Source organism: Rhizobium sp. P38BS-XIX (genome assembly GCF_012641435.1).
Taxonomy (GTDB): Bacteria; Pseudomonadota; Alphaproteobacteria; order Rhizobiales; family Rhizobiaceae; genus Rhizobium.
This window is the reverse complement of the sequence record NZ_JABAIJ010000002.1, coordinates 230,687-344,422: the sequence shown is the minus strand read 5'-3', so window position 1 is coordinate 344,422 and position 113,736 is coordinate 230,687. Positions and strand designations below refer to the sequence as shown.

Annotated in this window: 107 protein-coding genes and 7 pseudogenes (1 of these 114 running past the window's edge); 67 read left to right on the top strand and 47 right to left on the bottom strand. The window is 58.3% G+C overall.

Annotated features, from left to right (window positions below; translation table 11 throughout):
* The first annotated feature begins 306 nt into the window (after positions 1-306).
* Positions 307-522, top strand: coding sequence for a hypothetical protein (locus HGP17_RS10720; protein ID WP_168808682.1), 216 nt, complete (start codon positions 307-309; stop codon positions 520-522).
* A gap of 3 nt (positions 523-525) precedes the next feature.
* On the opposite strand, the pseudogene HGP17_RS10715 reads toward HGP17_RS10720, so the two are convergent.
* Positions 526-738, bottom strand: a pseudogene (locus HGP17_RS10715) (zincin-like metallopeptidase domain-containing protein); the annotation flags it as partial.
* A gap of 132 nt (positions 739-870) precedes the next feature.
* Between HGP17_RS10715 and HGP17_RS10710 the strand changes: the two are divergent.
* From HGP17_RS10710 to HGP17_RS10695, 4 genes are all read left to right on the top strand, one after another.
* Complete coding sequence (locus tag HGP17_RS10710; RefSeq protein ID WP_168808680.1) at positions 871-1,254, top strand: hypothetical protein; 384 nt, start codon at positions 871-873, stop codon at positions 1,252-1,254.
* 115 nt (positions 1,255-1,369) lie between these two features.
* The gene (locus HGP17_RS10705; protein WP_205925919.1) at positions 1,370-1,789 is read left to right on the top strand and encodes a FixH family protein; all 420 of its coding nucleotides are present in this window, start codon (positions 1,370-1,372) and stop codon (positions 1,787-1,789) included.
* Positions 1,786-3,216 carry an efflux RND transporter periplasmic adaptor subunit gene (locus tag HGP17_RS10700; RefSeq protein WP_205925918.1) on the top strand — a complete coding sequence of 477 codons (1,431 nt, stop codon included), beginning with the start codon at positions 1,786-1,788 and terminating at the stop codon, positions 3,214-3,216. The genes HGP17_RS10705 and HGP17_RS10700 overlap by 4 nt, the downstream gene beginning before the upstream one ends.
* Positions 3,213-6,371: a CusA/CzcA family heavy metal efflux RND transporter gene (locus tag HGP17_RS10695; RefSeq protein WP_168808678.1), complete on the top strand. Its 3,159-nt coding sequence runs from the start codon at positions 3,213-3,215 to the stop codon at positions 6,369-6,371. Before HGP17_RS10700 ends, HGP17_RS10695 begins: the two co-directional genes overlap by 4 nt.
* Before the next feature lie 102 nt (positions 6,372-6,473).
* Here HGP17_RS10695 and HGP17_RS10690 read toward each other — a convergent pair whose 3' ends face one another.
* Positions 6,474-6,977 (bottom strand): DUF6428 family protein, encoded by a 504-nt coding sequence (locus HGP17_RS10690; protein WP_168808676.1) that lies wholly within the window; start codon positions 6,975-6,977, stop codon positions 6,474-6,476.
* 42 nt (positions 6,978-7,019) lie between these two features.
* Between HGP17_RS10690 and HGP17_RS10685 the strand changes: the two genes are divergently transcribed.
* The 6 genes and pseudogenes from HGP17_RS10685 to HGP17_RS10660 form a co-directional block, all read left to right on the top strand.
* Positions 7,020-7,364, top strand: coding sequence for a metalloregulator ArsR/SmtB family transcription factor (locus tag HGP17_RS10685; RefSeq protein ID WP_168808674.1), 345 nt, complete (start codon positions 7,020-7,022; stop codon positions 7,362-7,364).
* Positions 7,365-7,372: 8 nt separating this feature from the next.
* Complete coding sequence (locus HGP17_RS10680) at positions 7,373-7,903, top strand: arsenate reductase ArsC (RefSeq protein ID WP_168808672.1); 531 nt, start codon at positions 7,373-7,375, stop codon at positions 7,901-7,903.
* Positions 7,900-8,595 (top strand): MIP/aquaporin family protein, encoded by a 696-nt coding sequence (locus HGP17_RS10675; RefSeq protein ID WP_168809118.1) that lies wholly within the window; start codon positions 7,900-7,902, stop codon positions 8,593-8,595. Before HGP17_RS10680 ends, HGP17_RS10675 begins: the two co-directional genes overlap by 4 nt.
* Complete coding sequence (gene arsC / locus HGP17_RS10670) at positions 8,592-9,014, top strand: arsenate reductase (glutaredoxin) (protein ID WP_168808670.1); 423 nt, start codon at positions 8,592-8,594, stop codon at positions 9,012-9,014. Before HGP17_RS10675 ends, arsC begins: the two co-directional genes overlap by 4 nt.
* Positions 8,989-9,714: an arsenical resistance protein ArsH gene (gene arsH, locus HGP17_RS10665; RefSeq protein ID WP_168808667.1), complete on the top strand. Its 726-nt coding sequence runs from the start codon at positions 8,989-8,991 to the stop codon at positions 9,712-9,714. The genes arsC and arsH overlap by 26 nt, the downstream gene beginning before the upstream one ends.
* A pseudogene (locus HGP17_RS10660) lies at positions 9,711-10,136 on the top strand (MFS transporter); the annotation flags it as partial. The gene arsH and the pseudogene HGP17_RS10660, both read left to right, overlap by 4 nt.
* Here HGP17_RS10660 and HGP17_RS10655 read toward each other — a convergent pair.
* The 7 genes and pseudogenes from HGP17_RS10655 to HGP17_RS10630 form a co-directional block, all read right to left on the bottom strand.
* Entirely contained in the window at positions 10,125-10,712 is a 588-nt protein-coding gene (locus HGP17_RS10655) for a hypothetical protein (RefSeq protein ID WP_205925917.1), read from the bottom strand. The pseudogene HGP17_RS10660 and the gene HGP17_RS10655 sit on opposite strands and share 12 nt — an antisense overlap.
* Positions 10,713-10,820: 108 nt before the next feature.
* The gene (locus tag HGP17_RS10650) at positions 10,821-11,750 is read right to left on the bottom strand and encodes a zincin-like metallopeptidase domain-containing protein (protein WP_246704016.1); all 930 of its coding nucleotides are present in this window, start codon (positions 11,748-11,750) and stop codon (positions 10,821-10,823) included.
* Positions 11,751-12,288: 538 nt separating this feature from the next.
* A pseudogene (locus HGP17_RS33585) lies at positions 12,289-12,450 on the bottom strand (antirestriction protein ArdC); the annotation flags it as partial.
* A 278-nt stretch (positions 12,451-12,728) separates the two neighbouring features.
* Positions 12,729-13,316: a hypothetical protein gene (locus HGP17_RS10645; protein WP_168808663.1), complete on the bottom strand. Its 588-nt coding sequence runs from the start codon at positions 13,314-13,316 to the stop codon at positions 12,729-12,731.
* Between the two features lie 822 nt (positions 13,317-14,138).
* Positions 14,139-15,893 carry a ParB/RepB/Spo0J family partition protein gene (locus tag HGP17_RS10640; RefSeq protein WP_168808661.1) on the bottom strand — a complete coding sequence of 585 codons (1,755 nt, stop codon included), beginning with the start codon at positions 15,891-15,893 and terminating at the stop codon, positions 14,139-14,141.
* Between the two features lie 402 nt (positions 15,894-16,295).
* Positions 16,296-16,535: a hypothetical protein gene (locus tag HGP17_RS10635; RefSeq protein ID WP_168808659.1), complete on the bottom strand. Its 240-nt coding sequence runs from the start codon at positions 16,533-16,535 to the stop codon at positions 16,296-16,298.
* A 292-nt stretch (positions 16,536-16,827) separates the two neighbouring features.
* Complete coding sequence (locus HGP17_RS10630; RefSeq protein WP_168808657.1) at positions 16,828-17,652, bottom strand: helix-turn-helix transcriptional regulator; 825 nt, start codon at positions 17,650-17,652, stop codon at positions 16,828-16,830.
* Positions 17,653-17,725: 73 nt separating this feature from the next.
* On the opposite strand from HGP17_RS10630, the gene HGP17_RS10625 reads away from it, so the two are divergent.
* Complete coding sequence (locus HGP17_RS10625) at positions 17,726-18,661, top strand: NmrA family NAD(P)-binding protein (RefSeq protein WP_168808655.1); 936 nt, start codon at positions 17,726-17,728, stop codon at positions 18,659-18,661.
* Between the two features lie 237 nt (positions 18,662-18,898).
* Here HGP17_RS10625 and HGP17_RS10620 read toward each other — a convergent pair whose 3' ends face one another.
* The 4 genes and pseudogenes from HGP17_RS10620 to HGP17_RS10605 all read right to left on the bottom strand — a co-directional run bounded on the left by HGP17_RS10620 (position 18,899) and on the right by HGP17_RS10605 (position 26,239).
* Positions 18,899-24,007, bottom strand: coding sequence for a helicase-related protein (locus HGP17_RS10620; protein WP_168808653.1), 5,109 nt, complete (start codon positions 24,005-24,007; stop codon positions 18,899-18,901).
* A gap of 100 nt (positions 24,008-24,107) precedes the next feature.
* A pseudogene (locus HGP17_RS10615) lies at positions 24,108-24,508 on the bottom strand (DUF3085 domain-containing protein).
* A gap of 13 nt (positions 24,509-24,521) precedes the next feature.
* Positions 24,522-25,130 carry a DUF1419 domain-containing protein gene (locus tag HGP17_RS10610; protein ID WP_168808651.1) on the bottom strand — a complete coding sequence of 203 codons (609 nt, stop codon included), beginning with the start codon at positions 25,128-25,130 and terminating at the stop codon, positions 24,522-24,524.
* A gap of 143 nt (positions 25,131-25,273) precedes the next feature.
* The gene (locus tag HGP17_RS10605; RefSeq protein WP_168809116.1) at positions 25,274-26,239 is read right to left on the bottom strand and encodes a DUF3991 and toprim domain-containing protein; all 966 of its coding nucleotides are present in this window, start codon (positions 26,237-26,239) and stop codon (positions 25,274-25,276) included.
* Between the two features lie 238 nt (positions 26,240-26,477).
* On the opposite strand from HGP17_RS10605, the gene HGP17_RS10600 reads away from it, so the two are divergent.
* Entirely contained in the window at positions 26,478-26,738 is a 261-nt protein-coding gene (locus HGP17_RS10600) for a hypothetical protein (RefSeq protein WP_168808649.1), read from the top strand.
* 541 nt (positions 26,739-27,279) lie between these two features.
* Entirely contained in the window at positions 27,280-27,507 is a 228-nt protein-coding gene (locus HGP17_RS10595) for a hypothetical protein (protein ID WP_168808647.1), read from the top strand.
* A 629-nt stretch (positions 27,508-28,136) separates the two neighbouring features.
* Here HGP17_RS10595 and HGP17_RS10590 read toward each other — a convergent pair.
* Positions 28,137-28,361 (bottom strand): DUF2934 domain-containing protein, encoded by a 225-nt coding sequence (locus HGP17_RS10590; protein ID WP_168808645.1) that lies wholly within the window; start codon positions 28,359-28,361, stop codon positions 28,137-28,139.
* A 704-nt stretch (positions 28,362-29,065) separates the two neighbouring features.
* On the opposite strand from HGP17_RS10590, the gene HGP17_RS10585 reads away from it, so the two are divergent.
* Complete coding sequence (locus HGP17_RS10585) at positions 29,066-29,323, top strand: type II toxin-antitoxin system prevent-host-death family antitoxin (RefSeq protein WP_168808643.1); 258 nt, start codon at positions 29,066-29,068, stop codon at positions 29,321-29,323.
* Entirely contained in the window at positions 29,320-29,703 is a 384-nt protein-coding gene (locus tag HGP17_RS10580) for a type II toxin-antitoxin system VapC family toxin (protein WP_168808641.1), read from the top strand. Before HGP17_RS10585 ends, HGP17_RS10580 begins: the two co-directional genes overlap by 4 nt.
* A 116-nt stretch (positions 29,704-29,819) precedes the next feature.
* Here the strand turns inward: HGP17_RS10580 and ligD are convergent, their stop codons facing one another.
* Positions 29,820-30,863: a non-homologous end-joining DNA ligase gene (gene ligD, locus HGP17_RS10575; RefSeq protein WP_168808640.1), complete on the bottom strand. Its 1,044-nt coding sequence runs from the start codon at positions 30,861-30,863 to the stop codon at positions 29,820-29,822.
* A 327-nt stretch (positions 30,864-31,190) separates the two neighbouring features.
* A complete protein-coding gene (locus HGP17_RS10570) occupies positions 31,191-31,931 on the bottom strand; it encodes a Crp/Fnr family transcriptional regulator (protein ID WP_168808638.1) in 741 nt (246 codons plus the stop codon).
* Positions 31,932-32,864: 933 nt separating this feature from the next.
* Between HGP17_RS10570 and HGP17_RS10565 the strand changes: the two genes are divergently transcribed.
* The 5 genes from HGP17_RS10565 (at position 32,865) to HGP17_RS10545 (ending at position 37,872) form a co-directional block, all read left to right on the top strand.
* On the top strand, positions 32,865-33,128 hold the full coding sequence (locus HGP17_RS10565; protein WP_168808636.1) for a hypothetical protein: 264 nt from the start codon (positions 32,865-32,867) through the stop codon (positions 33,126-33,128).
* 1,494 nt (positions 33,129-34,622) lie between these two features.
* Positions 34,623-35,579 (top strand): SDR family oxidoreductase, encoded by a 957-nt coding sequence (locus tag HGP17_RS10560; RefSeq protein ID WP_168809114.1) that lies wholly within the window; start codon positions 34,623-34,625, stop codon positions 35,577-35,579.
* Positions 35,580-35,590: 11 nt separating this feature from the next.
* The gene (locus HGP17_RS10555) at positions 35,591-35,965 is read left to right on the top strand and encodes a GFA family protein (RefSeq protein WP_168808634.1); all 375 of its coding nucleotides are present in this window, start codon (positions 35,591-35,593) and stop codon (positions 35,963-35,965) included.
* Positions 35,966-37,071: 1,106 nt separating this feature from the next.
* Positions 37,072-37,368, top strand: coding sequence for a hypothetical protein (locus tag HGP17_RS10550; RefSeq protein ID WP_168808632.1), 297 nt, complete (start codon positions 37,072-37,074; stop codon positions 37,366-37,368).
* A 318-nt stretch (positions 37,369-37,686) separates the two neighbouring features.
* Complete coding sequence (locus HGP17_RS10545) at positions 37,687-37,872, top strand: hypothetical protein (protein WP_168808630.1); 186 nt, start codon at positions 37,687-37,689, stop codon at positions 37,870-37,872.
* Between the two features lie 102 nt (positions 37,873-37,974).
* Here HGP17_RS10545 and HGP17_RS10540 read toward each other — a convergent pair whose 3' ends face one another.
* Positions 37,975-39,045 carry a DNA topoisomerase IB gene (locus HGP17_RS10540; protein ID WP_168808628.1) on the bottom strand — a complete coding sequence of 357 codons (1,071 nt, stop codon included), beginning with the start codon at positions 39,043-39,045 and terminating at the stop codon, positions 37,975-37,977.
* Between the two features lie 474 nt (positions 39,046-39,519).
* Here HGP17_RS10540 and HGP17_RS10535 point away from each other — a divergent pair, with 474 nt between their 5' ends.
* The 15 genes from HGP17_RS10535 (at position 39,520) to HGP17_RS10465 (ending at position 53,298) form a co-directional block, all read left to right on the top strand.
* Positions 39,520-40,188, top strand: coding sequence for a cytochrome c3 family protein (locus HGP17_RS10535; protein WP_168808626.1), 669 nt, complete (start codon positions 39,520-39,522; stop codon positions 40,186-40,188).
* Between the two features lie 5 nt (positions 40,189-40,193).
* Positions 40,194-43,154, top strand: coding sequence for a TAT-variant-translocated molybdopterin oxidoreductase (locus tag HGP17_RS10530; RefSeq protein ID WP_168808624.1), 2,961 nt, complete (start codon positions 40,194-40,196; stop codon positions 43,152-43,154).
* Positions 43,147-44,484, top strand: a complete 1,338-nt coding sequence (gene nrfD / locus HGP17_RS10525; protein WP_168808622.1) for an NrfD/PsrC family molybdoenzyme membrane anchor subunit — start codon at positions 43,147-43,149, stop codon at positions 44,482-44,484. Before HGP17_RS10530 ends, nrfD begins: the two co-directional genes overlap by 8 nt.
* Positions 44,477-45,037, top strand: a complete 561-nt coding sequence (locus HGP17_RS10520) for a DUF3341 domain-containing protein (protein WP_205925916.1) — start codon at positions 44,477-44,479, stop codon at positions 45,035-45,037. Before nrfD ends, HGP17_RS10520 begins: the two co-directional genes overlap by 8 nt.
* Complete coding sequence (locus HGP17_RS10515) at positions 45,034-45,567, top strand: cytochrome c (protein ID WP_168808620.1); 534 nt, start codon at positions 45,034-45,036, stop codon at positions 45,565-45,567. The genes HGP17_RS10520 and HGP17_RS10515 overlap by 4 nt, the downstream gene beginning before the upstream one ends.
* Positions 45,564-46,622, top strand: a complete 1,059-nt coding sequence (locus HGP17_RS10510) for a hypothetical protein (RefSeq protein ID WP_168808618.1) — start codon at positions 45,564-45,566, stop codon at positions 46,620-46,622. Before HGP17_RS10515 ends, HGP17_RS10510 begins: the two co-directional genes overlap by 4 nt.
* Positions 46,619-47,014: a hypothetical protein gene (locus HGP17_RS10505; protein WP_168808616.1), complete on the top strand. Its 396-nt coding sequence runs from the start codon at positions 46,619-46,621 to the stop codon at positions 47,012-47,014. The genes HGP17_RS10510 and HGP17_RS10505 overlap by 4 nt, the downstream gene beginning before the upstream one ends.
* Entirely contained in the window at positions 47,011-47,826 is an 816-nt protein-coding gene (locus HGP17_RS10500) for an SCO family protein (protein ID WP_168808614.1), read from the top strand. The genes HGP17_RS10505 and HGP17_RS10500 overlap by 4 nt, the downstream gene beginning before the upstream one ends.
* Complete coding sequence (coxB, locus tag HGP17_RS10495; protein ID WP_168808612.1) at positions 47,823-48,764, top strand: cytochrome c oxidase subunit II; 942 nt, start codon at positions 47,823-47,825, stop codon at positions 48,762-48,764. Before HGP17_RS10500 ends, coxB begins: the two co-directional genes overlap by 4 nt.
* A complete protein-coding gene (locus tag HGP17_RS10490; RefSeq protein ID WP_168808610.1) occupies positions 48,761-50,431 on the top strand; it encodes a cbb3-type cytochrome c oxidase subunit I in 1,671 nt (556 codons plus the stop codon). Before coxB ends, HGP17_RS10490 begins: the two co-directional genes overlap by 4 nt.
* Positions 50,424-51,059, top strand: a complete 636-nt coding sequence (locus HGP17_RS10485; protein ID WP_168808608.1) for a cytochrome c oxidase subunit 3 — start codon at positions 50,424-50,426, stop codon at positions 51,057-51,059. The genes HGP17_RS10490 and HGP17_RS10485 overlap by 8 nt, the downstream gene beginning before the upstream one ends.
* A 2-nt stretch (positions 51,060-51,061) precedes the next feature.
* On the top strand, positions 51,062-51,334 hold the full coding sequence (locus HGP17_RS10480) for a cytochrome C oxidase subunit IV family protein (protein WP_168808606.1): 273 nt from the start codon (positions 51,062-51,064) through the stop codon (positions 51,332-51,334).
* A gap of 298 nt (positions 51,335-51,632) precedes the next feature.
* On the top strand, positions 51,633-52,085 hold the full coding sequence (locus HGP17_RS10475) for a VOC family protein (protein WP_168808604.1): 453 nt from the start codon (positions 51,633-51,635) through the stop codon (positions 52,083-52,085).
* Positions 52,085-52,420, top strand: coding sequence for a transcription initiation protein (locus tag HGP17_RS10470; protein WP_168808602.1), 336 nt, complete (start codon positions 52,085-52,087; stop codon positions 52,418-52,420). Before HGP17_RS10475 ends, HGP17_RS10470 begins: the two co-directional genes overlap by 1 nt.
* A complete protein-coding gene (locus HGP17_RS10465; protein WP_168808600.1) occupies positions 52,417-53,298 on the top strand; it encodes an NmrA family NAD(P)-binding protein in 882 nt (293 codons plus the stop codon). Before HGP17_RS10470 ends, HGP17_RS10465 begins: the two co-directional genes overlap by 4 nt.
* A 22-nt stretch (positions 53,299-53,320) precedes the next feature.
* On the opposite strand, the pseudogene HGP17_RS10460 reads toward HGP17_RS10465, so the two are convergent.
* Positions 53,321-53,781: pseudogene (locus tag HGP17_RS10460) on the bottom strand (VOC family protein).
* A gap of 1,686 nt (positions 53,782-55,467) precedes the next feature.
* Between HGP17_RS10460 and HGP17_RS10455 the strand changes: the two are divergent.
* The 3 genes from HGP17_RS10455 (at position 55,468) to HGP17_RS10445 (ending at position 58,200) form a co-directional block, all read left to right on the top strand.
* Positions 55,468-56,556 carry a LysR family transcriptional regulator gene (locus HGP17_RS10455; protein ID WP_348648911.1) on the top strand — a complete coding sequence of 363 codons (1,089 nt, stop codon included), beginning with the start codon at positions 55,468-55,470 and terminating at the stop codon, positions 56,554-56,556.
* A gap of 179 nt (positions 56,557-56,735) precedes the next feature.
* Positions 56,736-57,476: an SDR family oxidoreductase gene (locus tag HGP17_RS10450; RefSeq protein WP_168808598.1), complete on the top strand. Its 741-nt coding sequence runs from the start codon at positions 56,736-56,738 to the stop codon at positions 57,474-57,476.
* Between the two features lie 337 nt (positions 57,477-57,813).
* Positions 57,814-58,200 (top strand): hypothetical protein, encoded by a 387-nt coding sequence (locus HGP17_RS10445; protein ID WP_348648910.1) that lies wholly within the window; start codon positions 57,814-57,816, stop codon positions 58,198-58,200.
* Between the two features lie 170 nt (positions 58,201-58,370).
* Here the strand turns inward: HGP17_RS10445 and HGP17_RS10440 are convergent, their stop codons facing one another.
* From HGP17_RS10440 to HGP17_RS10430, 4 genes and pseudogenes are all read right to left on the bottom strand, one after another.
* Positions 58,371-59,912 carry a PQQ-binding-like beta-propeller repeat protein gene (locus HGP17_RS10440; protein ID WP_348648909.1) on the bottom strand — a complete coding sequence of 514 codons (1,542 nt, stop codon included), beginning with the start codon at positions 59,910-59,912 and terminating at the stop codon, positions 58,371-58,373.
* Between the two features lie 141 nt (positions 59,913-60,053).
* Positions 60,054-60,214, bottom strand: a pseudogene (locus HGP17_RS34000) (hypothetical protein); the annotation flags it as partial.
* Positions 60,215-60,673: 459 nt separating this feature from the next.
* Positions 60,674-61,054 (bottom strand): tautomerase family protein, encoded by a 381-nt coding sequence (locus HGP17_RS10435; protein ID WP_168808596.1) that lies wholly within the window; start codon positions 61,052-61,054, stop codon positions 60,674-60,676.
* 865 nt (positions 61,055-61,919) lie between these two features.
* Positions 61,920-62,612 (bottom strand): DUF72 domain-containing protein, encoded by a 693-nt coding sequence (locus tag HGP17_RS10430; RefSeq protein WP_168808594.1) that lies wholly within the window; start codon positions 62,610-62,612, stop codon positions 61,920-61,922.
* A gap of 857 nt (positions 62,613-63,469) precedes the next feature.
* Here HGP17_RS10430 and HGP17_RS10425 point away from each other — a divergent pair.
* Together HGP17_RS10425 and HGP17_RS10420 are read left to right on the top strand one after the other, a co-directional pair.
* Positions 63,470-63,658, top strand: a complete 189-nt coding sequence (locus HGP17_RS10425) for a hypothetical protein (RefSeq protein ID WP_168808592.1) — start codon at positions 63,470-63,472, stop codon at positions 63,656-63,658.
* Between the two features lie 119 nt (positions 63,659-63,777).
* Positions 63,778-64,071 carry a DUF982 domain-containing protein gene (locus tag HGP17_RS10420; protein ID WP_168808590.1) on the top strand — a complete coding sequence of 98 codons (294 nt, stop codon included), beginning with the start codon at positions 63,778-63,780 and terminating at the stop codon, positions 64,069-64,071.
* A gap of 548 nt (positions 64,072-64,619) precedes the next feature.
* On the opposite strand, the gene HGP17_RS10415 is transcribed toward HGP17_RS10420, so the two are convergent.
* On the bottom strand, positions 64,620-64,982 hold the full coding sequence (locus HGP17_RS10415) for a PAS domain-containing protein (protein WP_168808588.1): 363 nt from the start codon (positions 64,980-64,982) through the stop codon (positions 64,620-64,622).
* Positions 64,983-65,214: 232 nt separating this feature from the next.
* A complete protein-coding gene (locus HGP17_RS10410) occupies positions 65,215-65,838 on the bottom strand; it encodes a GntR family transcriptional regulator (RefSeq protein WP_168808586.1) in 624 nt (207 codons plus the stop codon).
* 410 nt (positions 65,839-66,248) lie between these two features.
* Between HGP17_RS10410 and HGP17_RS10405 the strand changes: the two genes are divergently transcribed.
* From HGP17_RS10405 to istB, 3 genes are all read left to right on the top strand, one after another.
* Positions 66,249-66,482 carry a hypothetical protein gene (locus tag HGP17_RS10405; protein WP_168808584.1) on the top strand — a complete coding sequence of 78 codons (234 nt, stop codon included), beginning with the start codon at positions 66,249-66,251 and terminating at the stop codon, positions 66,480-66,482.
* 209 nt (positions 66,483-66,691) lie between these two features.
* Entirely contained in the window at positions 66,692-68,209 is a 1,518-nt protein-coding gene (istA, locus tag HGP17_RS10400; RefSeq protein WP_168808582.1) for an IS21 family transposase, read from the top strand.
* Complete coding sequence (gene istB / locus HGP17_RS10395) at positions 68,199-68,993, top strand: IS21-like element helper ATPase IstB (protein ID WP_168808580.1); 795 nt, start codon at positions 68,199-68,201, stop codon at positions 68,991-68,993. Before istA ends, istB begins: the two co-directional genes overlap by 11 nt.
* On the opposite strand, the gene HGP17_RS10390 is transcribed toward istB, so the two are convergent.
* Positions 68,994-69,359, bottom strand: coding sequence for a hypothetical protein (locus tag HGP17_RS10390; RefSeq protein WP_168808578.1), 366 nt, complete (start codon positions 69,357-69,359; stop codon positions 68,994-68,996).
* A gap of 15 nt (positions 69,360-69,374) precedes the next feature.
* The gene (locus tag HGP17_RS10385; RefSeq protein WP_168808576.1) at positions 69,375-69,755 is read right to left on the bottom strand and encodes a PAS domain-containing protein; all 381 of its coding nucleotides are present in this window, start codon (positions 69,753-69,755) and stop codon (positions 69,375-69,377) included.
* 211 nt (positions 69,756-69,966) lie between these two features.
* On the opposite strand from HGP17_RS10385, the gene HGP17_RS10380 reads away from it, so the two are divergent.
* From HGP17_RS10380 to HGP17_RS10370, 4 genes are all read left to right on the top strand, one after another.
* Positions 69,967-70,164 carry a hypothetical protein gene (locus HGP17_RS10380; protein WP_168808574.1) on the top strand — a complete coding sequence of 66 codons (198 nt, stop codon included), beginning with the start codon at positions 69,967-69,969 and terminating at the stop codon, positions 70,162-70,164.
* A gap of 1,353 nt (positions 70,165-71,517) precedes the next feature.
* Entirely contained in the window at positions 71,518-71,892 is a 375-nt protein-coding gene (locus tag HGP17_RS33580; protein WP_246704015.1) for a CYTH domain-containing protein, read from the top strand.
* Complete coding sequence (locus HGP17_RS10375) at positions 71,843-72,808, top strand: CHAD domain-containing protein (RefSeq protein ID WP_246704014.1); 966 nt, start codon at positions 71,843-71,845, stop codon at positions 72,806-72,808. The genes HGP17_RS33580 and HGP17_RS10375 overlap by 50 nt, the downstream gene beginning before the upstream one ends.
* Positions 72,809-72,913: 105 nt before the next feature.
* Entirely contained in the window at positions 72,914-73,144 is a 231-nt protein-coding gene (locus HGP17_RS10370) for a hypothetical protein (RefSeq protein WP_168808573.1), read from the top strand.
* Positions 73,145-73,588: 444 nt separating this feature from the next.
* Here the strand turns inward: HGP17_RS10370 and HGP17_RS10365 are convergent, their stop codons facing one another.
* Positions 73,589-73,816: a hypothetical protein gene (locus HGP17_RS10365; protein ID WP_168808571.1), complete on the bottom strand. Its 228-nt coding sequence runs from the start codon at positions 73,814-73,816 to the stop codon at positions 73,589-73,591.
* Positions 73,817-74,026: 210 nt separating this feature from the next.
* On the opposite strand from HGP17_RS10365, the gene HGP17_RS10360 reads away from it, so the two are divergent.
* From HGP17_RS10360 to cyoD, 4 genes and pseudogenes are all read left to right on the top strand, one after another.
* A complete protein-coding gene (locus HGP17_RS10360) occupies positions 74,027-74,524 on the top strand; it encodes a DUF4142 domain-containing protein (RefSeq protein ID WP_168808569.1) in 498 nt (165 codons plus the stop codon).
* Between the two features lie 504 nt (positions 74,525-75,028).
* The gene (locus tag HGP17_RS10355) at positions 75,029-75,778 is read left to right on the top strand and encodes a cytochrome ubiquinol oxidase subunit II (protein ID WP_168808567.1); all 750 of its coding nucleotides are present in this window, start codon (positions 75,029-75,031) and stop codon (positions 75,776-75,778) included.
* A complete protein-coding gene (locus tag HGP17_RS10350; protein WP_168808565.1) occupies positions 75,660-76,205 on the top strand; it encodes a cytochrome c oxidase subunit 3 in 546 nt (181 codons plus the stop codon). The genes HGP17_RS10355 and HGP17_RS10350 overlap by 119 nt, the downstream gene beginning before the upstream one ends.
* Before the next feature lie 83 nt (positions 76,206-76,288).
* Positions 76,289-76,578, top strand: a pseudogene (cyoD, locus tag HGP17_RS10345) (cytochrome o ubiquinol oxidase subunit IV); the annotation flags it as partial.
* 440 nt (positions 76,579-77,018) lie between these two features.
* Here the strand turns inward: cyoD and HGP17_RS10340 are convergent.
* Positions 77,019-77,915: an alpha/beta fold hydrolase gene (locus tag HGP17_RS10340; protein ID WP_168808564.1), complete on the bottom strand. Its 897-nt coding sequence runs from the start codon at positions 77,913-77,915 to the stop codon at positions 77,019-77,021.
* A 705-nt stretch (positions 77,916-78,620) separates the two neighbouring features.
* On the opposite strand from HGP17_RS10340, the gene HGP17_RS10335 reads away from it, so the two are divergent.
* On the top strand, positions 78,621-79,226 hold the full coding sequence (locus tag HGP17_RS10335) for a hypothetical protein (RefSeq protein WP_348648908.1): 606 nt from the start codon (positions 78,621-78,623) through the stop codon (positions 79,224-79,226).
* On the opposite strand, the gene HGP17_RS10330 is transcribed toward HGP17_RS10335, so the two are convergent.
* Together HGP17_RS10330 and HGP17_RS10325 are read right to left on the bottom strand one after the other, a co-directional pair.
* A complete protein-coding gene (locus tag HGP17_RS10330) occupies positions 79,166-81,013 on the bottom strand; it encodes an ABC transporter ATP-binding protein/permease (RefSeq protein ID WP_246704050.1) in 1,848 nt (615 codons plus the stop codon). The genes HGP17_RS10335 and HGP17_RS10330 overlap by 61 nt on opposite strands.
* A 576-nt stretch (positions 81,014-81,589) precedes the next feature.
* Entirely contained in the window at positions 81,590-81,781 is a 192-nt protein-coding gene (locus HGP17_RS10325; RefSeq protein ID WP_168808562.1) for a hypothetical protein, read from the bottom strand.
* A gap of 647 nt (positions 81,782-82,428) precedes the next feature.
* Here HGP17_RS10325 and HGP17_RS10320 point away from each other — a divergent pair.
* Positions 82,429-82,617, top strand: a complete 189-nt coding sequence (locus HGP17_RS10320; RefSeq protein WP_168808561.1) for a hypothetical protein — start codon at positions 82,429-82,431, stop codon at positions 82,615-82,617.
* 925 nt (positions 82,618-83,542) lie between these two features.
* Here HGP17_RS10320 and HGP17_RS10315 read toward each other — a convergent pair.
* Positions 83,543-83,974 (bottom strand): response regulator, encoded by a 432-nt coding sequence (locus HGP17_RS10315; RefSeq protein ID WP_168808560.1) that lies wholly within the window; start codon positions 83,972-83,974, stop codon positions 83,543-83,545.
* Entirely contained in the window at positions 83,971-85,095 is a 1,125-nt protein-coding gene (locus HGP17_RS10310) for a PAS domain-containing protein (protein WP_168808559.1), read from the bottom strand. Before HGP17_RS10310 ends, HGP17_RS10315 begins: the two co-directional genes overlap by 4 nt.
* Positions 85,096-85,586: 491 nt before the next feature.
* On the opposite strand from HGP17_RS10310, the gene mscL reads away from it, so the two are divergent.
* Entirely contained in the window at positions 85,587-86,054 is a 468-nt protein-coding gene (mscL, locus tag HGP17_RS10305) for a large conductance mechanosensitive channel protein MscL (RefSeq protein WP_168808558.1), read from the top strand.
* 290 nt (positions 86,055-86,344) lie between these two features.
* Positions 86,345-86,545, top strand: coding sequence for a cold-shock protein (locus tag HGP17_RS33575; protein WP_168808556.1), 201 nt, complete (start codon positions 86,345-86,347; stop codon positions 86,543-86,545).
* A 669-nt stretch (positions 86,546-87,214) separates the two neighbouring features.
* Here HGP17_RS33575 and HGP17_RS10295 read toward each other — a convergent pair.
* Both HGP17_RS10295 and HGP17_RS10290 read right to left on the bottom strand, forming a co-directional pair.
* Entirely contained in the window at positions 87,215-87,481 is a 267-nt protein-coding gene (locus HGP17_RS10295; RefSeq protein WP_168808554.1) for a hypothetical protein, read from the bottom strand.
* A 78-nt stretch (positions 87,482-87,559) separates the two neighbouring features.
* The gene (locus tag HGP17_RS10290) at positions 87,560-88,168 is read right to left on the bottom strand and encodes a general stress protein (protein ID WP_168808552.1); all 609 of its coding nucleotides are present in this window, start codon (positions 88,166-88,168) and stop codon (positions 87,560-87,562) included.
* Positions 88,169-88,787: 619 nt separating this feature from the next.
* On the opposite strand from HGP17_RS10290, the gene HGP17_RS10285 reads away from it, so the two are divergent.
* Positions 88,788-89,414, top strand: a complete 627-nt coding sequence (locus tag HGP17_RS10285) for a hypothetical protein (protein WP_168808550.1) — start codon at positions 88,788-88,790, stop codon at positions 89,412-89,414.
* Between the two features lie 50 nt (positions 89,415-89,464).
* Here the strand turns inward: HGP17_RS10285 and HGP17_RS10280 are convergent, their stop codons facing one another.
* The gene (locus HGP17_RS10280) at positions 89,465-90,358 is read right to left on the bottom strand and encodes a LysR substrate-binding domain-containing protein (protein WP_168808548.1); all 894 of its coding nucleotides are present in this window, start codon (positions 90,356-90,358) and stop codon (positions 89,465-89,467) included.
* Between the two features lie 100 nt (positions 90,359-90,458).
* Between HGP17_RS10280 and HGP17_RS10275 the strand changes: the two genes are divergently transcribed.
* From HGP17_RS10275 to catE, 3 genes are all read left to right on the top strand, one after another.
* Positions 90,459-91,325 (top strand): NmrA family NAD(P)-binding protein, encoded by an 867-nt coding sequence (locus tag HGP17_RS10275; RefSeq protein ID WP_168808546.1) that lies wholly within the window; start codon positions 90,459-90,461, stop codon positions 91,323-91,325.
* 279 nt (positions 91,326-91,604) lie between these two features.
* A complete protein-coding gene (locus HGP17_RS10270; RefSeq protein WP_168808544.1) occupies positions 91,605-92,102 on the top strand; it encodes a ferritin-like domain-containing protein in 498 nt (165 codons plus the stop codon).
* Positions 92,103-92,176: 74 nt separating this feature from the next.
* Positions 92,177-94,333 carry a catalase C gene (gene catE / locus HGP17_RS10265; protein ID WP_168808542.1) on the top strand — a complete coding sequence of 719 codons (2,157 nt, stop codon included), beginning with the start codon at positions 92,177-92,179 and terminating at the stop codon, positions 94,331-94,333.
* Between the two features lie 66 nt (positions 94,334-94,399).
* On the opposite strand, the gene HGP17_RS10260 is transcribed toward catE, so the two are convergent.
* Positions 94,400-95,629, bottom strand: a complete 1,230-nt coding sequence (locus HGP17_RS10260; RefSeq protein ID WP_205925913.1) for an FAD-binding oxidoreductase — start codon at positions 95,627-95,629, stop codon at positions 94,400-94,402.
* A 283-nt stretch (positions 95,630-95,912) separates the two neighbouring features.
* On the opposite strand from HGP17_RS10260, the gene HGP17_RS10255 reads away from it, so the two are divergent.
* Complete coding sequence (locus tag HGP17_RS10255) at positions 95,913-96,260, top strand: DUF3140 domain-containing protein (RefSeq protein WP_168808540.1); 348 nt, start codon at positions 95,913-95,915, stop codon at positions 96,258-96,260.
* Between the two features lie 160 nt (positions 96,261-96,420).
* Here HGP17_RS10255 and HGP17_RS10250 read toward each other — a convergent pair whose 3' ends face one another.
* Positions 96,421-96,672: a hypothetical protein gene (locus tag HGP17_RS10250; protein ID WP_246704013.1), complete on the bottom strand. Its 252-nt coding sequence runs from the start codon at positions 96,670-96,672 to the stop codon at positions 96,421-96,423.
* Between the two features lie 176 nt (positions 96,673-96,848).
* Between HGP17_RS10250 and HGP17_RS10245 the strand changes: the two genes are divergently transcribed.
* Both HGP17_RS10245 and HGP17_RS10240 read left to right on the top strand, forming a co-directional pair.
* Complete coding sequence (locus tag HGP17_RS10245; RefSeq protein WP_168808538.1) at positions 96,849-97,973, top strand: helix-turn-helix domain-containing protein; 1,125 nt, start codon at positions 96,849-96,851, stop codon at positions 97,971-97,973.
* Positions 97,974-98,110: 137 nt separating this feature from the next.
* Entirely contained in the window at positions 98,111-98,374 is a 264-nt protein-coding gene (locus tag HGP17_RS10240) for a hypothetical protein (RefSeq protein ID WP_168808536.1), read from the top strand.
* Between the two features lie 377 nt (positions 98,375-98,751).
* Here the strand turns inward: HGP17_RS10240 and HGP17_RS10235 are convergent, their stop codons facing one another.
* The 5 genes from HGP17_RS10235 to HGP17_RS33560 form a co-directional block, all read right to left on the bottom strand.
* Entirely contained in the window at positions 98,752-100,095 is a 1,344-nt protein-coding gene (locus tag HGP17_RS10235) for a sorbosone dehydrogenase family protein (protein WP_168808534.1), read from the bottom strand.
* The gene (locus HGP17_RS10230) at positions 100,092-100,541 is read right to left on the bottom strand and encodes a DUF2231 domain-containing protein (protein ID WP_168808532.1); all 450 of its coding nucleotides are present in this window, start codon (positions 100,539-100,541) and stop codon (positions 100,092-100,094) included. The genes HGP17_RS10235 and HGP17_RS10230 overlap by 4 nt, the downstream gene beginning before the upstream one ends.
* 96 nt (positions 100,542-100,637) lie before the next feature.
* A complete protein-coding gene (locus tag HGP17_RS33570) occupies positions 100,638-100,838 on the bottom strand; it encodes a hypothetical protein (RefSeq protein ID WP_168808530.1) in 201 nt (66 codons plus the stop codon).
* Positions 100,839-100,848: 10 nt separating this feature from the next.
* Complete coding sequence (locus tag HGP17_RS33565) at positions 100,849-101,031, bottom strand: hypothetical protein (protein ID WP_168808528.1); 183 nt, start codon at positions 101,029-101,031, stop codon at positions 100,849-100,851.
* A 64-nt stretch (positions 101,032-101,095) separates the two neighbouring features.
* Positions 101,096-101,251: a hypothetical protein gene (locus HGP17_RS33560; protein WP_168808526.1), complete on the bottom strand. Its 156-nt coding sequence runs from the start codon at positions 101,249-101,251 to the stop codon at positions 101,096-101,098.
* A gap of 415 nt (positions 101,252-101,666) precedes the next feature.
* Here HGP17_RS33560 and HGP17_RS10210 point away from each other — a divergent pair, with 415 nt between their 5' ends.
* Entirely contained in the window at positions 101,667-102,104 is a 438-nt protein-coding gene (locus HGP17_RS10210; RefSeq protein WP_168808524.1) for a PPC domain-containing DNA-binding protein, read from the top strand.
* Between the two features lie 108 nt (positions 102,105-102,212).
* Here the strand turns inward: HGP17_RS10210 and HGP17_RS10205 are convergent, their stop codons facing one another.
* On the bottom strand, positions 102,213-104,000 hold the full coding sequence (locus tag HGP17_RS10205) for a thiamine pyrophosphate-requiring protein (RefSeq protein ID WP_168808522.1): 1,788 nt from the start codon (positions 103,998-104,000) through the stop codon (positions 102,213-102,215).
* A 419-nt stretch (positions 104,001-104,419) separates the two neighbouring features.
* On the opposite strand from HGP17_RS10205, the gene HGP17_RS10200 reads away from it, so the two are divergent.
* Positions 104,420-104,659, top strand: a complete 240-nt coding sequence (locus tag HGP17_RS10200) for a hypothetical protein (protein ID WP_168808520.1) — start codon at positions 104,420-104,422, stop codon at positions 104,657-104,659.
* A 137-nt stretch (positions 104,660-104,796) separates the two neighbouring features.
* On the opposite strand, the gene HGP17_RS10195 is transcribed toward HGP17_RS10200, so the two are convergent.
* Complete coding sequence (locus tag HGP17_RS10195) at positions 104,797-105,960, bottom strand: zinc-dependent alcohol dehydrogenase (RefSeq protein ID WP_168808518.1); 1,164 nt, start codon at positions 105,958-105,960, stop codon at positions 104,797-104,799.
* A 39-nt stretch (positions 105,961-105,999) separates the two neighbouring features.
* Entirely contained in the window at positions 106,000-106,878 is an 879-nt protein-coding gene (locus tag HGP17_RS10190; protein ID WP_168808517.1) for an SDR family oxidoreductase, read from the bottom strand.
* An 898-nt stretch (positions 106,879-107,776) separates the two neighbouring features.
* On the opposite strand from HGP17_RS10190, the gene HGP17_RS10185 reads away from it, so the two are divergent.
* Together HGP17_RS10185 and HGP17_RS10180 are read left to right on the top strand one after the other, a co-directional pair.
* Positions 107,777-108,859, top strand: coding sequence for a catalase family protein (locus HGP17_RS10185; RefSeq protein ID WP_168808516.1), 1,083 nt, complete (start codon positions 107,777-107,779; stop codon positions 108,857-108,859).
* 155 nt (positions 108,860-109,014) lie between these two features.
* On the top strand, positions 109,015-109,971 hold the full coding sequence (locus tag HGP17_RS10180) for a L,D-transpeptidase (RefSeq protein ID WP_246704012.1): 957 nt from the start codon (positions 109,015-109,017) through the stop codon (positions 109,969-109,971).
* Positions 109,972-110,108: 137 nt separating this feature from the next.
* On the opposite strand, the gene glgB is transcribed toward HGP17_RS10180, so the two are convergent.
* Positions 110,109-112,331, bottom strand: coding sequence for a 1,4-alpha-glucan branching protein GlgB (glgB, locus tag HGP17_RS10175; protein WP_168809105.1), 2,223 nt, complete (start codon positions 112,329-112,331; stop codon positions 110,109-110,111).
* On the bottom strand, positions 112,331-113,736 hold the final stretch of the coding sequence (gene treS, locus HGP17_RS10170; RefSeq protein ID WP_168809104.1) for a maltose alpha-D-glucosyltransferase. 1,873 nt of this gene lie beyond the right edge of the window; 1,406 of the gene's 3,279 nt are visible here — the last part of the coding sequence; the start codon falls outside the window, past its right edge — the gene reads right to left on this strand; its stop codon occupies positions 112,331-112,333. Before treS ends, glgB begins: the two co-directional genes overlap by 1 nt.

The following is a 113,736-nucleotide window of genomic DNA, read 5'->3' as shown; positions in this document are numbered from 1 at the left end:
GCGGCAGATTTCAGATTTGTTAGCGGGCGAGGAGGAGGGCGAAGCCTTCCGGGGTAAGAAATCTGAGGCTGTCGTTGCGGTAAGAGGATCGAGGCGCAGCCGGTCGCCGGTCAGACATGCCTCATCGAGCTCGCAGATGGGTTGCCTGAGACTTCGATGGGAAGGAATATGGCAATGGCGCTCCGCCGCATTCGCCCTGGCCACAAAGGGCACCCTACGCAACGCTCACGCGGACCGGGGTCGTTGCGCGCCGCAGCCGGCGACACGCGTTCCCGCCAATACTTGCCCGCTTGCCGATTGCGCCCGATGGGATATCGTCGCGCTGGCGAAGCGCTGCCTGGAGGAGCGGCGCGTCCGCAGACCAAGCCGTTCATCATCGAAGGCAAACCGTCCGGCGAACCCAAGCTCGACACTGCAAAGCCCTCGATCTGGGGAAGGTTTGATGATGACATCGCGCAAGCTATGGAGAACCAAAGGGACAAGGATCACGCGGCCGCCACTGGTGGTGACGACCACGCTTGAGCGTCAGGCCGCCGCTTTCACATCCGCTGCCGGCTGTTGGGAATGTAAGAAGCTCACGGCGCGTTGCGCATGGGCTGCCGTCTGAAAGATCGCCCGCTTGTCGTTGGCCAGCACCGAAAGCCACGACTGCAGATAAGATGCGTGATCCGGACGCGGCTCGGGCTCCGGTGCGATACCGAGATCGGCGCAGAGAATGCAACGTCCGAGTTCCGCGATATGTCTTGACAGTCTAGCCCTATCTTGAATTTCTCCTCGTGGGCAAGCCGACATGATCTGGTGGCATACGTCGGCCAACACGTTTGTGTGACCTACTTTCAAAACGATTGGCCTGAAGGTAAGTTCGCGAGCATGAAGTGCGCTCTCGCCATTCGTCGATTGTTTTTGCTTGTCGCCATGCTCGCGGTCGTCGTCGGCCCGATGAGCCTTGGGCTGGCGAGCAGCGCGATGGCGTTTTCGGGTGCGATGACGATGGAGGCGATGGCTAGCGCGATGCCGAGCATGCATTTGGCGGAAGAGATGCCATGCTGCCCGGAAAAGCATCCTGCCAAGATCGACTGTGGCAAGGGATGCCCGGTGGCCCTCGTCTGCACGACCTCGCTCCTGGCCCATGCACCTGACAGCCGCGACTGGTCGTTCGTCATTTCCTGGCAGACCCACCGCTATGATATCCTGCCGACATCGCAATTGATGTCCGCACTCGTCGACCCTCCGGCCCGACCTCCGAAAGCCTGATCTCCAACCATTTTTGAAACATGCCTGCGGATGATGCGGAACGCGAAGGGCGCGTCCACGCAGATCCAATGGCAATCAATTTTGACCCGAGGACGCGATCAAGACATCCGTCCCGATGAGATCGAACATCATGAACAAGACTTCTCTTTCCGCAGGAGCGATGCTCCTTTCCGGCTTACTGATCATCGGCTCCGCCACCGTGACCCTCGCCGCCTCGCAGGACTACGAATTCGAGCCCGTCTCGACCGACGTCAAACAAGGTCAGGGATCGCTGGTCTCGGTCCGCCTGATCGACAAACGAACGGGCAAGCCCGTCACTGATGCCGTCATCTTCACTACCCGCATGGACATGGCTCCCGAGGGCATGGAAATGATGACGACCCCGGTCGAGGCGGCGACCTCGACGGAGCCTGGTGTCTATGCCTTCAAGACCGACTTCACCATGGCGGGCGGCTGGCGCTTCAAGCTTGCCGCCAAGGTGCAGGGCGAACCCGACACCGTCCAGGGCGAACTCGTCGTGAAGGCAGCACCTTGAACACGCCATCACGTGTGGCAGCCACGCTCTCCCTCGCCGTATTGCTCGGCGGGGGAGGCTATTGGGCTGGCACGAACGATCTTGGCAGGTGGCTCGGTCTTCACGTCGTCGAACAGGCTCTCGCCACGCCTGCAACTTCCGTGATCGCCCCAACGGGCGCGATCATCTACTACCGCCATCCGGACGGACTTCCGAAGTTCTCCGCCACGCCGACGAATGCAGATGACGGGAGACCATACGTCGCCGTGCACGCAAGCGAGGAGGTGAACTTCGCCGATGCCGCGCCAAAGCCGTCCGAGACCATGGCTTCGAAGGAAACTACCTCCGACAAGGGCAAACTTCTCTACTACCGGAATCCGATGGGCCTTCCGGATACATCCAAGGTGCCGAAGAAGGACTCTATGGGCATGGATTACATCCCTGTCTACGAGGGTGAGCAGTCCGATGCCTCGACGGTAAAGGTCTCGCTCGGTAAGCTGCAACGAACGGGCGTGAAGACGGCCACGGCCGAGATGGCCAGCATCAGCCGCAAAATCCAGGTGCCGGGGACCGTCACCCTGGACGAGCGTCTCGTCAGCATCATCTCGATGCGCACGGATTCATTCGTCGACGACGTCGCCGGTGTCACCACAGGCGATCACATCCGCAGGGGCGAGAAGCTCTTCCGCTTCTATTCCAGGGAGATCGCGACCGCGGCGTCGGAATACGCTGCCGGCAGGAGCGATGCGCATGGCAATGGCGATAGCGGCTCAGCGCTGCGGCTGAGGAACCTCGGCGTGCCGCAGGAGATCATAGATGGGATCGGGAACACCCGTCAGGTGCCACCAAGCGTCACCTATGTCGCGCCGCGCGACGGCATTGTGCTCGAACGCATGGCGACAACAGGCATGATGGCCAAGCCCGGCGACGTGCTGTTCCGGATTGCCGATATCTCCAACGTCTGGGTGATGGCCGACGTGCCGGAATATGACCTGGCTTCGGTCAGAAACGGGGCCGAGGTCAACGTGACCGTCAGGAGCCTTCCCGGAAAGTCGTTCAAGGGCGTGGTCGACCTGATCTATCCCGAAGTCGACATGCAGACACGCACGACCAAGGTCCGCATCGAGCTCCCCAATCCTGATGGCGTGCTACTTTCCAACATGTATGCGGATGTCGAGATCGAGGCAGGCGCACCGAACCCGGTCGTCGCTGTCCCCAACAGCGCCATCGTCGACACGGGCGACCGCCAGGTCGTCTTCATCGACAAGGGCGACGGAAAGTTCGAGCCTAAGGATGTCAAGCTTGGCGTGCGTGGCGACGACAGCACGGAAATCCGACAGGGCGTTGCCGCTGGCGACGAAGTGGTCGTGTCGGCCAACTTCCTCCTCGACGCCGAGAGCAATCTGAACTCGGCGCTGAGCGCCATGACCGAGGAGGCCAAGCCATGATCTCGCGCCTCATCTCCTGGTCGGCTCACAATCTGGTGCTGATCTTCGTCGGTGCGGCGCTCGCGGTCGCCGGCGGCATCTACGCCCTGCGTTCCCTGCCGCTCGACGCCATTCCCGACCTGTCAGACGTACAGGTCATCGTCTACACCGAATATCCCGGCCAGGCCCCGCAGGTGGTCGAGGACCAGGTGACCTATCCGCTGACGACGTCGATGCTCACAGTGCCGAAGTCGAAGGTCGTGCGCGGCTTCTCGTTCTTTGGGGTTTCCTTCGTCTACGTGATCTTCGACGACGGCACCGATCCCTACTGGGCCCGAAGCCGTGTGCTCGAATATCTGAATGCTGCTCAGAGCCGTCTGCCGCAGGGTGTCACGCCGACGCTCGGGCCTGATGCCACAGGGGTCGGCTGGGTTTATGAATATGCAGTCGTTGCCAAGCAACTGTCGCTTGCCGAACTGCGCTCGCTGCAGGATTGGGTCGTCCGGTTTGCCGTCTCCAAGGCGGAAGGCGTGTCCGAGGTCGCCAGCGTCGGCGGCTTCGTCAAGCAGTATTCCATCGTCGTCGATCCGGCCCGGCTGAAGGCGCAGGGCGTGTCGCTCAATGATGTCGCCAATGCCGTCCGCGCCAGCAATACCGACGCTGGTGGCCGTACGGTCGAATTGTCGGAATTCGAGTTCATGGTCCGCGGCCGCGGTTATCTCGAGGGCATCCCGGATATAGAGAACATCGTCCTGAAGAGCCAGAACGGCGTGCCGCTGAAGCTCAGCGACGTCGCAAGGGTCGAGCTGGTTCCGGACGAACGACGTGGGATCACCGAGCTCAACGGCGAAGGCGAAGTCGCCAGCGGCATCGTGCTGCAGCGCTTCGGGGCCAACGCTCTTGATGTCATCGACAATGCCAAGAACAGCCTCGACTCCATCAAGAGCAGCCTTCCGGCAGGCACGGAAATCGTTCCGGTCTATGACCGCTCGACCCTGATCGAATCCGCCATCGAAACCCTAAAGGGCACATTGTTCGAGGAATCGATCGTCGTCGCTCTGGTGACGATTGCCTTCCTGCTGCATGTACGCAGCGCGCTGGTCGCCATCATCATGTTGCCGGTCGGCATCCTGATGGCTTTCATCGCCATGAAGCTGCTCGGCCTCGGGGCCAATATCATGAGCCTCGGCGGCATTGCCATCGCCATCGGCGCGATGATCGACGCGGCGATCGTCATGATCGAGAACGCCCACAAGCATCTGGAACGGGCGCCGCCCGACAAGCCGCGCGTGGAAATCCTGGTCGAGGCAGCCAGCGAAGTCGGTCCGACCCTGTTCTTCAGCCTGCTGATCATCACCGTGTCCTTCCTGCCGATCTTCACGCTGGAATCGCAGGAGGGGCGCCTGTTCGGGCCGCTCGCCTTCACCAAAACCTTCTCGATGGCGGCGGCGGCACTGCTGTCGGTGACGTTGGTGCCCGCCTTGATGGTCGTCTTCGTCCGGGGGCATATCGTGCCTGAACAGAAGAACCCGGTGAACCGTGTTCTGATCTGGCTCTATCGCCCAATCATCTCCGGCGTTCTCAGGGTCAAGTCGCTGACGATCCTGGCTGCTATCGCCATCCTGGCGGTGACGATCTGGCCCGCCCAGCACATCGGCAGCGAGTTCATGCCCAATCTCGATGAGGGCACGCTGATGTACATGCCGACCACCTTGCCCGGCATCTCCATCACCAAGGCGGCCGAGCTGATGCAGACGCAGGACCGGATCATCAAGTCCTTCCCCGAAGTCCAGAGCGTCTTCGGCAAGGCTGGACGCGCCCTGACCGCCACGGACCCGGCACCAACGGAGATGTTCGAGACGATCATCACCCTGAAACCGAAGTCGGCGTGGAGACCGGGCGTCACGATCGACAGCCTCAAGCAGGAGATGGATGCGGCACTGCAGTTTCCCGGCGTGTCCAACGCCTGGACCATGCCGATCCGCGGCCGCATCGACATGCTGTCGACCGGGATCAGGACACCGGTCGGGGTCAAGGTCTACGGCACCGATCTCGGCGAGATGGAGAAGATCGCCCGACAGATCGAGACCGTGTTGAAGACCATTGCCGGAACGTCCAGCGCCTACGCCGAGCGCGTGATCGGCGGCTACTACCTCGACATCGTTCCAGACCGCACGGCACTCGGCCGCTACGGGCTGACCATCAACGATGTTCAGGATGTCGTCGGGATGGCGCTCGGCTCCGAAGTCGTCACCCAGACGGTGGAAGGCCGAGAGCGGTACGGCGTGGCCATCCGATATCCCCGCGCATCCCGAAGCAATCCGCAATCCATCGCGAGGGATGTGCTGATATCGCTGCCAGGTGGCGGGACGGTGCCTCTCGGAGAAGTCGCCGATGTCAAGCTGACCCGCGGTGCAACGACCATTCGCACCGAGAATGGACAGCTGGCCGTTTATATCTACGTCGATATCGCCAATCGCGATCTCGGTGGCTATGTGGCCGAAGCCCAGCAGGCGGTCGCAAAGAGCGTGACGATGCCTCCCGGCTATTCCGTCGCCTGGAGCGGCCAGTTCGAATATCTCGAACGGGCCGAAGCACGGCTTTCCGTCGTCGTTCCCCTGACGCTGGCGCTGATCTTCCTGCTGCTCTACCTGAACTTCAAGGCGCTGACGGAGACCGTCATCGTCATGCTGTCGCTGCCCTTCGCGCTCGTCGGCGGCATCTGGCTGATGTGGTGGATGGGCTTCAACGCCTCGGTGGCGGTCGCAGTCGGCTTCATCGCACTTGCGGGCGTGGCGGCCGAGACCGGGGTGATCATGCTGATCTATCTCGACCACGCAATGAAGGAGCAGCGCGAAGCCTGCGACCGGGAGGGACGTGACTTCTCGAAACTGGATCTTAACCGGGCGATCATGGTCGGCGCCGTCGAGCGCGTGCGGCCGAAGATGATGACGGTCGTCGCCATCATGGCTGGCCTCGTTCCGATCCTGTGGCGAACAGGCACGGGATCGGAGATCATGCAGCGCATCGCCGTGCCGATGATTGGTGGAATGGTGTCTTCCACGTTGCTGACGCTGATCGTCATACCGGCGGTCTACGGGCTAGTGAAGGGGTGGCGGCTGCCAGCAGTATCGGTAGCCGAGGATGAAGAGCGCAGTCTGCAAGCTGCTGAGTGAGTGAGATTGCTGGCCGGAGTTGTCAGGTAGCTCCGGCCAGGCTTGTCAGGACCTGCTATTGCGACTTCCGTCGATGTGGCCTTAACCGCAGCAGGTGTCCTTTCAATCCGACGGGCCACAGCACGATTGACTCTGTGCCCGCTGCTCTGCGACCCACCGATCGTGCGGTTTGCAGCTTGCCAGTCGCGGTGAGAGCTCGACGTGCACGGCGGCACCACGCAGCGTTGGCATTGCCGCGCAATAGAGCTGCATCGGCTTGACGCCATCGCTGACTTCAAAGGTCAGCTTGGCAGAGTCATCGAGCTTCACGTGCTCGGTGACCTTGCGAATGATCGCGTAGAACTTGCCGGCGGGCATATGTGTGCGGTCATCTTCGTCGATGTCCCAGAGCTGGATGAACATCTCGGACCAGGCCTCGGAATTGGCGCCGCAGTCGAGCGCTGAAAACTGCCCCGCCTTCGCCTCGGTGCCGTGATACCCAGGCTTCACCGGCCGTCCGTCGTAGTTGAAAACCAACGGAGAATCTTTGGCGGCTGCGAGCACTTTCATGCGGTCTCCGAGGGTGATGTCGTCCTTCTGCATTTTGCTGTTGTCGATCGCGTTCATCTGCTGTAATCGTCGTTTCAATGCTTCAAGGAATATTGAAATATGGATGAACGTCAAGCCCTCATCGCATTTGGTGCGCTATCGCAGGAAACTCGCCTGCAGGTTATCCGAATGCTCGTAGTCGCTGGCCCCGATGGCATGGCCGCCGGCGTGATCGCGGAGAAGGCCGAGGTGTCGCCGTCGAACGTCTCCTTCCATCTGAAGGAACTCGAACGCTCCGGCCTGATCGCGCAACAGCGGGAATCGCGCTCGATCATTTACACGGCAAACTATGAGGCGCTCGGCGGCCTTGTCCGCTTCCTGATGGAGGACTGCTGCTCTGGACACCCGGAGATCTGCGCACCGGCCGATGAAGTTGCCGCGTGCTGCACCCCTAAAACGGAGTAGAAACTGCAATGACCACTGACCGCACCTACAATGTGCTCTTTCTCTGCACGGGCAATTCCGCCCGTTCGATTCTGGCGGAGTCCATCCTGAATGTGGAAGGCAAAGGCCGCTTCAAGGCTTATTCAGCCGGCAGCCACCCAAAGGGCGAGGTCAACCCGCATGCCCTGAAAGAGCTCGAATCCCTTGGGTACCCGTCGACGGGCTTTCGCTCGAAGAGCTGGGACGAGTTCGCCCGGCCGGGCGCACCGGAAATGGACTTTATCTTCACAGTTTGCGACAGCGCCGCTGGCGAGGCATGTCCGGTTTGGCCCGGCCATCCAATAACCGCGCACTGGGGTATCGAAGACCCCGCAATCGTCGAAGGCAGCGAGATGGACAAAAGCCGCGCCTTCGTGCAAGCGGCTCGATACCTCAAGAACCGGATCATATCGTTAATCAACCTGCCGATCGCTTCGATCAACAAGCTGACGCTGGAAGCGCAGCTGCGTCAGATCGGCTCGATGGAAGGCGCCAGCATCAAGCGGCCAAAGGCGAGCTGATGGGTCTCGATCTGCCGCGCCGGCTTGTCGCCGAAGGACTTGGTACCGCCATGCTGGTCGCGACCGTCGTTGGATCGGGGATCATGGCTACATCGCTGACCCAGGACGTCGGACTGGCGCTGCTCGGCAATACGCTCGCGACGGGCGCGATCATTGTGGTGTTGATCACCGTGCTCGGGCCGATCTCCGGTGCTCACTTCAATCCGGCCGTGTCGCTGATCTTCACGCTATCCCGATCCCTGCCGAAGCGCGACCTTGGCGGATATGTGATTGCGCAGATCATCGGTGGCGGTATCGGGACGATCGTTGCGCATCTGATGTTCGACCTGCCGGTGATCGAGCTTTCGAGCAAGGTTCGCAGCGGCGGCGCGCAATGGTTCTCCGAAGGCATCGCGACCTTCGGGTTGGTGGCTACGATCCTCGCTGGTATCCGCTTCGAGCAAAAGGCAGTTCCCTGGCTGGTCGGGCTCTACATCACTGCGGCCTACTGGTTCACGTCGTCGACCTCGTTCGCCAATCCAGCCGTGGCGCTTGCCCGGTCGCTGACCGACACCTTCTCCGGAATCCGCCCGATCGACCTTCCAGGTTTCTGGTTGGCGGAGATTGTCGGCGCGGTCGCGGCCCTCTTTCTCTTCAATTGGCTGCTCCGGCCCGGTTCCTCATCAACAGTCTCATCGGAAGCAAAGCTATGAACGTCACGATCTATCATAACCCGGACTGCGGCACGTCCCGTAACACGCTGGCGATGATCCAGAACGCCGGCATTAAGCCGGAAGTAATCGAATATCTGAAAACCCCGCCAAGCCGAGAGCAACTTGTCAAAATGATCGCCGACGCAGGGCTGACCGTGCGTCGGGCGATCCGCGAAAAGGGGACGCCCTATCCGGAGCTCGGCCTCGACAATCCTGATCTGACGGACGATCAACTGCTTGAGGCGATGCTGAAGGACCCGATCCTGATCAACCGGCCCTTCGTCGTCACACCGCTCGGCACCCGCCTGTCGCGGCCGTCGGAGGTGGTGCTGGACATCCTACCTAACACCCACGGGGGACCATTCACTAAGGAAGACGGCGAGAAAGTGCTCGATGTCGAGGGCAAGCGCATTGTCTGATCTGCCTGCAGTATCGCCGGAGCATCTGCGTCAACCGGATCTGGCGGCGCTTCGGCGGCCGTTCTCGACGCATAAGCCGCGTATCCTGATCCTCTACGGCTCGCTGCGCACCGTCTCCTATAGCCGCTTCCTCGCTCAAGAGGCCGGACGCCTGCTCGAACACTTCGGCTGCGAGGTGAAGATCTATAATCCGGCAGGTTTGCCGCTCCCTGACGACGCGCCGGTCTCCCATCCCAAGGTGCAGGAACTGCGCGACCTATCGGCGTGGTCGGAAGGCCAGCTCTGGGTGAGCCCCGAACGCCACGGCGCGATGACCGGCGTGATGAAGGCGCAGATCGACTGGATTCCGCTGTCCGTTGGAGCGGTACGACCGACACAGGGAAAGACGCTCGCCGTCATGCAGGTGTCTGGCGGTTCCCAGTCCTTCAATGCACTGGGTCAGATGCGTATCCTCGGCCGCTGGATGCGGATGATCACCATTCCGAACCAGTCGTCGGTGGCAAAGGCTTTCCAGGAATTCGATGCGGACGGCCGGATGAAGCCGTCTTCCTATTATGACCGTGTCGTCGATGTCTGCGAGGAATTGGCGAAGTTCACCTGGCTTACGCGCGACGCGTCCAGCTACCTCACCGACCGCTATAGCGAGCGGAAGGAACAAGCCGAAAAACTGGAACAGCGCGTGAGCCTCAAATCCATATGACGACGATCACCACCGACCGACCGCCTGTCGCTGCAATCCTCGCCCTCGGTCTCACAGAGATCATCGGTTGCGGATCGCTTTATTACAACTTCAGTATCCTCGCACCCAGCATGGCGCATGATCTGGATTGGTCGTAGGAATGGATTTTTGGTGCGTTTCCGGCCGCTCTCCTGATCGGTGGTCTTGCCGCACCGACGATGGGAAAATGGATCGACCGCTTTTGCGCCGGCCGCGTCATGACAGCCGGCTCTGCGATCGCCGCCGCGGCTCTCGTCGCCTGTGCGTTTGCGCCCGGAAAGGTTCCCTTTGTTGCGGCGCTGATCGCAATCGAGACGGCTTCCAATCTGGTGCAATATGGAGCGGCCTTCGCATTGCTCGTGCAGATCAACCCCAAGGTCGCTATTCGCCGGTTAGCGCACCTGCTTGACCGATCGCATGATAGCCTCGGCCAAGCTGAGACCTAAGCCCATATCCAGGCAAAGCTTGAAGAGCTCCTCCGGGGCTTCGGCAATGTCGAGACGATATCTGCGCGTCAGATCACGCGCCGCCTTGCCGATTGGAATGATCTCACTCGACAAGACCCATTCGGGGTTGCCGACCTTCTTCTCGAATTCCTTGACGACAGCGTCGGGGAGTTCTGCGCCGAACAGAAAATAGCGCAGATGCTCCAGAAAATGAGGATGCGTATAAATGTCAGGGCCAGTGCAGCCGTTCCGCTCAAACAGGCCTTTGCGGGAACCTTTGATGCTCCCGGACCGACGGTTTGCGTCGTTCCAGTAGCTGAGGCGAACGTCGGGAATAGCCCGTCGAGCGCTAAGCAATTTGAGAAGCGCGAGGATCGGCTCCTGATTGGCGAGACATGCTGCGCATCCTTCGTCGTGATTCTGATGACGGTAACGTAGGTCGACCTTCGAAAAAGCTAACTTTCTCCTCGGTAAGCTCGATGTGGTACTTCTCCATAGGCGCAACTTAGAGTTCTTGATTCTAGCCGTCAGCATCACCGGAGCCTGCAACTGACGATAGGCGCTCCTCGGAGATAAGTCGGATTTCCAAGAAGCGATTGCCAAAGGAGGGCAACGCTCTCCTTCCTGCTGTGCTCATGTCGATCAGGCAGCTATCGTATTGCTGTCAGGCTGCTGCGCATGCATCCAGTCGGCCGCCTGTTGGGCCTTGCTGGCTGCAGTAAAAATTGCCTTGGGGTCGTCCTTCAGCACCTCGAGCCAAGAGGCGACGTAGGCGGCGTGATCTGGACGCGGATGATGGGCAATACCAAGATCAGCCAGGACAAGCCCGCTCAGGATCTCCACGCAGCACTCTTCGGCGGCGTAGGCGGCCGATCCGAAGCGACCGGAGAGATCACGATCGAGTCGGGTCTTGGCGCCACTGGCGTGCCCGTTCTCGTGCAGCCAGACACCATAGAATGATGCAGGGTCTCTAAACGACGCGAAGGGTGGCATGAAAACGGTGTCTGCAGAGGGTTGATAATACGCCTCTGAACCACCGAACATCGTCTTGACGTGCAGATTGGCAATGAACGCCTCGGCATGTGCAAGACGTTCGCTCTCCGGCAATACCGGAACCGGCGACCGCTCGTAACCGTCGACCTGCGCGATGTTGAAGACCGAAAATGCGCGGGCCAACATGCGTCGATGCCCGTCCTCATCCGTGGCGTCAGCATCGGCCTGCCGAGAGGTCGCCATCTCTCTCCACAGAACGACTGTCGTGGAGCGTTCCCCCTCGCGTACCCGGGCCCCAGCCTCCTGCCATTGTTTATAGGTGCCCCAGAGACCGTCACTGTGCCCCGCAGCGAAGCCGGCAGCCCAAAGCGCCAGCGTGTTAATGCCACGATACCGCTTGCCAGAGGCGATGTTGGTTGGACGGGCGATACTTGCCCCGTCGTGGAACCACGGCGCCCGCCATTCGCCCGTACCCTGTTCGATCGCGACAATGATCTCGGCGGTGACGCGGGAATAGACATCTGCGCGGGCTAACGACGCGGAACTTTGCACAACGCGTGCTTTGTGAGGCCCTCCCATTCCCTCAATCGGACGCCGACGCCCAGCCTTCCCATTGTTCTTTCCTCTAGCTTCCCGGGAATTTTTTACTCTCTCTGGTCTCGTCATAATCGTTGCTCCTTCTACGCCGGGCCTGTCCCAGCGTCGGAGCAGCGTTTTGCAATGCCTCAGACGCGGCTGCGCACTCGCAGAGCCGAAGCGCAAGCGGAGGACGGCGATCAGCCGTTGCGCCGATGCGGCGGGCATTGCGCGCTCCGATCCCGCTGGACGGCTACCGGCGCACCGGAACCATATCCTCCGCTCGGCCACCCGATGCAATTCGCTTCTTGTCTATGCCGCTTAGGACCAGCGAAACTCGTTCGAGATGCTGCTGCAAGGCGCTCCGTTGGAGCGACGACAGCCGTTTCTCCTTCAAAAGATCCCTGTGGCTTCGTCCGAGGTTCGGGCCCAGCCGCTCGATGCCTGGCTGTGATGCTCGTGTTTGGGACAAAGAGTCAGCTGGCAAACGGCGTTCAAGGGACGTTTGGCGTCGCTCACCTGCTTCAGGCAGGCGGCCGCAGGGCAGACCGTTGTGACGCATCGGCCGTGAGATACGGCCATCGGTGTTGGCGGCGCCCCATAGCTTCATCCGTAGACGAACGCCACTCTCCAGATCCTCTACGATCCGATCGGTGATCCGCGTGTAAACGTGTGCCCGACCCGCATCTGATTTCTTTGTCATGACTCGTCTCTCCTTTTCTGAGGACCGCGCCGATCGCGGTCCGTCACGGGGGACGTTCAAAGCCTGGGGCCGCTGGTATGACCATCTACCGAAGGCCGCAACAGCGTGGAGGACGGCAAAGCCGTTGCATGGGCGCTCGGCTCCTGCAGGACTGCCAAGCGGGACGCGTCGCGATAGGCGCGTCTCCAGTTTCCTTTCCGGCATGAGAAAAGGCCGGCGCTGTAAGCACCGGCCTTGGACCGGGAAAAGAAGACGGGGACCGATCCCCGCCAAGTGCGTCACCCGAGTGCCGCCAACTGAGCCTCGGCAGCCTTGCGGTCGAGCGATGCGCCGGGGTTTTCGACCGGCCGGTCGAATGGCTTCCAGGCCTCGCCGACGACCTGCTCGTAGGCTGCCACCGCACCCTCGGCTGCCATGCGCAGCGCATGGGACTGGATACCCATGTCGGCCGCGAATTCCCGCTTGCGCTGGGCGGCGCTGTCATAACCGACCGGACCGTCTAGATCTTCATCGCGCGTGTCGTTCGGCACCTTGGCAGTTGCGTCGCGCGCTTCGGTCACGGCGCGGGAGTAGAACTGCCCGGCACCTTGCGCCGATCCGACGAAGGCCCCGACGATGCGCTGCAGGTGGATTTGCATGGCTCTTTCGCCCAAACCTTCGGAGAGGCTGTCGGCGGTCTCGACGATAAGTCGCTCATGCAGGCTGCGGATGCCCTCGCTGTCGACGACCGTGATGCCAAAGCTTTCGGCGATCTTAAGTGCCTGGGAGGCATCGGGGCATGAAAGGCGGACCATTTCGAGAGTTGCTCCTTTGCGGAGTTGGGAGACCCGTGCATTGGAGCGGTTATGAGTTGCGGGCTTGGCCATGTCTGTTCCTTCCTTGGCTGGCGAAGCGGTTCCGGCCCGTGCCGGTCTGCCCTTCGATGCGGACGACCAGAACCGGCAAAGGACGGGTGGCTTCACAGGTCCGATCCGGCTGAACCAGCAGGGCAGGCTTGCGGGCCAGCAGGTTTCGACCTGCTTAGGCCCGCGAGCTTGCCCTCGCGCAGGGAGGCGGGGTCGGCCGCCACGCGGCGCGACTGCGGCCTTGAAATGCCCGGCCGCCGGTTCAGACCGCAGCGAACAAGAAGGGCAGTCCGGCAGGGGCCGATCTCTGTGTCGCGCGGGAAGGAACAAAGATGGACGAGGCTGCCATACCGATGACGTCGAAGCACCGCAAGCGCACGGGCAGCACCCTGTTCAACGGTCTGCCTATGTCGCCTGATAATGTACAGGTCCATCGTCGAGGTGCCGTCGTTCACCGATGACCAACCCTTGCATGGCCTACCTGCAAGCGATCATGTCGAGTTCGACCCAACGCTCCAAGGCGAGCCGCTCAACGAGCTCCAGATCGCAAGCACAGGCTCTGATCGGCGACGCGCCCGACTGTGGCCTTGCACCGCCGTCGCCTGCCTTCCCGCGCGCCGTAATGTGCCGACGCTAACGTTCCTGATGCCGTGGGCCTCTCGTCGGATGCCGATTGCTTTCACCAGCGGTTCTGCAGCGCGGATGTCGATCATCGCCCATTCCCAAGCTTCGCCAGCCGAGGAAGGAGGACGGCCCGTTGACGGATAGGCCGTCCGCTCCGGCCGAACACTCCACCCCCAAAATTGGGGGTGGGTATTGCCATGTTCGACGGAGTGACGGCGGTCACGCTGCATCCCTCTGATCGATGCCGGCGGCGTCCTCTTCGTCGTCCGGAAGATCTGCATCCTGTAGATCGTCCTGACCCACTGCCCCGTCGAAGTGACGGTCCTGATCCTCTGCTGGGTCGTCAACATGATCGCTGGCGTCCCCTTGCGAGGTCGCGTCGACAATCTCCTTGACGGAACTCGCCCGGATCCAATCGAGAAACTCGTCGGCTGGCGGTGCGAAGCGCGCCGAAGCATGGACGAAATGCTCGTTCGCAAAGTGCTCGACGAGCGCCGCACGGGTTTCACGAACCTTGGGCCGCGGCTGCACAGATACCTCGGCACACGATGCTTCCAGCGCCTGGCGGGACAGGCACAAGAGGAACTCCTCCGAACCCATATTCGGCAGGTGTCGGTCGGCACCGATCGCCTCGCCGGCGATGCGCGACACCAGTCCACTGTTCGACATGCCGCGGCGGCACGACAGAACATCGATCAGCACCGAGCGAACGGCGACCCGCAGCGTGCCCTGGTCGAAGGCGAGCTTGCCATGCTCGTCGAACAGGGCCACCGCATGGCGCGAGAAGCGCTTGCCCCCATAGAACGCGCCATCTGCACCGGAATCAACGCGGACGTTCTGCCCGGCGAATGCCAGCACCAGCAGCGCCATTAGCATGTCATCCTCGATCGGGGCCCGACCGAGCGCATCATGCAGGGCATCCGTGCGGAAATCTCCGATCATGTCGTGGCCTTTCTGGGTCACGTCAGGGCGAACCTTCGGCAACGCAATCGCATCGCCATCGCTACCTGCGGAGAATCCGTCACCATCTGGGCCCTTCGGCCTGGACGCTTCGGGCATGCGATAATGCACGGTCTGCACCTTGCCGTCGCGATCGAGGTAGAGCGCCGTGTGATCGGACTTGGACGGCTTGCCATAGACTTGGGTCGCCTTCTTCGGCAGCTCGGGCTGGCCCCAGGTGTTAACCTCGACGATCGCCCCGCGCTTCGGCAGGTTCGACGTCATCCACTCGTGCTGTGCGCCGAGATAGCCTTCGACATTGGTGGTGTAGCGGCTGTCCTGATCGGCCGGCGCGAACAGATCCTCGACCCATTCGATACCGTAGGCCTCGCGCAGATCGTCGCCGAAACTGGCGTCCTTGGCATACATGCGCTTCTTGGTCAGGGCATTGGCCATCGACCACCAGGCGGCGGTGTCGCCCTTCTTCGGCTTATGCGCCTTCCAGACCTCCTTCTGCTCAACCTGACCGGCCGCGGCGATGATCCGCAAGTGCTGCTCTGACGGCATGTCGCCCAGCGCCATCTGCTCAAGCATCGCCGGCAGGACATTGGCAAGCAGACGCAGCTTGCGAATCTGACGAACGGGAAGCGCCAGCGCGACCGCAATCGCCTCCTCGGTCCAGCCGAGAGCAACAAGACGTTCGATGCCGCGCCACTGATCCACGGGATTGAGCGCCTCTCGAACCGAGTTCTCGACCATCGAGCGCAAGGCACCGTTGTCGTTGGCAGCATCTGCGACAAGGATTTCGATTTCTTCAAGGCCAGCCGCAATCGCCAGTCGCACGCGTCGATGCCCCGCGTTGATGACATAGCCGTTTCCACCGCCGGTGTCCGGCGCGACGACCGGTGGCTGGACAATGCCGACGGCCTTGATCGTCGCGAGCATCAGCGCATCGGCCTGCGGCGACGACTTCGTCTGACGCATCCGGTCGGGATTTTCCTTGAGCGCGCGTGGGTCAACCTTCATGAGCTGCATGATGTCTATCCTTTCGGGAGGTTCCGGACCGGCACCTTGCCGGCCTTCTTGTCTTCTTCTTTTCTCGAAGACACCTTCCGGACCGCCGAGCGGCCGGACTGCCGCAACTGCGGCCGAGCATCCCTGTCGGGATGTTCAAGCGGGGCTGCCAGCCCTGCGAAGGACAAGCGGCCGGGATGACGCAGGCGGCGATTGAGCGAGAGCGTCGGCAGGCGGACCGATCTGCGACGGGTTCATCCCTTCCCGCTCTTTTCAATCCTTACGTATCAATTCGTGTCGAATCTCGAGGACGAGAGATGCTGGCCGCGGCCATACCGGGAGGATGGGATCAGGCTCGACGTCCCAGAGGAGAACAGGCCATCGGCGAGCATGCGTCACGATCAGTTTCCGGCTCCGGTGCGACTAAGGCAGTTCGGAGGCAGTCACAGCAGCAGCTGATGGACTGACGCCTTCGGAAGGTGAGACCGGTAGCGGCTGTTCGACCACTGCGGCGACAACGACGTGCGTGACCGTCGTTTCATCCGATTTTACCGAAACAGCGACCTGTCCTCCAGAGCGGAGGCGGCCGACACCCATTTGAGCGGCCTCCCGCTCATCTTGAGCTTCGATCAGCGATGTCTGCGTCACCAGAAAAAATGCCATGCGTCCCTGCTATGTGATTTACTGCAGATCTCATCCACCAAGCGGTTGCGGTCAAGACGTAGCACCTCTTTCAGCGGACACTTCCGATAAGACAGCGTTCGACCCGTGAGGGGAGCGCCTACTTCTCTATCCCGGACAATATCAAACGCCGCGGCGATTATAACGAGCAGTACACCGTCTCCATCGGGAAGTAATGGTCAGATACTGTGGACGAATAGCAATTTGAAATCTTGATCTACGGTCAGAGCCGATCGATTGGGCCAGAGCCGCCGAGACTGCGGATGACAACGTCTCACACGTGCTCGGCGCTCAAAAGCCGACCGGCAAAGTAGCGCGATGGCGTGGTCCCGAGGGCCTTCTTGAACATGACGATGAAAGCGGTGGTGGACTCATACCCCAGGTCGCCCGCCACCTGTTGGACTGTCGCGCCGCCGGCAAGTTGCCGCAGGGAGATGACCAGATGGAGCTGACGCCGCCAACGGCCGAAGCTCAATCCTGTCTCCTGGACCATAAGCCTCTTTAATGTTCGCTCACTGACGGCGACATGCTCCGCCCATTGGCCAAGGGTACGGCGGTCGCTCGGGTCTGCTAAAAGCGCCGCAGCGATCGAGGCAATCTTTGGATGGCCGGATACTGGCAGCTCCAGCCTCTCACGCGGCATTACCGCGAGCTCATCAAGCATGACTCGCATCAGGCGATCGACATGAGCGTCGCGCCCACCCCGTTCTGGCAGGTCCGCCAACCGATGGATCATCTCGCGAAGCATCGGTGATATCGAAAGCGTGCAACATTCAGCTGGAAGCTCGGCTGCGCCAGGTTCGACGAACAGGTATGTCAGACGAGCATTGGACGTAACCTGATTGTTGTGCGGAACGCCGCCGGGCACCCAAAGTCCGCAGTCAGGCGGAACGATCCAAACCCCGCTTTCCGCCGTGCACGTCACCGCGCCATGGAGCGCCAGGATCAGTTGACCTTGCGGGTGCTGGTGCTGCACCCCCTCGGCTTCATAATCGGCGAAATCCACTCTAAACGCCATCGCCGGCCCATGCGACAGGCTCAGATCTATGGCGGTACTGCAGGTGGGCTTTATCAACGGTTGGCCTGATTTCGAGATCATATGGCATTATCTCCACTTTTGCCCACCAATCAATCCTTTAAGAATCGGCTCAGCAAACTGTAGGAGATGAGCCATGCGCATTGCTGTGGTTGGGGCGACCGGCAGGATCGGTGCCAGACTTACCGGGAACCTCTTGGCAAAGGGCCATTCAGTCAGAGCTCTTTCGAGAGGGGGCCCCGCCCTCGAAGCACTTGTCGCGAAAGGGGCAGAACGGTTCCTTGGCAGCTTCGACACGGGCGATGGTGAGCTTGGCAGGTTCTTCGAAGATGTCGACGCCGCATTCCTGATGGTCAAAACCCTATGGGCGGCGGAGGACTTCCATGGCCACTACCCTGCGGTCGCGCTACGGTTTTTCGACGCACTTCGAGATTCGCCGGTGAAATTTGCCGTGAGCCTGTCTGGAATGGGGTCCGAGCTCGACGGAAACACCGGCCATTTCCAGGGCTTCCATATCCTGGACCAGATCCTCAACCGACTGCGCGACATCAATCTGGTGCACCTGCAGGCTGGCTGGTTCATGGAGGATCTGTCCAGGTGGGCGGATGCGATCGCGCAGCACGACAGGATCGGTTTTACGCTTGCTCCCGAGGTCAAAGCCCCTTGGGTTTCCATTCATGACCTCGCGGATTTCGCGGCGAAGGCGTTCGACACGCCGACTGACGAGCACCGGTCAGTAAAGCAACTGGGTACCGATTACACGATGAGCGAGATCGCCACGATGATTGGCCGCGCGCTTGGCAGAGAGGTGGATTATCGTTTTGTCGACATGCGTAATCGCGAAGTCGAATCGGTATTTCGGGAGAGGTTTGGGACGCTCGATCGGTGGGTCTATGACAAGAACACCGCGGCGGCTCTTAACGATGGGCGGGTCAAATTCCACGATGATCGTCCGGTGCTGCCCACGACCATGGAAGGCTTTATCAAGGACAGCCTCGGACCGTTGATCGAGAAGGCGCGGACGGGCGGCGCCAAACCAGAGAGCTTTTTGACGTGGTGCTCTCGAGGATAATTGCTGAGTCAACTGGGCAATGCCGTCTCGGCATAGGTCGCTTGGATCGTGCGATAAACGCGGACTGACAATAAAAAATGGGCCTGCGGAAACCGCGGCCCATGAAGTGTGGAGATCTGAAACCTCCAGAGGGGAACAGCTGCTGCGACGGAACTGGGAGGTGACCGACATGTGCATCAGCTGCAGTCGATATGCCTGAATTTTGACCAACGGGAAAACATTTATTGTGCAACGCAGCTATGCAGCGGCCGCGACGGTGTCCTTGTCCAGATCTGCCGCGAGTTGAGCCTCGATTGCCCGCAGCAGCAGCCGTTTTTCCTTCAGGTCGTCCTCGAACGCGAAGGCGCCTCCGTCTCGGGAACGGTAGGAAACCAATCGCCGCTCGGCTTCTTCGAAACGCCGGCGATATTCGCGCTGTTCGTCGTCGAAGCCTTTGAGAGCGTGCTCCAGCCGTGAGATGGCGCTTAGCGGCGTGACCGTGATCGCCAGATCGATCTCGTAGTCGGCGCCCGTACGCTGGAGGAGAGTCTCATAACGATAACCTTCGCCCTTGCCGATGCGCTCACCCGCGTAGACGAGATCGAAGGCGCCAATCGTGGCCAGATGTACCTCACCCACCTGCTTAAGTTGCAGCAGCGTCAGGATCTCCTTCATTAACGCGCGGCCCGCTTCCTTGCGCTCGGTGTATTCCTGCCCAAGCACCGTCATCGTAAAGGCATCGCCGCCTGTCGGTCTAAGCCGCACCATGTCTTGGCCGACTTCGCCGATGCGCCGGGTCGAGACCTCGATGTCGCGCTCGGCGTCCCGCATCTGCCGGCGAACGGCATGTTGATCATCCGCATGGGCGGCCCGCAGCCGTTCAAGCCGGGCGATGTCTGTCTCGAGCCCCGCCTTCTGCATCAGTCGTTCATCCCCTGAGGCGATCGCCTTTGCCATGGCGAACTGGTTGGCGGCACCTTCGCCGACATCCTCCAGGCGGCGGATCGACGTGTCGCCCGAGAGAGCCGCGGCGATGAACCGTGCCTTGCGCTCGTTGTTCTGCCACATCGAGGCGTCGAGCGAGCCCTCGGTGGCATAGGCGAAGATGTCGACCTCGTCATGCTGATTGCCCTGGCGGACGATCCGGCCCTCGCGCTGCTCGATTTGCGAGGGCAGCCAAGGCACATCGAGATGATGGAGGGCTTTCAGCCGAAGCTGGGCGTTGACGCCGGTGCCCATCGTCTCGGAGGAGCCGATCAAGAAACGGACCTTGCCGGCGCGGACGTCGGCGAACAGCCGCTGCTTGGCCTCTGTCTTCTTGTAATCCTGCATGAAGGCGATTTCGGAACCCGGTACGCCGAGCCGGATCAGCTCGTCGCGTATGTAGCGATAGGCCGAGAAGCCGCGCGTTTTTTCAACGTTGATGGTGCCGAGATCGGAAAAGATCATCTGCGCCGCACCCGGCAGATCGAAGTCCTTGCCGTCGGGGCGACGATAAATCGCCTCACCGGTCTCCTGCCAGATCCGGTGTGCGTTGCGGACCAGGAGATTGAGCTTGTTGTCTCCCTCATTGCCGGCCGCCGGCATGACGAAGCGCAGGTCGATCGCAGCGTGGCGACCATCGGTGATGACGGAGAGCAGGATGTCATCACCGGGCTTGGCCGGTCCCTCGCGCTTTTCTATCGCCTTGATCCGGCCATCGAGTATCTTCTGATAGGTTTTGAACAGCGCCGTAGGCTTGGCGGTCAGGATCTGCCGGCGGCCGGTCGAAAGGTTGGGCACCCGCACGTACTGGCGGAGGTCGTCCGGCAAGACCACATCGGCAAACGAGCGGAACATGGAAATCAGTTCGGGCACGTTGACGAAGGACGCGAAGCGGCTGACCGGCTTGTATTTGCCGGATGGCTGGATTTCAAGTTCCGTGGTCGTGTCGCCGAAGCAGGAAGCCCAGGCATCGAATTCATGCAGCCCGCGCTCGGCAAGTGCCTCGTAGCCGAGCAGGCGCTGGATCGAGAACATCTCGCCGAGCGTGTTGGTGATCGGTGTGCCCGACGCCAGCACCAGCGCCCGGCCGGGGTTCTTGGTCTCGATATAGCGGGATTTGACGTAGAGATCCCAGGCCCGCTGCGAGCCATTGGGATCGATGCCCTTCAGCGTGGACATGTTGGTGGCGAAGGAGAGCTTGCGGAATTCCTGCGCCTCGTCGACGACGATCTGGTCGACGCCAATCTCCGAGATCGTCAGCAGATCGTCCTTGCGGGTGGCGAGCCCTTCAAGCCGTTCCTGCAGTCCTTCCTTCAACCGTTCGAGCCGCTTGCGCGAGACGCGGTCCTCGCTGTCTACCTTGGTGAGCAGGTCCTCGTAGAGCACTAGCTCGTCCTGGATCATCTGTTGCTCGAAGGCCGGGGGCACGGCGATGAAGCGGAAGGCCGAATGGGTGATGATGATCGCGTCCCAGATGGCGGTCGCCGCTCGCGACAAAAAGCGGGCCCGCTTGTCCCTGGTGAAGTTCGTCTCGTCGGCCACGAGGATGCGGGCGTTCGGATAGAGCGCCAGGAATTCGCGTGCGGCCTGGGCCAGGCAATGGCCGGGCACAACCAGCATCGCCTTGGCGATCAGGCCGAGCCGGCGCTGCTCCATGATCGCGGCCGCCATGGTCATCGTCTTGCCGGCGCCGACGGCATGGGCGAGATAGGTCGAACCATCGGCGATGATCCGCCAGATGCCGCGTTTCTGGTGCCCATAAAGAACAAAAGCGCCAGAGGCGCCGGGTAGTTTCAAGTGAGAGCCGTCGAATTTTCGCGGCGCGATGTTGTTGAATCGGTCATTGTAATCGCGGGCCAACCGGTCGGTGCGGTCCGGATCGTTCCAGACCCAATCCTGAAACGCCTGTTTGATCCGCTGCAGCTTGTCGCGCGCTGCCTCGGTGTCTACGACATTGAGCACGCGCCGCTCGCCGTCGATATCCCTGAACACGTCGAAGATCTGGGGAACGCGGCTGTTGAGTGCATCGGCAAGCAGTTCGCCGGCATGCCTGCGGCTGGTACCCCATTCCGATGTCCCCGCTGCGGAATAGCCGAGCTGCCGCGCTTCGACCGTCCAGGAGCCGAGTTCCGGCATGTGGTGGATGCGGATCTCGGCTTCCATTCTCTCCTTCACGAAAGCCACGACATCGGCGGCCGGGATCCAGGGCGCGCCGAGACGGGCGGTAATGTCTGATGGGCGAAGATCGGCCGGCTGGACGTCAGTTAGGGCGCGGACATTCCGCTCGTAGATCGGATCGAGCTCCGCCGCCGCCTGCGCGGCAACGAGCTTGGTGCGAACCGAACCGGAGAGATAGGCGTCCGAGGTCTGCCAGGTACCGCTGGCCGGATCCTGAAACACCGCGTCGCCGAGCGCATCGATGACCGCCGCCACGTCGATATGCAGCAGTTCGGCGATATGATCGAGATCGACATGGCCGCGCTCGTTTAGGACGACGGCCAGCGCGTCAGCCGAATTGGTGATGACCGGCGACATCGGCGGAGCGATCACACGAGTGCTGAATATCGGGCCCGGCTTCGCCGTGTCAGTCTCCAGATCATAATCCTCGATCGAGGCGACCAGCCAGCAATCTGGATCATCGCGAAAAGGCGTCAGGTTTGGTTGGCGATGCATCTCCTTCACCTCGCCGGTTTCCGGATCCTCCTGAATGGAAACGGTCGTGTGGTTGATCGGCCCGAAGTCGCGGACGAAGGCCGACCAGGCGATGCGGAGCCGCACCTGAAGATCGCGCCATGGGCGATCGGTTTCCTGCGCCTTCAGTACCTCGCGGACCGCGTCGCGGATCGGGATTAGCTTCGAGATGATCCGGATATGCTTTTCCGGGATGCCATCGCCGGAGCGGCCCTTTCGGACTGCGACAGGCGCAGCAGCTCCATCGAGCATCTGCATCAGGCCCTTCGACTGGTCTAAGAAGAAGCTGCCTTCGCGGACAACGCCGCCCCTCGGCTGCAGATCGATGATTTCTCCGAGCTCGTCCTCCAGATCGATATCGATTGGCGTTGGCTCGCCGTCATAGAGATCGGCCGGCAGCAGTTCGACGGCAGCAGTGAGGGTAGTTTCGAGATCCTGTCCAGCGCGCGGCAAGCAGGTATAGGTTTCGCCAAATGGTCCGGAGGTCAGCGCGTGAATGCCGAGAACGAAATCGGGATAGCGGCCAAACCACCTGTTGACGCGGATCGCGCCTTCGTCGTCGGTTGCCGGCCTGACCTCGTCAACATCCAGCCACATCTGATCACCTTCCGGCTCCCCGGCCTTGCGCTTGCGGAAAAACAGGATGTCGACGACAACATCGGTCCCGGCATCACGACGGAAGCTGCCTTCAGGCAAACGAATGGCCGCGATCAGATCGGCGGACTTGGCGATATGCTCCCGCGCCGTCGTATCGGCCTTGTCCATCGTGCCATGGGACGTGACGAACGCAGCAAGCGCCCCGGGCTTCAGCAGATCGATTGACCGGACGATGAAATAGTCATGCAGACGCAAGCACAATGAACGGTAGCCCCGGTCAGAGCGGACGGTGCGATCGGAGAAGGGTGGGTTGCCGATGGCGAGATCGTAGATCGGCGCCAGATCGGTGCGGGAAAAGTCGCCCTCGATGATCCGGGCCTTCGGCTGCAGCAGCTTGACGATCCGCGCGGTGACCGGATCGAGCTCGATCCCGGTGACATTGCTCTGATCGCGATACGCCTCCGGCATCAGCGCCGGAAACAGCCCCGTGCCGATGCCTGGCTCCAGCACCCGGCCGCCGCGCCAGCCAAGCCTCTCGATGCCCGCCCAGATCGCCCTGATGATAAACTCCGGTGTGAAGTGGGCGTACTGGGTGCAGCGGGCGAGCGACGCATAGTCCCCTTCGGACACGGCCGTTTCGAGCGAGGAGCCAAGATCGTCCCAGCCCTGCCGAAAATCTACCTCTCCTGGCCGGCGGAACATGCCGTTGGCCAGCTCGCTGGATCCAAACCCGGTAAAACGGATCAGTTGCGCCTGCTCCTTCGGCGTCGCCGGCCGGTCCTGCTCCCAGATGTTATTGGCAACGAGGATCGCCGCAACGTTGGCGCGGGCGCGATCCTTCCAGGATGAGGGTAAGCCGCGATTACCCTCGAGATTGAAGTTTGCCCGAAGCCTCGTGGATCGGGAGGGTACGGCTGCCCGCGGAGGCGCGGATGCCGGCGCTGGCGCCGGTGGCGTGGGATCTGGATCGTCGTCATTGGCAGCGTCGAGGCACGCCTCGGGCGCGAAGCTCCCAGAGGCCGTGACGCCGAGGCCAAGCCCAGACGACAGTGCGGTATTGCCGAACATGTCGAGCGTGAAGGGATCGTTGCTCATGATAAAAATCTCCTTTTGAAAGCGTGCGTCGTCGTTCCGCCAGGACGATTGGCGACGAAGGGACGCTGGTTGAGGTTGGGGCTCCGCTTCGGCGGGGACGCTACGACCACTCGATGATGAAGAGTTCCATCGAGTCTTCGTCACACGTGATACCGAGATGCCTGGCATTGGGGGCGGCGGCGATCATCGCCTCCAGTTGCACGGCATCGATGAATTCGACACCGTCATCTCCCCCGAACGTCCTGCGCTTGACCTCGGACCAGTCGTCGTTGGTGCGGGGGTCGCCTTCGAGCACATAAATAACGAGGGACCTCTCGCCGACGGCAGTCTGTCGTTTGAGCACAGGTAAACTCCGTGATCGCCGACCAGCGAGACGCCCGGCTGCTCGTCGCGACTGGGAGCAAGGCCATAGTGGGGACTGCGAAAGCCGCCGTTGGCTTCTGCATCGGTGCGACCGCGGGCGGTCACCGCCCGCACGGATTCAATCGGAAAGGACAGCATGGCACGCACCTCTTCACGCTGCGGCTGCCGCACGGGCAAGATGGCGCAGTTGGACGGGCAGTTTGCTGGCGATCTCGTCGTCGGTCAGGTCGTTGAGAAGCTTCAACCTGGCAGACCCTGTCGCTGTGTAGAGAGTGATGACGCGCTGACCTGGCAGGTGCTGCGGGGAAGTTTCCTCGGAGTAGCCGCGATAGGCGTCTGCTGTGGCACTCCAGATGTGCTCAAGACTTTCTTCTCTCGTCATCGCGCGCACAGGGCGCGTTTCGCGCTGGATGATCGCCAGCCGCATGTCTTCCACCGATCCACGGTCGGCGAGATCGCAATATCCATGGAAGTGACGGACGAGCCCATCGATCCGTAGCGCGAAGAACACCGATGTGACGGATCCCGTCAGGAATTCGCGCATTGCGAACATCGAGCCGCGGATCCACAGCGGCGGCAGGATGTCGAACATGTAATCGTGGTCACGCTCGGTGATTTCGAACCACTCGCCGGCATAGAGCGCGCTCGCGTCACCCTCGAAACGGTTTGGACGCTGCGCGTGCCGATCGAACAACCGGAACATATGATGGCGGTCGGCGGTGTCCTGGTAGACTTTACGGATTTGGGGAGAGGTGTTCATTGGCGGCTCCTTTGGCCCTGTCCGAACCGAAGCGCGGTGCTGCCCTGCCGGCTCGCCATCCTCTTCAGTCCTTCATGACCCCTCCCCTCACGCCGCCTCTCCGGCCGGACGGGTCAAGGGCCGCTCTCAAGCGGGCGAAAGCTTCACCCTTGACGCGGCCGGCGGGCATGCGGCAGGCCTCCTCTTCCGGCGCTCGATTTCCTTTCCTTCTTTTCTTCTTCAAGCGCCTTCAGCGCGTCATTCCAATCCTCGGCCGGCGGCTTCAGCCGCAACCAGTCGCAGCCCACCTCATCAGCAATGGCGCGAAGGCGGTCGGCAAAGGTCTCGCCCTGGCTATTGGCGTCGGTGGCCGCGACCAAAACCACACCGGGACGGCTGGCTAGCTTGCGGACCGCGGCGTCCGTCAACGGCGACCATCCTCCTGCGGTGCTGAGATAGAGGCTTCTCTCAGGCAGCCCCTCGAATGCCGCAAGGCTCATGGCGTCGATCGCTGCCTCCGTCACGCAAAGACGCATGGCGCCAGGAGAGCCAAGGCGGAACAGAATTTTAGAACCGCCCGTCGAAAAGCCGCGCCAATCGGGACCCCGCTCTTCCCAGCCGGTGACAGCACCCTGGTCATCGACGTGCGCTGCCCACATGCTGCCATAGGGGCCTTCCCGAAGAATATCCCTTTGAGTGGTCTCCCGGATAATCGTCGCCGGGAGGCAGCGCTCGGTGCGCAGATAGCGCCAGACCCTCGATCCCTGCCAAGGGCGACGTCGTTTTGCCCAGCGTTCAACGATGGACGTCTTGTGAGCCGGTTTCCCGGTCCAACGAGACCAGACAGGGTCCCTGGCGATAACGCCGATCAGGTCGGCCACCCGATCCAGTGCCTCGACGAAGGCGACGCCGTCCAGATGTTCGACAAGACCGAAGACATCGCCTTTCGCGTCGGACAGTGGATCGAACCATCCCCGCCCCTCATGGATGACGATGACGATTTCGGCGCCGCGCCGATACTTCACTGCTTTACGGGTACTTTCCTGGCCGTCGATGGCAAAGCCGGCCCGTTCCAGCACGGCTGCGCACGGGACACGGTCCCGAAGGTCTTCCAGTTTCTGCTTTTCCATTATTTTTTCGGCGCTCTCGCGTCCGTCCTTTCTCTCCAGTTGCATCTTCTGCAGTTTGGGCGACGGTTTCCCGCGGCTGCGAAGAGCGAAGGGGGCAAGGGCGCGGCTGGCAATCTGCAGATTTGCACCCCGCTCGAGATGCCGTGCCAGCGGCGGCGCAGCTTCCCTTGCCGCCTGCCACTCGCAAGCGGCACCCAGGAGGCAGAGGGTCTCAATGAGACCCACCCGGAACGTATTCATGCACGATCTCCAGATCGTCTTCCTCATCGAGTTCGTCGCTCGGCAGAACGCCGAACTCGTTGCCGGACCTGAACAGCGTGACTGGAACCATCAGGATGCGGGAAAGCTGGAAAGCGTGGTTCTGCGCAAGCGAAAGATCGGTGTTCATCTGAGGCTCCATCTTTGGAGCGGGCCATTCCCGCTCGATGGCTACCGTCAGTGTCTGGAACCGGTTGCGATCACCGCGGAGGCGAAGCCGAAGCGGCCGCAGCTCGCCTAGCGGACCCCGTTAGCGGGTTGATCGACGGAGATCCGGGGCTGGACCAGGAAGCCATCCATCAAGAGCGGGATTGGGACGCCCGTAGGACTGCCTTAGATTCACAATGATCGTGCTGGTCCGGATCTATCGCCTCCCGATCGATCACGTCGCTTGTGTTGTCGCTTCACAGCCGGGTCACCATTGATGGTCATAACGACGATATTCCGGCTCCTCGTTTCGAGGACGCGGCATCGTGTACAGGACCGTTCGAAGCAACGTGCGTCCACGTTCGCATGTCTTTCAAAGGGTGCTTTCTTCTCGAACATCGAAGCGACTCCGGAGACGAGCGACGGATACAGAAGATGGCTGTCACATCAGGCGCTGGGAGATAAGACGGCACCTGCTGCTGTTGTTTGGGTCGCAGCCAGCTCATTCTAAAAAGCCTTCCGCATCGGTATAACGGGCGCGATATATCGGCGGCTTTGCTCGATGCCCGGTCTACAATCATTTGGTGATCTTTTCAGCGCAGAATGTCTTTCATTGTCGATAGAGGACATGCCTGATGCCGAAGTACAAAAGGTTGTCCGATGACGATCTGTTGCTGACGATCGACCGAACGAGAATCGAGATCGACGGGCAAAATCAGGTGGTCGCCGGACTGGTGACCGCCGCTGTGGAGTTTCGCGACGAGACCAGCCGTCAGCGGCTCATCGACACCCATATCCTGATGCGCGCCATGCTCGAGGCGGACCTCACAAAGATGGAAGCCGAATGGCGGCGGCGCTTGTGAGCGAAAACGAATTGAGTTAGCGATGACGGATCTAACGGAATATCTGTTGATTTGCGCCGACAACCGACCCGGGATCTGAGTGAAGCCCTGGGGCTGGGCCATGCTTCAAACTAAGCCGCCCGCGAGCGGCGTTTTGGCCTCTGAGAATCCAGGGTATTGTTGCTGGGGCAAGTCTCGCTGATTGTCCGGGGAATTTTCGGCCACATACCAATCGCTACCGTTCGTAATGCGCAATTACGGCCGAGACGGATGTCGTGCGCGCACAGTCGACCGGTGAGGTCGCGGGTGCAGAGAGGGGGACCACTCGACTAAAGACGGCCATGCCGCCGATCACGCATGCCATCATCGCCTGAAGCGAGTGTTAGTACTACAACTCTAAAGGTGCTGCTATTGGCGCGGGAAGACGTCGGCCGCTCCACGAAGTGGTGATAACGCCGCGGATTGCGAGTTTTTACTTGGTCTGTCGATCGGCTGCGCGACCTCTCGACCAAATTCAAACCACCACCCGGTATTCATGGTTACGGCTACAATGATCTACACCTTATCAGGCGTGGCGAATCCACGTCCCGGGCAAGATCAGACGAATGCTGATGCAATCCGCTAATTGTTCTGCGACGAATTCCGCGTCCTCAGTCGGGTGGGATCACAGTCGGTATGACGCTTGGCGACCTCTGGTCGTCGGGTAGGCCGGCTTCTTCCCTCCAGTTCTCGTTGCTGTCTTCAGCGGGTACGTGTTCGCTTGCCGCAATTTCTTCTTCGGCCCGGCGCCAATGTTCCTCGTGGCTGCCTTCCGGGCGACCCTCTTCCTCCCAGATCTGGTTGGCGCGTTCGCGAATTTTCTGCTCTCTGTCCATCGTCGGATCCTCCTGCACTCCGCCTAAACGCTGCCGTTGGCAGCAGCGTTCCATGCCACGAAAGAATAACATCCATGTGACCGAAGCTCTTCCGGACGAAAGGCCTCATCGCCTTGTCCAGGGGTCTGCTGCAGCGCGCGGCGTCTCCGACAGGTACATCAGGCACCGAGAAACGCCAAATGTCGAAGGGCCAACCCTCGAGTTGAATAACTCTCTTACGCTCGGTTGCGCCGCGCTACGGATCGCGATTGCCAAGGAAAACCATTTCCGCGTGCGGGTGAGATGCTCGGCTACGACGATTTCGATCGCCGCGCCGAAGATGCTGTGCGATCTAAACAATTCTTCAACGGCTGACTCTGGAGAGAAAATCCCTCCGGCGTCTCACCGTCTCTTTGTGACGAATTCCGAGGGCGCAATTCAAGTGGAGATGTTGCCGGCTGGAAAACTGATTAGCCAGCAAGAGACATCTTTCGAGCAACAATCCGACCACACCGTCGTTTGCTCGGCAAAACCGCCAACCATCCCAGTGCCGTGTGCGCATCGCACAATTCGATCCTCCGGATGCATACAATGGACCTTGCCCAGTTCGGATCTTGAAACGCTTCCGAACTGTCCCCGCCAGAGATCCTACTACGCCTTGATTTGGACCAGTTAATGGACCATTTTTCGAGTGAAAGCATGGTAAGACGAAAGGAGTGTTTGTGATGCGCGTGTCCGTTAGCGAAGCCAAAGCGCAACTCACAGAGTTGGTCAAGCGAGCCGAAGCAGGGGATGAAGTCATCCTAACCCGACGCGGCCATGAAATTGTGCGCCTGGTGCCCGTCGTGGTCTCCCCTGGTCTGAAGGGGCGCCGCGCATTGATGGAGAAAGTCAGAGCGTCGGCCGCAGCCCAGGCGCATCAAGGTCCAGCAGCCGCGCGAAGCCAAGACTTTCTTTACGACGATGACGGGATGCCGACATGATGGCAGTTGATACATCGGCTCTTATGGCAATTGTGCTCGACGAGCCGCAGGGCGAATTTTGCATGGCGGCAATCGAAGAGGCGGAGCGGCTCTTGATTTCCGCCGGCACCGTTGCTGAGGCCCTCATCGTAGCCTCGCGGCGCAACGTCGGCGAAGAAGTCAACCTGCTCATTTCAGGCCTCGGCGTCGAGATCGTGTCAGGGACAGCTGCCGCCGCCCGTCGCGTGGCTCATGCCTACGCCCGATGGGGCAAGGGTGTTCATCCGGGTGGGCTGAACTATGGCGATTGCTTTTCGTACGAAGTCGCCAAAGAACACGATTGTCCTCTGCTTTATGTGGGCGAAGATTTCACGCAGACGGACGTTCGAAGGGCTTACTAGCGCCTCTCCTCGATCGATACGGACGACTGGCTAGCGGTTCAGTCTCGGAGAGACTACTCCAACCTATCTTCTTGGGGAGGTTCGCAGGTTCGGCGCGGGCTTCCAGGTTCAGCAGATCACTCTAAGCGATAGACCGCCGCGTTATCCTGTTGCTCACGAAGGCCTTTATAGGACGCATGTCTGAGATTACCGTCATGCGTCCAGGCTCTGTACTCGATCTCGACAATAAGCGTCGGCTGAACCCATGTGACGCCCAGATCCCTTGCTGCGATAGCTGGCTTTGTTGTTTTCAGTTTATTGAGATCACGCCGAAGGCGCGCCGCGTCCCGCTCGCTGAAACCGGTGCCGACGCTGCCTACATAGATCAGGTCATCGCCTTTATAGGCGGCCAGGAGCAGCCGGCCGATTCCGCCGCGCGCAGCTGACGACGGCTCGTAGCCGACGATCATGAAGCTGTCGCTCTTTATGCACTTGACCTTGACCCAATCACCGCTGCGCCCGGAATGATAGGCCGCATCCGCCTTCTTGGCGATGAGACCCTCGAGCCCGTGCTCGCGAGCCGCCTGAAATAGATCGTCACCATCGCCGTCGATGGTTTCAGACAAACGGATCGCGCCCTCACCCCGTGGTTCCACGATCGTTTCCAACAGCCGCCGGCGATCGACAAAGTCCATCTGCCGCAGGTCATGCCCATCGAAGTAAAGGAGATCAAAGGCAAAGAACATGGCCTCAGGAGCATCGCGCGTGTCGCCTCGGCCGCCAAGAGCCTGCTGCAGCGCGCCGAAGTCAGATCGGCCCTCCTCGTCGAGGACAACGGCCTCGCCATCGAGGATCATGGTGCCGCCGAGCGCCTTTGCGGCCTCCGCGATAGAAGGGAAACGATGCGTCCAATCATGGCCGCCGCGGGTGATCAAGCGCACACGGTGCGGCTCGATGTGGATCGCGAGCCGATATCCGTCCCACTTGATCTCGTATGTCCAGTTGTCGCCTTTGGGAACCTTGGGCGCCAACAGCGCAAGACAGGGTTCAATGCGCTCAGGCATGCGATCGAATGGCAATCGCGCCTGGTTTGGATCGCGCGCTTTTCTCGGCCGGCTGCGGAGCGGTGCGTCGGGATCAGCGAGCAGGGGCTTGGATGACTTACGCGGAACCTTTGTCATCGCCGCACTTCAACAGAGAAGTCTTAAAGAGTCGAGTCGATGAGGCGGCCACGGAACTTTAAATGATTGCGGCCGTTGAAGCGGTCGGGAGGCAACCCCTGACCTCCCGGCGGCACGGGCCAGTGGTTGTTGCGCGATCACTGGCCCTCTTTCGTACGACACCGTACGATCTTTGCGTCCACCATCAAAAAATGTCATGGCTTATCTCCCGGTGACGGGCACAGGTGCGACAGTTCCTACGCATTGCACTGTCGGGCGCGGCCATGGTGTCAACGGCCGCCGCGCAGCCGCTGGGGTCCCCAAACTTGCCAGCGGCCGCCTGTAGCGTCAATCCAAGGGCTTCGGAAAAAGTGCCACGTATTCCGCTTCAGGTGTGCCATATGTGCTGCTGGCAAAATTTTCTAAGCGTTCACGGTCAAGGATAACGATCTGGCCACGATCAGACTGAATGAAACGCTCGCCTTCCAGCAGATGCAATGTCGTCGTTATGGTGGGGCGGCGAATAGAGAGCGCTTGGCCAATCTCCTCGTGCGTGAGCGGTATTGCTTCACCTCGTAACCGATCATGGATCATCAGAAGCCATCTGGCAAAACGCGCCGGGATGTGATCGGCTGCTTTCGTCAGGATCGTGTAGGACATTTGCGTAGCGAGATTTTGAGAAAAGCGATGTAGCAGATCAACGAATACCGGGCATTCCGCCGCAACATCCTGAAGTCCCCTCACACTCAGACGCACACCGTGGCCAGCGATCAATATGATGGCGTCGTGAAAGCTTTCGGTAATGTGCAAGGCGGACGACAGGGGAACGACGCCATCGAACCCGACAAGTGCTACTCCTGTCCGTTCGCCTGAGGTCGACACGGACTGGATGGAGCAGATACCATCCTCCAAAAAATAGATGTATTCGATTGTTTCACCTTGTCGCGCCAGCGCATATCCCTTCGGCAAATCGATAGCGGAGAGACGCGGGAGGATGATCTCGGCCTCACTGCGAGGAAGCCGTCGAATGATCTCGTTTTCATTTGACGCTGGCACTATCGACACCTTTGGGTACCTGTCGTTGGTCAATAGGTTGTAACAGCAATTTTCGCGCACGATTATTTGGTCTGCCGGCGTACAGTTTCAAGAGTGCGTTTTTCAGCTTGCCATGGCGTATGTGCAATCCGCAGTCAATGACTGAGATCGACAAGCCCGCAAGGAGAGTATCGTCCGATTTATTCTTGAAAATAAACTTGGGCCGCTGAAGCCAATGCCAGTGGCGAGGTACTGCAGGTTTTCATTGGAACCGATGGGGAGATGGCGATCGGCCATATCCGAATTCAAAGTCACGTCGCAACGTCGAACTTGTGGCGATGGAGCGACTTGACGAGCTCACTAACGAAATGCCGGCTCCTACTTCATCAGGGCTCTCGCGATAGCCAGATCAATCTTGCTCCAGATAATGCGGAGTAGCTGGAGCGAGCTCGAAATACACGAGCTTTATCGGCTGATAGCTGCATCACCAAACAGCACCTCGCGACGATTGACTCAGCTCCTGAGCGTCATCGGGGGAGGAGAGGCTCTGGTCAAGGCCATGACATTGTGTGTTGATCGCAGTGTCGAAAACCAAAAGAGACGCCACGCGTGGCTCATATCAGCAAGCCCCGCTGGATTGCGGTCCAGAGGGGCTTGCACTGTGAACGAGTTGGCAACGATTTCGCTCACGGTTCAAGATTAGCATTCGATAATTTGAATGTGAAGGGATATAAAGACCTTGTCATTATCCGCGATGAATCTATGTATGCCTTGTCGCTATGCAGAGACGCGGCTGAGACCCGGCTGGCGGACGTCACGAGGCGTATAGCCGGGTCTCTGTACGCTCACGGACTGTGGACTCTCAATTTTTAGGGCGTATGGTGAGACATCGTCACCAACCGGGTTCGTAGGCGGTGGCAGCTCAATGTTAACGGATGCTCCCGCCTACTGAGACCGAGGAGCGTAACTATGCCCTTTCGAAAATTCGTGGCTGCGCCGCGTGATCCCGACTTTCGCGAGGCGTTGCTGCGCTGGGCCCGTAAATTTGTCGGATCTGATGTTGCGGCAATCCGTATTGTTGAGCGGACCATCAACGTTCTCTGTAACAATCCCGAGCTTCTGGATGTTTCCGACGTCAACGAAGCGGTGTTTGCATTGTTGCGACGTCACGCGTTTGACGAAATTGAACGCCTGCCAGGCGTTCCGCTGGGTTCCACGAGCACCGAGCGAGATGACGAACCCGCACTTTGATTGGCGCAGCCTGCCGGCGAGATGATCAAGGTCCACCCATCAGCGCTACCGAAATCATCCGTGTAGCTGAAATGGCCGCCACCACCGACGCTTTCTAGAAAGATGTCCACGATCTGATCTGACGGTCCGGCCCCAGGAAGCCATCGTTCGTCCGGCGCCCCGCAAGTGGCTTAATATGGCCGGATCCAGTTACCGGTTCTGTTGGTCCCGTACAGCGCTCGAAGTTCAGCGCGACTTGGTTCGTCGGTGTCCATCCGCTTCCATTTGTTCCAGAGGGCCCCTCGGACATCCTTGCAATCAAGGCATCGTATCATACGGTGATAACGGCTTCGACCATGCGCGAGGCCTTCCGGCCTGTCCCCTCACGGCAAGGCCGAAAACCTAGCTAAAAGGGCGGCGAGCCGAAATTCATTATCCGCTTCACATGAGCCGTTTTCGATAGTAAGCTTATTTTCGCGGATGGCCTAGTGCGAACCCATCTGTGTTATATGTAGCTCTCGATTGCGGCCCTGCCGGATTGATCCCGGCAGGGCTTTTTTATGCTCAGTTAACCCGTTTCGACTATTTAAAAGAGGCGCCGAGATACTCGACCCCCATAATCGGTATCTCCGCCGATAGCTCTGCCCATTTCTATGAGGCAGAGCTATCCCCTTCACCGAGATGGAACCGAAATTCGAGACCGAACGTTAGTCGAGTGATGTGACGCTCCACGTCGACAGATCCCACTAACTCGGCCGGTCGCAAGATACGGCCATTTTTTTGTCTTCAAAAAGTCCCGAAAATCGGTCAAAGCGCTTATGCCCAACCGGGTGCGAGTGCGGCAGTCACTGAGAAGATCTGTCGGGCGGATCAGGCGCTGCCTGGACCGCAGCCGGAGCGAGGGGCTTGCTCCGGCCACCGTTTCCAAAATGGTGACGAACCGGATCTTCGCACGCGCTGTCTATTGCTCGCGTAGCCTCGGTTCAATCTTGCGTGCAACTGACCCCACCAGCCCTGACACCGGTAGTTTCTTTCATTCTCAACTCATCAAAGTGCAGTAAAGACGCGGGGGTGCGAACGACACCAGCCCCCAATCGGATGTTCGCATCCCGTAGCTCTGCCTCATTCCCCCGAGGCGGGGCTACATTTGCAGGTAGGGCGGAACAATTCATCCGAGCGATAGTTACAAGCGCGGGAGCCATGTTCAAACCTTCCCCTCCTCGATGCTCCCACACTTTGGCCCGACGAAAAGATCGGGCCATTCTATTAAATAGAGACCGGCTTATCCGGAGGCCTGGGGGCCAAGAGTTCAATTGCACTGAATACGTGCAATCACAGTGAATTTCTCTCCAGCCACTGTTCAGAAAATCCTGAAGCTACTGCGTTCTATACGATTACGAAGCTGAGCTTCTACGCGGTGAAGAGCGGTCTCACTAAGGCAGATGTTGCTATGCCCACAGAGGAACTTGTTGGCGTCTGCGCGCTTATTGTCCTCAAATGGATGGAGACAGCATGATGACCGCAGCATTCACCGCAGCAAAGCAACGCGAAATCCAGGAACAGGTCGCCGAGGCGGATCAGCGGGAGGCCTCTCTCGTGGCGCGTGCCATGCAGGCTGGCGCCCGTCGATATCCCGAACCGCCATTTCCGGAACAGCATCAGGACAAGCCCGGTGACGAGGCGACGCTTGTTCCGGCGACCATGTATGACGCGCCTTACTACGTCGGTTCGGCCAAGCTGAAGGACAAGATAGCGCTCATCACCGGCGGCGACAGCGGTATTGGACGATCCGTGGCGGTTCTGTTTGCCCGGGAGGGCGCCGATATCGCGATCGTCCACCTTGACGAGGATGAAGATGCTGAGGAGACGGCTGCCGCCGTCCAGAAGGAAGGTCGCCGCTGCCTTGTGATCAAAGGCGATGTGAAAGAATCTGCTTTCTGCCGCGACGCCGTCGAACGAACTGTCTCCGAATTCGGCAAGCTCGACGTCCTTGTGAACAATTCGGCGTTCCAGGTCCACACATACGCCATCGCGGATTTGACCGAGGATCATTTCGACGAGACGTTGAAGACGAATCTTTACGGCTATTTTCATATGGCGCGCGCCGCCGTTCCGCACCTCAAGAACGGCGCTGCGATCGTCAATACCGGTTCTGTCACCGGCTTTGACGGCGAAAAGACACTGCTCGATTACTCCATGACCAAGGGCGGCATCCACGCCTTCACAAAATCACTCGCATCGCAGCTCATCCCCAAGGGCATCCGCGTGAATTGCATTGCTCCGGGGCCTGTCTGGTCACCGCTCAATCCGAGCGAAAAGGAGTCCGAAAAGGTTGCCGAGTTTGGCTCGGGCACGCCGATGAAACGTCCGGCTCAACCTGAGGAAATTGCGCCGGCCTACGTCTTCCTCGCGTCACCACAGTGCTCGAGCTACATTACTGGCGAGATCTTGCCGATCGTCGGAGGATATTGAAGATGCCGGTCATGAGCGAACGACAAGGTTCATGCCGATGCGGCCGGGTTTCCTTCGTCGTAAAAGGCAATCCCACACGGATTGGCATATGTCACTGTACGGATTGCCGGGTCGAGAGCGGATCGGCTTTCACCTATTTTGGTATCTGGCCCGCAGACCAGTTCACCACCGCGGGTGAGACGACGATGTTCGAAGGTCGAAGGTTCTGTCCTTCCTGTGGCTCGCGCCTGTTCGCTTATAGCGAGACAGAGGCCGAGATCAAGCTTGGGAGCCTGAGTGATGCTCCAACGGATCTGGTCCCGGTCTACGAGCTTTGGGTAAAGCGTCGCGAGCCATGGCTCGCGCCGATTGAGGGTGCGGAACAGTTCGACGAGGATCGGCCGTGATATCGGATCACGCGCCGACCTTGCGAGATCTCGAAAGCCGCCTGATGGCCGGCTTGAGTGGACGCTGGCCGTCGCAGTAGTCCTGCCATGCTGTGCTTTTTTTCAGGATGTCGGGGATTGTGCTCGCCGTAAAACGCTTGCGATCGTGTGCAGCAACATCAGGCAGACCAGTTTCAGGCAATGGCCCGTCGCTATCGCGGACGCCGAACGCGGGGACGCGCTTCATACGGACGCACCGTCTTCTGTGCTGATGCGATCGCTGAGTTCCTTGGCGCTGTCGACGCGCGACGCCGTATACGCATCTTGCTCTCGGCTCGCATTGAACTGGGACGTCATGTCCCATAGGATCAAAGGGCGTACCAGCTGCAGCGGGAACCGCACAAGCAGTTCGCCTCCCGTAAGACCGGTTTAACGGCGTTGCCGCAGGAGGTTTAGCATAGCGCTGGCATAAGCCAGAAACCGGGACCGACAGCGCCCGGCGAACGGGTCTGCACCGTTATCGGATCTGTGTGTGGCGCGCATATGCGACCGACTGTCTGGGCCATGGCCCATCCAGCCGGTTCCAGAAATTTTTCGAATGCCCTCTTAAACCTTGATTTTCTCGAACCCTGATCTTGCGTTGCAGTCTCCGATAGGGGCTGACGAGCGCGCGCGAGTTTCGGCGTCCCCATTACATCTCGCTCTACGGAGGATTTGGTCGTGAAAGCTGACCTTGATTTTGCAGCGTTCTATCTTTGCCGCGCCGGCATCGACCGCGTGGTATTGCGAAACGAGGCAAGAACGACATGAAGCTGATCAGGAGGTGGAACTGTCAACACGGTCATTATCGGGTCGTCCGTGCGGGCAAAGGGTTTTCGTCACGGAGAACGACGCTCGCCTCCCGATTACCTCCAGAAAGGCGATCTCGCTCTTCGCGCGATGCCAGCCGATTACGGCCTGCTTTAGTGCCGCGGCATCGGTTCTCGATCCGGAATTGAACAAGGTTGATGCACGCCTGACGTGCTTTTGGCCAAGGGAACGCATTTGCTGCGTCGCAACAAAAGATGAGGAACAAGTAATGCGCTCGTCGGTTCGTTCGAAACACGCTCAAGCGAAGGAGACGAAGTATGGCAGACACCCCCATTGGAACGCCGATCCCCGTGGGCATCATCGAGTCGGACGTCAACGACGGCTCGTCCGCGATTCCAGCGCCTGCGGACATAACGCCTGACCCTTCGGATCACAGAGATCCCCTTCAGGTCACAACGCGGGCAGTCGACGCCTTGATACTTGCTTCAGTAAAGCTCGGACTGGCGACGATCCTTGCGGGCTGGGCGTTCGCCGCCAACCCTTTCTTTGCGTTGTCCGACGACAAGCTCGCCACAAAGGAACGTCGCGCAGGCGACTGGTCTCCACCTGCCTGAAGTCACCGCAGCCGGCGAAGATTGAGGGTGCTCCACCTCGCCCATAGGAGCATTCCCAATAAAATCCGTTCTGGGTGTCGCTGAAGACCGAAGACTTCACTATCGAAGCCGCGCCCTCCGACATGGCGAGATAGAATTCAGTGAGCTCACCGCCGAGCGCGCCAGGGAGGCCGTAACAAAGATCTTCGCCCAGCAGGCGATAACCGCTCACGTCAGCACATGGGACGGCTAAGGGGCGTTGGTTCCGGCCGCCAGGAAGGCCGCGATGCCGACCGCGACAAGTTGCTCTTAGCGGAGAGTGCTAATGCCGATAAGAAGGTGAGCGCTGACGACCTGACCAAGCATTACCATTCCAAGCAGGGAGATACGCGCGAGGACGTCGTCGACTTGTTCAAACGCGATGGCGACGAAGGCGATAATGCCGATTTGACGACATGGGCCGCAAAAGACCGGACCGCGCTCGAGCACGATCTCATGACGTCCATGAACGTGGACAGGGAGTAGGCGGAAGGCACAGCGGATCTGCACCGCCCGGTCAGAGGTTTCGAAGGTTCCGCGCTCGAGAGCGACAAATATGGGGACCCCGGAAGCCTATGCCCCGGAAGCCTATGATTGTAACGACGCCCGCTTTTTGAGCCACTGGCGCACCCGGACTTCCTCGTCATCCATCCATTTTAGAAGCCGCTCACTTTTCGATTTCAGCTTGCTGACCTGCCGAAGCTTCCCAACTTCGAAATCCTCGAAGACTGCCGGATGTATATAGGAGGACCGGCAGACGGACCGGGTGTTTACCAGCCTCGCGGCAACGGAATCGATTGCCTCGTTAAGCTGTCTTGCCAACTCTCGTTTAGTCGCCGCGACGTCGAGCCCGGACAGCAGATCGACGGCCATACAGGTCGCGCCCCACGTGCGGAATTGCCTGGAGCTGAAGTCTTCACCGGTCACATCTCGGATGTAAGCGTTCACGTCGTGCGATGAAACCTGACGGCGTTCGCCATCGTCGCAGACATATTGGAAGAGGTGCTGGCCTGGCAGTTCCTGGAGCCTTCGCACGACGTTCGCGATGCGCCTGTCGCTATGGGCGAGATTCCATTCCTTGCCTGACTTACCCTTGAATCGAAACTTGATGTTCCCGCCTTCGACTTGGACATGGCGATTGCGAAGGGTTGTCAGACCGTAAGACTTGTTGCTTTCTGCATAGGCCGCATTCCCAATCCGGATATAGAGGTTGTCCAGCATCCAGACCACGGTTGCCAGCGCCTTGTCCATTTTGAGCCCACGGGAACGAAGGTCGATATCGACCTTCTCCCGGAGATCGGGCAGTCTGTCCGCGAATTCTACGAGCCGCTCAAACTTTGCTTTGCCCCGCTCGGCGTGCCAACCAGGATGATAGCGATACTGTCGGCGTCCGCGGGCATCTGTACCGATCGCCTGGAGATGAGAGAATGGGTTAGTCGATATGACGACATCGGTATAGGCCGGCGGAATGGCCAACGCATTGAGACGGGCGATCTCCGGCGCCTCCGTGATACGGCGTCCATCGGGTTGATAATATAAAAACCCGTTCTTGCCGATCCTTCGGGTAATACCGGTCTCAAGTCCGGAAACATAGACAAGGCCTGAGGAGAGCTTCGCCTCAGCGGCAAGCGTGTCGAGTTGGGTCACGATCTGGTTCATGGCGGGATAACGTCGATCGCAATCCCCGGTTCCTTTCGCGAGCGCACACGGATGGTGCGATGTCGCCAGCCACAAGCTGCGGCCGCTTACATGCGAGACGCCAATTATTCGCGATCGCCCCACGTACAGAACGCGTTTTTGATCAGGAGCAGTGTCCTGCCAAAGAAATCAGGAAAGCGTCGCAGAACAAGGCTGACACTAGTGGTGCGATGAACTTGGGAGCGGCCTATTCACAAAGTAGCGAAGGGCGCGTCCTGAATCCCTCACGCAGTCGACAGAACAAAGCAATAGGTGCAAGCGGAGCCCTCTCTAGGCTGCCATGTCGGGCGGCCATGCCGATGCACGACCCTTATATCAGTAACGCTATGCGCTCAGCCAATAAGCACGGCGTTATGATAATGAGCAATCCAGCACAGGAACATTTGCGACCCCCTCAGGTTAGACGTTGTTTGACGTAGCGATTAGAGGCATAAAGTGGCGCAGATATTCACGGCTTCCGCTGACACGCGACTTCGTGCTTCGCTGCTCGCTGCGTTCCTCTGCATTTTTCTCGTTGTCCTACTCGTCGGCGGCTACGCCGATTCCAGTTATGGCACTCTTGTCGGTTGGGTACGGGACCAACCCGTCCCCTTCAGCCACGAGCACCATGTAGCCGGCCTCGGTATAGACTGTCGCTACTGCCACACATCGACGGAAACCAGCGCGCATGCAGGTCTGCCCGCAACCCATATCTGCATGAGCTGTCATTCGCAGATCTGGACCGGTGCGACGATGTTGGCACCCATCCGGCACAGCCTTGCGGCCAACGTGCCCCTGCAATGGAACCGCGTATCACGCGTGCCCGACTACGTATACTTCAACCATTCAGTCCATGTGACCCGCGGCGTCCCCTGTGTGACATGCCACGGCCGCGTCGATCAGATGCCGCTGATGTCACGGGCAGCGCCCTTCCAGATGCAATGGTGCCTGGATTGCCACCGCAATCCCGCGCCGAACTTGCGTCCACCCGCTGAAGTCACACGCATGGATTGGTCCGACTGGGATGCCCATCCCGAACGTCACAAGGATTTCGGCGAGCTGGCGATGAAAACCTACGGTATCGAGCCCGCCAAGCTCACCCAATGCAACATATGTCACAGGTGACCCGAATGAACGAAGTCCGATCCAACAAGGCAGCGGATCAAATACGCAAAGCGCTGGCCGGCAATGCGGGGAAGTCGTTCTGGCGCGCTTTGGATGAATTGGCCGACACGGTTCTGTTCAATCGCTATCTCGATGAAGAATTTCCCGCCCTTTCCAGCCGTGTCCCCGCCCTCGACCGGCGATCCCTCCTAAAGATCATGGGTGCCTCCCTGGCTCTCGCGGGACTTTCGGCCTGCAAGGGCGAAGCGGACGAGACCGCCCTGCCCTACGTCGATGCGCCTGACAATGTCACCATCGGCATCGCGAAATGGTATGCCACCGCCGTCGCGCTTGCCGGCTATGCCCAACCGGTGCTCGGCAAGACCTTCACCGGTCGGCCCGTCAAACTGGAGGGCAATCCGGATCATCCGGCCTCCCTCGGCGCCACCGACGCCTTCACCCAGGCCGCGCTTCTGGGCCTCTATGATCCCGGCCGCTCGCAGGAGCCGCTCCACTACGGCAAGCCTGCCGACTGGAACGCCTTCGACAGCGAAATGGCAGCAAGAGCCGCAGCGCTGGACAAGGTGCAAGGCGACGGTTTTCGGCTGCTGACCGGGGCGGTGAGCTCTCCGACGCTCGTCCGGCAGATTGCGGGGATGATGCAGCGCTGGCCGAAAGCCCGCTGGCATGTCTGCCATCCGGTCTCGAACGACCTGCAGCTCGCTGCCTCCGCGCAGATCTTCGGCCGGCCTTTCCAGCCTCATCCCGCATTCGACAGGGCGGAAACCATCGTCAGCCTGGACGACGATTTTCTTGGCCACGGTCCGCGCCAGACCCTCAATGCCCGGCTGTTTGCGGATCGGCGCCGCCTGCGGCAAAGCCGGCAGGGCGAAAACCGCCTCTTCGTCGCCGAACCGACGCCGTCCACCACAGGCTCGATGGCGGACAGGCGGTTGGCGGCTTCGGTGAATGCGATGGACCGCCTTCTGCGCGGATTGGGCACCCGTCTCGGCATGGACATGCCGGCGGACGAGCCCCTCTCGGATAGCGAGCGGCAATGGTGCGACGCCGCGTCGGCCGCACTCAAGGCTGCCCGCGGCAAATCGCTGCTTTTGGTCGGTGCGCATCATCCGGTTCAGGCTCAGGCTCTTGGCGTGATGCTCAACGAAAGGATCGGCAATCTCGGCACCACCTTGCGCTTTTCCGATCCGGTCCTCGCGGTACCGCCGGACGGGGGGCGATCGTTGCCGGTGCTGGCGGCGGATATCAAAGCAGGACGGGTGTCGACGCTGGCTGTTCTCGGTACGGATCCCGCCTATATGGCCCCTGCCGATCTCGATTTTCAGGATCTGCTGCAGACGGTCGATTTCCGGATCCATGCGGGCCTGCATGTCGACGAAACCGCCGCGCTCTGTCACTGGCATGTGCCGCTGCAGCATGAACTTGAAAGCTGGAGCGACGCACGCGCCGTCGATGGCGCAGTCAGCCTCATCCAGCCGCTCGTCCGTCCCTTCTACGACGTGCGTTCGCTGCATGCGGTCATGGAAAATCTTATCGGCAGTGCCGCCGGAGACCGCGATCCGGTGCGCCAGACCTGGCAGGCGGAATGGGGAACGGATTTCGACCGCCGCTTTACCGAGAGCCTCAACCGCGGCTTCGTGGATGGCACCGCCCTGCCGCTGACGACACCATCCGTCGTCAATCGCGATATTCCCCCGCGCGCGCCCGATCAAGCCGGTGAGCTGACATTGGTCATCCGACCGGACGCCGGCGTCTGGGACGGAACGCTCTCGGAAAATGCCTGGGCGCAGGAGACGCCCCGGCCGCTGACGAAGATCACCTGGGGCAATATCATCCAAGTCAGCAACCAGCTCGCCGCACGATTGCGCCTGAAGAACGGCGACGAGGTGCGATTGACCGCAGGCGACGACTCGATTGCCGGCGCGATCTGGATCATGCCTGGCCAGCAAGCCGATACCATCGCGGTGACCCTCGGCTACGGCCGAAGGATGAAGGGCTCGCTCGCTGCGGGCCTCGGCTACGACGCCTACGCGCTGCGGCGTTCGGATGAACTTTGGCATCGATCGGGTATCACCCTGGAGGCAACCGGCGATAAGATCGCCGTGGCGACGACGCAGCTGCATCAGGCGATCGACGGCTTCGATTTCATCCATACGGCCGATGTCGCGGACCTAGATCCGAACTCAAAGCCTGCTGACAGGCTGGAACCCCCATCCCTCTATCCGGACCGGCCTAAATCCGATCCTTCCTGGGGCATGTCGATCGATCTCGATCTCTGTATCGGCTGCAATGCCTGCGTTACCGCCTGCCAGGCGGAAAACAACATCCCTGTGGTGGGCAAGGACCTGGTGGCGGAGGGCCGTCAGATGCACTGGCTGCGCATCGACCACTATTATGAAGGTCCGATCGAGGAACCCGAATCCTATTTCCAGCCGGTTCCCTGCATGCATTGCGAACAGGCGCCCTGCGAGATGGGCTGTCCGGTCAACGCCGCCGTCCATTCGATCGACGGGCTGAACCTGCAGATCTACAACCGCTGCATCGGCACGCGCACCTGCTCCTCCTATTGTCCCTACAAGGTGCGGCGGTTCAACTGGTTCGACTTCACGGGCAACGATCAGGAATCGATCAGGGCGATGCGCAATCCCGACGTGACGGTGAGAAGTCGCGGGGTCATGGAAAAATGCACCTACTGTGTCCAGCGAATAGCCGAGGCGCGCATCACGGCGGACAAGGAGGGACGACCGATCCGCGACGGCGAGATCGTCACGGCCTGCCAGCAGGCCTGTCCGACCCAGGCGATCGTCTTCGGCAATGTTGCTGATGAGCAATCCGCCGTCAGTCGCCGCAAGGCCGGATCACGCGATTACGCGCTCCTCGAAGACGCCAACACGCGGCCACGCACCACCTATCTTGCGCGCATCGAGGACAAGACGCTGACCGGAAAGGAGCCGCGTGATGACTGACACGACCGCCGGCCAGGACGCGGCAATCACCCGGGAAATCACGCGCATTCCGCTCCGCTATCCGGCGCCGAAGGCCTGGTGGATCTGCTTTTCGGTTTCGCTGCTGCTGCTTTCGAGTTTCATCGTTTCCGCAAGCGTGCTGCTCATCTACGGCGTCGGCGTTTGGGGCAACAACATTCCCGTCAACTGGGGCCTGGCGATCGCCAACTACATCTGGTTCCTTGGCATCGGCCATGCCGGCACGCTGATCTCCGCCCTGCTGCTGCTCCTCAATGCCCATTGGCGCAATTCGCTCAACCGGTTCGCCGAAGCCATGACGCTCTTTGCCGTCGTCTGCGCCGGGCTTTATCCGATCCTGCATCTCGGGCGGCCCTGGTTCTTCTATTGGATCGCCCCTTACCCGAACACGATGACCATCTCGCCGCAGTTCAAGAGCCCGCTCAGCTGGGATTTCTTCGCGGTGCTGACCTATCTCGCCGTGTCCGTGCTCTTCTGGTATATCGGCATCGTCCCCGATCTCGCCTCGGTGCGCGACCGGGCGCGAAAGCGCTGGCAGCAGGTGCTCTACGGCCTCGCGGCGTTGGGCTGGCGCGGGTCGGCCCGGCATTGGGCGCGCTGGAATCAGGCCTATCGACTGACGGCCGCCATCGCCGTTCCACTCGTCGTCTCGGTCCATTCGGAAATTTCGCTGCTCTTCGCCGCCGGCCCGATTCCCGGCTGGAACTCGACCGTGTTTCCACCTTACTTCGTACTCGGCGCGGCCTTCTCCGGATTTGCCGTCGTGGCGATGATCGCAGTTGCGCTGCGGCACGCGCTTGGGCTTAGCGATCTCGTCACCGAGCGCCATCTCGACCTGCTCGGCCGCTTCCTGCTCGCCACCGGCCTTATGACGGCCTACGGCTATTGGGCCGAGGTCTTCGACACGCTCTATGGCGGCGAGATGCAGGACGTCGGCACGTTGATGGATCGCCTGACGGGCCTCTATGCCTACAGTTACTGGGGCGCCGTCATCCTTAATTTCGTGCCGCTGCAGCTCCTGTGGTTCGGTTCCGTCCGCAAGCAGCCGGTTATCCTGCTCCTGATCGGCCTGTCGGTGACGGTCGGTATGTGGTTCGAGCGATACATGCTGTTGACCACGTCGCTCTATCGAGACTATCTCGTCTCCTCGTGGGGCGAATATCATCCGAGCATATGGGAATGGGCCCTATATGCCGGCATGCTCGGCGTCTTCTTCACGCCCTTTCTACTCTTCGTGCGCTTCCTGCCGGTGATCTCCGTCTTCGAAGTCAAGGAAGCCTTGCATGAGACGGGGGATCTAAGCCATGCGTGAGCCCCGTCCCGACAGCGAGATTTTCGGCCTCCTGGCCGAATTCGACAGTCCCGAACGCCTCGTCGAAAGTGCCCGGCGGACACGCCGGGCAGGATTCCGTGCCTTCGACGCCTATTCGCCTTTCCCGGTGGGAGATCTGACCGAAGCGATCGGTTTCGAGGAAAATGCCGTGCCCTGGCTGACATTGATCGGTGGTCTCCTGGGCGCCGCGAGCGGCTATGGGCTGCAGCTCTGGACCAATTACGCCTACCGGATCGAGATCGGCGGCCGGCCGGTCTATGCCTGGCAATCCTTCGTGCTGATCACCTTCGAGCTGACGGTGCTCTTTGCCGTGCTCTTTGCGATCGTCGGCATGTTGCTGCTCAACCGCCTGCCGCGCCTGCACCATCCGGTCTTCGACGTCGCGGAATTTCATCTGGCGAGCAGAGACAAGTTCTTTCTCGTGCTCTTCAGCAACGACGAGCAATTTCACCCGCAGCGCACGCGCCACTTCCTGGAAGGCCTCGATCCTGTCCGCATCGACGTCGTCGAGCATACGGAGCAGCCGGAATGAGATACGGCCCGCTCTTTCTCCTGTGCCTCATGCTGCTTGCCGCCTGCGACGACATGAACCATCAGCCACGCTATGATTCCTATGAAAAGAGCTCGCTGTTTGCCGATGGCAAGGCGCTGCAGGCACCGCCGCAGGGAACGGTGGCGCGGGACGATCCGGGGCAAGCCGCCGCCCTTGCCACCCGTCCCGCCATGACACTCGATCTCCTGAGGCGAGGACAGGAGCGCTTCGGCATCTATTGCACCCCATGCCACGACGCGGCAGGCTACGGCGACGGCACGGTGCCGGCCCGCGGTTTCCCGCATCCGCCGAGCTTCCATATCGACCGGCTGCGCAATGCGCCCTCGCGCTATTTCGTCGATGTGATGACCAATGGCCACGGGGTCATGTACCCGTATGCCGATCGGTTGTCGCCCTCTGACCGGTGGGCGATCGCCGCCTATATCCGCGCCCTGCAGTTCAGCCAGAACGCCGCAGCAAGCAGTTTGCCGCAGCAGGACCAGGACAAGGCACGGGAGGCAGGCTCATGAACCGCATCGAGACCTTGCCGACACGAATGCTTGCCGTTGCGGGTGTCGTTCTTTGCTGCGTGGCCGGGGCAACCGCTCTCCTTTCCCCCTCGGCTGCGCTGACCGGCTGGCTGGCCGGCTTTGCCTTTGCAAGTGCCCTGCCGCTCGGCGCACTCTGCCTCGCCATGATGATGAGGATCATTCCCGGAGCGTGGCACGACGAGCTTGGCTCCGTCACGAAAGCGTCGATACTGCTGCTGCCGCTCGTACTCGCGGCATCGCTGCCGGTGCTGATCGGCCAGAACTGGATCTACGAATGGGCGCGGCGCGGGTCGCTGGAAGGGGTCAAGGCCGTCTATCTCTCTCCTGCCTTCTTCGACCTGCGGACCGTGATCATCCTGGCTGGTGCATGCCTGCTCGGCTGGAGGATCATTCAGGCGGATCGTTCCATCCCGCCGGCGGCGGTCGGGCTTATCGTCTTCGTCGTCGCGCACGGATTGCTGGCGGTCGACTGGCTGATGTCACTCGATGCCCAATTCCATTCCTCCGGCTTCGGCCTTTACATTCTCTCGGGCCAGATGCTGGCGGCGCTCGCCATGCTGATCCTCCTGCGGCTTGCCTCAGGCGTCCCTGCCCGGACGGGGCTACTGGGCGCCCTGCTGATAACGGCAATCCTGCTCTGGGCCTATCTTGCCTTCATGCAATATTTCATCATCTGGTCCGGCAATCTCACTCAGGGCGTGGTGTGGTTCCAGGAACGCGGCACGGGGCCATGGGCGGTTATCGAAATGTTGATCGCCGGCTTCAACCTGCTGCCCCTCTTCCTGTTGTTCTTCCCGCCGATCCGCTGCAGCCGCACCTGGGTCCTGACGCTCTCCATTGTCATCCTCGCCGGAAGATCATTGGAATATGCCTGGCTGACCTTGCCGACCCTGAGCGGGAATATCGCGCTCGGCGTCGTCGCCTATCTGGTCTCGCTTCTCGGCCTGGCCTTTCTCAGCCTTGCCGTCCTTTGGCGGGCGCCGACGCTCCTGGCAAAGCTGCAATCGTGCCGGCCGATGGAGGCGAGGCAATGACACTCGCTCGAAAGGCCCGACGGCAGCCGGATGCTGCAGGATACGAAGCAAGTGACGTCTCTATACGCGTCATCCTCCTCGCCGGCGTCGGTCTATTTGCCGGCATTGGCCTGTCGATCCTCATCGCATTCGGCATCCTGAGCTTGGTCAAGCCGGTCCCGCAGCCGCCCTCGAGGCCCTTTCGCGCGCAGCCGCTAGGCGGCCCGCGCCTTGAGGTCTCGCCATTGGCCGATCGCGCGCGGCTGCAGGCGCAGGCCCAAGGCCGCCTGGAAGGTTACGGCTGGACCGACAAGGCCAACCAGATCGCCCATATCCCGATCGATCGAGCGATGGCAATTCTCGCCACGCGCGGCTGGCCGGATCAAGTCGACAGGCAAGGGGGCAATCCATGACGCGGCTTGCTCTGCTGCTCGTTCTCATCCTCTCAGGCCTCGTCGCTTCGCCTTCCGCCGCCGCGCCCTTTGATCCCTTTAAGGTGACCGGCATCGATCAGAAGCCGAACGTCCTTATCCCGCTCGACCGGCCCTTTGAGGACGAAGCCGGTCATCCGGTCACGCTGCGCGCGCTTGCCGGCGGCAAGCCAATGCTGCTGGTCCCGGTGCTGCACAATTGCCCGAATATCTGCGGCGTCACGCTTTCGGGGTTGATGGAAGCCGTCGAGGGCCAGCGCTTCCGGCCGCTCGGCGATTTCGCCATCGTCGCGTTCGGCATCGATCCCAAGGAAGGCCCGAAGGAGGCTGAGGAATCGCTTCACGACCTGCGGCTGCGTTTTCCTGATATTGCCGCGACGGGCATCCACGCGCTGACCGGCAAGGAGGCCGACATCCACGCCGTGACCGACGCGCTCGGCTACCGCTATGCCTGGGATCCCGACATCGGCCAATATGCGCATGACGCGGCCGTCGCGGTACTGACGGCGGATGGCCATCTCAGCCGATGGCTCTACGGGCTGGCGCCGGAGGCCAACGATCTCAAGCTGGCGCTGACGGAGGCCGGCCGCGGGCAGACCGGCGATTGGAGCGACCAGATCCTGTTGCTCTGCTATCATTACGATCCGGTGACTGGCCGCTATTCGTCGGTGATCGGACTGGCGCTCCGTATCGCCGGCGGTGCAACGATCGCGCTCGGGGGCGGCGGGGTCGCCCTGGCGCTGCTGCGGGAGCGGCGACGCACCGGGCTTACGACGGGGAGTAAGAGCCCGTGAGCTTCATCCCCCTCTGGCCCGCCAGCATTTCCAGCTACAGTCATCAGGTTGATCTGCTCGTGGTCTGCTTTACGGTTCTGATCGTCGCCTTGTCGGCCCCGGTCTTCATCCTGATCATCGTTTTCGCCGTCAAATACCGTCGTGGCAGGAGCGCAAACCGCAAACATCCGGTCAACAGGAATGTCGCGGTCGAGGTCTCGTGGTCGGTCATCCCGTTCCTGGCCCTGCTCGGCTTTTACGTCTGGTCGACCGAACTCTTCGCCGGGCTCCATCGCCCGCCAGTCGATGCGCTTGAGATCGACGTCGTCGCCAAGCAATGGATGTGGAAATTCCAGCATCCGGAGGGCCAGGCCGAGATCGACGAGCTGCATGTGCCGACGGGCCAGCCGGTTAAGCTGACCATGGCCTCGCAGGACGTCATTCACAGCCTGTTCATCCCGGCGCTGCGCATCAAGCAGGATGTCGTGCCGGGCCGCTACACGAGCGTCTGGTTCATCGCCGACATGCCCGGCACCTATCGCATCGCCTGCTCACAATATTGCGGCACCAACCATTCCGAGATGACCGGCAGCTTCGTCGCCATGAGCCCTTCCGATTATACCAAGTGGCTCGGCCAGTCCTCCAACGATCCGTCGCTTGTAGCCGAAGGAGCCGCCCTGTTTCGCGGTCGTGGCTGCAGCGGGTGCCATGGCCCAGCCTCCACCGTCCATGCGCCCTCCCTTGTCGGCCTTTATGGCAATCCGGTACCGTTGCAGTCCGGAGAGGTTGTGATCGCCGACGACGAATATTTGAGGGATAGCATCCTGCTACCGCAGTCGCAGATCGCCGCCGGATATCCTGCGATAATGCCGACCTTCAAAAACACGCTCAGCGAAGAGGATGTGCTCAAGATCGTCGCCTATCTCAAATCGCTGAAACCGGGCGAGGCCACGCAATGATTTTTACCACGGAGCAGCGGCCCGATCCCGAAAATCTCGACGACCGCGGCCTGTCGGAGACAGCGGCGGAACGGCTGAGCTATCTCCGCGCCGGCCACAGCCTGAGATCCTGGCTATTGACCACCGATCACAAACGCATCGGTATTCTTTATCTTTTCTCGATCACTTTTTTCTTCTTCGTCGGCGCCTGCGCCGCCGCCCTCATCCGCCTCGACCTGTTGACCCCTGCCGCGGATCTCTTGACCAATGACGGTTACAACCGGGCATTTACCATCCACGGCGTCGTCATGGTCTGGTTCTTCCTGATCCCCTCGATCCCCAATACCTTCGGCAATTTTCTGATCCCGCTGATGATCGGCGCCAGGGATCTCGCCTTTCCCAGGCTCAATCTCTTAAGCTGGTACATCTACATGATTGCCGGCCTGTTTACCGTCTTCGTTCTGATCGCGGGCGGCGTCGATACCGGCTGGACCTTCTATACGCCGCTCTCGACCATGTATGCCAACGGCAACGTCATCCTGGCAGCGGCGGCTGTCTTCGTGGTCGGCTTCTCCTCGATCCTGACCGGGCTGAACTTCATCGTGACGGTTCACAAGTTGCGCTGCCCGGGCATGGGCTGGGGCCGGCTGCCGCTCTTCGTCTGGTCGATCTATGCGACGTCGCTCATCCTCGTGCTGGCGACGCCGGTCCTTTCGATCACTCTGATGCTGATCTCGGCCGAGCGGCTGTTCGGCCTCGGCATTTTCAATCCGGCGCTCGGCGGCGATCCGCTGCTCTATCAGCACCTCTTCTGGTTCTACAGCCACCCGGCCGTCTACATCATGATACTTCCGGCGCTTGGAGTCGTTAGCGAGCTGGTCGCGGCCGGCGCCCGCAAGCCAATCTTCGGCTATCAGTTCGTCGCAGGATCGTCGATCGCCATCGCCGCCCTCGGCTTCTTCGTCTGGGGCCACCACATGTTCGTCTCGGGACAGTCGATCTACGCCAGTGCGGCCTTCTCCTTCCTCAGCATCGCCATCGCCGTGCCTTCGGGGATCAAGGTCTACAACTGGACCGCCACGCTGTTCAAAGGGCACATCTCGCTCGACCCGCCCTTCCTCTTCGCCATGGCCTTCATCGGCCTCTTCGTCTTCGGCGGACTGACCGGGCTGATGCTGGCCATGTTGGCGATCGACGTGCATGTCCACGACACCTACTTCGTCATCGCCCATTTCCACTATATTATGGTCGGCGGCACGGTTTCGGCCTTCTTCGGCGCCCTGCACTACTGGTGGCCGAAGATCGTCGGCCGGATGTATCCGCTGGTCTGGGGCCGGCTGGCGGCGATCTTCATCTTTCTAGGTTTCAACCTGACTTTTTTCCCGCAGTTCATCCTCGGCTATCTCGGCATGCCGCGCCGCTATCACATCTATCCGCCGGCATTTCAGGTCTGGCATGTTCTTTCGAGCGCCGGCGCGGGCCTCCTCGGCGTGGCCTATCTCATGCCGCTCGTCTACCTCGTCTATTCGATGCGCTACGGCGCGCCGGCCAGCGACAATCCCTGGGAGGCGACGGGGCTGGAATGGCAGACGGCCTCGCCGCCGCCGAAGCACAACTTCGAAGAGATTCCTGTCGTCGACAAGCCGCCCTACGACTACGAGATCGAGATGGAGGAGGAGGATGGCTGAGACGGATCCGGTGACCGAACCTTATCGAGACGGCCGCCAGCAGCATGACGCGGCAATGATGGGCATGTATGTCTTTCTCGGCAGCGAGATCATGCTTTTCGGCGGCATCGCCGCCGTTGCACTGAGCCTTCGGCTCCTTCACTCTGCAGAGATCGTCCAGGCCTCCCGCGCCCTGCATTTCGGCATCGGCGGCGCCAATACGGTCGTGCTTCTGACCTCCAGCCTTTGCGTGGCTCTCGCCGCCGAGGCTGCCAAGTGTGGCAAGGCAGGCGCTGCCGCCTCGCGCTTTGCTCTGGCGACCGCTCTAGGCCTCGTCTTTTTGACCGTCAAGGCCTATGAGTATCATGCGGAATTCGACGAAGGTCTGCTGCCTGTCCCTGGGGTCGCCACGCGCTACACCAGCAATGCCCAGCATCTGTTCATGGATCTCTATCTCGTCGCAACATCGCTGCACGCGCTGCACCTCGTTATCGGCATCACACTCCTCTGCGTCCTTGCCATCCGAGTGGCCAGCGGCGCCTATCCCCTGCCGCAGCGCGCGATCGTCGTCATCACCGCTGGGCTTTACTGGCACTTCGTCGATGTCGTCTGGATTTTCCTCTATCCGCTTTTCTATCTGGCGAGGTGACGATGCCTCGCGCCCTCAATTCTCTCGTGCTCATCTGGCTGCTCCTGATCCTTCTTCTTGCCGGAACCATCGCCGCCAGTTTCCTGTTCACCGGACTATCGGGATTGGCGATCAGCCTCGGCATCGCTGTCGCCAAATCCGGCCTTATCTACTGGCGATACATGCATCTGGACGAGGAGTCACCCCTTCTTCGCGTTGCGGCGCTTGCGGCGGCAGCCTGGCTGATGATCCTGCTCGTCTTTCTTTGCGTTGACCAGCTGACGCGAAATTTTTGACTACCCACTTGCTTTGGAATCTTTCAGCACCTCTGGCGCTGGCCGGTCAGCAACCTTGGCAGTAAGGCTCGCCATGACAGACGACAGGACGGTCGTGTCGAGGGCGAAACGATACGCGTCCCGAAGACGGCCAATCTCCAGATCGTCGTGGAAAGGCTCGGAGCGGGTCTCGATCGCTGGCAGAATGGCCTCGCGCGGACGAGACAGGATAGCCTGTTGCAGAAATGCCGCATTTCTTTTCGAACCCTGCCGGGTCCTACGGCGTTACACCAAGGTATCAAGAATACCGGAGACGCATATGACCAAACCGAAGCTCATCGGCGTAAATCATGTCGCGCTGGAGGTCGACGACGTCGGCGCAGCACTGGAATTTTATGGCAAGATCTTCGATTTCCAGCTCCGTGGGAGCTACCATGATGACGACGGCGTCCTGCAAATGGCTTTTATCGACATGGGGGACCAGTTCCTTGCGTTGTGCCGCGGCAGAACGCAAGAGAGCGACACCAATCGCCATTTCGGCCTCGTTGTCAATGACAGATCGATGGTCATGGCGCTCGCCACCGCGGCCGGCGCGACGATCTCCGAAGGGCGCCCCTTCAACTTTCTCGATCGCTGGGGAAACCATGTTGAAATCGTCGATTATCGCGATGCTCAGTTCACCAAATCCGACGCCGTGCTGAGAGCTTTGGGTATCGCCGCCGACAAGAACGAGACCGCGAAGGCAGAGATGCGGAAGAAAGGAATTTTGTAATGCAGAAATATCTCAGCGTTGGATTCGGCTTCCAGGCCGGAAGTGAGCGAAGCGCTCCGGCGATCCGCGATGCGACGCGCCTCCAACATGACGAACGGATGCAAGCACGCGGTACGATCATTGGCATCGCAGGTTTGCCCGCCCAGGTTCGAGACCACGGCAGGACCACCATGGAGATTTTTGAAGGTTTATTGCCGACAGCCGTATTACTGCTGGCCGGTTTCGCCCTGATCGAAGCGAAGAGCTTCAAAAGAGCTTTCGACATAGCATTAAAGACGCTACGCGAGGTCGCATACGGTCCCGTCCAAGCCCGGCCTGAGGAGCAGGTCAAATGAACAGCCGGAATGCTTTCGTTGTCCTCGGCGCAACTGGCCATATCGGCTCGGTCGTTGCCCGAACGCTTCTTCGAGATGGTCATCAGGTCATTGCGGTCGTGCACGACGAGGCCAAGGCCGGCGACCTCAAGTCCCAAGGAGCCGAGATCGATGTCGTCGATGTCGGCGACCCGAAAGCTTTGCGGGCCACGTTGCGTCGCGGTCGACGGGCGTTCTTGCTCAATCCTCCGGCTCCTGTCGACACCGACACGGACGCCGAGGAAAACCGGACGGCCACGAGCATTGCCGAGGCGGTTGGCGGCGCTGGCCTCGAAAAAGTCCTCGTGGCGTCCGCCTATGGGGCACAGTCAGGCGAGGCGATCGGCGATCTCTCGGTCCTGTGGAATTTCGAGATAGACGTCGGCTCGACCGCCATCCCAATGGCAGTCAACCGCGGCGCATATTACTTTACCAACCTCGACATGCTCGTCGACGAGGCTCGTCAGGGCTCGATTTCCACGATGTTTCCGGCTGGGCTGGACATTCCGATGGTGGCCCCGACCGACCTGGGTCTAGCTGCTGCAAGCCGGATCGCCGGGCCGCTCGATGACATCGGGGTCAAGTATGTCGAAGGCCCGGAGGCATATTCGTTTGACGACGTCGCGGCTGCTTTTTCCAAAACACTCGGTCATGCGGTCACCGTCCGAACAATCGGGCGGAGCCAATGGGAAGCAAGTTTCATGCAGGCAGGCTTTTCAGAACGCGCGGCCCGAGCCTATGCGCGGATGACGGAAGTGTCGCGAGCTGGCGTTGAAAGGCCCGATGACCCAATGCGTGGAACCACAACCTTGCTGAACCACATTTCACAACTTTTGAGTGCAAAGTCTTCGGCCAAATAGGCGAAGTCCAGCCTCGCGCCCGTCACCTGTTTTTGATAGCAGCTGTCCGTCGCGTCTGCCGGGCGATTTCGATTGCGGCAACATCGATCTTCATAGTCATCACCGCATCCAATCCGCGCTCGCCTCGCTGTCTCCGATCTGCCAGGAGATGCCCCACTTATCCTTACACTAGCCACAGTCGCTTTCCTGTCCATCGTTGCCGACGATGGCGTTCCAATACCGATTGGTCTCTTCCTGATTTTCAGTCGACATCTGGAAGGAGAACGATTCATGGTGCATGAACATCGGACCGCCGTTCGATCCGATGCACGAGACGCCCGCGACTGTGAATTCTACAACGAGGAAGTCTCCCTGCTTGCCGTCCGGATAGTCGCCGGAAGCGCGAATAACAGCTCCAACCGCGCTGTCGGGACAGGTCGTCGCATAGACGTGAGCAGTTTCTTCGAAGGTCAACAACCACGATCTACCGCTGTGCGCGAAAATAACAAACCCCCGGAAATGTTTTGAAGGAACATCTTCGGGGGCATGTTGTTCGGTAAGCTGGAAGACGCTCAACTTCCACCTCCGACCAAGGTCGGTAGCTGCCAGCAGCTACCGACTTTTGGTTGTGCTAACGTTTTTAACGTCTTTCGAGCGAGTTTGCCTCAGATCAAATAGCTGTAATCAACCTTTTCGATTTGGAGTCTGAGAAGGTCCCGACGATACCTTTGACCGCTTTTAAGACAGGGTGATGCGGCCTCTAAGCCGGTTGAGAACGTCGGCCATTTCCGAAAGTCAGCCGGGACCCGTTGCGCTCGATCATGCCTCGCCGCGCCAGCCACTCGCCGATCAAGAGCAGCGCCTGCAAATCGAGACCGTCGAGCGAGTTTTCCATCGCGGCCGCGGCTTCGGCGACCCTAAATAAAGCGGCGGGAACCCGCTCGAAGGCGATGATGCGCTGCTGAACCTGTTCTGAGTTCGGTGCTGTCCTGCCCGATATAAAGCATGTTTGATGGTTGGAGGTAAATCCAGGTATTCGTCACGCAGGATTGCAGCGCTAGCTTCATCCTCTTCTAACGAAGTTCGTCATGGATGATCGAACTCGCTGCTTCGATCATCCATGACGAATGCCCTTGAATCGCGGAGACAATTTCGTGACCGGTCATTATCGAGCGCGCTAACGCACATGATCATCAGCGTTCAACATACCCGCCGTGATGACGTCCGACAGATAGGAAGTGGGGTGATGCATCACTAGACGATACCTCGCGATACGGATGGGTACGAGGGAAAGAGCGCTCGACCCGCCGGGGGAGCGCCCTCTTCTTCTAACCCGGAAAGCCTCAAACACCGGCCAGCAAACACCGGGCACAGGGCCGAATGGGGGGAAGTGAGCCGCAAATGTACGCGCTTGCGGTATTTCGAGTGACGCCCGGGCCTGCGGCTTGCTAATCGGCAACGGCTAATAAATGTTTCGAGTCGGGAGAGTATCATGCAGTCACTACGGTCGATTGCGGAACGTGCAATTGCCCGCGCTCAGAAGCGCGGAACACCGATCGATCACGACGTCGAATATATGGCCCTCGTCAAGCAGTGGGTTGAGGGCGAGATTGACATCGAGACGATGCGTCAGCGCTACATGGATGTCCTTGCACGCCGATCCGCCGAACGAAGAGGACGACAACAACTTGCCGCTTCTACCGATCGTTCTCAACTTACTTCGGCGTCAACAACTTCGACGGATGCAAGCGCGGGCGCGGCATCAATGGTTGACGACAGGGCCACTGTTCTTTTGGGAAATGCTGCCGAATGTCCGCCTCCAGAAGAGGCGAGCTCGAAGGATTAGCGTCTGATAGCGGCTATATTGAATGTCAGCGCCTAGCGGCAGGTTTCTACGGCGCGCTCAAGGCGCTCGCGATCGTGGACCTGAACCTCGGCGGAGGCGGTCCGCGCTCCAAAATCGCCCATGCTCTGACGGTCCGGGCACCACGTTTACCTCCTGACTGGCTACGATTCCATGTGATCCTCTGCTCTCGAAACCCTAACACGCCCGCAAAGGACCGTGCCGTTACAGAGGATATCGTCGAAGGGGTGAGTTAGCTTTGATCCGATGCTTGCCTCGATTCCATTGCGGCTCTTGATTCGATATTATGCCGCACGCGCGCGACCAGACGTCCTGATGAAGCCAACGTGGTCGCGGCTGGAAACAGGGCCATCGCGTCCGGGGGCCTCCTCAGGCTCCTTCCGAAAAAAGTAGGCGAGTTCACCATCCGCTTTTTACCGGATCGACCGGCGGCCTTCTCCCTTAGCCGAGATTTGGGTATGGGTACCAAGAGCATACCGAATAATATTGTGAAAAGGGCGAAGATCGTGGATCGCTTTTCATCGCTGCGGCTCTTCGTTCGTGTGGTCGAGCGTGGCAGCTTTTCGCATGTCGGGCGGGAAATGGGCATAGGCCAGCCAGCGGTGAGCAAGCAAATCGCCGCACTTGAGGCCCGTCTCGGCGCGCCGCTTCTCAATCGGACGTCGCGCGGTCTAAGCCCGACGTCGGCGGGACAAGATCTCTACGAGTCCGCGCTTCGGATCCTCGACGACCTTGAGGAAACAGAGCTTCGGATCGGACAGAACCGGAGCAGCCCTGCGGGTCTGGTGCGGTTGGCTACGCCGCCAGCCCTTGGCCGTTTATACATTATTCCGCGGCTTGCCGAATTCATGCAGCGCTACCCAAACATCTGGATTGATCTTTCTCCGTCGGAGCGGCGGGTCGATCTTGTGGAAGAACGGATCGACATCGCGCTACGCGTCGGACCTTTGGCCAATTCTTCTCTCATTGCTCGCAAGATCGGTGATCTGCAAATGGCTGTCGTCGCAACACCTGCCTACCTCGAACGCTTTGGAGAGCCCACAAGTCCCGCCGATCTCCGTTCCCATAAACTGATCGCTGGCCAAAGCCAGGGCGCAACACAGGCTTGGAAATTCAAGCACGCGGACGGAGCCTTTCTCCTCGAACCGCAAGGCCACTTCCGATCCAATGACGCTGAGGATCAACGCGCGGCCGTGTTGGCGGGGCTTGGCATCGGCTATGGCGGTCGGGCCATCTTCGCCGCCGACATTGACGCTGGGGCGGTGGTCCCAATCCTCCAAAGCTACATCCCGGACCCCTCGCCGATCCACGTGATTTTCGCGGGCGGCAGACGAACGCCGGAACGGATTCGCATTGTCATCGACCTCTTGGCCCATATCTGCGCTGAGGAGCCGACGTTGCGTATCTCTTCCTGACCCATTCCCTGCAGGAATAGATCATAGTCTCAGGACCCGCCTACGGCGCCTCCGGTGGCGTGACTATTATCAGCTAACGCTGCCGCAACAAAGCGGACGTTGGCAGCGAAGTCGCGCGATCGCCCAAGAGGGGTTGCGGGGCTTTTGTCCGCGTTGATCATGACCTAAACGGAGTTAAAATGACTGATCTCACGGGGAAAAAGGCTCTAGTGACCGGCGGTTCTCGCGGTATCGGAGCGGCAATTGCCCAGATGCTGGCCAAGTATGGCGCCGATGTCGCTTTCACGTTCCAAAATTCGACTGATCGCGCGATGGCCGTCGGCGCCGCTATCGAGGCCCATGGCCGTGGCGGAATAGCGATAAGGGCCGACAGCGCTGATCCGATTGCGATCCGCCGGTCGGTGGATGATGCGGTAAAGTCGCTCGGGGGTCTCGATATCCTTGTGAATAATGCCGGTATCGCGCTCTACGGCGCAATTGCTGATATCAAGCTCGAGGATATCGATGCGCTTCTTGCGGTCAATGTCCGTGGACCGATCCTCGCAACACAAGCTGCTGTTGCCCACCTTGGCCCTGGTGGACGGATCATTACGATCGGTTCTGCTGGTGCCGATCGTATCGTCGGCTCGACGGGCACGATCTACTACATGACGAAGTCAGCATTGCAGTCATTTACCCGCGGCCTCGCCCAGGAGCTCGGACCGCGCGACATCACGGCCAACCTCGTCCAGCCGGGCTCGACGGACACGGATATGAATCCGGCGGACGGAGAGTACTCCGAATTCCAACGTAGCATTGTGCCGTTGGGCCGCTACAGCGCACCTGCCGACATCGCAGCCGCCGTCGCATTCCTGGCGAGCCCGGCGGCAAGGCAAATCACGGGTGCCATCCTCAATGTCGATGGTGGCTTGAACACCTGATCGCGAAGGCTGCGGCGGCCAGCCGGCCGCCGAACCGCCGTAGGCATCAATAGGCAGCCTGCCGGTATCCAGGAAACATCCAACAAAACGAAAAGAGCATGAACGTAATCACGACTCAAAAAACACGCAGCAGCCCTGTCAGACGGATCGTCTTATCGGCCAACGTTGGGCTTAGCTTATGCTTCCACAATCCGTCTCTGCGGAAACGAGAGACAAGGACGGCCCTGACCCTCCGAAGTAAGGCCGCCGGTTGGTCTTGAAACCGAAGGGAAACACCTTGAGATAGGAAAAATCGTTCTACATAAGCTTAGGGATAGATCGTTACCCGGAGGATAAGGTGAAGAACGCAGGATTGGTTTTATTGATGCTCGCCACGCCGGTCTCGGCACAAGCTACCGAAAACCCCAAGCCAGCCCAGATTGAAGACGCGTGCATGACGGTCGCGAAGAATTTTCTCCTGACGGATAACTTGAACACCGGAGTTGTCCAATCTTTCCCTGAGCTTAATCCACCGGGTGTTCGTATGAGCTACTCCACCCGCTCGAACACATCCAAAAGCGACATGTCAGACACATTCGAGTGCGAATTCGGTCAGAGCCAGCCGCCCTACAATCTCACACGATTTTGCGTCACCAGCACATGCTATGCTCCCGATGCCAAGGACGCAGAGAGTAAACGGCGGTTCGAAGAGATGCGGGATCTGCTAAATCGATCTCAGAAATAATCCGTATCGCAAAACATCTGTCGGATATCTGCGCTCGATCATGTCCCGATGGAACTGCGGTCTTATCGGGGGTCGCGCATCAGTCTCATGAACGTGTCTCCCCGACGGCCGCGCGCCGATGCGCCTTAAGGCACAACAAATAATAATCGGGATGTTTGGATGCGGGAGCGCTAATCCCGCGGCAGCGCAAATGCGACCACCTGATCGCCATTTCGGGACTGGACGCCGCCATGGCCGCCAGCGGCTATCACGACATACTGGCGACCATCCCTACCAAGGTAGGTGAGTGGCGTTGCATTGCCGCCGGCGTTGAGATGGTATTCCCACAAAGCGCTCCCTGTCCGACCGTCGAGAGCGCGGATGTATTGATCAGTGGTGGCGCCGATGAACACGACGCCGCTGCGGGTCGCAATGCTGCCACCCATGCTGAAGATCCCGGTCGGTAAACCGAACGGCATCCGAAGACCTGAGGGTCCCATATCTCGCGTTGTACCGATCGGTCGCTGCCAGACGACCTTCTTCGTCAACATGTCAATTGCCTGCATCTGCCCCCAAGGCGGGCGGACACACGGAAGCCCGAGCACATTAAGCCATGGTTTGACAACAATAGAAAATGGTGTTCCGTGCTCCGGATTGTTCTGGAACTCAGGCTGTGGATACGGCTCGGTCCATCCGCCCCATGGCTTGAACAGGCCGTTGTCCAAAGCTGCCTTGTAGGGCAGCATCTGCAACTGGAACGGCATGAACGTCGTGTTCAGATAAAGCAGCTTCCGCCCGGGATCGATTGTCGCCCCATACCAGTCCGAGGTTCCGTCGAAGGCAGGCCATCCGATCGTCGCCTTCTCGCCAGGTGGCGTGAAAAGACCATCGTCCCGCATCCGGTGAAACGCGATACGGCAGAGAAGCTGGTCGATTGGGGTTGCCCCCCACATGTCGGTCTCCTGCAGCTTTGGCGCGAGCATCTGAGGCATTCCGGTCGAAAACGGCTGCGTCGGCGAATAGTGTTCGCCGGGAATGTCACCCTTGGGGACACGCTTTTCCTCGACGTTTGCAATCGGATGCCCATCCCGGCGGTCAAGCACGAAGAGCTGTCCCTGCTTACTTGTCTGTACGAGCGCCGGTATGGTGCTGCCGTTGTCGCCGGGAAGGTCGACCAGAGAGGGTCCAGACGGCAGGTCGAAATCCCAAAGGTCATGATGGACGGTCTGAAAATGCCAGCGCTCCTGGCCGGTCGACAGATCGAGTGCGACGAGCGAACTGGAATACGCATCGTCGAATGGGCGCCGCTCGCCTCCAAAGTAATCCGGGGTCGCGTTGCCTAATGGCACGAAGACGAGGTTAAGCTTCGGATCTGCTGTGTAAACGCCCCAGCCATTCGGCGTGCCCCGTGTATAGATCTCGTCCGGATCAAGTTTCTTGTTGGCGGGCGTCTTGCCCATATCCCAGGACCACGCCAGGGCGCCCGTGTTGGCATCACAGGCACGGATGACACCCGAGGGCTCGCCGACAGACTGATTGTCGTAGACCCATCGGCCAAGAACGCTCTTGCCGTTCAAGACGAGCGGCGGCGACGAGATGAAATGGAAGCCTGGCGGAACCGGACCCATATGCTCGCGCAAATCGACCATTCCGTGATCGCCGAATCCTTCGCAGGGCCTGCCCGTCTCAGCGTCCAGCTCGAACAGCCTCGGCAGGTCGGACGCGGTGGACACGATCCGTGCCCAGCAGGTTTGGGAGGGCGCCGGCGCTCCCTCGGCCGAGGCGTCGTAGTAGGAGACCCCCGGCAAGCCTGGTAGACATTGTGCGACATGTCGCCCGCCGGGTCGTAGCGCCATTTAAGCTGGCCGCTGGTCGCGTCGAGTGCAACGACTTCGCGATGCGGCGTGCAGAAGTAGAGGTTGTCACCGACCTTGATCGGTGTCGCTTCGAAACTGAACTCATGACCTTTCGAATTCTCCCCGGGCCGCGGAAGATCGCCCGTCGAGAACGACCAGGCCTTCTTCAGGTTCTGCACGTTCTCAGTGGTGATCTTGTCCAACGGCGAGTAGCGGTCTCCTGACGGGTGCGGCCGTAGAATTGCCAGGAGTCAGAGGCGACGCCGTCCGTATCGGACTCTCTGGCATTCGTTATCACAGGTTCGAAGCATACTTCAGTCCATCGCGATCCACCGGGCAAGAAGCATCCGAATGATCTCGACCTCAACTACGACCCTGCGGATAGCGACGAGGGCAAATTGCAAATTGCGACCGATAGAGGTTCAGCCCGACGGAGCGATCGCATGCGGAGAGCGTTGCCGGACAGGACCGGGATCTCCGGTTTTTGAGAACAAGGTGTAGATGTCAGGTCTCCGAAACCCTGCTCAGTTCCTTAAGGGCTCTGCATGGAGCACTGCGTCGCTTTCCGGACCTTTCGGTGCGCATCTTGCTACTGTATCGTTGACACAACCGTCAGGCATCGGCTCCAGGCGCACGCATCAAGCATATTGCGCCAAGCCGTGACCGAGCGACCAATTCTCCCTCTCGACCTCAACGAGAGAAATGAAGACATCTTCCGGACGAAGGCCGGGGTCCTCGCTGAGCAGTTGCGCTATCCTTTGAAACAGGGCTTTCTTTTGCTCGACGTTTCGGGTGTTGTTTGCAGTGATCTGGATGAACACGAGGTCATCGCTGCGGGCGACGCCGAGATAGGTCGCGTCGTAGCGGAAGTTCGCCGCCTCGTGCTCCGTGATGATCAAGAAATCATTGTTTTCGGGGACGTTGAATGTTTCGCTCATCGCGCGGTGAACGCCGTCGCAGATCGACATGCGGTAGGATTCCGGCCTTCCGGAACGAAGAGCAATGTGAGTGAGCGGCATAGGCATCCTTCCTTTCGTTTGACGATACGCTGCAGACGAAGCTTTTTGGACTACCGGCGAGCCGATGAGATTGCCGGTATTGCTAGATCCCCTGCCGCATATCTATGATCTTGGCGCTCGCGACTGGTCGCCGGACTGGTGACGATACTTCCGAGGGGACCGGGACGGCCACGCGTTGCGCGCAAGGCGCGACATAAGTTCAGTGAACCGAGAAAGAGACATACCGGCAACCGTGATGAGGAATAATCGCGAGATCACCATAAAACGTGGCGCCGGCCCCGTATATTTACTGCACGGTATACAAATGGTCTCGAACGGCGTTTTACTCCGAGGCGGTATGAGCCGAGTGTCGGAGGCTCTCCCGGATTGCAGAGTAATGCTCATTGAATTCCTCGTGCAGCTCATAGTGAGCAGGCATCTGAACTTCTTTCGCGGCGGACATCCGGCTTGGGTCATCGATCGAATACGATGGGCACAGATCTGCGTCACCTCGGCGGCTCAGCGCATTCCGCGATCCGAAAAGCCCCATTTGCCGCCCGTATCCGCGATCAGGTCAGGCGTCGAATATCAACAACAACCGGACCGGTCGCGATACGATCAAGGGCCTGCAGCGATGGTCCGCATAGCTGACCGCACCCTACGAGCGGGGAGGCTACGGCATCCAGGACTTACCTGATCTGGTGCGGTAGTCTCATGGTCGCTTGATGCCGCTGGACAGCACATCACTCGTAGCGACGAATTTGACCAAGTTTGGGAAGCCGATTGATCGGAAAGAGCGGAGCGCTCCGATGCTCCGCCCACCTCGCCGATGAAACCGGATCGGATGCAGGTTCGACAGCAGCTGGCGGAGAACGAATTATAAGGTTCAATGCATTTCGAGCATAGTCAACGCGTTTTCGATCGCAATCCCTGAGGCGGTATTGTCGAACACGCACCAGCCGTCCGTTGCCAACATCTCAGAGAACCACCTGATCTCCTCATCACTGTAGCTTGAATAGTAGATCTTCGGCTTGCCGTGGAGACGAATGTATTTCGGCGCTGTGCAAAAATCCTCAGCTGGCCATACCAAGGCCGGATCGGCGAGAACCCCATCGATCTCGTATCTCTTCAGCAGATCCAGCGCGCCGGCTGATGCCCAGCTCTTATGCCGCACCTCTATGACAATCGGTCCCCCATCTGCCGTTCGCATGGTCTTGAAAGCACTGCCGCACTCGTCGGCATCAAACGTCAGCGACGGCGGCAACTGGCACAGTATAGGTCCGCGCTTTTTGCCAAGAGGAGCGATATCCTGGAGGAAAGTATCGAACGGCTTGGCGATATTTTTCATCGCGCGATCGTGTGTGATCTCTCGGGGAAGCTTTACCGAAAACAGGAATCCGTCGGGTACGGAATCAGCCCACCGCGCAAATGTCGATGGCTTGTGCCGACGATAGAATGTTGAATTTACCTCTACTCCACTGAAGATCGAAGCGTATCGGGTCAAGCTGCTTCCCTCCTGCGCGAACCGGTCAGCCGCCTTTCGCGGAATAGACCAGGCTGCGGTCGCAATGATGGGCATTGTTTTTTCTCCTAAATTTGCAAGCTACCGAGCCAAACAAATGGCTGGACAACGAGGTTCCGTATGTCGGTTATACAGCCGTCGGAACCGTTGACCATCCAGGAAGCTCGACGAACGAATTCAGGAAGTCGTTATCAGTGACGAGCCGATGAGACAGGGGCGCAAGGTCCCAACCCTAAGACCTAGAGGGAACAGGCCAACCTAAGCCCTATGCCGAGCGCCTCACGATGGCGGACGCTACAGCTCGGAAGGCTCCTACTGCTTTCGTCGCCAGATCTTCCGCAGCGCATACGACACGTGTGACATGCCCGATCATCCAGGCCTGAGACGTGCATGGCATCGGGAGAAAGACCATCACTGCTTAGCTTCCCCCTAGCAGCACAATCGGGGACGATAGCAATCAGCAACATCATCGGGAACAGCGAAAGGGCACTCAACAAATCCGAAGCTCTATGCCAGCTGTTCGGCCGCATACGTGAACCATCGATCCGCCAAATGTGACGTCAGGAGCCTCATGACAGCAAATGGACCGATTTGCACTGGGTTCTCTCTCTGATTACGGTCGCAGCTTGCACGAGACGCGAATAAGTAAATACATAAGATTTGCCAGGCGGTTGAATTGTGATCGAGCTCTCAAGCGCGGAGAACAGTGAGGCCACAATCAGCTTTTTGTATTCGGGAATTCGCACACCGGAACAGCGGCGCGGCAATTTGTGCTTGACAGCTTTTTGTCTTGGTATGCGACAACCCCCTGTGGAGACTAAGCCTCTGGTCACCAAAGTGCTCAGAAAGGCCTTACGAGGACGAGTGCGCGCGGCGTAGACCAGGAGCATCTTTCGTGATTCCGAGAGGAGGGCATGATGCTCAACACCGCCAAGCGCGTCGCTGAGGATGCGGCAATTACGGTACCTCAAATCGAGGCCGTCATCGCATCTCTAGATGAGTCGCTTTTAATCGCCGAGAAGGGTTGCAAGCCGGTTCCTCTTCTCACTTACCGCTCAAAGCGCATTTTTGAAATCGCACTCGCCCTTCGCGACGCCGCGTAGGATTGGCGCGAGTGTGTAGATCGCGGACGTGGATGCGCGGTGCGCTAGAGCATGTCTTGAATCCTCAATTTCAGCACCTACATCGTCGCCGTCAAAAGCGCATGAGAAAGGAGATTGCCATGGCGAGCACACTGTTTGACGCACCACTGTTCCTGAAGAAAAAGCACTACATTCAGGAACTCGCGTCTCTCGAAGACGTCTTCGATTTCCTTGACACTTGGCCACAGGCCGAGAGAGATACGACCCACGAGGTGCTCGTAAAGGCGTGCCATATGGCGGCACAAGGAATTTTTCCTTTGCCTGCGATCCGCGAAAATCTTCGCCGGTTCCTGCTGAAGCGAAATCTGCTAGCGAACATCGAAGAAGTGCCGCTTATGACTAAGGGCTTGACTGATCGCAACATAGGCTCGTGAGCGCGGCAGAGCATTCAATCTTCTTCGAGCTGTTCTGCTATGTTAAGGCGCCATACGTGACTGCTATTGGAGCAAAGCGTGCGACCTGTTCCAAATTATCGTTAGCCCTCAGGCTGATAGTTCTTAACAACAAGACCTCACTAAGGAATAGCGAGGAGTTTTTCGATATTCCGGTAAGAGCGCCGGAATATCAGGGGAACCGATACCAAGTCACTAGCTGATGTGGCTTGAAGCTAACGACTGCGCATGGCCGTTTGAGCCGAATTGAGATTGGGGTTAGGCGTGCCACTGAATTGAGAGGGTAAAGGCTGCAATCGACCGCCGATTTGCTAACCGCACGCACGCCTTCCCAAACTTGCACACTTTGATCGATATTCTGCAGAAGATACGTTTGTGAAACACTACGCCACCGGCGGTCGAAACCCGACGGAAGATGCATTGATGCATCGCAGTGACCGATCGAGCTTTGATCGGTAGAGCGGAAGACGATTCTTTGAGACGCAGAATGGCGATATGCGCCAAAAAAAATTATAGAGCATTCGTAAGCCTCAAACGAGCGATAACATGCTTATCGGATAAACAATACCGACAAAATGCGCTTGATGGTCGATTGCGTCGCCAAAACATCGTCCTGATGAAGCGACGCGCCTGTAAACACCCTGAGCATCTTTCACCCGGAACTCAACATGGAAAGAATTACGTGACCTTATAGCTAGAAACCACAAGCGCGCAACGACGTCGCGGTCGTTGGTATACACGCCTTTGAGATAGTGCCTTGCCGTCAACCCTTTGACGGTTCGAGTCGGATCCAATCCGAATAGATAGGCTACAGCGGTATCACCGTAGATCATATTGCCGGCCAAAGGCCACGTAAAGATTCCCGCTTCTTCCTGTAGATCATCGCTCACCATTTCCCCGCTCCGCTCTCATGCAAGAGTTCTACGCGACCGGTTGGCAGTTGGATGCCCTCCAATGCGAGCTGTCGCGGAAATAGTTTCGATTCTTTGCTAGGCTGGCGTTCGAAAACGGCCTCAATGAAATCGTTGGTGGCTGTTTTCAAGGCAGATGCAGAATTCACTTCAATCAGAAATGGACACGATCGTCATCGATTGCCTGCAAACTCGTGGCATAGCAAAAATATAGTCATGTAAAATGCCGACTAATTGCGTTCTCAACAATCTGTGTTGCAACATTCTGCCGGCGTTGATGATAGATGCGCAGTCCTTCCACCAAGCTGTCAAAATCGCCTCGGGCCCAGAAGCGAGTGAGCTTCTGGAGTTCGGTCACTCTATCTTGCAGGACCCAGTCCTTATGAACACGATAAGGCTGCAATCTGTCGCTTACGTTACCGCCATAAGCAATGTATGCCTCCTCGCCAGTCGCAAGGAAGATAGAGCGGAAGAATTTCCATGTCAGCGCAGCAGTGAGATCGAAACACTCACCCATTTCAACATCCGCCGTTCTGTGAAATCGTCGCGATCGAACGATGTTTACAGCGTCAACAAGAAGCACCTCGTGAACGTGGTAGAGTGCTCCCAGCTGCATGCCACTCAAACGCGGCACGGAAAATCCCTCACCATTCGAGCGCTCCAACAGATTTTGTGCTGCCAACCTATGAAGCGCCACGACAACGGGCGTGGAGCTTATATTGAGCATCCTGCCAATCTCGCGCGGGGTGATATGCTCCCCCGGCTTATAATTTCCGGCAAGAAGTTCTGAGGTAAGTCTTTCGTAGACGATCCGATCAAGGGCCAGCCTAGGTGTCATCAGCGTTCGATATGTCCTCACTCGTATTGAGCTGCTAGTCACTGCATGCGGCAACAGCGAAGTCAAGTTGCGTAAGGTATCGCTCATTAAATTTCTGATGGGGAGACGCTCAGTCCAACCGTGACATGAGTGTCTGCGATCCAAGCTGCCGGTAATGCGGATCGTGAAACAGTCATTCCCGAAACGACGCGAAGTGAATTGATTTCCGGCACAGTTTCAGTCCAAAATCGATGCGCGAGCCGAGCAGTGGACAACAAATATCCCAATTGGAACGTTCGCACGTCTTTTGAGGCGTTTCTTTCACTCACGATCATGCGATAGCGGAAACTACGCTCATCGTACCAAAGGGTAGGAGTCCTTTAATAGGCGAGCTGCCAAAATACGGGACGCAGCCTTGTTGGGAGAGCGCGATGCCTGAGAGGATCAGCGTTGATTTATTTGGTACATGGACATATGTCACGCAGATCGTGTACCAACGCCCGAAGGGTCAGTTCGTGCCTTTTCTGATCCGAAATCGGATTTCCACACACGAAATTTCTGACGCGAAGGCAACCATTGCCGTGGCGCCCATGATAAAAAGCGAGATGATCGCAACGGCCAGAAACAGTGGGATTGACCTGTTAGGCCACACGCGCCTTTTGTGAGATGCTGATGTCAAGTTTCGCGGATACAGCGACATTGGTCAGCCTCGCACGTCTGAAGAAGCGCGATGAGGCGACTTTTCTCCATTCGCTGTCAGCGTGTTGGTTTCCACGCAGAACTGAGCCGGTTAGGCGCATAATTTCCATTGAGAATTGAGCCATGTGAACCTTCCTCCAACGCGATGAGCGACGGGGGCAACGGAGTGATCCACATGGGACTTTTAAACATCATCCGTCGGATGGCATTGCGTGAGAAGCTGTCGGTGCGCGAGATCAGCCGACGAACCGGATTGTCGCGCAATACGATCGCGAAGTATCTGAGCGCTGGTACGATCGAGCCGAAGTTCACGGTACCGGAACGACCGAGCAAGCTTGATCCGTTCGCCGACAAACTCGCTGGCTGGCTGAAGACCGAGGCCGGGAGATCACGCAAGCAGCGCCGAACGCTGAAGCAACTTCATGCCGATCTGATGGCTCTGGGCTTCACCGGCTCCTACGGTCGGGTCGCCGCGTTCGCCCGTGAGTGGCGGGTTGAGCAGCAGACGACGGGCCGCGGCATATTCGTTCCGCTGTCTTTCCGCGCTGGCGAGGCATTCCAATTTGATTGGAGTGAGGACTATGCCGTGATCGGCGGCGAGCGCACGAAGCTTCAGGTCGCCCACATCAAGCTATCACACAGTCGAGCTTTCCTGGTCAGAGCCTACCTGCTGCAAACGCACGAGATGCTCTTCGACGCCCATTGGCACGGCTTCCGGGTCTTCGGCGGCATACCTAGTCGCGGCATCTACGATAACATGAAGACGGCGGTCGATCGCGTCGGCCGCGGCAAGGAGCGTCAGGTCAACATTCGCTTCCTCGCGATGACGAACCACTACGTCTTTGCGCCTGAGTTCTGCAATCCGGCTGCGGGCTGGGAGAAGGGTCAGGTCGAGAAGAACGTCCAGGATGCCCGACCGCGGCTGTGGCAACAGATGCCCGACTTCCCGGACCTGGCGGCATTGAATGTCTGGCTGGAACAACGATGCCAGGACCTGTGGCGGGAAACGCCGCATGGCACTTTGCCCGGCACGATCGCGGATGTTTGGGCTGATGAGCGGTCAGCATTGATGGCATTGCTTACCGCTTTTGACGGCTTTGTCGAGCAGAGCAAGCGCGTCTCGCCGACATGCCTGATCACCTTCGAGCGGAACCGCTACAGCGTGCCTGCGTCTTTTGCGAACCGGCCCGTCAGCCTGCGGATTTATCCAGAGCGGCTGGTTGTTGCGGCCGAGGGCAATATCCTCTGCGAACATCCGCGGATCATTGAACGCAGCCACGACAAGCCGCCGCGAACGATTTACGACTGGTGGCACTACCTTGCTGTCATCCAGCGCAAGCCCGGTGCTCTGCGCAATGGCGCACCCTTCCTGGAATTACCGGTGGCCTTTCGGCAACTGCAGGACCAGATGCTCCGCCGCCCTGGCGGTGACCGTGAGATGGTCGATATCCTCGCGCTTGTGCTTCATCACGACGAACAGGTCGTCGTCAGGGCTGTGGAACTGGCTCTGGATGCAGGCGTGGCGACCAAGACGCATGTGCTGAATCTGCTGCATCGGCTGATCGACGGCAAGACAACCGATGGCCCCGATATCGATACGCCGCAGGCGCTGACCTTGCTTCACGAACCCAGGGCCAATGTCGAGCGCTACGATGGTCTGCGCGTCCGGATCGGAGGTCGCCATGCGTCATGATCCTGCCAGCGCTGCCGTCGTCATCATGCTGCGTAGCCTGAAGATGTACGGCATGGCCCAGGCCGTAACGGACCTGATCGAGCAAGGAGCGCCAGCGTTCGATGCGGCCGTACCGATCCTGTCCCAATTGCTGAAGGCCGAGATGGCCGAGCGCGAGGTCCGTTCCATCGCCTATCACATGAAGGCTGCTCGCTTCCCAGCCTACAAGGACATCTCCGGGTTCGACTTCGCCGCCAGCGAGATCAACGAAGCGACGGTGCGCCAGTTGCACCGATGCGAGTTCATCGACGGAGCGCATAATATCGTGCTTGTCGGCGGACCGGGCACAGGAAAAACGCATGTCGCAACCGCCCTCGCAGTCCAGGCCATCGAGCATCACCGCCGAAAGGTCCGCTTCTTCTCGACCATAGAATTGGTCAACGCGCTCGAACAGGAGAAGGCCAAAGGGAAGGCCGGTCAGATCGCCGAAACACTGGTTCGCCTCGATCTGCTGATCCTGGACGAATTGGGCTACCTTCCGTTCAGTGCGTCGGGTGGAGCGCTGCTCTTCCATCTGCTGAGCAAACTTTACGAGCGCACAAGCGTCGTTATCACCACCAATCTCAGCTTCAGCGAATGGGCAACGGTCTTCGGCGACGCCAAGATGACCACCGCTTTGCTCGACCGCCTGACCCACCGTTGTCATATCCTGGAAACCGGCAACGACAGCTTCCGCTTCAAGGCTAGCTCGGCCGCAGTAGCACAGAAGAGAGGAGAAAAGACGAATCCCTTGACCAAACTCTGATCAGAAAACCATACTCAGAGGTGGCTCACTTCTCGGTGGAAAAACCGGCTCAGTTCCGCGCGGAAACCAACAGTCCGGCCTTGATTCGGACGAGACCGTCTGCGCAGGCTCCGTTTCACATCCTTCATCGCGAGAATCCACCCCGACGACAGGCCGGAAGTTGCGCGTCTCTTGACTGCTCATTCCATTCGCGATGTCTACGTCCATGCCGCCGACCTGTCCGATCCGTTGAACACGGGCTAGGTCTGCCTCCCTTTTGCGGAGTTCCGCTTCTGTTTTCTTGCGCTCGGTGATATCCCAGGTGAAACCGATGATTATCGCTTCGCCTGTCAGCGGGTCGATGGAATGAGCGGTCCGCTCTTCCATCCAGCCACCCTCTCCTCAGTTTTGACGAACTATGCGGACCTCGGTATGCCAACCGACACCGCTTTCTCCCGCTGCCCTCACCATTTTCTCGTGTCGTGCGCGATCATCGGGATGCACCAGGACGAAACTGTCGAAAGCGCCATAGTCGGCTTTGCCTTCGTTTAAGGCGTCGAGGTCGGCAATAGACCGGGATCGGTTGACCACGTCGGTCTTGAGATTCCAGGCCCAATGCTCCATTTTCGCCACCTCGAGCGCACGGCGAAGCCTCTCCTGGCTCGCATGAAGGGCGGCATTGCTCTCCAGCAGCGTTATCCTCATTGTCGAGAGTTCACGCTCGGCTTCGGCGAGGCGCTGCGCAAGAGCGTCGAAATCTCGATCGTCGTGTTCGTCGGGCATGGGGCTCTCCTGCTCTCGGGAAAGGTACCATGACATTGCAGATCGACAGCAAGCAAATTGCGGCCGCTCCGTGTCCGTCAACCGGAAAGGGTCATACAATGGTATCCGTCCGGTGACGTACGCATTGCGTTTGAACAGGAACATCGCCGATCCGGAACAGTTAGCCCCTCGAGATCGATAAACGGTCTCGTTTCCAGAAAAGGAGAACATCATGGCCAATCAAGGCGGATCGCACGAACAGCATGTAAAGGCTGGCGAACAGTCTCACAAGAATTCTGGTTCACAGCAAAACGCGGGATCGAAGCAGAACGCCTCTTCCCGTGACAACGAAAACCAGGGTTCTGGCACCCGCGGCGGTTCGCACGAGCAGCATGTGAAGGCCGGACAGCAGTCCCATAAGAACTCCTGACGATAGCGGGGGCCCGCGCAAGCGGGCCCTACTATGATGATCCTACAATGAGCCTGTCCGGGTCAGCTTTCCGTCGCCCTCGTTCATAGCAACACGCAATCATGGCGACATTTCCATGCCTTCAACCCTGTCAAAAAGCGTGAGTTCCGTGGATTGATGATGCTGCCTTTTTGGTGAGAGAGGCGACGATGAAGGCTTCGACCTTGATGGGGAGCTAAAGGAAATCCGCGACCTCCTGCATCGCGCTGAGCAGATTGACATTGCAAACAACATTTATGGTGCCAAACTTGCCACCATGGCCACCGACCAGAATCCATCGGCGCTTTTTCGACAAAGCACAAAGCGATTTAAGCAGCCGGGTTTGCCGCCGAAACAATCCTCATAAATAACTTGGAACATCGCATCTCATTGACGTCATCTGCCGTCGTACGCGATAGTTGCCATTTCAGCATAGGTGTCGCTGTTTTTCTCTCATAGAGATACAGGTCGGCGAAGCGAGCGTCCTAACCACCTGCCGTTTTCCCCAGGGAAAACGGTCGATCTTAGGCATTGGCCCCGGCGTTTCGTCAAGCACCCATCTTTCGAGTTCGCAACGCGGTCCAGGACCAGAAAATGAGTAGAGCCAACTCGTGAACACTTTGCGCTCGGGAAGGAATTCAGAGAAAAAATGGCGCTCAAACCGTGAATGAGGCCGCATGGGCGGCATTCTCTCCTCCAGGACCCGTGCTGCGTTGCGTCGCGTCTTTAACGAGTGCATCAGCGATTTAGGGACGCCAAATTTCCCATGAAGCAGATGCACGGCACCGTGGTAGCGGTGCGGTGAGCAGTCGTTGTGGTAGCCAAACCAACTGAATATTGAGGTCTCGACGCCCCACGACGTCCGCTTTCGCGAAGGGCTTCGCGCTTGGCTGCGCCGCAAGTTGTTTAGCCAAGGTCGAGATGACCTCTCAAAACGTCCCGTCGTCGATTTCGGCGGCTCCCCCCGGAGGGCATCTTGAGCTGACCGCGACCGTCTCACCGGCAGCAGATCGCGCCTGCTTGCTTGATGACGCGAGCGACTGTCCCGATGCGGTCTGGTTCGATGTCAAATAGCATGGTTGCTTTTGATTTCCTCCTATCTTTCATCATTTTGCGTTGGCATCGAACTATGACAGTCAGGTGCGCGTTGAGTTGATCCCTTGAGTAGTCGGAGTTTATCTTGTCGTCAGAAACCGAAATCAAGCTCGACCTGTCCCAGGAAGCCCTCGTGCCGTTGTCGGTTCGGACCTTCTGGGAAAGCCAGACATGGTTCTCGACCTGCGATCAACCTATTTTGATTGCGCCGACCGCATGCTCTGGAAGGATGGCTAGACCTTGCGCATCAGGCAAGCGGGCGCCACCAGGACGCAGACCGTCAAAGCGACCGGGCCCAGTAGGGCGTTGTTTGCACGATCGGAATGGGAAACGCCACTGAAGGGCGATGAACCCGTCCTCGATCATACGAGTCCGCTGCTGGGAGAGTATGGTGGCGATCTGAAGCTGGAACCTGTGTTCGACGTCGTGATCGCCAGACGGCTATGGAATGTGGTTGAGGGCGGTTCGCGCATTGAGATGGTTATCGATGAGGGTGACGTTATCTGCGGCGAGCGCCGCTCGCCCGTTCTGGAAGCCGAGATCGAACTGAAGGACGGGAAGCTGGATGATCTTTTTCGTCTTTGCTCGAAAATTCGATGCCGTTGCGGGCTTTAAGTTCGGGGTGCTGTCAAAGGCGGAGCGCGGCTTTGTTCTTGCCGATGCGCATAAGACGGTGTTCAAGGCCGAGCCTGTCTCCTTGGAAGAGAGTACGAGCGTCGCGGCGTCGCTTAAGGCAATTGCACTCTCTTGCATTCGCCAGTTCAGGTTGAACGAAGATGCCCTGCTTCGGCGCCGACGCCCGGATGCCCTTCACCAGACCAGGGTAGCGTTGCGCCGTCTTCGATCCGCTTTCTCGTTGTTTAAGGCTGTCTTACCCGGCGATGAGCCAGAACGACTGAAGCAGGAATTGCGTTGCCTTGCCGCCGTCCTTGGCGAGGCTCGCAATGTCGACGTTCTTCTCGCCAAAGCTTACGACAAGGACCTCGCGGCCAAGCTCAAGACAGCCCGTGCCGCCGCCTATCGAGATGCAATCGATGCCTTGGACTCGTCGCGCGCACGCGCTCTGATGCTTGACCTCGTCCATTGGCTGGAATGCGGTGACGACTTGGCGCGCAACGGCGACGCCTCGACCAATGCAGCGAGGGACTTCGCAGCCCGCATTCTTGAGAAACAGCGTAAACGTCTGAAGAGGGACGGGAACGCTTTGGCGAAGACGGATGACGATCAAAGGCACGAAGTCCGAAAGGACGCCAAGAAGTTTAGATATGCAGCTGAGTTCTTCGGGTCGCTGTTTAAGGATAAGCGCGGTGCGCGACGGCATAAGAAATTTCTGGAGGCGATGGAGGCGCTACAGGATGAACTAGGAGCGCTCAACGACCTTGCAACAGGCCCGGATGTTCTGGAGAAGCATGGACTGCGCGATCATCCGGCCAGAGACAGTATTGTCTCGCACGGCGACAAGGTGGCATTGATCGTCAAGGCTCAGGTCGCATTGGATGAGGTCCTCGATACAAAGCGTTTCTGGAAGTAGGCCAGTCTTTCGTCAATTTGTCAGAGAGCTTTCGTAGACAGTCGCTCGCTTGCGTTCGATCTCGCGAGCTCCTGCATCGGCACAGAGAAGTTGGAGGAGAAGAGAATGCCCGAGATAGCTCGGATTGCAGAAACGGTGGAGCGGCTGGCAAAGCCAGACATGAAGCCGAAGGACCTCGTGGCCGCAGTCCGAAAGGAACACCCGCACGCCAGCAAAAAAGAAGTTTCTCGCGCGGCGTTCTACGCAGTAATTGTAGCCTCAGAGAATGCATCTGATCGCGTGGCGGAGCTGCACAACATCGCCTTCGATACGCGCAACAGCCAAGATGATGACTAGCCTGAACGGAGACTGAAGTGCGGACGGTGGCCAACGCCGTTCCAGGGAGGTGCCGATCTCACCTTTGCATTCACACCCTGTCCTCTTGGCTAATGTTGGCCGATATCAACCATGCCAGATCCAAAATCCTTTGAATGCTGGGTGGCCATAAGACGGGAAAAAACAAAGCCCGCTTCGATAGCACTTTCGAAGAGAAAGTGTCGCGTCAGTCGCCGCGGTCGCCAAGATTGCACTTAATTTGAGTTACGGGCCATTGAATGGCGCCGATATTTCGCCCTTAGCTGCCCAGCACCAAAGCTTCACGCCAGCCCACGCCCAAAAAAGGAGCTGGAAACAGGGCCAACGATCGGCACAACGAACCGGCTATCTTTTGCGTCCCGCATGGGCTTCCGTCGCTTTTTGTGAAGGGCTTTTGCGGTTAGCATTCCCCATTGTTGAAAATGATCATGACCCCTCCTTCGCGGTTCCGCGAGGATCTTCCTTGCTGTTATCAGCCGGGTCGTAGTTCAGGTCAAAATCCTTGCCCGATTTCTTGCCGGGCGGATCACGGTTAACGGTCGCGTCCTGCGAACCGGTAATCACCGTCGGCTTGGCACTCGCGACACCTGTGGCTTTTCGATCGGCCTGCGACGGTGCGAATTGTCCCTTGGCGTCATCTTCAGGGTTTGGCATCTGGATACTCCTTGAGAATACGAGCCAACCAACCCCGAAGCCCAAAGTTCCTCGATCCTGAACAAAAGCCGGCACGGCCGACTCCGGCAAAATGTAGGAGCTAAACCGGTGTTGTCCTCCAACACGCGGATTTCAAGGGAACTTCGCAGACGGATCAAGGTTCGAGCAGCGGCCCAATGCTATAGGCGAACAAAGACTGTCGAGGTAGATATGAAGTGGCTTCTTTCTTCCATAGCCCTGCTCACACTGGTGACGACGAACACGTTTGCCGAAGACGCCGGCCGAGCGAAGTCGATTGACTTCGCCGCCAAGGTCTCGATGGCCAACATGTTCGAGATCGAAGCGGCCAAAGTCGAGCTTGCAAAAGGTAAGGCTGACGACGCCAGGCAATTCGCACGGGATATGCTCAAGGATCATGAGAAAGCTGCGTTGCTACTTATAGAGGCGGCGAAGGAGGACGGAATCCCCTTCCCGACCAGCCTCGATGCTGAGCATCAGCAAAAGGTTAAGGCCCTCCAAGACAGCGATCCTGCCAATCTTGACCAAGCTTATTTGTCGACACAGCTGACAGTTCACCAGGATGCACTCACACTGTTTGAAAGTTTTTCAAAAAGTGGTCCAGATGGGCAGCTCAGGAATGTCGCCGGCAAGATCGTTCCTGACCTCCACATGCACCTGACGCGGGTCGAGGGGCTGACCTCCAAGTAATGCTCGTCGGCACGGCGTTTCGAACTTCACCGGAAAGCGCCGGCGGATCAAGCGTTCATAGCTCATACCTGAGGAATTCGATTATGATGCCAGGTAGTTAATGTGCGGTCGCGGAGTCTGAGCTAGCGGGCCTTGTCGGATCGCCTGGGTGAACCTGGTAGGAGAACCAGACCGCCAGACCGCAGGCAATCAGGAAAATCGCCACGACAAAGGTGATCATTGGTCGGTAGGGTTTCGGTTTCTCTTTGATCATTTCAACTCCGCGAGCGCGCTGCCCTCAGCAAAACAGTAGGGAGCATGGTGTTTCCGAACCGGACGGGTGAAGCAAAGTTCCCGTGCATAGTGATGTTTACCAGACGTGCCTTGAAACTTGGTTTGTACGGGATGCCGCGAATTACAGTCCCACGCCGAAATCAACTTTAGGCGATAGAAAAATGTCAATGTTCACAAGCGGAATCATCGCGCCAGAGGGTCCGATCGCTGCATCCGAGGCGCAGATCCTTCTTGACGCTACGACAATCATGCTCGGGGGTTGTCATCCCGGTCATCCTCGGGACGGTCGGATTTGCCTGGTGGTTTCGCGAAAGTAACCAGAAGGCCCGCTATCGCGCTGAATGGACCTATTCTGGCCGCGTCGAACTTGTCATTTGGTCTGTGCCCACTCTGGTGGTAATTTTCCTCGCTGGAATTACCTGGCTTGGGACGCACCAACTTGATCCCTTCAAGCCTATCGCCTCCTACAGGAAGCCCATCAACGTACAGGCGATCTCGCTCGACTGGAAATGGCTGTTCGTTTACCCGGACGAAGGCGTCGCAACGATCAATCATCTCGTCGTCCCCATTGATCGCCCCGTGCACTTGTCGATTACGTCGGCCTCGGTGATGAATAGTCTGCTCATCCCCCGGCTGGGCAGCCAGATCTATGCGATGGCCGGGATGGTGACCCAGCTCAATCTGAAAATTCAACATGCGGGAACCTATCGTGGGCTGTCCGCACAGTTTAGCGGAGAAGGGTTTTCCGACACGGTATTCGACGTACAGTCACTTTCGCCCGACCTGTATAAGAACTGGGCGAGCAAGGCTCGGGCAGTGGCAACCTATTGGACGAGGCGGCCTACAAAGATCTTCCAAGGAAATGGTTGCCCGTTTTGGTTTCTGGCTATTTCTTCTCAGCGATATCATCGTGTTTGCTGGGCTCTTCGCGGCCTACGCGGTTCTATCTATATCGACTGCGGATGGACCAGCCGGGCCTGAGCTCTTCAACCGCGCTCACACATTTTTAGAGACGACATGCCTTTTGCTATCGAGCTTCACTTGCGGCTTGATGACCTTGGGTGTCGAGATCAGGAGAAGCTCTCTGATCCACGCTTCCGCGGCTGGAACCTTCGCGCTCGACGTCGCATTCGTTGGACTGGAATTGAGCGAGTTCATGGACTTGCTGGCGCGCGGTGCGGGACCCACGCGAAGTGCCTTTCTGTCCGCCTTCTTCGCTCTTATGGGAACGCATGATCTCCATGTGACGGCAGGGCTGTTATGGCTTGTCACGATGATGGCGCAGATCGCCACGCTCGGATTGCGGGAGATGGTCGTAAGACGTCTCTTCTGCTTTAGCCTGTTCTGGCACGCGCTCGACATCGTGTGGGTGGGTATTCTTACCATCGTCTATCTTGGAGCAAGCTAATGGTTGATCAACGCACAAGCCAACGCGATGGACAGGTAAGGGCTCCGGGCAAGGCCGGGTAGGGAAAGGCCCCGGTCAAGAGCTACGTCGTTGGCTTGGCCCTGGCCTTCATCCTGACGCTGGCGTCGTTCTGGGCAGCCCAGACCGATCTTATATATTCCCCTGCGGTTCCGTTGCTCCTGGCCGCCCTTCTATCGGACAAATGGGCGTACACCTTGTCTTTTTTCTGCATATATCCAGCGGTCCCGACGATACAAACAACGTGCTGGCGCTGGCGTTCGGCGTGTTTGTCGTCGGCCTCGTGGTCCTCGGCTCCATGTTGATTATTCACAACCTGAACGTCAACATGATGCCGGGCGCTGGCGCTACCTAGCATCAAGAGAACGACACCCAGCGCCGTCCATTTCAGGTAGGCTTCAGAATTACACGCTGGTAACTAGACCAGATGACGCGGCTGCCGGTGAACATCTAAACTGCTTTTGGGGGCCCGATATGGCTACGGTGCGCGCCTTGAGTTTCAGACGCGCGTCAACTGTTCTTGAAGAGATACCAACCAACTACGCGCCGTTACGAAATCGCCACTGCGCGGGCATATCAGACAAAATCCTCACCAGATAGCTGGAAGTCAGGTTGGGAACACGTCTCTGCCGCGGTGGCGGACACGGGTATGTCCGGTTTGTTCCGCATTTCGTCGTGAGTTAAGATCGATCTTCGATCCGATCCCCAAAAGGACTGTCGGTGGCGGCGCCTCCACATCCAGACTTCAGGGGATATGAGCACAAGAGCAGCCTGCTGGATAGGCTGTTCTTTTTCTCATTTGGTCAGCGCGGCGCTGGTGATCCTGAACGGTGCGGAGATAACATTTCCTACACCGTTGAGAACCAAGGCACCTGCTCCTGCGAGCGACCCGGATTGGTTCGCGTTCGACTTCTGAAGTTGAGGGTAGGCGGCAGCGAACGAGACAAAGCGATCATGGTTCGTGCTGCTGAGGGATTTAAGGGACGAGATATCGATGATCTGGAGGTTATCGTTTTTCGCCAATTCCTGGACGGCCGGATCGCTGACGTCGAGAGCTCCCGCTGCTGTCGAGCCGCTCAACTGGCGTGAAAGTGCCAGCGCGCGGTCATCTTTAGCCGCAAGCACCATGATCGGCTTTCTCAGGCGTCCTATCGTCGCGACGTCCCTTCGGAAGAGATCGATATCGACGTCAGGGGCCGCCAGGACGACCCGTTCGATATTTTTGAGGCTGCGGTCGTCGCCCGTGATCTTGAGCTGCCGCAATGTCTCCATTGTCAGCAGACATCCCATGCTGTGGGCGAGCATTGTCGTCCTGATGTCACTGTGCCCAAGGTCATGTAAAACATGCACGAGGTCGTCACGGGCGTAGGCCACGGCGTCGCGATCCGCGACATACCCGGTTAGCGCGCCTTGAGACGGCCAGTCGAAGAGCACGGATGCCTGGAATTCCCCGGCATCGGCGCTCATCTGGACCAGGCGGAACAAAGCCTCCTGATAGGTGTAGTTATAGCCATGGATGAACATGCCAACGCCAGGTGCCACGGGCGACTTGGGCTTGACCTGCTTGGCCAGCGCCAGGAATTCATCGCGGTCGAGATCTCTCGTCTTCACGACGGCGAACGTTTTTTTGGGATCGGGGTTTTCGCCGGGCCACTCGATTTCCGTCACCTTGTGGTTCGGCGGGATCGACACTGTGACCTGCCTGTAGTGGAGGCGGTCCGACTTTCCGGATTTGAAGCCTGGAGTGGGAGGATCTGGAACGCGGTCCGTCGCTACCAGAACGGTAATCTCTTTAGCCCCCTGTACCGGAGCAACAACTCGGAGCGTAGACGGGCCTGGGCGGGCGCAAGCGGATATCGAAAGGGAAACGAATATGAGGACGAGCGCTCGGTACATTGGAACCAATCTATGATGCTTCATTGGCGCTCTGTTCGAGCGCTTCGATCCAAAGCTAGCCGCATCTATAGCTTTGTGCAGGTGCGAAGGGGCGGAAATCTCGAGGCCTCGAAATCATTCCTGGATAACCGTGGCGGACTTACAACAAGCGGTTCTGAGCAGTGGGGCGCGAAGTGAAATCACGAATACTCCAGGCAAAATCCCGTGCCGGACACCAATTTCCAACTCGTGAACGATGTTGGCTTGCAACCGATCGTGAATTCGCCCTGATGATCGCCTGGACGGAGACAATCGTAAGGATAATGCCGCCGGAGGCCTCGTTGTCGAGAGCGTGGCGGAGGGTAAACTGAATGCGACCCTTTGAAGCCGTCGAAGACATGCGTCGCGTTCGATTGGTCAGAAGCTTGATCGAAGTCTCTGTAAATTTCGAGGGAATGCGCGCACCCTTGCGCTCGCTAACCTGCCGGTCTGGCATATGCCCCAAAGATCGATCATCGGAAGGTGTGCAGTCTACGGCGCCCGTGTATAGGGCCGTCGGCCAGTTCCGGAGCCAACACCCAATCCAAACCGAACTTCTGGATCAGCGACGCCTTCCTCACCCATGACGACAAGAGCAAGAAGGACAGCACCAGCAAGTGGGGCAGCTTCGGCATGGTCAACATGGGCGTCGACTATCTGCTGTCGGAAAAGGCCCTGGTCGGCCTGTCCTTCCATTACGACCGCATGACCGATCCGACCGATCAGGATGCCGAGCTGACCGGCAATGGCTGGCTGGCCGGTCCCTATGCCTCGCTGGAACTGGGCAAGGGCGTGTTCTGGAACGGCAGTCTGGGCGCGCACGCCGCCTCACCGCCGTCATCACGCTGCAGGCCCAGAACTTCTGAATGCTCGATACAAGCATCCTATCCAACATCGGGACGACGGAAAGAAATCCCTCCGCCCAGACGTCCCCGCAGGAAAAGGCCTAGAGAGCCAAACGTAAGATCCACCCGCGTGCAGCTTGCCGCGCGCATACTCGCCCTACCAAAGATGATGCTGTTTGATGCTTACCGAAGTTTGCGCGAGTATTTGACCAGCCGCGTCAAGACGTTCCGCCCCTTGCCATAAGGAACCAAATCGACGTCGCTGACGAGCCGCGCGCCTCCGTCCCTCTTCTCCAGTGTGATCTTGCGGCTGTGAAAAGCCTCTAATTCAGCTCGGTGGCCCACGCTGATAATGGTTGCGTCAGGCAATTCCCCTATCATCATCTCCATAATCTTTTCCTGCGTCTTCTCGTCGAGAGCAGAGGTTGCTTCATCGAGCACGATGATGTCAGGATCGTTGAGCAGCAGACGAGCAAAGGCAAGGCGTTGTTTTTCGCCCCCAGACAGCGTGTGGTCCCAAGGCGCGTCGTCCTCGATCCTCTCTCGCAGGTGGCCAAGACCCACCTTTTCCAACGCCAACCCGATTTCGTCCTCAGTCCAGCTATCGGCTGGCCCTGGATAAGCGACCGCGCGGCGGAGAGTACCAGAAGGGATATACGGGCGCTGAGGCAACATGAACATTTGGCTATCGGGATGGAAATTGACGCTGCCGCCACCCCAGGGCCAAAGGCCAGCAATTGCACGAACGAGCGTACTTTTTCCAGATCCTGATTCCCCCGCGACGAGGACGCGCTCCCCCGGACCGACCTCGACCTGGGTTTCCTTTACGACGGCTGTTCCATCTCCAAGCGAAACCGAGACATCGTTGAGGCTGAGTACGATCTCGCCCTCAGTCTCGCCGTGTTTGATCCGTCCCAGTGATTGGCTCTGTTCCGCACGCTCCAATCCATCGAGCGACATCATCAAAGAAGCAACACGCCTCGCACACGCATTCCAGTCGGCAAGCCGCGGATAATTGTCAACCAGCCAACCAAATGCACTTTGCACGATCGTAAAGGCCGAGGCGGCCTGCATCACCTGCCCCAACGACATGCTGCCGTCCAGAAATTTCGGGGCGCATAACAGTACTGGAATAACGGGTGCCACCAACATCGAACCCTGTGACACCAAGGTCGTGCGCATGTATTGGTGGGCCAATTGTCGCCACCGCTGGCGCACACTCGCAAACGTCTTGGCCAGGTCGTTTCGTTCCTCGTCCTCGCCACCGAGAAGGGCTATGCTCTCGCCATTTTCCCGAACGCGTGTCAGGCTATAGCGAAACTCGGCCTCCACTTGGTTTTTTGCCTCGGAAACACGTACAAATCTCCGGCCTATGAACGTGATGGATCCGGAGGTGATCAAAGCATAGAGAACCGCGGTAACCACAAGAAAACCAGGGATTGTCACAGACCAGCCAGCGATCGTTACTTCTAAGGCGCCCCCAATCGTCCACAAGACCACGATAAATGTCGACGCAGATACAAAAGCGGCAATGACGCCTGCAAGAAAATCGACAGGAGATTCGGTCGCGACGCGCATGTCTTCAGAAATGCGTGCCTCCGGGTTTTGGTGGTCACCGCCGATTAGGTTAAGCTGATAATATCGTCCGTTAGCAAGCCATCGCGCAATCAGTTCCTTTGTTAGCCAGGAACGCCACCGGCGCTGAATAAGCATGCGAACGTAAACCTGGACGGTTACAACTGCGACGCTGCCTAGCACGAGTGGAGGAAACACCGCCCCCAAGTAATAAACGCTCGGTGCATTACGCTGCTCAATCGCGTCAAAAAGTCCTCTATTCCAGACGTTGATGCCGTACTGAAAGGCAACATTGACAGCGATCAAAATCAGCAGTCCCGTCGTGGAAATCCACGCAAAGCGATCGCCGCCGGTACCCCAATAACCACGCGCGCTGATCCAGAACCTTTTGAGAAGATAGGCTCTTCGAGCATCCTCTATTTGCTCAGTCGTCAAATCAGCGGTGACTTGGTCCATTTCTGGAGGCACGGGCGGGGGCGGCGCGGCATGCGAGCTGTCTTGTTGCATCATTTTTCTCAGTGGAAAGGTCTGTTGCTAGGTTCAACGCCTAATGTATCGTCTTATTTGGGTCGTCTCAGTTCTTCAACCGAACGATAATGTGCATCTGGTGAAATAGCGACGGAGATGAGGTCAACCCGATAGATGTCCAATGGGTCGCCGATTGATCGACTTGATCGAGTTTCGCGCTTTCGACAGGCATCCTTTGCGCTGTGAAGGTGGTCGACCGGTTTCCTATCTGGTCGGCGTGATGGATAGGACGTGTCGATGCCTTCATAGCAACTGCCGCTCTTCGGAAGGTCATAGCCGACGTTAGGTCCCGTAGCACAACGTCAGCAGTTTCCAGAAATCGGTTTGCATCTCTGATGACATTGATCGCGAGATTATCGCTCACGGCTCAGACGACTGCCGCAGCAGCGTCATGTCTAGCAGCTTGGCCATCCATATGGGTATTGCCCCTCAGGCGCTCGAAATTGGATAGTGGAAATGAATTTCAGTGACGGAGTTCGGTATCTGCGCAGAGTTTGATCTCACCTATGTCAGTTGCGAAAGCTCTTGCTGAGTGACGAACACGTCCGTGGCACCCGCCTCGTGATCGGGGTGGGAGTACTCTACCCCGTCGCGCGTCGGCATTTCCAACGCCTGCTTTACACTGACAATGCCTACGGGAACTCGTTCCTCGCCCTCAATGGCGACAACCTCAACGATCGCTTTTTGGTCCGGCATACAAAACCTCCTTGAAACGAATTAGGACAGCGCTGCCAGTGGCTGGCTCGGCAAAGGCGCTTCTATCAAAGCAGGATGCGTTCACACCGTCCGATATGGAAATGCTCGGGCGATTGTAAGGTTCCAGCCTCCCTAAAATGAGAATGGGCTGCAGGGCTAAAAGGGCTTTATTTCAACCTGATGGTAGGCAAGGTAGGGATATCTTGCCACAAAAGAGCGAATTCTCAGGTCGCTCTGTCCATCACCGCACTTGTCTTCTCGATCGCGCCAAGTCTGCAGATACGCGCTGATCAGCAGACGGCATACAAGGTGGTCCCGTCTCGACGGCGTGACGCCGGCGCACCACCCGATTGCCGGAATCGATCGGCTGTATTGCAGTTTGGGTCCGGAAAGGACTACCCCCGAAGCGCTGCTACCCTCCGCCTCCGGCTTCCGCTGGCGCCTTGATGTGAAGACGTTAGGCCAGCGGCGCCTGATCTACTAGCGAGAACGCGCCCAGCAGGCGTAACGCGTGGCCACAGTTAAGTCTCCGATAACTATAACGATTCAATTTTAGTCAAAGTCTGCATTACCACGGAACAATGCACGTCTCTGGGCATTTGCGCATTTCGATAAGAAACCGCGTTATCGCATTGATGGAGGGCCGGATGACAGAGCGCGTAGATCCAGAGTTGAATAGAATCGACGCGTCGCTCAAGATTTGGCGCATCACCGACTATTGCCAAAAAAACGATCTGAGCGCGAGCGATGAATATTACCTCCGGCAGCTTTTTGGTGAATTCGCCACAGCCGGTGAAATCGCTATGAACAGAACGCGTGTTTACCGAGGACGCTGAGTGATGGCCCGCCCGTTTGATTTCATTTTAGTCAGAGTGATCATATTTGCGGCGCATCTATCTTGGTTGCTCGGCTGGGTTTTCGCAGAAGCTTATGGCGACGAAGAGTTTCAAAGCGCAACGCTCTGGTCTGGCGGATAGGTGGCTTCGGCTCCCGAGTGAAGGTCCAATGCGCGGCCTGGGATTTTACAGATGCAACTGGATCGTCAAACGGCGTTGGAGGGTGGCTCTTATGAAGCCCCGATATTTTGCCGCCGAAGCATGTTTTCGGGTCAGGCGCTAGCAATACCCTAAAGGCACGACCGGCATAATGCAGCCCATTCAGCGTACCAAGCCGCCTATATCACCAGGCGCCCGCCCGGCCATTGGCCGCTCAACCGTACAAGCGTCATACATTTGGTTCGCCGCAAGTTGAGTACATGTCATCTGAGGGAACCTATCGGTTAAAACTCGTTGCGCCCCTAACCGTGTCGACACTATCGCTGGTTCGATGCGAATTCGATTTCCACAACACGACACCGAACAGGCAAGACTTTGAGGCAGCGGTTGTGCCAGTCTTATGAGTGCCGCCCTCACGTTCCACATTCCGACAGGGTCCTGTCGTTAGAAACAAATCAGCGATCTTCATCTTGATGGGTTATGTCACATTCAGCACTCGACCTCTCGGCCGAGACCATTTAAATTATGCGGGCACACCCGCCGGTAACAGTTTTGCGGCAACCGTTTGTCATCGACAGAATTTCAGATAATTCCGTTCAGCTGCCGAACGACACCCGACGGGGCGCCCATCCTTCGTATCGAAAGATAGTCGGCCGGTCGACGGCTTGTCTCGACACGCTACCCCTGAAGCTTGGCGTTCGATGGTCGTGCCAGGCGGCGAGCGACCCCGGAACCAGACATCAGGCGTTCTATTCTCTCAGGATAGTCACCTGTGTCTTCGCATTGAGATCGCCTCCCAATCTGCAGCCAGTACCAGGCTCACCGGCGGCGTGACATCCTCATCGCCCGCCACGACGGCGGAGATATAGTCGAGCGCATTCTTCATGCCATTTATGGTATAGGGTTTTTCGATTGCACCGAGCGCGCCAGCAAAGTCCTCTGGAATCCGCTTGATATTGCCGCTAACGAAGACGTAGGGAATGCCGCGAGCCGCGATGTCCCTGCCGACATCGAGTCCCGTCGGACCGTCCTGTAAGTGAACGTCCACGAAGGCGAAGTCCGGCCGCTCCCTTTCGACAAGGTCGAACGCCTGATGACGGTTCATCGCTGTGCCGACGACCTGATGTCCAGCCGTTTCGACCTCATTCTCCAGCTCCATGGCGATCAACATTTCATCCTCGACGATCATTACCTTCAATGTGAATTCTCCTCTGTGTCGACGAGTAAGGTAACGTCAACGATCGTCCTTTGGCCTTCGGTGCGCTTATCGATTGTCGCCTCGACCTGTCTCGCCGAGGTCTCAAGAAGAATCCTTCCGATCTCCGCACTTTCTTCATCAACTTCGACCGGAATGGACGCATCTTCCACGCGGATCAGGAAGTGGCCGTTCAGCCGTTTGACGACGACATGAATCTCGCCTCCCCCGTCTCGAAGACCGCGACGGACGGCGTCGCCGACGAGTTCGTTTACGATGAGGGAAAGGGGTGTTGCTCTTACCGCTGGCACGTATACAGGATGAAGGTCGAGAGTGAGCCGGATGTCATGTCGCCCGACCGCCTCGACAAGGTCGGTGACAAGCTCTTTCGCAAAATCAGCAATATCGAACCGAGAAACATCCTCGAGCGTGAAAAGCTTTCTCTGAACGGTGCTCAGAGCTTCCACCCTGTTTAAGACCGACATTAGGGCTCTTTTCTGCCCCTCATCCTTCGTAACTCGGGTCTGCAGCTTGACGATCGAAGCCATGGTCAACAAGTTGTTCTTGACGCGATGATCGACTTCATGGACCAGAAGCGATCTGGCGCTGAGCGCTGAGCGCAGTTTCTCAGTATGTGCTGCTACTTCTGCCTCGGCGCGGTGGCGCGCTGCAGCAAGATCGGCCTCCCGGGATTTTACATTGGTGAAGTCGAGCTGTGAGGCGAAGAAGTAGACAATCTTATTTGCGCCGTCTCGGACAGGGGAGAGGAAGAGGGCATTCCAGAAGGGTTCGCCGTTCTTCTTGTAGTTCAAAATATCGACGGCAATGTCGGATCCGGCTTCGATCGCAGCGCGGATGCGTCCTACGGTATCTCGGCTGGTGTCGGCGCCCTGAAGAAAGCGGCAGTTGCGTCCGACGACCTCGTTGCTCAAGAACCCGGTGAGCGTCTCGAAGGCGGCATTGCAGAAAATAATGGGATTGTCCGGCTGGTTGGGATCAGTCACGATCATCGGCATGCGTGTCGCCTTGAACGCCGCCGCAAACGGATCTTCGCGCGTATGACGTGCAACGAGACGGTCTCCGGCGTCCTTGGCGTCGGCTCGCTTCTGATCGTATTCCTGCATGTTAATCCAGGTGTTTGGACAAGTGACGATAAATGCGTGCCAACGCCATAGGTTCCGTGACGGCTTGATGCATGCTGGAAATACTTCCAGCAACGGAAACATTGCATGACGGTTATGGCCTGATGCGCAATCTCCTGATCGATATGCTCGGGAATAAGGCTTGACCTGGCCGGCGCTAACCCGTCGGCTATCGAACGCACGACGGCAACTGCTGCGACACGGCTGAGGCGGCGGACATAATCGACGAGGCTACTTACGTCATTCGACAAATTGACAAGCCAGTGAGGGTGCGGCACGACACCCGGACTTCTGGCTGACACTCCCCTATTACAGAACCTCGATCGGGTTTCGCATGTATCGAAGGTTGCGCGCCCATATCCAACCGTGCCTGGAGGTCAGGCAGAAAATTTCATGATGGCGTCATCGATAAAATCGGAACAACGGGCATCGCTTGTCGTTGGCACCTTGTAGTCCCAATCGAAAGGCTGAAAATGAGTGTTTTCAACGAGTTCAAATCATTCATCGCCCGCGGCAACGTCATGGATCTTGCAGTTGGCGTCATTATCGGCGGAGCATTCGGCGGTATCGTCAAGTCTCTGACCGATGACCTCATCATGCCCATCGTTGGGGCGCTCTTTGGCGGCTTTGATTTCTCAAATTACTTCTTTCCCTTATCGTCGGCTGTCCACGCGCCGACGCTCGCTGCAGCTCGTGCCCAAGGCGCCGTATTTGCCTATGGCAACTTTATTACCGTTCTTTTGAACTTTCTCATTCTGGCATGGATTATCTTCATCATGGTCAAAGGCGTGAATTTCCTGCGCCATCAGGTGGAACATCATGAAAAGACCGGCGTCACGCCGCCTGCTCCACCACCAGCCGATGTCCGGTTGCTGACGGAAATCCGCGATCTTCTCGCGGCCAAGGATGCAAGAGGAACGACACCTTCGGACACGATCTAAGTGTCCAGGCAATAAGCGTTCCTTAGCGGGGCACACACTATCTTCAAAGCGGTCGAGGAGAAATCGACTTTGGACGATTTTGACCAATCCCCGTGCACCTACATGACGTGCTTGACGAGCTTTGATATCAATTGCCTTCCGTTTTTGACTTCGTTTGTCGCCAGGCTCGGATACGGCTTATGCGATCAGTCGTCCTGCTTTTGCTCAACACGGCAGAGCGACCTTAACTTGTCTGCAAGGCCTGTTCGGTCTATGTGTGCATCTCTCAAACGGAAACTCTCGGAGATCTCGTGGCAAACGGTACAGTGAAATTCTTCAATCAGGATAAGGGTTTCGGCTTCATTACGCCGGACAATGGCGGCCCGGATGTTTTCGTCCACATCTCAGCCGTCCAGGGCGGATCTCTGCGCGACGGACAGACTGTCAGCTACGACATCGGTCAAGACCGCAAGACCGGAAAATCCAAAGCCGAGAACGTCCACCCGATGTGATTGAACGATAAGGGCTGGGCGATCTCGCCCCGCCCTGCGCCACCAAATCGGCAAATGCCGATTTCCGGGCAGTATTCTTTCGAGTTCATGCAAGGCAAGCGGGCGATGGCCACGCGCTGGTGTGGACGGTCAGCAAACCCTGGCCTGTAGCGACGCCACCCACCAAGCTTCCCACATCAGCTGCCTTTTCAAATGCGCCAAAAGCTGAAACTGCATTGGACGAATGGCAATGCCGCATCGTACTCAAGACCAATCGCTTGAAACGCGCCAGATCTCATCAACGTCAGCTGGCAAAATGCGAATGTGAACGCGGCGGCGGTCGCAAAACCCGGCAGCTGCGGCACGTTTATCGCAATGGCCGCCGCGGTTCGTTCCATTGCCAAGATTGGACGAACTCGTTGTCGTCAGGCTTTGAAGGTCATCCCGTTTTTTGCAAGAGAGGCGGCTGAGCGTTCCAAGCGACGTCGCTGCAAGTGATGCGATGTCAGTCGGGTGATGCCGAGGACTTGAAAAATGAGACGAACAGCCAACCGGGTGCCAGGATACTGGGGACGCAATTTGAACTCTGGTGGCGCATCAACGCCGTCGAAGCGGGCACATGAGATGCCGCTCCGCTATCCTATGTCTGATGGCTCACATCGGCTAGCGAAGAACTTTCGTGCCGAAATTTCAATCCTGCCGCATTTCAGTCTTTTGACCGTCGAGGTAGCCATGTTCATAGGCTTTTGCCTGCGAGCTGCCGTCCGGAAAGGGATTCTCCTGCATTCTGGCCCGCTTACCGTCCTCAACGCCTCGTTCATACGCTTCGCGCTCGGTATCCACCGAACCAAGTCGTGGCGCCTCCTGTGCATTGGGCTGTATAGGGTTGGGAAGCCCAAGCTCGGTAGCAGGCACTGAGGCTGCGTCCGATTTGTCTGGGTTCTTTTCGAAAGCCATAATTTCCTCCTACGTCACGTCTGATTGGCAAGGATATCGGAAGTACGACCTCAGCCGCCGTCTGCATATCAAAGTCGCTTAGGGCCGCTCTACGCAATAGCGTTGACGATCTTGTTCGATCTGCTCGCGTGTATAAGGGTCGGCCTCTTCATCAAATTGGCTCCAGCCTTGCTCAGCGTAACTTGATCGACGCAGGTCGATGTCAACCGGATGAGATCGATCGAGAATCGTATGAACCTCGGCCATTTTACCATCTTCGATCTTTGCGGTGACGACAGACCCGCCACGACGCAGTCCCTCGGCGTAAAGATTGGCTTCGTCCTCCGGAATGCCGGCTCTGACCATCGCGCCAACGATACCGCCCACCGCGCCACCTGCAACCGCTCCCGCCACGGCTCCTGCGGCAGTCGCCGCAAGCCAACCCGCGGCAACGACTGCCCCAACTCCAGGAATGGCAAGCATGCCAAGACTGGCCAGAAGGCCGCCAGCGCCTCCCGCGACTGCCCCCACGCCAGCCCCCGTCCCTGCCCCTTCGCCGGCATAGCTGCCTTGCCCTTCGACATCGACGCCATTCTCCTTATTCGTCACGATGCTGATTTGATCGGAAGGCACGCCCGCGGATTCCAGCGCCTGCACGGCTGCTTTGGCGTCATAGTAATTGTCATAGAGTTCGGCAACGGTCCGCATGTTTATTCTCCTTGTGCCTGAAGTGATCCACCGTGTGAAAGTGCCGGCGAAGCTCGGAATACCGATGCAGCTTGTGTCTCTCGTCTGGACATGGTGACCGGTGCTTCGTAACATTTCTGGCATGCTCTGCCCCTAATCGAGGGCAGCCCGAAATGTTCCGAAGCGCACCCTCCCCCGCCAAATGTACATTGCAATGAGGGCAGACCATCGGCAGGAAAGCGGTTCTGAGGGTGCCGCCGACACTGCCGAGGCGCTGCTAGAGGATCGTCTCATCTTTGTTGGAGCCTCGATCTGTAAGGAGATATCCCGCAATGACATCGCGGCGCATCGGCCTCATCACGCTATAAATTCGCCGGTGTCTTGGCGCGGTACTCGCTATGGTAACCAATGGTGACGGGGCTGCGTGTCGAAAGAGTTTGCCGCGACAACGCTGATCGGCGTCAAAGCACTATTGGTTTGAATTTATCAAGGATTGTGGAGGCGCGATACGCTTTGGCGGTGCCATAACGCGGTGCATTTGCCCGATACCGAAGCCGTTCGGGTTCCTGACAGCTGCTAAGCGAGTGTTCAGCGCAAGCCTGACGTTGACGTAACGCAGCAGCAAGCCCATCTTTTCGACATGCCAAAACACGACAAACCCGAAATTGAGCTTATCAGGACATGGAGCCTTCCCGCCTCGGTAACGCTGGGATCGTCGGTGCGCGCGAAAGGAATATTGCTCGAGATACGCGCCCGTCTTCCTGCCACGTCAAAAAAATCAATCGAGCTCGACGCAGGTGAACTGACGCTTGCAATGTCGGCAAGTGCCAGGAGTGAGTTCAAAGCGGCCTCTGAGATCGTCACCAGGACGCTCGCGGATGCTGAAACTCTCCCTGTGATTCCGCGAGAAATTCAGGATATCCTGACGATCAAGACCAGCGAACGCCATCGCTGGCTCGCGGATGGAAGACTTCCAAGCGCGGGGACGCGAACCGTCCGACTGAATGGGCGCGCACGGCGCATCACCTTCCATGTTTTCGATCCCAAGGTGGTGGAGGATTTGCTGGACCGAGGGTTGGTCGATGAATGGCGTGAAGAGGACGCCGAGGCCAAAGCCGAGAAGCGGCGCCAGGCGGCCTACAAGGCGAAGCTCACTCGAACCTTGAAGAAGACGAAGGCAACCAAGGCAACTCGATCCAGTTCCGACGAGCCGCTATCGACATTGGAGGGGTGGGATGATTTTGAAGGAAGCGGACTTCTTAAGTGATCTCGCTGTTCTGACGGCCATCATTGCTTGACCCTCCCACTTTTTACCTGTCATCCCTCCAGATAGGCGGCCAGCTCGTTGGGCGTTCCGTTCGGAAACGCACTCTTCAGATGATCGAGAAAAGCCGATACGCGCGCGCTCAGCAATCGACGAGAGGGATAGAGTGCCCACAGAGCGACATCCGAATCCTGGACACTTCCCCATTTCGCAAGCCTGCCCGACGTTATGTCGTGACTAACGAGAGAAATGGGAAGCCGGGCTGCTCCGACACCCATTCTGGCGGCGTCGCGGACATTGAGCAATGACGAAAGACTGAGCACGGGCTCGACTTTGAACGTCGATTTACCGGCGTCGGTCATCATCGCCCACTCCGTCATGATGTCTGGCGAACCGCGCACGACGACGGGGACGATCGCACCAGCGTTTGGGGGAGTAACACCGGTCGGGGCGACAATGACGAGGTGATCTCGCAGGAAGACCCGTCCGACGAGGCTGTCGTCAGGATCCGGATTGATACGGATGACAAGATCATATCCTTCCTCCACCATGTCGACGGCGCGGTCCTCCGTCGTGACTTCCAGTCGTACGTCAGGATATTTCAGTGTGAAGCCCGCGGCGAGCTTTCCCATCGCAGCCTGTGAGAACAGCAACGGCGCGCTGATCCGCAGCCTGCCACGAGGTTTGTCGCTGCCGGCCGCGATCGCGGAAGCCGTCTCATCCAGTTCGGTGAGAAGAGCACCTGCTCGTTGATGAAGCGCACGCCCCTCTTCAGTCAACTTGAGCATCCTGGCGCCGCGTTCGACGAGCCGAAGTCCAAGGCTCGCCTCCAGATCTGCGACACGTCGCGACAGCGTGGCCTTCGGGCGCCCCGCCGCCCGGGCCGCTCTTCCGAAGCCGCCATGCCGGGCGACCAGAACGAAGTCAGCGAGCGCCAGGAGATCCATCAGTGTTCCATTGGTGAGACACGGCGTCCATATTTATGGTCTATTGGATCAGAAATGATCCATCCATAGTCGGGTTGTCAACAACCAACGGAGAACTTCCATGACAATCCTGGTAATCGGTGCAACCGGCCGCGTTGGCCGTCATGTCGTCAAACAGCTTATCGCTCGCGATGCGAAGGTCCGGATCCTCACCCGCGATGCCTCGAAAGCAAACTTTCCCATCGACGTCGAGGTTGCTCAGGGTGAGATCCTAGACCTCGGCTCGCTGCGAAATGCCTTCAAGGGCGTCAGCGCGCTTTTTCTCCTCAATGCTGTCACTGGCGATGAGTTCACGCAGGCGATCATCGCTCTCAACATTGCGCGCGAAGCTGGCGTCGAACGCGTCGTCTACCTATCCGTGATGCATGCCGATCGCTTCGTCAACGTACCGCATTTCGCGGTAAAGTCCGGAGCCGAGCAAATGCTGAAACAGATGGGTTTCAGCGCCACGATCCTGCGTGCGAGCTACTTTATCGACAACGAAGCAATGATCAAGGATGTGGTTCTGAACCATGGCGTCTATCCGATGCCGATCGGCGGCAAGGGCGTCGCCATGGTGGATACCCGCGACATCGCGGAGGTCGCGGCGATCGAGCTCGTCCGCCGCGACCAGGCGCCGGGCAAACTTCCGATTGAAACCATCAATCTCGTTGGGCCGGAGACGCTGACCGGCGAAGGGATCGCGGCCATCTGGGCGGATGTTCTTGGCCGCCCCATCGCATACGGCGGAGACGATCCGAGCGGCTTCGAGCAGAGCATGGCGACATTTATGCCGAAGTGGACGGCCTATGAGATGCGGTTGATGGCGGAACGCTATGTCAGCGACGGTATGGTCGCGGACGCGAGCGATGTCGAGCGTCTGGTCGCGATCCTGGGTCGCCCGCTACACTCCTACCGGGAGACCGTAACCACACTGACGGCGCTGTAGCAGACACCCCTACCCTGCTCAATTGAGATAGCGGCGCAAGGGAGCCTTCGATGGCGGGTATCGTCTTCTCAAGGCTCCCTTCGCCGAAGGCAACGTCTGGTCTTAAAGACCAGGTACTGCGTTGCCGCGCAGCCAGATCGCATGGAATTTACCTTTTGAGGATATCAGCCATTGGCGAACGACCTGATCGATGGCAATCGAAACGGCATAGCAGATTGGGGAACAAAGAGTTCGATTGCTGGTTCGGGCGTCGTTCAAATCAAACAGGAGGACCTTGGCATGGCGTCCACGAAAACTCTCGACGATCTCTTTCTCGACACGCTGAAGGATATCTATTTCGCCGAAAAGCAAATTCTAAAAGCTTTGCCGAAAATGGCGCGCGCCTCACAGTCCGAGGAAGGCAAGGCTGGCTTTCTTCAGCATCGCGACGAGACGCAGGGTCAGATCGAACGCCTTGAACAGGTCTTCGAACTGCTCGGCAAGCCGGCGCGAGGCAAAACCTGCGAAGCCATCCAGGGCATCCTCGCCGAAGGCGAGGAAATCATCGAAGAGTTCAAGGGGTCCCCGGCTCTCGATGCTGGGCTGATCTCGTCGGCTCAGGCCGTCGAACATTACGAAATCGCCCGGTATGGGACTTTGATCGCCTGGGCCGACCAACTCGGTCTCAAGGATGCAGTCGCGCTGCTCAGGCAGACACTGTCCGAAGAAGAAGCCACTGACAAAAAGCTCACACAGCTTGCGAAAACTCAGGCAAACGCCAAAGGCAAAGCTGCCTGAACCTATCGACGCGGAAAGGCCGCCAATTCAGGCGGCCTTTTAGCTACGACATTTCTCACGATAGAGGGTTATTCATGGCCAAGCGCACGACGAAAGCACCATCCGCCGTCTCCGATGCCGACACTGTTGCACTTCATGACCAGCAACTTCATCGAGGCGCTGGTGGTGAACTTCACCAGTTCGCCGAGGATGGTCACGACCTCCTGACAACCGCCCAGGGCGGTCCGGTTGCCGACGACCAGAATACCCTTCGCATTGGCGCACGGGGGCCCTCCCTGATCGAGGATTTTCACTTCCGCGAGAAGATCTTCCATTTCGATCATGAACGAATTCCCGAGCGGGTTGTCCATGCCCGGGGCTATGGAGCTCATGGTTTCTTTGAAACCTACGAAAGCCTTTCCGATCTTACCCGCGCCGATATCTTCCAGCGTGCTGGCGAAAAGACGCCCGTTTTCGTTCGCTTCTCGACGGTTGCCGGTAACAAGGGATCCGCCGATCTCGCGCGGGACGTCCGTGGCTTTGCCGTCAAGTTCTACACGAAGGAGGGCAACTGGGATCTGGTAGGAAACAATATCCCGGTTTTCTTCATTCAGGATGCCATCAAATTTCCCGATCTTATTCATGCGGCCAAGCAGGAGCCGGATCGTGCCTTTCCACAGGCCCAAACCGCGCACGATAACTTCTGGGACTTCATCAGCCTGACCCCCGAAAGCATGCACATGGTCATGTGGATCATGTCGGATCGGGCAATCCCCCGTTCGCTTCGGTTCATGGAAGGGTTTGGTGTTCACACGTTCCGGTTCGTCAATGCCGAAGACCAATCGACGTTCGTCAAATTCCACTGGAAGCCAAAACTCGGACTTCAATCCGTCGCCTGGAACGAGGCCGTCAAGATCAATGGCGCCGATCCCGACTTCCATCGCCGCGATCTGTGGCAATCGATCCAGTCGGGCAACTTCCCGGAATGGGAGCTTTGCGTCCAGCTGTTCGACCAGGATTTCGCCGACAGTTTCGACTTCGACATTCTGGACCCGACGAAAATCATTCCCGAAGAAATCTTGCCGGTCAAACCGATCGGGCGCCTGGTGCTTGATAGGATGCCCGATAACTTTTTCGCGGAGACCGAACAGGTGGCGTTCATGACACAAAACGTGCCGCCTGGCATCGACTTCAGCAACGACCCTCTGCTGCAAGGTCGCAATTTTTCCTATCTCGATACGCAGCTCAAGCGGCTGGGTGGCCCAAACTTCACGCACTTGCCCATCAATGCGCCGAAGTGTCCTTTCGCCCATTTTCAGCAGGACGGCCATATGGCGATGCGCAATCCCGTGGGACGCGTCAATTATCAGCCGAATTCACAAGGGGAAGGCCCGCGGGAATCACCGTCACGAGGCTATCGCCATTTTCCGGCCGAAGAACAGGGTCCGAAGGTTCGCCTGCGCGCGGAAAGCTTTGCCGATCATTACAGCCAGGCGCGGCAATTCTTTATCAGCCAAACCGGTGCCGAGCAAAGGCACATTGCGTCCGCGCTGACGTTCGAACTCAGCAAGGTCGAGATGCCGGTCATCCGCGAACGGATGGTCTCACACCTTATGAACATTGACGAAACTCTGGCGACAACAGTCGCTCAGAAGCTCGGCTTTCAAACGATGCCTAGCCGAGCGGACGCCGCCGTTGCCACGCGTCAGGATCTCGAGGCATCTCCAGCGCTCAGCATTGTCGAGCGCGGACCCAAACGATTTGAGGGCCGCAAACTTGGCATCCTCGTAAGCGATGGGGTAGACGCCAAACTGCTGAAAGGTCTGACGGCGGCCATCACCAAGGAAAAAGGTGTGGTCGAGTTGATTGCTCCAAAGGTTGGTGGCGTGACCGCATCGGACGGCAAGCGGATTGAAGCCCATCACATGATTGACGGTGGACCGTCGGTTTTGTTCGACGCGGTCGCTCTCCTGGTATCTCCTTCGGCAATCGATGACCTGGTACGAGAGGCAACGGTGCGCGACTTCATCGCCGATGCATTTCAACACTGCAAATATATCGGTTACGATGAATCGGCTCTTCCACTTCTCGCCAAGGCAGGCATAGCGCAAGATCTCGACGAAGGCACGCTACCGATTTCGAATTCGAAAGACCTGAGTTCGTTCGTCGCCGAAATCGGCAAGTTGCGTGTCTGGGGACGTGAGCCGTCCGTCAAATTCGGCCAGGCATCTTCCCCGATTGCTTCGTCATGATCGGTCAGCGGGGCGCGACTTGATCGCGCCCTCGACCTGGCGGGCCGCCAACCTCGGCAGACCCTCCTATTCGATGGGAAACAGATCCCAGTCAGCATCATGATGGCCCAAGATCTCCGAAGAAATCAACTGTGCCGCAATCTGACTGAAGGTGATGCCATTTCCACCAAAGCCCATCGTCACATAGACGTTCTTCATGCCAGGGGCATGGCCGATCATCGGCAATCCCTGCGGGGTGACAGCAAACGGAGCCGACCACTGAAAGTCAGGTTGGCCGACCGCGATGCCGGTGAGGTCCGCCAGCTTTTCGACAAGCCGTTTCGATTTGCGCTGACGCTTGGCCTCGTCTCGGTAGGCCTCCTCACCGTCTTCGTCTTCTCCGCCGACGATCACGCGCCCGTCAGGCGTCGATCGGAAATAGAGATATGGATCGGACCCTTCCCACACCAAATATTGGTCCAGCCATGTGGGTCTTTCGAGGTTTGGTCGGCTGGCGATTGCCCAGGTGGACATCACTTTCTGGCTTTTGTGAGCGAGGCACTGCAAGAATTCGTATCCGGTGCAAAAAACCACATGGCCGGCCGACAGCAACGCACCCCTCGATGTCGAGATAGCCACCCGTTCGCCGAGTGCCTGAATATCGCTGATCTCTACGCCGGATACAATCTCGGTGCCGTGCTCACGGGCATGTCGAAACAGACCTGCTGTCAGTTGCGCCGGATTTGCCGACGCCGAAATCCCACTGTCGATCGCGGCTGTCCGATCAATACCGAAATGCGCGCGAAGGCGAGCCCCGCTTAAAAGCTCTGCATCAATGCCGGCATCGGCTCGTGCGTCAACTTCCGCTTTCAGCGCGCGCGCACCGTATTCATCACCCGATAGATACAATGTCCTTTTGCGATCAAAGGCGCATTTAACACGCAGATCCACGATCATTTGGGCCAGCTGCTCTACAGCTCCTGCCGACCGCTGCCATATGCGTCGAGCTCGGTGCGATCCAACCGAGTTTTGAAGGACGTGCAACGGTACGTCGATTTCGTGCTGGATCATTGCGGTGCTGGCTAGACTGCTGCCTCTTACCGGGCGCCTGCGATCAACGACGAGCACTTTCAACCCATGACCGACAAGTGCGTGCGCGGTCAGCGCGCCGCTGATGCCCGCGCCGACGATCACGACGTCGTATGTCTTGCTCGCGATCTTGCGGCTGGTCGTAATTCCGCCCCCGGGGAGAGCGGCCCAGAGCGGTTCATCGCGGCGTAGAGAATAGTGTCGGGTCAGCGAGCCGGTGTCGTTCAAGAATGATCCTGCGTTTCAAAGAGGATGTTTCGTGCCGGCTGATAACGAGGCAGCACTCCTGAAGTTCCGGCTAATTGTCCAAGGGGCTCACAGCATCCCGCTGCGACATTTGACCCAGACCGTCAAAGCATGGGGACAGAGACGATCAAGTATGTCCCGATTGTGCCGCTCGCACGTCCTGCGCAGCGGTGGTAATGCGGAATTGGATAAAGCTCTCCGATGCACTGAGGGAACACGCGCGTTGTCTGCGAGTTCGTTATTCCGAACCTGAGGAGGACATGGCATGTCCAAGGATCTTGATCGAGATCAAATCTGGACGGACTTCGAGAAGGCCGTCAACATGACACCATCTTCGCTCGAAAAATGGCTAAAGACCGACGACAGCCATAGTAACGGTTGGAAGGAAGATGACGAAGACGAGACGATAGGTCATCGTTCCGGACGCAGGATTCTGGACATCAAACGCAAGACAAAGACCGAACTCACCGATGCTGATTATCGGCACATGCGAAAGGTCGTCGGCTACATCCATCGCCATAAGAAGCAGGGAGGACCACATGCCGACAAGGAACACTCGCCCTGGCGTTATTCGCTGATGAATTGGGGCCACGATCCGTTGAAAAGCAAATGACTGGCGGCTCGGCTAAATTGCGCTCAGTCCCACCGAATGTCCGCGGTTTGATGACGAAAGACTAGCGTTTTAATGTAAACAGCCTGCTTAACGGTCATTCGTTCTTCGATGGAGCCGATCGTCGCACCAAAGTTTCGGACCGATTTCGACCTCGACCGCCCTACTCCAACCGAAGCAGATCCCGAAACCGGATTGTCGCACGGCTTGTCCCCTCTTCGTCGACAATCTCGAAGGCAAGGCCGTCGATCCTCTCGTCATTCAAAACCAGTTCAGCGATCATTTCGCGGGCCGAGCGACACGCTTCCAGTCTGGCGGCTTCGAGTGAAGGAAAGTTCACGCCATTTTCGTCGATATCGTCAATCTCGTCGGAATGAAGGTGGAAAAAGAACCGCAATTTCAGTTCACCCGCCATTATTGAATTTTCGCATTTAACGCCAAGAGTGGTTGTGTGGTTCCTCGTCGAGCCAATCGATCGTCCGTACGACAATGCCAGCTGTCGTCAGAGCACGCGTCTCGGGCATAAAGGAACCCTTTCCGGCCCGGTGCATTACCCTAGGTTCCAGGAAAAACTCTGACGACAGGTGCGAGATGGTGTCGCGACAGATGCTCTTAGGAAAACGGCTTCTCCTTGTCGAGGATGATTACTTTCTGGCGAGTGAGCTTGCGCAAGGACTTGATCAGATGGGCGTCGACGTGGTCGGGCCCGTCCCCGGTGTCGACGAAGCGTTCGATGCCATCCGTGCGAATGAGGACGTTGATGCCGCGATCCTGGCTATCAATCTTGGCGGTCAAATGGTTTTCCCGATCGCAGACGAACTTGATCGACGATCCATCCCATTTATTTTTGCGACAGCATTTGAACCCGATATTGTACCCGATCGTCATGCGGACAAGCTCGTGCTGCGCAAGCCGCTCGAATTCAGCTCCATCGCCTCTGCGCTCTCGAGCGCGCTGCGACCAGCACCGGTTGCGAACGACGAACCCGCGCGAAATGCTATTCTGCGCAGATTGCCTTCGCAGCAACTAAACATCATTTCGTCACGTCTGCGCAGCATCCACCTGCCGCGAGGGGCGGTCATGGAAGTTCAGAATCAGGCGGTGAGCCGCATCTATTTCCCGATTGATTGCGTCGCCTCGTTGATTGCTGTGGGTCGTGATGGAGCCAGGATAGAGACGGGCCTTGTCGGAAGGGAAGGCATGACAGGGATCGGCGTGGCGATCGGGGACGACCACACGCCTCACGAATTGATCAATCAGATCGAAGGCGACGCATTGGTGATGGCAGCTCACGACTTTAAAACTGCCCTTGCACTCGCGCCGGACCTTGGCCACCTCGCCGCGCGCTTTGGACGATCTCTCGCTGTGCAAATCAGTCACACAGCACTTGCAAACGGAAGGTTCGGACTGCGGCAAAAATTGGCGCGGTGGCTTCTTATGGTGCAGGACCGCACACATGATCAGACCATATCCCTCACGCACGACTATTTGTCGATCATGCTTGGGGTCAGGCGTGCATCGGTCACAGACGTCCTGCACCTGCTGGAAGGGGAGCGAGTGGTCAGGGCACATCGTTCGAGTATCGAAATTCGAGATCGCTTGGGGCTTATCAAAATTGCCGGTGAGATCTACGGAACACCGGAGGCTGAATATGAGCGCCTGATGGGCCTTCCGATCCCGTTCGATAGGTCTGACGTGGCCATTTCCGCGTCGTGAGCAATCAAATGACCAATGTCCGTTAGCGGACCAAAACCTCCTCCTTCGCCTCGATCGCTTGAATTGACCACGAGGCTGTGTGACAAACCTGTTGATAGCAGAATTTGTCGTCGGAGTTTGCGGCAAGGAGGATCTGCATGTCTTCTACCACAGCCTTGGGCGGCGTTTATGAGCCGGACGATGTCGCCATCGTAGCGAGCGTTTTCAGTCGCATTGCCGTTGAACCCTGGTTCACTGCGACCGACGAGGAACGAGACAATTTCGCTCGTTACATCTTGCGCATGTATCGGCAAGGAACGGTGCTGTCCGAACCACTGGAGCGCCTGTGCCGTGCAACGGCATTTGCCCATTTCTCAAAAAAGGGAGCGAGCAATTGCCGGCCGTCGGATTCTGATCGTTGAGGACGACTATTTGATCGCGGCGAGCGCCGCCGACAGCTTACGTGCACCCGGCGCCGAGTAATCGGGCCGGTTGGACATGTTGCAGAAGCCCCTAATGTAATTGAAACATTCCACATGCAACTCGACGCAGCACTTCTCGACATCAATCTCCACGGCCAGATATCTAATGCTGGCGTCGACCTTCTGACGATGCCCAACATTCCGTTCGCCTTCGTTACCGGGTACGAGGATCGAGTCCTTCCGCCTTTCTACCGGGGTGCGTTGACGTTCACCAAACCCGCTGATTGGGGGTTCATTGCGTCGCAACTGACAGGGTGGAACAGCAACCTGCGATACAGCGTAACGAGTTTGGACATTCATTGATCTGGGTAGCCGGATCAGTGTGGTGCGGCCGTGACCCGCCATATAGTATTGCCCACGTCGTCGGCGATCAACAACGCGCCACCAATGTCCATGGCCAGACCGACCGGTCTCCCTCTCGCTTCGTTGTTGCCGGTTAGAAATCCCGTGACGACGTCTTTCGGGAGCCCCTTCGGTTTACCAGCATCGAAGGGAATGTAGACGACCTTATACCCATTGAAGTGTTGTCTATTCCAACTCCCGTGTTCACCGACAAAAGCGCCGCCACGATAGGTGTCGGGAAGGTTCGTGCCTGTGTAGAAAATCATACCCAGAGGCGCGACGTGAGAACTCAGCGCGTAATCGGGGACTACTGCTTTCGCGACGAGATCGGGCTTCTGCGGCATGACGCGAGGATCCACGTTCTTTCCAAAGTAACTGTAAGGCCAGCCGTAAAATCCGCCCTCCTTGACCGATGTCATGTAGTCGGGCACCAGATTTGGGCCGAGTTCGTCACGCTCGTTGACGACCGCCCAGAGAGAGTGGGTCTGCGGCTCCCATGATAGCCCATTTGGGTTTCTGAGGCCGTCGGCAAAGATGCGGTGCCGGCCTGTTGCGCGATCGACCTCCCATATAGAGGCACGATCGATTTCGGCCTGCATGCCGTTTTCGGTGATGTTGCTGTTTGACCCGACACCCACGAACAGCAGTGAACCGTCGGGACTGGCCAACAGGCTCTTCGTCCAATGATGGTCAATCGGCCCGCCTGGGAGATCCGTTAACTTGGTTCCCGGATCGGAAATGCTGGTTTCCCCGGTTTTATAGGGATAGCGCGTTATCCGATCGGTTTCGGCGACATAAAGATCTCCGCCGACGAGAGCGACGCCGAAGGGAGAGTTGAGATGATCGAGAAACACGCTTCTGGTATCCGCGATGCCGTCACCGTTCGTATCTCGGAGCAACGTAATACGGTTGGCACCCTCGTTGTTCCCTGCTGATGTCGCCATCGCCTCGATCCAGCCCATAATCAGATCCTTGGGCCGCCGGATCGGCGGCGGGGGCGGAGCGACGGATTCCGCGGCGAGAACGTCGCCATTTGGCAAAACGTACACGGAACGCGGGTGCTTCAACCCGGTTGCAAGCGCGTTGACCTGCAGGCCATCGGCAACTTTTGGTTTATCGCCGTCGTGCCATCCCACGACCTTGGCAACATGCATCGGCGGAAGGAGATACTGATTGGGGGAAGGCAGTGTGGGATTGGGGCCAATCTGTGCGTCTGGGTCCTGCTCATCCTGGCTGCAGCTCGACAAAAGCAGCGCGACGATGCACGTCGCAGCGGTCACAACGGCAGGTCTCTGATGCCATGAAAAATTTGCGCTCATGGTGCAATCCCCGAGCCTAAGCGGTAGATTAAAACGCGACCGATCCAAGCTGATAGAACAGTTAAAGCGACGACGATTGCAGATAGCGTCAGGCCCATCGGCACCACAGAGGTCCACGCATCCCGGCTGTGGACAAGTGCGTTGAAAAACGACAGACAGAAAATGAGGCAATTACAGATAACGTACGCCCCCAACGGTCCTCTGTACAGAGCCAGCCGCTTGCACGCCACATCGATTAATGCAGCGATCATCGCAACGCATCCAAAGAGGAGACCGATCGCCAATATCCAGGCCGACGTGTCTGCCCACATCATATCGGCGGTCGCCCAATAGGAGATGTCTGTCGCCAACACCCCAATGAAGCACACCATCGGAATTGGAACTATCAGCGAAAAGAGGCAACGACGCGGTATGAGTGCTGCTGGCTGGCGATCTTGAACGACCATCGAATGTCTCCGCTCCCTGCAATGTGTTGCACCAAAATCCGTGCCCCATCTGCGCTTTCGAAAAACACGTCAGCGTTGTCTGGCCCGTTCTCGAGCCTATGACTTGCCACCTTTTCCAGATGGATCGTGGCCGTGATGAGAATCGCGCTCGCCGCCACCGCCCGATACTTTGCTTTGGTCGCGCTTGTCGGGTTCGGCGAGCGGTTTTCTGACCGTCAACGGATCATTGGCATCTGCCTTTGATGATCCAGGGCCGCCTTGGCGTATAGTCGCTGCTATCTTTGTCGAGGTCGACATCTTTTCCGTCCTATCGATCCTGTTGATGACCTTGGTGACCCGTGTTGACCTTGCTGTTGCCCTGTTGTCCCATTTTATCGGGGTCTTTGGTCGTAAAGGACTTATGCGGATCGCCTACTTCTGGCTTGGCGTGATCCCCGACGCCTTTGTCGCTTCTGTTTTCCTGCGGAACAGGTGGTGGTCTCGTACTCATGATCGTTTCCTTTCTGGCCAGGATTGCAGTATCGATCAATTCTCACCGGCGCAGTATCGCTTCTCTACCGGCTCATTGATGAAATCGCGCTGGAACTTACCGGCGACGGATCGCCAGGATGGAATCCTGCCGCAAAATAAACGGCAATCAGACAGGCGAGGATGAAAATCGTTGCGACGAAAATCATCATGTTGTGCCGGGCTTGAGGCTGACGGGCCATCCGATCTCCTGACGGGCAAGATGTTCGATAGACGATGCTGCGGTTTCGCTTCACTTGCCGCGTGTCCCTTCTTAGGCATCGAACCGACGTCAAATGGGTATGTTCCGAAAATAAGTGCCGACCTGCGGTTCAGTATCCAGAAGTTGGTTCCGTGATTCACTCAAAGAGCCGAAGATTGATCGCAGAGATCTCGACAGAGCCTGTCCCATCGGAACAATCTGAGCTGTCTACGGTTCAGGTGACGAACCTATGTTCAAACTTAAGGAATGCCATCGCCTCCTTGGCAGGCGATACTCAAGCGCAGGATCTCCCGCAATGTGCGTTCCTACAGCTGACCCATGCCGTGAGTCCACGGCCAAAAGAGCGGATCGCTTCACGGCGCCAAGCCCGCTTTGAATAACAAGGAGGATTGCCTATGAGGTTCAAGCGGATCGAACTGGAAACTGGCCTTAAAACCTTCATTGTCGTACTTGATGCCGATGAGGAAGCATTCTCAACACTGGCTGGATTTGCAAGTGTTCAGGGCTTGGCCGCCGCTTCCGTGACCGCAATTGGAGCTTTCGAGTCGGCCACGGTTGGCTGGTTCAATTTTTCCACCCATTCCTATGATGAGATCCTCGTGGCTGAGCAGTGCGAAGTACTCAGCCTTCTCGGCGACATCGCCGTTGGAGACAACGGACAGGCCAGCCTTCATCTCCACACGGTACTTGGCTTGCGGGATGGAACGACGCGCGGTGGTCATTTCCTGCAGGGGATCGTGCATCCTACGTTGGAGGCGACCATCGTGGAGACGCCAACGGAACTGCGCCGCCGACACCGCAAGGATCTTGGCATCGCGTTGATCGACCTTTAACTGTCGTAACAAGGCGGCACACGGTTTCTCGGTCGCCAATTCCGCTCACCGTGAGCCAGCATTTAGAGTGCGCGAACTGCAAACGTCGCGTCGTCGTACATTTTGACCTTATCTCCGGCCGGGAAGGATTGCGCTCAGTGTCTGCCTTAAAGTTCCCTTGACGACGCCGCTCTCTTCCGGATCGCCTTTTAGCAACGCAGTGGCGAGGTTGCGCATCTGCTCAAATGTTAGGTGCGGGGGAATTGGCGGCACTTCCGGATCCGTTTTAACCTCGAGGACGACGGGCCGGTCCGTCAAGAACGCCTCATCCCAGGCAGCACCCAAATCCTCTGGCCGGTCCACAAATAATCCCTTCAATCCAATCATATCGGCAAAGCGGTGGTAGGGAACATCGGGAATACGTTGCGATGCCTCGAACTTGGGGTCGCCTTCCATGACGCGCTGCTCCCACGTCACCTGATTGAGGTCTTCATTGTTGAAGACACAGACAACCAAGCGGGGTTCAGACCACTTGCGCCAATATTTCGAGACCGTGATCAGTTCGGCCATGTTGTTCATCTGCATGGCGCCGTCGCCCACCAGGGCAATAACCGGCCTGTCGGGATGGGCAAATTTTGCAGCGATTGCATATGGCACGGCTGCCCCCATCGACGCCAATCCCCCTGACAGGGATGCCATCATTCCACGCCGGATCCGCAAGTCGCGAGCATACCAGTTCGCACAAGAGCCAGAGTCGCTCGTTACGATAGCGCGATCCGGAAGGCGCGGCGACAACTCGACGACGACACGCTGCGGGTTGACGGGGCTGGCCTCCTTATGCGCTCTTTCGTCCAGCTTCCGCCACCAGGCGCCGACGCGGTCCTCGATCTGCTTGCGCCAAGAGAGGTCGTCTTTCTGACGAAGACGGGGAAGGAGCGCCTGCAAGGTTGTGCTTGCGTCGCCGACCAGATTGACCTCCATCGGATAACGCAGAGATAACATATCCGGCCTGAGATCGATCTGGACACCCCGGGCGTCGCCCTCTTCGGGCAGGAACTCCGAATAGGGAAAACCCGACCCGACCATCAGGAGGGTGTCGCAGTCCCGCATCAGGTCCCAGGATGGCTCCGTTCCCAAAAGCCCAATCGAGCCGGTTACCCATGGAAGGTCGTCCGGAAGTGCTGCCTTGCCAAGCAGAGCCTTTGCTACGCCGGCCCCCAGTCGATCCGCAACCGCGATCACCTCATCGGCTGCATCAAGTGCGCCGGCGCCGATCAGCATTGCGACCTTGTTTCCTGCATTGAGGACATCGGCGGCCCGCTGCAGGTCATCATCATGCGGCACGGTCCTCGGCGGAGAATAGCCCAGTCCTGACATCACCGAGCCATGTTTGCGCGGTGGCGTCTCATAGGGCAGTTCCTGCAGATCATTCGGAAGAATGAGTGCCGTCACCGTCCTGTTGGCAAGCGCGATGCGCAAGGCCCGATCGACCAGATGACGCACCTGCGAAGGCGCCGACGCTTGATGGACGAAATCTCCGGCAACGTCCTTGAGCAGCGACGCAAGATCGATTTCCTGCTGATAATGGCCGCCGAGCGCACGTCGCGCCTGTTGTCCGACGATCGCGACAACTGGTTGGTGGTCCAAGCGTGCATCATAAAGGCCTGTGACCAGATGGGTTGCTCCCGGCCCGGATGTGGCGATGCAGACACCGATCTCGCCAGAGAACTTCGCATGGGCGGAGGCCATAAAGGCAGCCATCTCTTCGTGGCGGGCTTGAATAAACTCGATTTTCCCATCAGCTCGGTTCAACGCCCCGAACAGACCGTTGATGCCATCGCCCGGATAGCCAAAAATTCGCCGCACACCCCAATCGTAAAGGCGCTGCACGATGAAGTCGCTTACCGTTTTTGCCATGATACATCTCCGCTGATCACATGCCCGTCTGCGGGGCAACGGCCGTCGAACACCCGAAAAGGGCATATGTTCCCTCTGCGCAATGAGCTCCAAAATCGCCGACATCTCCAATAGACAGCGTCCATGCAATCGCGGCTGAACCGCTCACTGCCGAACTCTGCATTCGGCGGCTTTGCCCTGTCGACGAATAATCTCCGTGACTGCCGATCCGTCGCAGCGACCCTGTTCAATGACGTTGCGGGAGGTTTCGTGGACTAGCTGCCAAAGACGTCGCGCAAATCCGTCGATCCGGAATTGCTCAGCGACGTAGCAGTCGGGAGAGTATCCGACAGTCGCATAAAAACTTAGAGATGTTGATTTATTTCCACTATGCCAGCCTCGGTGATACCCCATATAACGCATGATCAAGGAGTGTAGCGATGATCCCGATATCGAGATTGGAACCTGACTGTTTTTATTGGGCGAAGCTAAGATCCGATCGCGGCGCCGACGTCCAGATCGTTAAAGTATCCACGGTGTTTGGCGTTGAAAAAGAATACTGGTCAGTTGCCAGTGTCGGCTCGGACGGGCACCGCATGCCGGCGGATTTCGAGTTCGTCGCCAAGATCGTCCCGCCGTCCTCTAAAATTAAAATTGCCGTCGAGTTGGCAGCCGAATAAGCAAACGCGGCCGCAGGCGCGGCGCTGGCACGCGCACCCTCTGGCGCGCGCCGCTAATTCCGGTCCGGGCAGCGAGCGAACGAACCGGTGCGATCCCCCACAAGCCTCCGTAATCGGCCGGGGGGTCAAAGAAGTACTCAGCCGTTTGGTCTTATAACAACCTTGACGCAACCATCCGTCTTGTCGCGGAAGGTTTCGTAAGCCTGCGGACCATCCTCAATTCCAACTCTGTGCGTTATCAGGAATGATGGATCGATCCTGCCTTCAATAATGAGATCCATCAGCGGCTGAAGATATTTCTGAACATGCGTTTGGCCGGTCTTCAATGTCAGCCCCTTGCCAACAAACGCCCCAAGTGGCGTAGGAACAGCCGCACCGACAAAAACGCCAGGTAAAGAGACAGTCCCCCCGGGGCGGCAGGCAAGAATGGCTTCATGCAATGCGTAGGGGCGTTCGGTGCTCGTAAGCTTGGTCTGCAAAGCCTCCAGCAGCCCGCCGGAGCCATGACTTTCCATGCCGACAGCTTCGATTACCGCATCGGGACCTTGTCCACTTGTTATGTCCAGGATGCGCTTTTGAAGATCGCCTTCGGCGTAATCCAGCGTTTCCGCACCGCACTGCCTGGCAAGTTCCAGGCGCTTCGGTACCGTATCGACGGCAATCACACGCTCGGCACCCAGCAAAAATGCCGACTTGATTGCAAAAAGCCCAACCGGGCCGCAACCAAAAACTGCGATGGTCTGACTCTGCTGGATATTGCAGTTTTCCGCCGCCATGTAACCAGTCGGAAAGATGTCCGAGAGAAAAAGGACCTGCTCGTCGGAAAGGCCTTCAGGTACCTTGATAGGACCGACATCGGCGTAAGGTATCCGCAGGAACTGCGCCTGGCCGCCTGGAAAGCCGCCGTAAAGTTCAGAATATCCAAACAGCCCGGCGGTCGGGTATCCCACCTGTTGCGCCTCCTTTGGTCCTTTCGGGTTAGACCGTTCACACAAGGAGAAGAGGTTCCATCGACACATCCTGCATTCTCCGCATGAAATCGTAAAGGGAACGACGACCCGGTCTCCAATCTTGAGTTTGCTGTTGCCTCGCCCAACCTCCACGACTTCGCCCATGGTTTCGTGGCCCATGACGTCGCCCGCGTGCATTCCAGGAACATAGCCCCCATACAGGTGAAGATCAGAGCCGCAGATCGCGCAGCTGGTCACCTTGATTATGGCATCACGGTCATCCTGAATGATTGGATCATCGACGGTTTCACACCGGATGTCACCGCTGCCGTGCCAGGTTAAAGCCTTCATATCGTTCTTCCTTTGCCTTACATAAGTAGATGCGAGCTTTTACGGCTGTCCGCCGCCTCCGGCAGAGCCGTAGACCTGGCCCGTTGCGTAACTCGCGAGCGGATCGGCCAGCTGCACATAGATGGAGGCGAGTTCCGCAGGTTGCCCCGGCCGACCCATAGGTGCATCCCCGCCAAAATTCTCGAGCTTCTCCATGGTTGCACCACCGCAGACTTGCAGCGGCGTCCAAATAGGACCAGGCGCGACGCCGTTCACGCGGATCCCTCTGGATGCGAGCTGCTTTGCCATGGACTTCGTGAAGTTCATGGCAGCCGCCTTGGTGATGGCGTAATCAACCAAATTCGCCGAGGGGTCGTAGGCTTGCTCCGAGGTGGTCTGAATGATCACAGCGCCCGGCTTCAGGTGCTTGAGGGCAGCCTTGGTCAACCAGAACATCGCGTAGATGTTGGTCTTCATTGTCGCGTCGAAGGCATCTGTCGTAATATCCAGGATCGATTGCGCCTGCTGCTGCCGGCCAGCATTGTTGACCAGGATGTCGAGGCCACCCAGAACCGAAACTGAATTTGCGATAAGCTTTTCACAAAAGAATTCGTCCCGCAGATCGCCCGGCAGGGCAAAAGCCTTGCGCCCCTCCGCTTCAATCAAGGAGATAACTTCCTTTGCATCGTCTTCCTCGTCAGGCAAATAGTTGATCGCGACGTCCGCACCTTCTCGCGCGTAAGCGATTGCTGCGGCACGTCCCATGCCGGAATCGCCACCGGTAATCAGTGCCTTGCGGCCGGCGAGACGCCCTGAGCCTTTATAGGAGACTTCTCCGTGATCGGGTTTTGGACGCATCGCATTCGCAAGGCCGGGAAAAGGCTGGCTTTGTTTCTCGAAAGGCGGCTTTGGATATTTGCTCGTTGGATCTTCCATCATACTCCTGTCCTTCCTGTGCTTTATGGTCTTGGGAATGTGACGACGGCCGCGGCGCCAGCGCTTGTTTTCGCGGCCGGCAAGCGGGCCGCGACAAATGCCCGGACCTGAATGTGTGCGTCAACGGTGATTGAATAACCAAGATACCTAAGGCGGTGCTGTCGGAGCCGAACCAAGCGCGCGATCTGTTGTTCCCAAGAATCGCGCGGATTGAACCGATCCCAGCGGGCAGACCGAAGTCCGCAAAGCAACTGCAATAGACAGGGTCCGTGGCACAGAGGAACGATCATGCGGCATCGGAACACCGACCAACTGACAATCGAATTGACGGAATCCGCAGCAAGGACGGACGTCCCGTTGTTTCCCGGCACGGCTAGCCGGCAGCGCTTCGACTTGAGATCGCGTCGTCATCACCTTGCAGGACAGCTGTCTGCAAATCGTTGCGCCAACACGACGCGGATTCGGAGAGACGACACGCCCAGCAAACACGCCTCGCCCAGCAAATAGTGCGATCCTTCCTCGCAATGGACGCCGCTACCCAAGTGACGGCCTCGCTATCGATCGCTTCTCAGCTGTTGGCCACGATCGGGGAACGAATGAGCTTTTCCCACTTAACATTGGCTGTCTTGGTCCGTCTTCGCTCCTCCGCACCGCGAAAGGGTACCTGTGTATTCCCGTTCAGGGCGAAGAGTTTGGCATCGATCCTGCTGCGGTTTCTGACGATGTCCATCGAAAATTCACCGAAGCATTCCCGGCTCCTTCTTCAAAACGCTGGCCACGATCCATAGCGCGAGGAGGCAAACCCTCGCGCGCGAGATCAACTCGTTCGTTGACGCTGGAGGCGGGAACAAAGTTTGTTCGCCACGATTTGGCACGCATCCCGCGCAAAGGAATTTAACTTATGACCAGCACTTCGCCCGTGATCTTTTCGCCAAACGTCGAGACGATGGAGCCCGATGAAGCGCAGACGATCGACGATTTAAATGCGGCATTTGACAAAATCCTGTCGACGACCGCGCGAGATTACGGCCACGCAGTGCGGGCAGTGCACGCCAAAGCCCACGGCGTCCTGAAGGCGGTTTTGACCGTTCACGACGGGCTGCCGCCTGAACTGGCTCAGGGTCTATTTTCCCGCCCGCAAGCGTATGACGCATATTTACGCATCTCGACAAACGCCGGCGATATCCTGCCGGATGCAATTTCCCTTCCACGCGGACTTGCAATCAAAGTCATGGGCGTCAGCGGGCAGCGCTTGCCCGATGCGGCAGGAAGCACGCAGGACTTCGTTCTTGTGAACGGACCGATCTTCCAAGCAAAGACCGCCGAGAAGTTTCTCGGCAGCCTGAAAATGCTGGCAAAGACAACCGATCGCCTGGAAGGCACCAAAAAGACCATTTCAACTGTGCTTCAGGGTGTCAATTCGGCTCTGGAGGCGGTTGGTGTTTCGAGCACGACTGTTCAGTCTATGGGTGGTGCGCCCAATGTCGATCCCCTCGGCGAAACGTATTTCAGCGTCACCCCATTCCGTTACGGCGACTATATCGCCAAATTCAGCGTCAAGCCCGTGTCGAGTGCCCTTACCAAGTTAACCGGCAGAAAAATCGACGCCGACGACCACAACGACGCGATCCGCGATGCGGTACAGATGGAAATGCGGCATTTGACTGCGGTGTGGGAGTTTCGCGTTCAACTCTGTCGGGATTTGAGCAAGCAGCCGATCGAGGACCCGACGGTTCAATGGGACGAGACGGAAGCACCGTTTTTGACGGTGGCGACCCTCCAGGCGGCGAGCCAAGACAGTTGGAGCCCTGATCAGGTGGAGAAGGTTGATGACCAGATGCGTTTCAGCGTCTGGACCGGCTTGGAGGCCCACCGACCACTCGGAAACATCAATCGTGCCCGAAAGGCGCCATACGAGCATTCGGCGCAGTTTCGCGAGCGCTTCAATGGATGTCCAATTCACGAGCCTGATCGGGGCTCGTAGCGGTTCATCGAACGTTCGAGACTCTGACCGTTCGCTCCGAGCGCTTGGCCATTGCGGGATGATCCCGTCGCGATTTCCAATCGGGCGACGGAACAATTTCTCACAATGGCGCTTTTCAGCACATGCAAAGGTCCATCCTACACTGCGGGCTCCTCATGGGTTCGCTATTGATTTTTCCCGCCGTCGCGTCCGCAATCGATGCAAGCGACATCAATGAGGCGACGATCACCGAAAAAACGGCAGATCTGCCGCCGGGCAAACCGACGGAGCCGGCTCCCGACATCGTGAAACTTCAGATCCTGCTTGATCGCGCCGGCGCGTCACCTGGTGTTATCGACGGCTTGCCGGGAGAAAATTTAACGAAAGCAATTGCGGGCTTCGAAGCAATCCAGGGGCTTCCCGCTGACGGCAAGCTGGATCAAGAGGTGATGCAAAGGCTTGCAGATCAGGTTCCGGTCGTTCAGGCCTATGCCATTACCGGCGATGATGTCGCCGGCCTGGTCGAGATGATACCGGAAGACTACGCAAAGCAGGCACAGATGTCTGCACTCGGTTATACGAGCGTCGCTGAAAGGCTCGCCGAACGATTTCATATGGACGAAAATTTGCTGAAAAAGCTTAACCCTACAGCGTCCTTCGCAGCCGGTGAAACGATTGCGGTTGCTGTCGCGGGCGAGGCTCGTCATGGCAGCATTGGAAACATTGGAAACATTGAGGTCCATCGCAAAACCGGCCAGGTCTTCGCCTTTGGCAAGGACAAATCGCTGTTGGCCGTGTATCCCGCAACGATCGGGAGCGAGGAAACACCGTCTCCGACGGGAACCCATAAGGTCAAGGGCGTCGCACGGATGCCAGTCTACGTCTACAACCCGAAAATAAATTTCCAGCAGGGCAATAACAAGCAGATCCTGAAATTGCCCGGTGGTCCCAACAATCCGGTCGGAACGGTTTGGATCGATCTCACGGAGCCCACCTACGGCATTCATGGCACCCCTGAGCCAAACCTTGTCGGCAAGACAGGATCACATGGTTGCGTGCGCCTGACGAACTGGGATGTCGAGGAACTGTCCGGGATGGTGAAGCCTGGAGTTGTCGTCACTTTTATGAATTGACAGAGCAACATCCAGCTTTTCTTGACGTCTGATAATTGTCGCCAACCAGAAGTCGCGCCCCGCGGCCGACATTCATGCTCAAAAGACAGAAAGTTCTTCCGTTTTAGGCGGCGACCGATTTCTATCGCCGTTGTCTTCTAAGTTTCGCCGTTCTGGTGTTCACGGACGAACATCAAAGTCGACAGTGGCGGCAGGTTGAGGCGAAGCGATTGGTCACGCCCATGCATTGGAACATTGTCGGACATACAATCACGATTTTCAAAACCACTGCCGCCGTAAACTTCGCCATCGCTATTCAGGATTTGCCGCCATAATCCGCCGACAGGGACGCCGATGCGATAGTCGTTGCGTAAAACCGGCGTGAAATTAGAGACGACGAGCATGACCGACCGGTGCGCGGCATCGAAACGAAGCATTGCAATGATGGATTGTTCGGCATCGTCGACGACAGCCCACTCAAATCCGTCCGCCTCTGTGTCACCATGTTGGAGGCAGGGGAAATGTCGATAGACGCGGTTCAAATCCCGGACAAACCGCTGCAGACCGCTGTGCTCTTTCTGATCAAGGCTGTTCCATTCAACGGATCGATCATGATTCCATTCAGCGACCTGACCGATCTCGCATCCCATGAATAGCAGCTTCTTGCCTGGATGGCCCCACATGAAGCCGTACAATGCTCGAAGATTGGCCATTTTCTGCCAGCTGTCTCCAGGCATTTTTGCAATGAGCGCCCCTTTTCCGTGAACCACTTCGTCGTGGGAAAACGGTAAGATAAATCGCTCACTGTAGGCATAGACCATCCCGAACGTCATCGAGCCATGGTCGTATTTTCGGTAGACAGGGTCCGATGAGATGTAATGAAGGGTGTCGTGCATCCATCCCATGTTCCATTTCATGTCGAAGCCGAGCCCCCCCTCCTCTGGACGTGTGGTGACATTGGGAAACGCGGTCGACTCTTCGGCGATCATGACGGCGCCCGGATGCCGATCATGGACGATGCTGTTCAGGTGCTTGAAGAACTCGATGGCTTCGAGGTTCTCACGGCCGCCGTAGCGGTTTGGGATCCACTCGCCTTCAGGCCGGCTGTAATCGCGGTAGAGCATGGAGGCGACCGCATCGACGCGTAAGCCGTCAATGTGAAATCGTTCAAGCCACTCAAGCGCGCTGGCAATGAGAAAACCTCTCACTTCGTTGCGTCCAAGATTGTAGATCAACGTGTTCCAGTCACGATGGAAGCCCTCACGCGGGTCCTCATGTTCATAAAGAGCGGTCCCGTCGAAGCGCGCCAGCCCCCAAATGTCGGTCGGAAAGTGGGCGGGCACCCAGTCAAGGATCACGCCGACGCCTTCGCCGTGGCAGCGGTCCACGAAATAGGAAAAATCCTCAGGCGTGCCATATCGACCGGTAGGAGCAAACATGCCGAGTGGCTGATATCCCCACGAGCCTCCGAACGGATGCTCCATAATGGGCAGCAGCTCGATGTGGGTAAATCCCATATCCCGAACGTAGGGAACAAGACGTTGTGCCAGTTCGATCCAGTCAAGCGATCGCCCAGCCTCTTCCATATCTCGCAGCCACGAACCCACGTGAACTTCGTATATCGACATAGCCGTTTCCGAACGAGCTTGTCCTGCGCGCTCGTTCATCCAATGGGCATCACTCCATGGGAAGGGCCGAGACGAAGCAACCACCGACGCGGTCGAGGGAGCCGGTTCGGCTGACCGCGCGACCGGGTCGGCCTTCTGTGGAAGGAGGTTGCCAAGCCGATCAAGGATCTCAAACTTGTAACGCTCGCCTACGGTCAGATGCGGAACGAATATCTCCCAGACACCGGCCTGCGAGCGAAGTCGCATCGGATGGCGACGTCCGTCCCACGCATTAAAATCACCGACGAGGGAGACACGCTTCGCATTGGGCGCCCACACCGCGAAGCGAACGCCCTCGACATCATTCACCGTTAGCGGGTTCGCTCCAAGCGCCTTTGTGAGATCGTAATGCGTTCCTTCTGAAATCAAATGCAGATCCAGATCACCGAGGAGCGGCTCGAAACTGTATGGGTCGTCAGTCAACTGGATGGCATTCGGCCATTCGATGCGCAGACTGTAAGGGCGAGCCTCCGCCAAGCTGACACCAAACAAGCCCGCAGGGTGTACGAGCTCGGCAGATGCGATTGGGATCGCGCTATTTCGCTCGACTATGTCGACACGCAGGGCACCGGGAAGAAAAATCCGGATCCGGTAGCGGCCATCTGTGCCTCGATGGAGACCGAGAATAGAAAAAGGGTCGCCATGCCGACCGTGGACCAGGTCGTCCAGAGCTGCATTGTCCACGCCTTCAAGGATATCGGCAGCCGCATTCATCATGAGTTGCTCTCCGACAGACGCGACAGAATGCTGACGAAACCGCGCAGTGGTATAGGAAGCCATTTCGGCCGGTTGCGTGCCTCATAGGCTATTTCGTAGGCCGCCTTCTCGAGCAGGAATATGTCGAGGACCTGCCTGACGTCCCCGGATTTATTCGGGAGCTCTGTCGAGGTCGAGAGGGCTTTTTCATAGCTGGTCATAAAGACCTTCTCGGCGCTGTCGCCGAAGCGCTCGATCACCGCCCTGCGTCGACCGTCGTGATGATCGGAAATCGCATCGTTTTCAAGCATGGCTGTTGCCGTCAGGTAGTCGAGCGATCGCAGAAGGCCGGCAGCATCCCGCAGTGGGCTGGTCTTCGCCCGGCGTTCAGCAAGGTTGCGAGCGGGTTCTCCCTCGAAATCGATGATGACTGCGTCACCTTCCGTGACGAGGATCTGCCCAAGATGGAAATCGCCATGTGTCCGAGTCAGTAACGTCTGCGAGGCGCCGTCAGCCAGTCTGCCGGCAAGCGCTAGGATGCGTTCGCGATTGGAAAGGAGTGCCTGGATCTGGGACGACACCTCGGCCTCAACGTCATTCTGCAGATCGGCCAGCTTCGAAAAGGCATAGGAAATTTCGCCCGTGACGGCCTTGCGAATGACGTCGACGTCGTCAGGATCCGCTCTATGCGGTGAGAAAGCCTCGTCATCCGATGGTTCGGCAAGTAGAGCATGCAATTCGCCGAGGCGCTCGCCGACCATGGCGACGAAATGCAAAAGGGGCTGAAGCTGTTCGTCTGCGCTGTCGATCGCTGCCTCGGTGATCACGATCTCGTCGGCAACCCGGCGGAGATTGGACAGCATCCAGTTCCAGGCATCACCCTGGTTGCGAATTGCGCCCTGTACGATGATGAGGGTCGAGCGTCTGCCTTCACCGTCAGTTCGAACCACCTCACCCAGAAGGGGCGCAGTGTGTTCATATCCGTGCTGCGTGAGATAGCGCGTCATCTCAACTTCGGGATGGATACCGACGAACACGTGACGGATCAGCTTGATCATTGCAAGATCGCCGATAATCAGCGAGCTGTTGGACTGCTCGGCAGACAGCCATTGAATTGCCATACCGTCCGTCAGCGCCAGGCGATCCAACTGGTCGGTGCCGATAAACTCGATTGTGCCTGTGCGACCGGTCACCTTGGAGCGGTCGCGAAGCCCCTGTAGAATTCCCCGCGCCATGGCATCGACGGCGAAACCGTCGGTGAGGAAGCCTACCCGCCGACCTTGGCGGATGCGCGCAAGCGAAAGCTGCTGGCCAAGAATATTCGGGGGCGTGTCATCCCATTCCACGGCAAGCGGCAGCTGATAGGTTTCGACGTGGTCGGGAAGCACCGCCTCGATTTCGCCGAGAACCACGCCTTCGGCGA

Bases quoted from the DNA above. Each gene is read 5' to 3' on its own strand.
- HGP17_RS10425 (WP_168808592.1), top strand. From the start codon at position 63,470: ATGATGCTCAACACCGCCAAGCGCGTCGCTGAGGATGCGGCAATTACG.
- HGP17_RS10405 (WP_168808584.1), top strand. From the start codon at position 66,249: ATGCCTGAGAGGATCAGCGTTGATTTATTTGGTACATGGACATATGTC.
- HGP17_RS10190 (WP_168808517.1), bottom strand. From the start codon at position 106,878: ATGATGGAAGATCCAACGAGCAAATATCCAAAGCCGCCTTTCGAGAAA.
- HGP17_RS10695 (WP_168808678.1), top strand. From the start codon at position 3,213: ATGATCTCGCGCCTCATCTCCTGGTCGGCTCACAATCTGGTGCTGATC.
- HGP17_RS10630 (WP_168808657.1), bottom strand. From the start codon at position 17,652: ATGATCTCGAAATCAGGCCAACCGTTGATAAAGCCCACCTGCAGTACC.
- HGP17_RS10720 (WP_168808682.1), top strand. From the start codon at position 307: ATGGGATATCGTCGCGCTGGCGAAGCGCTGCCTGGAGGAGCGGCGCGT.
- istB (WP_168808580.1), top strand. From the start codon at position 68,199: ATGCGTCATGATCCTGCCAGCGCTGCCGTCGTCATCATGCTGCGTAGC.
- HGP17_RS10360 (WP_168808569.1), top strand. From the start codon at position 74,027: ATGAAGTGGCTTCTTTCTTCCATAGCCCTGCTCACACTGGTGACGACG.
- HGP17_RS33570 (WP_168808530.1), bottom strand. From the start codon at position 100,838: ATGTCGACCTCGACAAAGATAGCAGCGACTATACGCCAAGGCGGCCCT.
- HGP17_RS10690 (WP_168808676.1), bottom strand. From the start codon at position 6,977: ATGAACGCGATCGACAACAGCAAAATGCAGAAGGACGACATCACCCTC.
- HGP17_RS10180 (WP_246704012.1), top strand. From the start codon at position 109,015: ATGGGTTCGCTATTGATTTTTCCCGCCGTCGCGTCCGCAATCGATGCA.
- HGP17_RS10620 (WP_168808653.1), bottom strand. From the start codon at position 24,007: ATGAGCAACGATCCCTTCACGCTCGACATGTTCGGCAATACCGCACTG.
- HGP17_RS10370 (WP_168808573.1), top strand. From the start codon at position 72,914: ATGCCCGAGATAGCTCGGATTGCAGAAACGGTGGAGCGGCTGGCAAAG.
- HGP17_RS10520 (WP_205925916.1), top strand. From the start codon at position 44,477: ATGCGTGAGCCCCGTCCCGACAGCGAGATTTTCGGCCTCCTGGCCGAA.
- HGP17_RS10325 (WP_168808562.1), bottom strand. From the start codon at position 81,781: ATGCCGGACCAAAAAGCGATCGTTGAGGTTGTCGCCATTGAGGGCGAG.
- ligD (WP_168808640.1), bottom strand. From the start codon at position 30,863: ATGACAAAGGTTCCGCGTAAGTCATCCAAGCCCCTGCTCGCTGATCCC.
- HGP17_RS10255 (WP_168808540.1), top strand. From the start codon at position 95,913: ATGTCCAAGGATCTTGATCGAGATCAAATCTGGACGGACTTCGAGAAG.
- HGP17_RS10530 (WP_168808624.1), top strand. From the start codon at position 40,194: ATGAACGAAGTCCGATCCAACAAGGCAGCGGATCAAATACGCAAAGCG.
- catE (WP_168808542.1), top strand. From the start codon at position 92,177: ATGGCCAAGCGCACGACGAAAGCACCATCCGCCGTCTCCGATGCCGAC.
- HGP17_RS10435 (WP_168808596.1), bottom strand. From the start codon at position 61,054: ATGCCGCTCACTCACATTGCTCTTCGTTCCGGAAGGCCGGAATCCTAC.
- HGP17_RS10600 (WP_168808649.1), top strand. From the start codon at position 26,478: ATGCACGATCTCCAGATCGTCTTCCTCATCGAGTTCGTCGCTCGGCAG.
- HGP17_RS10645 (WP_168808663.1), bottom strand. From the start codon at position 13,316: ATGGCCAAGCCCGCAACTCATAACCGCTCCAATGCACGGGTCTCCCAA.
- HGP17_RS10635 (WP_168808659.1), bottom strand. From the start codon at position 16,535: ATGGCATTTTTTCTGGTGACGCAGACATCGCTGATCGAAGCTCAAGAT.
- HGP17_RS10580 (WP_168808641.1), top strand. From the start codon at position 29,320: ATGATGGCAGTTGATACATCGGCTCTTATGGCAATTGTGCTCGACGAG.
- HGP17_RS10245 (WP_168808538.1), top strand. From the start codon at position 96,849: ATGGTGTCGCGACAGATGCTCTTAGGAAAACGGCTTCTCCTTGTCGAG.
- HGP17_RS10420 (WP_168808590.1), top strand. From the start codon at position 63,778: ATGGCGAGCACACTGTTTGACGCACCACTGTTCCTGAAGAAAAAGCAC.
- HGP17_RS33560 (WP_168808526.1), bottom strand. From the start codon at position 101,251: ATGGCCCGTCAGCCTCAAGCCCGGCACAACATGATGATTTTCGTCGCA.
- HGP17_RS10430 (WP_168808594.1), bottom strand. From the start codon at position 62,612: ATGCCCATCATTGCGACCGCAGCCTGGTCTATTCCGCGAAAGGCGGCT.
- HGP17_RS10380 (WP_168808574.1), top strand. From the start codon at position 69,967: ATGGCCAATCAAGGCGGATCGCACGAACAGCATGTAAAGGCTGGCGAA.
- HGP17_RS10475 (WP_168808604.1), top strand. From the start codon at position 51,633: ATGACCAAACCGAAGCTCATCGGCGTAAATCATGTCGCGCTGGAGGTC.
- HGP17_RS10295 (WP_168808554.1), bottom strand. From the start codon at position 87,481: ATGGCTTTCGAAAAGAACCCAGACAAATCGGACGCAGCCTCAGTGCCT.
- HGP17_RS10490 (WP_168808610.1), top strand. From the start codon at position 48,761: ATGATTTTTACCACGGAGCAGCGGCCCGATCCCGAAAATCTCGACGAC.
- HGP17_RS10290 (WP_168808552.1), bottom strand. From the start codon at position 88,168: ATGCGGACCGTTGCCGAACTCTATGACAATTACTATGACGCCAAAGCA.
- HGP17_RS10605 (WP_168809116.1), bottom strand. From the start codon at position 26,239: ATGGAAAAGCAGAAACTGGAAGACCTTCGGGACCGTGTCCCGTGCGCA.
- istA (WP_168808582.1), top strand. From the start codon at position 66,692: ATGGGACTTTTAAACATCATCCGTCGGATGGCATTGCGTGAGAAGCTG.
- arsC (WP_168808670.1), top strand. From the start codon at position 8,592: ATGAACGTCACGATCTATCATAACCCGGACTGCGGCACGTCCCGTAAC.
- glgB (WP_168809105.1), bottom strand. From the start codon at position 112,331: ATGAATGCGGCTGCCGATATCCTTGAAGGCGTGGACAATGCAGCTCTG.
- HGP17_RS10585 (WP_168808643.1), top strand. From the start codon at position 29,066: ATGCGCGTGTCCGTTAGCGAAGCCAAAGCGCAACTCACAGAGTTGGTC.
- HGP17_RS10555 (WP_168808634.1), top strand. From the start codon at position 35,591: ATGAGCGAACGACAAGGTTCATGCCGATGCGGCCGGGTTTCCTTCGTC.
- HGP17_RS10465 (WP_168808600.1), top strand. From the start codon at position 52,417: ATGAACAGCCGGAATGCTTTCGTTGTCCTCGGCGCAACTGGCCATATC.
- HGP17_RS10235 (WP_168808534.1), bottom strand. From the start codon at position 100,095: ATGAGCGCAAATTTTTCATGGCATCAGAGACCTGCCGTTGTGACCGCT.
- HGP17_RS10470 (WP_168808602.1), top strand. From the start codon at position 52,085: ATGCAGAAATATCTCAGCGTTGGATTCGGCTTCCAGGCCGGAAGTGAG.
- HGP17_RS10410 (WP_168808586.1), bottom strand. From the start codon at position 65,838: ATGACACCTAGGCTGGCCCTTGATCGGATCGTCTACGAAAGACTTACC.
- HGP17_RS10485 (WP_168808608.1), top strand. From the start codon at position 50,424: ATGGCTGAGACGGATCCGGTGACCGAACCTTATCGAGACGGCCGCCAG.
- HGP17_RS10200 (WP_168808520.1), top strand. From the start codon at position 104,420: ATGATCCCGATATCGAGATTGGAACCTGACTGTTTTTATTGGGCGAAG.
- HGP17_RS10450 (WP_168808598.1), top strand. From the start codon at position 56,736: ATGACTGATCTCACGGGGAAAAAGGCTCTAGTGACCGGCGGTTCTCGC.
- nrfD (WP_168808622.1), top strand. From the start codon at position 43,147: ATGACTGACACGACCGCCGGCCAGGACGCGGCAATCACCCGGGAAATC.
- HGP17_RS10365 (WP_168808571.1), bottom strand. From the start codon at position 73,816: ATGCCAAACCCTGAAGATGACGCCAAGGGACAATTCGCACCGTCGCAG.
- HGP17_RS10280 (WP_168808548.1), bottom strand. From the start codon at position 90,358: ATGGATCTCCTGGCGCTCGCTGACTTCGTTCTGGTCGCCCGGCATGGC.
- HGP17_RS10610 (WP_168808651.1), bottom strand. From the start codon at position 25,130: ATGAACACCTCTCCCCAAATCCGTAAAGTCTACCAGGACACCGCCGAC.
- HGP17_RS10415 (WP_168808588.1), bottom strand. From the start codon at position 64,982: ATGGTGAGCGATGATCTACAGGAAGAAGCGGGAATCTTTACGTGGCCT.
- HGP17_RS10275 (WP_168808546.1), top strand. From the start codon at position 90,459: ATGACAATCCTGGTAATCGGTGCAACCGGCCGCGTTGGCCGTCATGTC.
- HGP17_RS10510 (WP_168808618.1), top strand. From the start codon at position 45,564: ATGAACCGCATCGAGACCTTGCCGACACGAATGCTTGCCGTTGCGGGT.
- arsH (WP_168808667.1), top strand. From the start codon at position 8,989: ATGTCGAGGGCAAGCGCATTGTCTGATCTGCCTGCAGTATCGCCGGAG.
- HGP17_RS10590 (WP_168808645.1), bottom strand. From the start codon at position 28,361: ATGGACAGAGAGCAGAAAATTCGCGAACGCGCCAACCAGATCTGGGAG.
- HGP17_RS10705 (WP_205925919.1), top strand. From the start codon at position 1,370: ATGAGATCGAACATCATGAACAAGACTTCTCTTTCCGCAGGAGCGATG.
- HGP17_RS10205 (WP_168808522.1), bottom strand. From the start codon at position 104,000: ATGGCAAAAACGGTAAGCGACTTCATCGTGCAGCGCCTTTACGATTGG.
- HGP17_RS10550 (WP_168808632.1), top strand. From the start codon at position 37,072: ATGGCAGACACCCCCATTGGAACGCCGATCCCCGTGGGCATCATCGAG.
- HGP17_RS33565 (WP_168808528.1), bottom strand. From the start codon at position 101,031: ATGAGTACGAGACCACCACCTGTTCCGCAGGAAAACAGAAGCGACAAA.
- HGP17_RS10680 (WP_168808672.1), top strand. From the start codon at position 7,373: ATGACCACTGACCGCACCTACAATGTGCTCTTTCTCTGCACGGGCAAT.
- HGP17_RS10500 (WP_168808614.1), top strand. From the start codon at position 47,011: ATGACGCGGCTTGCTCTGCTGCTCGTTCTCATCCTCTCAGGCCTCGTC.
- HGP17_RS10625 (WP_168808655.1), top strand. From the start codon at position 17,726: ATGCGCATTGCTGTGGTTGGGGCGACCGGCAGGATCGGTGCCAGACTT.
- HGP17_RS10350 (WP_168808565.1), top strand. From the start codon at position 75,660: ATGGTTGCCCGTTTTGGTTTCTGGCTATTTCTTCTCAGCGATATCATC.
- HGP17_RS10270 (WP_168808544.1), top strand. From the start codon at position 91,605: ATGGCGTCCACGAAAACTCTCGACGATCTCTTTCTCGACACGCTGAAG.
- HGP17_RS10540 (WP_168808628.1), bottom strand. From the start codon at position 39,045: ATGAACCAGATCGTGACCCAACTCGACACGCTTGCCGCTGAGGCGAAG.
- HGP17_RS10480 (WP_168808606.1), top strand. From the start codon at position 51,062: ATGCCTCGCGCCCTCAATTCTCTCGTGCTCATCTGGCTGCTCCTGATC.
- HGP17_RS10195 (WP_168808518.1), bottom strand. From the start codon at position 105,960: ATGAAGGCTTTAACCTGGCACGGCAGCGGTGACATCCGGTGTGAAACC.
- HGP17_RS10505 (WP_168808616.1), top strand. From the start codon at position 46,619: ATGACACTCGCTCGAAAGGCCCGACGGCAGCCGGATGCTGCAGGATAC.
- HGP17_RS10250 (WP_246704013.1), bottom strand. From the start codon at position 96,672: ATGGCGGGTGAACTGAAATTGCGGTTCTTTTTCCACCTTCATTCCGAC.
- HGP17_RS10185 (WP_168808516.1), top strand. From the start codon at position 107,777: ATGACCAGCACTTCGCCCGTGATCTTTTCGCCAAACGTCGAGACGATG.
- HGP17_RS10385 (WP_168808576.1), bottom strand. From the start codon at position 69,755: ATGCCCGACGAACACGACGATCGAGATTTCGACGCTCTTGCGCAGCGC.
- HGP17_RS10650 (WP_246704016.1), bottom strand. From the start codon at position 11,750: ATGGGAGGGCCTCACAAAGCACGCGTTGTGCAAAGTTCCGCGTCGTTA.
- HGP17_RS10595 (WP_168808647.1), top strand. From the start codon at position 27,280: ATGCCGAAGTACAAAAGGTTGTCCGATGACGATCTGTTGCTGACGATC.
- HGP17_RS10240 (WP_168808536.1), top strand. From the start codon at position 98,111: ATGTCTTCTACCACAGCCTTGGGCGGCGTTTATGAGCCGGACGATGTC.
- HGP17_RS10230 (WP_168808532.1), bottom strand. From the start codon at position 100,541: ATGGTCGTTCAAGATCGCCAGCCAGCAGCACTCATACCGCGTCGTTGC.
- HGP17_RS10655 (WP_205925917.1), bottom strand. From the start codon at position 10,712: ATGCTGACGGCTAGAATCAAGAACTCTAAGTTGCGCCTATGGAGAAGT.
- HGP17_RS10375 (WP_246704014.1), top strand. From the start codon at position 71,843: ATGATCTTTTTCGTCTTTGCTCGAAAATTCGATGCCGTTGCGGGCTTT.
- mscL (WP_168808558.1), top strand. From the start codon at position 85,587: ATGAGTGTTTTCAACGAGTTCAAATCATTCATCGCCCGCGGCAACGTC.
- HGP17_RS10640 (WP_168808661.1), bottom strand. From the start codon at position 15,893: ATGCAGCTCATGAAGGTTGACCCACGCGCGCTCAAGGAAAATCCCGAC.
- HGP17_RS10390 (WP_168808578.1), bottom strand. From the start codon at position 69,359: ATGGAAGAGCGGACCGCTCATTCCATCGACCCGCTGACAGGCGAAGCG.
- HGP17_RS10285 (WP_168808550.1), top strand. From the start codon at position 88,788: ATGCCAAAACACGACAAACCCGAAATTGAGCTTATCAGGACATGGAGC.
- HGP17_RS10320 (WP_168808561.1), top strand. From the start codon at position 82,429: ATGACAGAGCGCGTAGATCCAGAGTTGAATAGAATCGACGCGTCGCTC.
- HGP17_RS10330 (WP_246704050.1), bottom strand. From the start codon at position 81,013: ATGGACCAAGTCACCGCTGATTTGACGACTGAGCAAATAGAGGATGCT.
- HGP17_RS10685 (WP_168808674.1), top strand. From the start codon at position 7,020: ATGGATGAACGTCAAGCCCTCATCGCATTTGGTGCGCTATCGCAGGAA.
- HGP17_RS10560 (WP_168809114.1), top strand. From the start codon at position 34,623: ATGACCGCAGCATTCACCGCAGCAAAGCAACGCGAAATCCAGGAACAG.
- HGP17_RS10710 (WP_168808680.1), top strand. From the start codon at position 871: ATGAAGTGCGCTCTCGCCATTCGTCGATTGTTTTTGCTTGTCGCCATG.
- HGP17_RS10515 (WP_168808620.1), top strand. From the start codon at position 45,034: ATGAGATACGGCCCGCTCTTTCTCCTGTGCCTCATGCTGCTTGCCGCC.
- HGP17_RS10210 (WP_168808524.1), top strand. From the start codon at position 101,667: ATGAGGTTCAAGCGGATCGAACTGGAAACTGGCCTTAAAACCTTCATT.
- HGP17_RS10310 (WP_168808559.1), bottom strand. From the start codon at position 85,095: ATGCAGGAATACGATCAGAAGCGAGCCGACGCCAAGGACGCCGGAGAC.